Source organism: Kitasatospora sp. cg17-2 (assembly GCF_054031055.1).
Genome location: NZ_CM132923.1, coordinates 115343 through 230685 on the forward strand (window position 1 = coordinate 115343; position 115343 = coordinate 230685).

General features: G+C 73.1%; 83 protein-coding genes and 3 pseudogenes (1 of these 86 cut by a window edge). 41 read left to right on the top strand and 45 right to left on the bottom strand.

The features are described 5' to 3' along the window. A protein-coding gene (locus ACW14Y_RS00470) for a polymorphic toxin-type HINT domain-containing protein (RefSeq protein WP_456985451.1) crosses the window boundary here: on the bottom strand, nt 1-3737 show its 5' portion. It extends 232 nt beyond the left edge of the window; 3737 of the gene's 3969 nt are visible here — the first part of the coding sequence; its start codon is at nt 3735-3737; its stop codon lies off the left edge, out of view. Between the two features lie 449 nt (nt 3738-4186). Between ACW14Y_RS00470 and ACW14Y_RS00475 the strand changes: the two genes are divergently transcribed. The 6 genes from ACW14Y_RS00475 (at nt 4187) to ACW14Y_RS00500 (ending at nt 10346) form a co-directional block, all read left to right on the top strand. Next, entirely contained in the window at nt 4187-4783 is a 597-nt protein-coding gene (locus ACW14Y_RS00475) for a hypothetical protein (protein ID WP_456985452.1), read from the top strand. Between the two features lie 89 nt (nt 4784-4872). After that, nucleotides 4873-6690 (top strand): trypsin-like serine protease, encoded by a 1818-nt coding sequence (locus tag ACW14Y_RS00480; RefSeq protein WP_456985453.1) that lies wholly within the window; start codon nt 4873-4875, stop codon nt 6688-6690. A 62-nt stretch (nt 6691-6752) separates the two neighbouring features. Beyond that, on the top strand, nt 6753-7934 hold the full coding sequence (locus ACW14Y_RS00485) for an RICIN domain-containing protein (RefSeq protein ID WP_456985454.1): 1182 nt from the start codon (nt 6753-6755) through the stop codon (nt 7932-7934). A 473-nt stretch (nt 7935-8407) separates the two neighbouring features. Then, on the top strand, nt 8408-8611 hold the full coding sequence (locus tag ACW14Y_RS00490; RefSeq protein ID WP_380394927.1) for a hypothetical protein: 204 nt from the start codon (nt 8408-8410) through the stop codon (nt 8609-8611). A 2-nt stretch (nt 8612-8613) separates the two neighbouring features. Beyond that, nucleotides 8614-8970, top strand: coding sequence for a DUF1036 domain-containing protein (locus tag ACW14Y_RS00495; protein ID WP_380310383.1), 357 nt, complete (start codon nt 8614-8616; stop codon nt 8968-8970). 140 nt (nt 8971-9110) lie between these two features. Beyond that, on the top strand, nt 9111-10346 hold the full coding sequence (locus ACW14Y_RS00500; RefSeq protein ID WP_456985455.1) for a PP2C family protein-serine/threonine phosphatase: 1236 nt from the start codon (nt 9111-9113) through the stop codon (nt 10344-10346). A gap of 50 nt (nt 10347-10396) precedes the next feature. Here the strand turns inward: ACW14Y_RS00500 and ACW14Y_RS00505 are convergent, their stop codons facing one another. Further along, a complete protein-coding gene (locus ACW14Y_RS00505) occupies nt 10397-10672 on the bottom strand; it encodes a helix-turn-helix domain-containing protein (RefSeq protein ID WP_456985456.1) in 276 nt (91 codons plus the stop codon). After that, a complete protein-coding gene (locus ACW14Y_RS00510) occupies nt 10672-11163 on the bottom strand; it encodes a DUF2975 domain-containing protein (protein ID WP_456985457.1) in 492 nt (163 codons plus the stop codon). The genes ACW14Y_RS00505 and ACW14Y_RS00510 overlap by 1 nt, the downstream gene beginning before the upstream one ends. Nucleotides 11164-11325: 162 nt before the next feature. Here ACW14Y_RS00510 and ACW14Y_RS00515 point away from each other — a divergent pair, with 162 nt between their 5' ends. Next, nucleotides 11326-11805 (top strand): hypothetical protein, encoded by a 480-nt coding sequence (locus ACW14Y_RS00515; protein ID WP_456985458.1) that lies wholly within the window; start codon nt 11326-11328, stop codon nt 11803-11805. A gap of 219 nt (nt 11806-12024) precedes the next feature. On the opposite strand, the gene ACW14Y_RS00520 is transcribed toward ACW14Y_RS00515, so the two are convergent. Both ACW14Y_RS00520 and ACW14Y_RS00525 read right to left on the bottom strand, forming a co-directional pair. Continuing rightward, nucleotides 12025-12372 carry a DoxX family protein gene (locus ACW14Y_RS00520; RefSeq protein WP_456985459.1) on the bottom strand — a complete coding sequence of 116 codons (348 nt, stop codon included), beginning with the start codon at nt 12370-12372 and terminating at the stop codon, nt 12025-12027. Nucleotides 12373-12654: 282 nt separating this feature from the next. Then, a complete protein-coding gene (locus ACW14Y_RS00525; protein WP_380442902.1) occupies nt 12655-13770 on the bottom strand; it encodes a ricin-type beta-trefoil lectin domain protein in 1116 nt (371 codons plus the stop codon). Between the two features lie 537 nt (nt 13771-14307). Between ACW14Y_RS00525 and ACW14Y_RS00530 the strand changes: the two genes are divergently transcribed. Next, on the top strand, nt 14308-16029 hold the full coding sequence (locus ACW14Y_RS00530; protein WP_402725052.1) for an amidohydrolase: 1722 nt from the start codon (nt 14308-14310) through the stop codon (nt 16027-16029). 92 nt (nt 16030-16121) lie between these two features. Here the strand turns inward: ACW14Y_RS00530 and ACW14Y_RS00535 are convergent, their stop codons facing one another. The 9 genes and pseudogenes from ACW14Y_RS00535 to ACW14Y_RS00575 all read right to left on the bottom strand — a co-directional run bounded on the left by ACW14Y_RS00535 (nt 16122) and on the right by ACW14Y_RS00575 (nt 23968). Beyond that, complete coding sequence (locus ACW14Y_RS00535) at nt 16122-16499, bottom strand: nuclear transport factor 2 family protein (RefSeq protein ID WP_402725051.1); 378 nt, start codon at nt 16497-16499, stop codon at nt 16122-16124. A gap of 54 nt (nt 16500-16553) precedes the next feature. Then, complete coding sequence (locus ACW14Y_RS00540; protein ID WP_456985460.1) at nt 16554-17273, bottom strand: FadR/GntR family transcriptional regulator; 720 nt, start codon at nt 17271-17273, stop codon at nt 16554-16556. Then, nucleotides 17264-18277 carry an aldo/keto reductase gene (locus ACW14Y_RS00545; RefSeq protein WP_456985461.1) on the bottom strand — a complete coding sequence of 338 codons (1014 nt, stop codon included), beginning with the start codon at nt 18275-18277 and terminating at the stop codon, nt 17264-17266. Before ACW14Y_RS00545 ends, ACW14Y_RS00540 begins: the two co-directional genes overlap by 10 nt. 51 nt (nt 18278-18328) lie before the next feature. Further along, nucleotides 18329-19370: pseudogene (locus ACW14Y_RS00550) on the bottom strand (PfkB family carbohydrate kinase). Between the two features lie 52 nt (nt 19371-19422). Then, a complete protein-coding gene (locus ACW14Y_RS00555) occupies nt 19423-20184 on the bottom strand; it encodes an SDR family oxidoreductase (RefSeq protein WP_402725048.1) in 762 nt (253 codons plus the stop codon). After that, the gene (locus ACW14Y_RS00560) at nt 20181-21248 is read right to left on the bottom strand and encodes a zinc-dependent alcohol dehydrogenase (protein WP_456985462.1); all 1068 of its coding nucleotides are present in this window, start codon (nt 21246-21248) and stop codon (nt 20181-20183) included. The genes ACW14Y_RS00555 and ACW14Y_RS00560 overlap by 4 nt, the downstream gene beginning before the upstream one ends. Further along, complete coding sequence (locus ACW14Y_RS00565; RefSeq protein ID WP_456985463.1) at nt 21245-21682, bottom strand: RbsD/FucU domain-containing protein; 438 nt, start codon at nt 21680-21682, stop codon at nt 21245-21247. The genes ACW14Y_RS00560 and ACW14Y_RS00565 overlap by 4 nt, the downstream gene beginning before the upstream one ends. Beyond that, on the bottom strand, nt 21673-22641 hold the full coding sequence (locus ACW14Y_RS00570) for an amidohydrolase family protein (protein ID WP_456985464.1): 969 nt from the start codon (nt 22639-22641) through the stop codon (nt 21673-21675). The genes ACW14Y_RS00565 and ACW14Y_RS00570 overlap by 10 nt, the downstream gene beginning before the upstream one ends. Beyond that, complete coding sequence (locus ACW14Y_RS00575) at nt 22634-23968, bottom strand: enolase C-terminal domain-like protein (protein ID WP_456985465.1); 1335 nt, start codon at nt 23966-23968, stop codon at nt 22634-22636. The genes ACW14Y_RS00570 and ACW14Y_RS00575 overlap by 8 nt, the downstream gene beginning before the upstream one ends. 483 nt (nt 23969-24451) lie before the next feature. Here ACW14Y_RS00575 and ACW14Y_RS00580 point away from each other — a divergent pair, with 483 nt between their 5' ends. After that, a complete protein-coding gene (locus ACW14Y_RS00580) occupies nt 24452-27313 on the top strand; it encodes a helix-turn-helix transcriptional regulator (RefSeq protein ID WP_456985466.1) in 2862 nt (953 codons plus the stop codon). A 34-nt stretch (nt 27314-27347) separates the two neighbouring features. Here the strand turns inward: ACW14Y_RS00580 and ACW14Y_RS00585 are convergent, their stop codons facing one another. After that, nucleotides 27348-27722, bottom strand: coding sequence for a DUF4190 domain-containing protein (locus ACW14Y_RS00585; protein ID WP_456985467.1), 375 nt, complete (start codon nt 27720-27722; stop codon nt 27348-27350). Between the two features lie 138 nt (nt 27723-27860). Here ACW14Y_RS00585 and ACW14Y_RS00590 point away from each other — a divergent pair, with 138 nt between their 5' ends. From ACW14Y_RS00590 to ACW14Y_RS00600, 3 genes are all read left to right on the top strand, one after another. After that, entirely contained in the window at nt 27861-29111 is a 1251-nt protein-coding gene (locus ACW14Y_RS00590) for a sensor histidine kinase (RefSeq protein ID WP_456985468.1), read from the top strand. After that, nucleotides 29108-29821 (top strand): response regulator transcription factor, encoded by a 714-nt coding sequence (locus ACW14Y_RS00595; RefSeq protein WP_456985469.1) that lies wholly within the window; start codon nt 29108-29110, stop codon nt 29819-29821. The genes ACW14Y_RS00590 and ACW14Y_RS00595 overlap by 4 nt, the downstream gene beginning before the upstream one ends. 62 nt (nt 29822-29883) lie before the next feature. After that, on the top strand, nt 29884-30045 hold the full coding sequence (locus ACW14Y_RS00600) for a hypothetical protein (protein ID WP_402725464.1): 162 nt from the start codon (nt 29884-29886) through the stop codon (nt 30043-30045). A gap of 73 nt (nt 30046-30118) precedes the next feature. On the opposite strand, the gene ACW14Y_RS00605 is transcribed toward ACW14Y_RS00600, so the two are convergent. The 5 genes from ACW14Y_RS00605 to ACW14Y_RS00625 form a co-directional block, all read right to left on the bottom strand. Next, on the bottom strand, nt 30119-31597 hold the full coding sequence (locus tag ACW14Y_RS00605) for a hypothetical protein (RefSeq protein ID WP_456985470.1): 1479 nt from the start codon (nt 31595-31597) through the stop codon (nt 30119-30121). Nucleotides 31598-32448: 851 nt separating this feature from the next. Further along, nucleotides 32449-32886, bottom strand: coding sequence for a glutaredoxin domain-containing protein (locus ACW14Y_RS00610; protein WP_380310355.1), 438 nt, complete (start codon nt 32884-32886; stop codon nt 32449-32451). Nucleotides 32887-33040: 154 nt separating this feature from the next. Next, nucleotides 33041-34387 (bottom strand): ABC transporter substrate-binding protein, encoded by a 1347-nt coding sequence (locus ACW14Y_RS00615; protein ID WP_456985471.1) that lies wholly within the window; start codon nt 34385-34387, stop codon nt 33041-33043. Nucleotides 34388-34503: 116 nt separating this feature from the next. Further along, complete coding sequence (locus ACW14Y_RS00620) at nt 34504-35541, bottom strand: carbohydrate ABC transporter permease (RefSeq protein ID WP_456985472.1); 1038 nt, start codon at nt 35539-35541, stop codon at nt 34504-34506. Nucleotides 35542-35545: 4 nt separating this feature from the next. Next, a complete protein-coding gene (locus tag ACW14Y_RS00625) occupies nt 35546-36475 on the bottom strand; it encodes a carbohydrate ABC transporter permease (protein WP_380310349.1) in 930 nt (309 codons plus the stop codon). 336 nt (nt 36476-36811) lie between these two features. On the opposite strand from ACW14Y_RS00625, the gene ACW14Y_RS00630 reads away from it, so the two are divergent. Beyond that, entirely contained in the window at nt 36812-37831 is a 1020-nt protein-coding gene (locus ACW14Y_RS00630) for a LacI family DNA-binding transcriptional regulator (RefSeq protein ID WP_456988401.1), read from the top strand. Between the two features lie 75 nt (nt 37832-37906). On the opposite strand, the gene ACW14Y_RS00635 is transcribed toward ACW14Y_RS00630, so the two are convergent. Beyond that, on the bottom strand, nt 37907-39661 hold the full coding sequence (locus ACW14Y_RS00635) for a glycoside hydrolase family 35 protein (protein WP_380310345.1): 1755 nt from the start codon (nt 39659-39661) through the stop codon (nt 37907-37909). Between the two features lie 349 nt (nt 39662-40010). On the opposite strand from ACW14Y_RS00635, the gene tatC reads away from it, so the two are divergent. After that, a complete protein-coding gene (tatC, locus tag ACW14Y_RS00640) occupies nt 40011-40925 on the top strand; it encodes a twin-arginine translocase subunit TatC (RefSeq protein WP_456988403.1) in 915 nt (304 codons plus the stop codon). A gap of 114 nt (nt 40926-41039) precedes the next feature. Here tatC and ACW14Y_RS00645 read toward each other — a convergent pair whose 3' ends face one another. Further along, entirely contained in the window at nt 41040-41426 is a 387-nt protein-coding gene (locus ACW14Y_RS00645) for a winged helix-turn-helix transcriptional regulator (RefSeq protein ID WP_380395072.1), read from the bottom strand. Nucleotides 41427-42441: 1015 nt separating this feature from the next. On the opposite strand from ACW14Y_RS00645, the gene ACW14Y_RS00650 reads away from it, so the two are divergent. From ACW14Y_RS00650 to ACW14Y_RS00665, 4 genes and pseudogenes are all read left to right on the top strand, one after another. Further along, complete coding sequence (locus ACW14Y_RS00650; protein WP_456985473.1) at nt 42442-44412, top strand: family 20 glycosylhydrolase; 1971 nt, start codon at nt 42442-42444, stop codon at nt 44410-44412. Between the two features lie 561 nt (nt 44413-44973). After that, nucleotides 44974-46575: pseudogene (gene arc / locus ACW14Y_RS00655) on the top strand (proteasome ATPase); the annotation flags it as partial. Between the two features lie 272 nt (nt 46576-46847). Further along, nucleotides 46848-47279: a hypothetical protein gene (locus ACW14Y_RS00660; protein WP_380312613.1), complete on the top strand. Its 432-nt coding sequence runs from the start codon at nt 46848-46850 to the stop codon at nt 47277-47279. A 289-nt stretch (nt 47280-47568) separates the two neighbouring features. Next, nucleotides 47569-48498 (top strand): ABC transporter substrate-binding protein, encoded by a 930-nt coding sequence (locus tag ACW14Y_RS00665; RefSeq protein ID WP_456985474.1) that lies wholly within the window; start codon nt 47569-47571, stop codon nt 48496-48498. Nucleotides 48499-48533: 35 nt separating this feature from the next. On the opposite strand, the gene ACW14Y_RS00670 is transcribed toward ACW14Y_RS00665, so the two are convergent. The 3 genes from ACW14Y_RS00670 to ACW14Y_RS00680 all read right to left on the bottom strand — a co-directional run bounded on the left by ACW14Y_RS00670 (nt 48534) and on the right by ACW14Y_RS00680 (nt 54220). After that, entirely contained in the window at nt 48534-48989 is a 456-nt protein-coding gene (locus ACW14Y_RS00670) for an Lrp/AsnC family transcriptional regulator (RefSeq protein WP_380444425.1), read from the bottom strand. Between the two features lie 19 nt (nt 48990-49008). Then, complete coding sequence (locus tag ACW14Y_RS00675; protein ID WP_456985475.1) at nt 49009-51222, bottom strand: cytochrome P450; 2214 nt, start codon at nt 51220-51222, stop codon at nt 49009-49011. Nucleotides 51223-51367: 145 nt separating this feature from the next. Beyond that, nucleotides 51368-54220, bottom strand: coding sequence for an ATP-binding protein (locus ACW14Y_RS00680; protein ID WP_456985476.1), 2853 nt, complete (start codon nt 54218-54220; stop codon nt 51368-51370). A gap of 268 nt (nt 54221-54488) precedes the next feature. Between ACW14Y_RS00680 and ACW14Y_RS00685 the strand changes: the two genes are divergently transcribed. Continuing rightward, on the top strand, nt 54489-55517 hold the full coding sequence (locus ACW14Y_RS00685; RefSeq protein ID WP_380312988.1) for a polyprenyl synthetase family protein: 1029 nt from the start codon (nt 54489-54491) through the stop codon (nt 55515-55517). 75 nt (nt 55518-55592) lie between these two features. On the opposite strand, the gene tatA is transcribed toward ACW14Y_RS00685, so the two are convergent. After that, nucleotides 55593-55895 carry a Sec-independent protein translocase subunit TatA gene (gene tatA, locus ACW14Y_RS00690; protein WP_402725348.1) on the bottom strand — a complete coding sequence of 101 codons (303 nt, stop codon included), beginning with the start codon at nt 55893-55895 and terminating at the stop codon, nt 55593-55595. Nucleotides 55896-55985: 90 nt separating this feature from the next. Further along, complete coding sequence (locus ACW14Y_RS00695; RefSeq protein ID WP_456985477.1) at nt 55986-58241, bottom strand: alkaline phosphatase D family protein; 2256 nt, start codon at nt 58239-58241, stop codon at nt 55986-55988. Nucleotides 58242-59037: 796 nt separating this feature from the next. On the opposite strand from ACW14Y_RS00695, the gene ACW14Y_RS00700 reads away from it, so the two are divergent. The 5 genes from ACW14Y_RS00700 (at nt 59038) to ACW14Y_RS00720 (ending at nt 65629) form a co-directional block, all read left to right on the top strand. Next, complete coding sequence (locus ACW14Y_RS00700) at nt 59038-59889, top strand: ROK family protein (protein ID WP_456985478.1); 852 nt, start codon at nt 59038-59040, stop codon at nt 59887-59889. A gap of 219 nt (nt 59890-60108) precedes the next feature. After that, nucleotides 60109-61461 (top strand): phosphonoacetate hydrolase, encoded by a 1353-nt coding sequence (gene phnA, locus ACW14Y_RS00705; protein ID WP_456985479.1) that lies wholly within the window; start codon nt 60109-60111, stop codon nt 61459-61461. 125 nt (nt 61462-61586) lie between these two features. Further along, entirely contained in the window at nt 61587-62918 is a 1332-nt protein-coding gene (locus tag ACW14Y_RS00710; protein WP_456985480.1) for an MFS transporter, read from the top strand. Nucleotides 62919-62930: 12 nt separating this feature from the next. Further along, nucleotides 62931-64049, top strand: a complete 1119-nt coding sequence (locus ACW14Y_RS00715) for a zinc-binding dehydrogenase (RefSeq protein WP_456985481.1) — start codon at nt 62931-62933, stop codon at nt 64047-64049. A gap of 125 nt (nt 64050-64174) precedes the next feature. Beyond that, nucleotides 64175-65629 (top strand): aldehyde dehydrogenase family protein, encoded by a 1455-nt coding sequence (locus tag ACW14Y_RS00720; protein WP_456985482.1) that lies wholly within the window; start codon nt 64175-64177, stop codon nt 65627-65629. A gap of 96 nt (nt 65630-65725) precedes the next feature. Here ACW14Y_RS00720 and ACW14Y_RS00725 read toward each other — a convergent pair whose 3' ends face one another. After that, complete coding sequence (locus ACW14Y_RS00725; protein WP_380312994.1) at nt 65726-66619, bottom strand: LysR substrate-binding domain-containing protein; 894 nt, start codon at nt 66617-66619, stop codon at nt 65726-65728. Between the two features lie 441 nt (nt 66620-67060). On the opposite strand from ACW14Y_RS00725, the gene ACW14Y_RS00730 reads away from it, so the two are divergent. After that, the gene (locus tag ACW14Y_RS00730) at nt 67061-69118 is read left to right on the top strand and encodes a beta-galactosidase (protein WP_456985483.1); all 2058 of its coding nucleotides are present in this window, start codon (nt 67061-67063) and stop codon (nt 69116-69118) included. Between the two features lie 59 nt (nt 69119-69177). Here the strand turns inward: ACW14Y_RS00730 and ACW14Y_RS00735 are convergent, their stop codons facing one another. The 4 genes from ACW14Y_RS00735 to ACW14Y_RS00750 all read right to left on the bottom strand — a co-directional run bounded on the left by ACW14Y_RS00735 (nt 69178) and on the right by ACW14Y_RS00750 (nt 74993). Next, entirely contained in the window at nt 69178-71718 is a 2541-nt protein-coding gene (locus tag ACW14Y_RS00735) for an RICIN domain-containing protein (protein ID WP_456985484.1), read from the bottom strand. 101 nt (nt 71719-71819) lie between these two features. Then, nucleotides 71820-72716, bottom strand: a complete 897-nt coding sequence (locus tag ACW14Y_RS00740) for a carbohydrate ABC transporter permease (protein WP_380517408.1) — start codon at nt 72714-72716, stop codon at nt 71820-71822. A gap of 4 nt (nt 72717-72720) precedes the next feature. Then, on the bottom strand, nt 72721-73665 hold the full coding sequence (locus tag ACW14Y_RS00745; protein WP_380307330.1) for a carbohydrate ABC transporter permease: 945 nt from the start codon (nt 73663-73665) through the stop codon (nt 72721-72723). Next, on the bottom strand, nt 73662-74993 hold the full coding sequence (locus ACW14Y_RS00750) for an ABC transporter substrate-binding protein (RefSeq protein ID WP_456985485.1): 1332 nt from the start codon (nt 74991-74993) through the stop codon (nt 73662-73664). Before ACW14Y_RS00750 ends, ACW14Y_RS00745 begins: the two co-directional genes overlap by 4 nt. 461 nt (nt 74994-75454) lie before the next feature. Between ACW14Y_RS00750 and ACW14Y_RS00755 the strand changes: the two genes are divergently transcribed. Then, the gene (locus tag ACW14Y_RS00755) at nt 75455-76513 is read left to right on the top strand and encodes a LacI family DNA-binding transcriptional regulator (RefSeq protein WP_380442816.1); all 1059 of its coding nucleotides are present in this window, start codon (nt 75455-75457) and stop codon (nt 76511-76513) included. 38 nt (nt 76514-76551) lie between these two features. On the opposite strand, the gene ACW14Y_RS00760 is transcribed toward ACW14Y_RS00755, so the two are convergent. Then, nucleotides 76552-78054: a hypothetical protein gene (locus tag ACW14Y_RS00760; RefSeq protein ID WP_456985486.1), complete on the bottom strand. Its 1503-nt coding sequence runs from the start codon at nt 78052-78054 to the stop codon at nt 76552-76554. Between the two features lie 306 nt (nt 78055-78360). After that, nucleotides 78361-79851: a discoidin domain-containing protein gene (locus ACW14Y_RS00765; RefSeq protein WP_456985487.1), complete on the bottom strand. Its 1491-nt coding sequence runs from the start codon at nt 79849-79851 to the stop codon at nt 78361-78363. Nucleotides 79852-80537: 686 nt separating this feature from the next. On the opposite strand from ACW14Y_RS00765, the gene ACW14Y_RS00770 reads away from it, so the two are divergent. From ACW14Y_RS00770 to ACW14Y_RS00795, 6 genes are all read left to right on the top strand, one after another. Next, nucleotides 80538-80903, top strand: a complete 366-nt coding sequence (locus tag ACW14Y_RS00770; protein ID WP_456985488.1) for a DUF485 domain-containing protein — start codon at nt 80538-80540, stop codon at nt 80901-80903. Beyond that, on the top strand, nt 80900-82519 hold the full coding sequence (locus tag ACW14Y_RS00775) for a solute symporter family protein (RefSeq protein WP_380394828.1): 1620 nt from the start codon (nt 80900-80902) through the stop codon (nt 82517-82519). The genes ACW14Y_RS00770 and ACW14Y_RS00775 overlap by 4 nt, the downstream gene beginning before the upstream one ends. 235 nt (nt 82520-82754) lie before the next feature. Then, nucleotides 82755-83552, top strand: a complete 798-nt coding sequence (locus ACW14Y_RS00780; protein WP_380394826.1) for a LytR/AlgR family response regulator transcription factor — start codon at nt 82755-82757, stop codon at nt 83550-83552. A gap of 172 nt (nt 83553-83724) precedes the next feature. Next, a complete protein-coding gene (locus ACW14Y_RS00785) occupies nt 83725-84099 on the top strand; it encodes a hypothetical protein (protein WP_380307345.1) in 375 nt (124 codons plus the stop codon). 22 nt (nt 84100-84121) lie between these two features. Next, nucleotides 84122-85906, top strand: a complete 1785-nt coding sequence (locus ACW14Y_RS00790) for a sodium/solute symporter (protein WP_456985489.1) — start codon at nt 84122-84124, stop codon at nt 85904-85906. Beyond that, a complete protein-coding gene (locus tag ACW14Y_RS00795; protein WP_380307349.1) occupies nt 85903-87117 on the top strand; it encodes a sensor histidine kinase in 1215 nt (404 codons plus the stop codon). The genes ACW14Y_RS00790 and ACW14Y_RS00795 overlap by 4 nt, the downstream gene beginning before the upstream one ends. A 40-nt stretch (nt 87118-87157) precedes the next feature. Here the strand turns inward: ACW14Y_RS00795 and ACW14Y_RS00800 are convergent, their stop codons facing one another. Next, entirely contained in the window at nt 87158-90058 is a 2901-nt protein-coding gene (locus ACW14Y_RS00800) for a glycosyl hydrolase family 95 catalytic domain-containing protein (RefSeq protein WP_456985490.1), read from the bottom strand. A gap of 462 nt (nt 90059-90520) precedes the next feature. On the opposite strand from ACW14Y_RS00800, the gene ACW14Y_RS00805 reads away from it, so the two are divergent. Both ACW14Y_RS00805 and ACW14Y_RS00810 read left to right on the top strand, forming a co-directional pair. Continuing rightward, a complete protein-coding gene (locus ACW14Y_RS00805; RefSeq protein ID WP_456985491.1) occupies nt 90521-91585 on the top strand; it encodes a Gfo/Idh/MocA family protein in 1065 nt (354 codons plus the stop codon). A 70-nt stretch (nt 91586-91655) separates the two neighbouring features. Then, a complete protein-coding gene (locus tag ACW14Y_RS00810; protein ID WP_456985492.1) occupies nt 91656-92219 on the top strand; it encodes an alkaline phosphatase family protein in 564 nt (187 codons plus the stop codon). Here ACW14Y_RS00810 and ACW14Y_RS00815 read toward each other — a convergent pair. Beyond that, a complete protein-coding gene (locus ACW14Y_RS00815; RefSeq protein ID WP_456985493.1) occupies nt 92178-93392 on the bottom strand; it encodes an RNA-guided endonuclease InsQ/TnpB family protein in 1215 nt (404 codons plus the stop codon). The two genes, ACW14Y_RS00810 and ACW14Y_RS00815, sit on opposite strands and share 42 nt — an antisense overlap. A 46-nt stretch (nt 93393-93438) precedes the next feature. Between ACW14Y_RS00815 and tnpA the strand changes: the two genes are divergently transcribed. The 4 genes from tnpA (at nt 93439) to ACW14Y_RS00835 (ending at nt 96870) form a co-directional block, all read left to right on the top strand. After that, a complete protein-coding gene (tnpA, locus tag ACW14Y_RS00820; RefSeq protein WP_456985494.1) occupies nt 93439-93867 on the top strand; it encodes an IS200/IS605 family transposase in 429 nt (142 codons plus the stop codon). A gap of 104 nt (nt 93868-93971) precedes the next feature. Further along, nucleotides 93972-94511 carry a phospholipase domain-containing protein gene (locus ACW14Y_RS00825; protein ID WP_456985495.1) on the top strand — a complete coding sequence of 180 codons (540 nt, stop codon included), beginning with the start codon at nt 93972-93974 and terminating at the stop codon, nt 94509-94511. 96 nt (nt 94512-94607) lie between these two features. Beyond that, complete coding sequence (locus tag ACW14Y_RS00830) at nt 94608-95015, top strand: hypothetical protein (protein WP_456985496.1); 408 nt, start codon at nt 94608-94610, stop codon at nt 95013-95015. 493 nt (nt 95016-95508) lie between these two features. Continuing rightward, the gene (locus ACW14Y_RS00835; protein WP_456985497.1) at nt 95509-96870 is read left to right on the top strand and encodes a PhoH family protein; all 1362 of its coding nucleotides are present in this window, start codon (nt 95509-95511) and stop codon (nt 96868-96870) included. On the opposite strand, the gene ACW14Y_RS00840 is transcribed toward ACW14Y_RS00835, so the two are convergent. The 3 genes from ACW14Y_RS00840 to ACW14Y_RS00850 all read right to left on the bottom strand — a co-directional run bounded on the left by ACW14Y_RS00840 (nt 96839) and on the right by ACW14Y_RS00850 (nt 101289). Beyond that, nucleotides 96839-97960, bottom strand: coding sequence for a hypothetical protein (locus ACW14Y_RS00840; RefSeq protein WP_456985498.1), 1122 nt, complete (start codon nt 97958-97960; stop codon nt 96839-96841). The genes ACW14Y_RS00835 and ACW14Y_RS00840 overlap by 32 nt on opposite strands. 241 nt (nt 97961-98201) lie before the next feature. Further along, on the bottom strand, nt 98202-100637 hold the full coding sequence (locus ACW14Y_RS00845; protein ID WP_456985499.1) for a M4 family metallopeptidase: 2436 nt from the start codon (nt 100635-100637) through the stop codon (nt 98202-98204). Nucleotides 100638-100980: 343 nt separating this feature from the next. Next, the gene (locus ACW14Y_RS00850) at nt 100981-101289 is read right to left on the bottom strand and encodes a hypothetical protein (protein ID WP_402725110.1); all 309 of its coding nucleotides are present in this window, start codon (nt 101287-101289) and stop codon (nt 100981-100983) included. Nucleotides 101290-102230: 941 nt separating this feature from the next. On the opposite strand from ACW14Y_RS00850, the gene ACW14Y_RS00855 reads away from it, so the two are divergent. Further along, a complete protein-coding gene (locus tag ACW14Y_RS00855; RefSeq protein WP_456985500.1) occupies nt 102231-104087 on the top strand; it encodes a sigma-70 family RNA polymerase sigma factor in 1857 nt (618 codons plus the stop codon). Between the two features lie 57 nt (nt 104088-104144). Here the strand turns inward: ACW14Y_RS00855 and ACW14Y_RS00860 are convergent, their stop codons facing one another. The 5 genes and pseudogenes from ACW14Y_RS00860 to ACW14Y_RS00880 form a co-directional block, all read right to left on the bottom strand. Next, nucleotides 104145-105287 carry an ABC transporter substrate-binding protein gene (locus ACW14Y_RS00860; RefSeq protein WP_456985501.1) on the bottom strand — a complete coding sequence of 381 codons (1143 nt, stop codon included), beginning with the start codon at nt 105285-105287 and terminating at the stop codon, nt 104145-104147. Between the two features lie 125 nt (nt 105288-105412). Next, entirely contained in the window at nt 105413-108163 is a 2751-nt protein-coding gene (locus ACW14Y_RS00865) for a SpoIIE family protein phosphatase (protein WP_456985502.1), read from the bottom strand. An 84-nt stretch (nt 108164-108247) separates the two neighbouring features. Then, the gene (locus tag ACW14Y_RS00870; protein WP_380394405.1) at nt 108248-109213 is read right to left on the bottom strand and encodes a WxL protein peptidoglycan domain-containing protein; all 966 of its coding nucleotides are present in this window, start codon (nt 109211-109213) and stop codon (nt 108248-108250) included. Nucleotides 109214-109276: 63 nt separating this feature from the next. Then, a complete protein-coding gene (locus ACW14Y_RS00875) occupies nt 109277-110494 on the bottom strand; it encodes an RICIN domain-containing protein (protein ID WP_456988405.1) in 1218 nt (405 codons plus the stop codon). Nucleotides 110495-110503: 9 nt separating this feature from the next. Continuing rightward, nucleotides 110504-111487: pseudogene (locus ACW14Y_RS00880) on the bottom strand (family 43 glycosylhydrolase); the annotation flags it as partial. A 158-nt stretch (nt 111488-111645) separates the two neighbouring features. Between ACW14Y_RS00880 and ACW14Y_RS00885 the strand changes: the two are divergent. Beyond that, nucleotides 111646-112344, top strand: coding sequence for a hypothetical protein (locus tag ACW14Y_RS00885; RefSeq protein ID WP_456985503.1), 699 nt, complete (start codon nt 111646-111648; stop codon nt 112342-112344). A gap of 131 nt (nt 112345-112475) precedes the next feature. Here the strand turns inward: ACW14Y_RS00885 and ACW14Y_RS00890 are convergent, their stop codons facing one another. Then, entirely contained in the window at nt 112476-113807 is a 1332-nt protein-coding gene (locus ACW14Y_RS00890; protein ID WP_456985504.1) for a hypothetical protein, read from the bottom strand. 243 nt (nt 113808-114050) lie between these two features. Between ACW14Y_RS00890 and ACW14Y_RS00895 the strand changes: the two genes are divergently transcribed. Then, nucleotides 114051-114689: a hypothetical protein gene (locus tag ACW14Y_RS00895; RefSeq protein WP_456985505.1), complete on the top strand. Its 639-nt coding sequence runs from the start codon at nt 114051-114053 to the stop codon at nt 114687-114689. Nucleotides 114690-115343 lie beyond the last annotated feature (654 nt).

Below are 115343 nucleotides of genomic sequence, written 5' to 3' on the forward strand. Positions count from 1 at the left end.
CCGGTCGCCTTGTCAACCTTGAAATCGACACCCAATCGCCCTTCGAACGATAGTTCCTCGCCCGGCTTTACCCCGCGATAAAAGGTAGCTCCAGATCCACCACCGTCATTGTGGACCAGGATCGGCGTCACACCGGCGAGCACATAGTACGTGTGGATGGTGTCGACAGTGAGGTTGTAGGCAGGCTGGACGGTTGTCCAGTGCCTGGTTGCGGTGATATCCAAGAGCCGGCCGGCATCGGTGCGCAGGGTGTCGTCGGCGGTGAGGTCGACGGCGTCGCGCCAGGCGCGTTGGTTCTCGGCCCAAAAGGGGTGGTGGCCGGTGGCGGTGATGGTGCCGGTTGCGCCGCTTTCGGAGGCGATGGTGAGGTCGGTGAAGTCGCGGTCATCGGGTGTGAGAATGGTGGCGTCGACGCGGTGGCCGCCGGTTTCCCCAGTTTCGGGGTCGGTCGCCCGTACCTGGTCGCCGACGCGGATCTGCTCGATCGGAAGGGTGCTTCCGTCGGCCATGAGGACGCGTGTACCGGCAGGGAAGCTGTTCGGCCGCAGGCAGTCTGCCAGGATTCGCCTGAGTCGTGATGCCCGTGCGGCCTCTTCGACGTTCTTGGCCTCCTTTCCGAGCTTGACGAGCTTCGCCGCCTTTCCCGCGGGGAAGAAGCCGATTGCGAGTTCCGCGCAGGCGGCGGCACTCTTCTGCCTGATGCATTCCTCGGCGCTGTCCACGCCGAGGATGCTCTTCATGACCATCTTGAAGAGCTGGGCCTTGTCGTAGACCCCATCGAAGAAGAACGACAGATCGCCGAGGAAATTCAGGAGGCCGTTCTGTTGGAATCCGATATGTACGCGATTCCTGAGGAGTGCGCATTGCAGGGCCCCCTCTCCCCACTGTCCGATCTGGTTGGGGCAGGGCGGGTTCTTGGCGCGCCAGTACTCGTACTCGGCCTTGTTGATCTCTTCCTGGATCAGCGCATCCAGTTCCTTCTTCAGTGCCTCCTCGAGCTGTCCGGCCTCGGCCTGGATGTCCTCCTCTCCGGCGGCCATTTCGCCCCGGCGTTCGTGGATCAGCTTCTCGACGGCGATGGTCCAGGCGGCGTCGGCGGCCTGCTGTGCTGCGTCGGCGTCCTGGCCTGCCGCGCTCGCGGAGGCGTACGCGTCGTTCGCGGCTTTACGGGCGGACGCGGCGGACCAGCGGGCCTGATCGGCAGAGAGGCGGGCGCGGCCGGCGGAGGCGGTGGCCTTTCCGGCGTCGCGTGCCGCGGCCTGGGAGGCGTTGCGGGCCGTGGCGGCCGACTGGCCGGCGCGGGCGGCGGAGGCTTCGGCGTTCTGGGCGGACGTCCTCGCGTCCGCCGCGTACCGGCCGGCCTGGGCCGCGTAGGAGCTGGCCTGATTGCGGGCGGTCTCGGCCTCGGCGGCCGCGTTGTTCGCGACGGCTGCGGCTTCGGTCGCTTCCCAGGCGTCCTGCTGCGCCGTGGCGGCGGTCTGGGCGGCCCCGGCGATCAGGTGGGCCATCTGTGCGGCGTGGGTGGCGGCGAGCTGGTCCTTGCGGTCGGCCGTGTACCGGCCGGTCTGCAGGAAGGCCGTGACCGAGTCGGGTGTCCCGGCGAGGGCGAACGTGGCTGCGGCCTGGACCTCCGGGCCTCCGGCGGCGAGGAGTTGGGTGGCCTGGACGCGTTCGTCGATCTGGCGGGCGGTGTGCTGGCCCGTCATCAGGAAGGCGGCGACCGCCTTCGGTGAGCCGTCCCGCAGGGCCTTCTCGCCGGCTTCCTTGACGCCGGTGCCGCCGGTGGCGATCAACTGGAAGACGCGGACACGGTTGTCGGCGGCCGCGGCCTCGTACTGGCCGGTGGTGAAGAAGGCCTCGACCTGCTGGGCGTCGCCCTTCAGCGCTGCGGTGGCGGCGGTCCGTACCGCCTCGTCCGGACTGTCCTCGGCGATCTCCCGAACGCTCTGGCGCATGTCGTCCAGCTCGGCCTTGTGACGCCCGGCGCGCAGCCACTCCACGACGGCCGCGTCCGTGCCGGACAGCACGGGCTGCGCGGCCTCCTGGCTCCAGGGGCCGCCGGTCTTCACCGTCCGGAGGGCGACCTTGCGGCCCTTGGCCGCCAGGGCCTTGGGGTCCGCGCCGGGGCGGGCGGCCTCGGTCGCCAGGTCGGCGGCCTCCTGGTCCTGGGCCTTCCAGTCGGCGAGGAAGGTACCGATGTCGCCGGTGGCCTCGTCCTCCGCCGTTTTGAGGATCCGCGCTTCCACGACGGCCGCGGCGGTGGCGGCGGCGAGGTCCTCCGCCTCGGTCCTGCGCGCGAGTTCGTAGACGTTGCTCGCCGTGGTCACGGCCGTGGTCGCTGTCGCCGCGGCGGCGCGTGCCGTCTCGGCCTGGCGGGTGGCCTCGGCGGCCGACGTCGCGGATTCGCCGGCGTGTTCGGCCGCCTGGTCGGCGGCCGTGGCGGCGTTCTGGGCGTGGGTGGCGGCGGAGCGGGCGGCGTCACGGGCCTGGTAGGCGGCCTGGGCCGCCTGGCGGGCCAGGGCGGCGGACGCGGTCGCGGCCCGGTCGGCCTCCTTGGCCTGGCGGCGGGCCTGGTCGGCGGCGGCCTGGGCGCGCTTGGAGCTGGCGCCCGCGGCGTTCGCCAGGCGGCCGGCCTTCTCGGCGGACCCGGCGGCCGCGTTCGCGTTGGCGCTGGCGCTCTTGGCCGCGTCCGACGCGTCGCCCGCAGCCTCGGAGGCAGCACCCGCGTGTTCTGCGGCCTCTGCGGCGCGCTGGGCGTCCTTTGCGGCGTTGCGGGCCTCTTCGGCGCGCTGGCGGGCCTCGGCGGCCCTGCCCCGGTCGGAGGCGGCGGCGTTGGCGGCCTTGCGGGCGTTGGCCGAGGCGAGGGCGGCGCCACCGGCGGCGCTGGCGGCCTGGGCGGCCGCGCTCGCGGCCGTGCGGGCGGCCTGGTTGGCGGCACTGGCAGCCGCGACCGCCTGACTGGCGGCCGCCGCGGCGCCCTGGGCCGCGTCCGCGGCACGTGCGGCGGCGGCCGCGGCGCGGGCCGAGTCCCGACCGGCCTCCTCGGTCTCCCTGGCCGCGGTCTCGGCCGACTCCTTCGCCAGTCGGGAGGCCTCGACCGCGCGTGCGGAGGACTCCTTGGCGGCGTCCTTGGCGATCTGGGCCTGCCGACCGGCCTGTTCGGCCTGGTCGGCCAGCTGGGAGATCGTGGCGCGTTCCTGGTCCCGGGCCAGGGCCACGAACTGTCCGACCGACAGGAACTCGGCGATGTCGGCGGGCGTGCCCCGCAGCGCCACCTTGGCGGCTGCCTTCATGGCGGGGCCGCCGGCCGCGAGGAGCTGCATCACGCGGGCGCGGTCGTCGACCGCGGCGGCGTCGTAACGGCCCTGTTCGAGGAACTTCTTCAGGTCCTCGGGGGTGCCCTGCAGGGCGGCGGTGGCCTGCTCCTTGACGCTCACCCCGCCGGTGGCGACGAGTTGGAACGCCTCGACCCGGCGGTCCTGCTCCAGGGGTGCCTGCCAGCCGTCCTTGAGGAAGGTGCGCAGCTCTCCTTGGGAGCCCTTCAGGGCCTTGGTGGCCGCTTCGCGTATCCCGGAGCCGCCGAGGCTGAAGATCTGGAACGTGGAGACGCGTTCGTCGTGGTACTCCGCGAGGTCCGCCTCGACCTCGAGGAAGCGTTTGACGTCCTCGTCAGTGCCGGTCAGCGCCGTCTCGGCGGCTGCCTTCACCCCGGGGCCGCCCTCCAACCAGAGGCTCACGACACGGCTGCGGTCCGTCTCCGTCGGCGTACTCGGGCCGGGCCCGGGGTCCGTCGCGAAGGCAGGAGCCGTGCCGATCAGGCCGGCCGTGAGGACCACCGGCAGTAAGCCCGCGCATATTCGGCCGAGGACCGACGCCCGGGCCCTGTGACGCCGGGTCCTCCCGGTGGTTCGAGGTACCGCCAAGGATCGGATGGGATGGTTCACAATCAATCCCCCCAAATGGTGCATCTATGTTTCGAAGACAGATCACCGAGCATCAGAACCGGAATTCGGTGTACGAATTCGTGGGACATGGCCGAAAGTCGATCGGCAGAGAGTTCTTGAACGATTCGATCACTCTCCCCGGGTCGGAGTTTGCTGGTACTTTACGCTGGCTCCATCGTCGTTCAACACCCTTTCCGACATTGCGGAATCGTCGTGGTCCCGCCAGGATCGAAGGATCTGCCTTGATCAAATCCCGCATCCGAACGATTCTCATGGCCGGCGCCTCCGGAGCTCTGCTGGCGGGCATCGCGTTCGCCTCGCTGTCGGCCGCGCAGGCCACTCCGGCCGCACAGGCCGCGCAGGCCGCGCAGGCCGCGCAGGCCGCGCAGGCCGCGCAGGCCGCGCAGGCCGCGACCGGAGCCGCATCGACGGAGACGGACATGCCCACCGCCGTCGAGGACTTCCAGTACCCGGAGGCCGAGCGGATCCTGACGGAGCGCAAGATCACACTGAAGCGGGGCGACGGGCACATCCGACTCAAGGAAGGCCCCGACCACACGGTTCCGACCAGTTGCCAGGCGGCGAACGAGATCTTCGTCGAATCACGCCTCGACAGGCTCGGCTACTGCTTCGTCGTTTCCGGTACGACCGGCTACCTCACCATGGAACTGCCGGACGTCTACGGCATCTGGACCGAGGAGCGCTCCGTCAGCGCCAAACTGGTCGCGGCCGGCCAGGAGAAGCAGGTGAACATCGGCCCTAACTCGGTCGAACCGGTCGGCGAGAGCCTGCCCGGCGGAAAGCGTTCAGTCCTGGTCGAACTCCGCATCACCGGATGATTCGGGCCCGCAGGACCACTGCCGTCCCCCACCGGAATCGCGCAGAGCCATTCGATCCGTCGGAAACAGGAACGGAAGGGCAGCACCACATGCTTCGCTCGCGACCACGTTCGGCATGGACGACCGCGGCGGTCACCGCCGCTGTCCTGGCAGGTGCCCTGCTGACGGGCGGTCCCGCGCCCGCCGTCAGTGGTGACGCCTCGCCGACCGGGGCCCACACCTATGCCGTCAAGCTGGACATCGGCGACGGCAAACGCGCCTGCAGTGGCGCGCTCGTGGACCCGTACTGGATCGTCACCGCCGCATCCTGCTTCGCCGACGACCCCGCCCAACCGGCGACCGTCCCCGCGGGCCCGCCCGCCCTCAGGACCACCGCCACCGTCGGCCGCACCGACCTCACCACCACCACGGGCCAGGTCCGGGACATCGCCGAACTCGTCCCCCGCGCCGACCGCGACCTCGTCATGGCCCGCCTCGCCACCCCCGTCACCGGCATCGTCCCGGTACCTGTCGCCGGCACGGCGCCCGCCGCCGGGGAGGAGCTGACGGTCGCGGGCTTCGGACGCACCAGGACCGAGTGGGTACCCGACCGGCTCCACAGCGGCCTGTTCACCGTCGGCACCGTCGACCCCACCGGCCTCGCCATCACCCCCAAGACCCCGACCGGCGCCGCCGTCTGCAAGGGCGACACCGGCGGACCCGCCCTGCGCAAGGTCGGCGACCACTACGAACTCGCCGCCCTCAACAGCCGCTCCTGGCAGAACGGCTGCCTCGGCACCACCGAAACCACCCGCACCGGCGCCTACGACACCCGCACCGACGACCTCGGCCCCTGGATCCAACAGACCGTCTCCGCCTGGGCCGCGGTGGTCGCCGCCCGCTCCGGGAACCGCAGCACCGTCTACAACCCGGACACCAGGACCGCCGAGATCTTCACGCTGCGGACCGACGGCGCCATGATGCACGCCTACAACACCAACGGCGAGGGCTGGTCGGGCTGGCACCTGCTCGACCCCGGCGCGCGCTTCGCCGGCGGGCCGACCGTGGTCCACAATCCGGTCACCAACACCCTGGAGGTCTTCGCCACCGGCACCAACGCCTTCATCTACCGGGCGACATGGAGCCGGACCACCGGCTGGGGCCCCTGGACCGTCACCGGCGACTGGAAGTTCCGCGGCGACCCGACCACCGTCTACAACCCCGACACCAAAACCGCCGAGGTCTTCGCACTGCGCACCGACGGCGTCATGGCCCACCTCTACAACACCAACGGCGAAGGCTGGTCCGGCTGGTACGCGCTGGACCCCGCGGCCCGGTTCGCCGACGAACCCGCTGTGGTCCACAATCCGGTCACCAATACCCTCGACGTCTTCGCCACCGGCACCAACGCCTTCATCTACCGGGCGACATGGAGCCGGACCACCGGCTGGGGCCCCTGGACCGTCACCGGCGACTGGAAGTTCCGCGGCGACCCGACCACCGTCTACAACCCCGACACCAAAACCGCCGAAGTCTTCGCACTGCGCACCGACGGCGTCATGGCCCACCTCTACAACACCAACGGCGAAGGCTGGTCCGGCTGGTACGCCCTCAACCCCGGAAACGCGTTCGTCGGCCTGCCGGCCGTCCTCCACAACCCGGCCACCAACACCCTCGACGTCTTCGCCACCGGCACCGACGCGTCGATCTACCGGGCCACGTGGAGCCGCGCCGCCGGCTGGACGGCCTGGGCCTTGACCGGCGACTGGAAGTTCCGCAGCTCACCCGCCGCGGTCTACAACCCCGACACCCGGACGGCCGAGGTCTTCGGCCAGGGCACCGACGGCGTGATGGCGCGCCTCTACAACACCAACGGCGCCGGCTGGTCGGGCTGGTCCGTGATCGGCCAGATCCCCACGGCGGGCTGACCGTGCCCGTGATCCACCCGCCCGGGACACCGGCAGGCTCAAGAACGGAGACGAGACACCTCATGCCTCGCTTGCGCTCACGCTCGACGTGGACGACCGGGACGGTCACGACCGCCGCCCTGGCAGGTGCCCTGCTGGCGGGCACGCCCGCACCTGCGCTCAGTGGTGACCCCGTGCCGCCCGCCTCCTACGCGTTCGCCGCCAAGCTGGACATCGGCGACGGCCAACGCGCCTGCACCGGCGCCCTGATCGACCCGTTCTGGATCGTCACCGCCGCCTCCTGCTTCGCCGACGACCCCGCCCGGCCGGCGACCGTCCCCGCGGGCCCGCCCGCCCTCAGGACCACCGCCACCGTCGGCCGCACCGACCTCACCACCACCACGGGCCAGGTCCGGGATGTCGTCGAGCTGGTCCCCCGTTCCGACCGCGACCTCGTCATGGCCCGCCTCGCCAACCCGGTCACCGACATCACCCCGGTCGTGGTCGCCGGCACGGCGCCCGCCGCCGGGGAGGAGCTGACGGTCGCGGGCTTCGGACGCACCAGGACCGAGTGGGTACCCGACCGGCTCCACAGCGGCCTGTTCACCGTCGGCACCGTCGACCCCACCGGCCTCGCCATCACCCCCAAGACCCCGACCGGCGCCGCCGTCTGCAAGGGCGACACCGGCGGACCCGCCCTCCGCAAGGTCGGCGACCACTACGAACTCGCCGCCCTCAACAGCCGCTCCTGGCAGAACGGCTGCCTCGGCACCACCGAAACCACCCGCACCGGCGCCTACGACACCCGCACCGACGACCTCGGCCCCTGGATCCAACAGACCCGCGCCGTCGACTGGAAGACCCCGCTCGTCAACACCAACAGCGGAAAGTGCCTGGAGATCGACAACTCCCTCATGACCGACGGAGCCCAGGCCCAGCAGTGGACCTGCCACAGCCTGCCGACCGCGCGCTGGATCCTCCACTGGGCCGGCGACGGCTGGGAGGTGCGCAACGCCAACAGTGGCAAGGCCCTGGAGATCGAGGACTCGCTCACGGTCGAAGGCGCGCGCGCCCAGCAGTGGACCTTCTACGGCCTGCCCACCCAGAAATGGGACCTCGTCAAGAGCACCGGCGGCTACGCCCTCAAGAACCGCAACAGCGGCAAGGCCCTGGAGATCGACGACTCCCTCAAAACCGACGGCGCCCGCGCCCAGCAGTGGACCTTCTACGACATCCCCACCCAGAAATGGGCCTTCTCGTACTGAACCCCGGCAACGCAGCGAGGCCCGCGCGGTCCGGCCCGGTCACCACCGCGGTGGCCGGGCCGGACCGCTTCCCGCTCCGCCCGGCCACCCTCCGTCACCCCGAGGTGGCGGGCGTCGGCCGTCATGTCGGCCATCGACGCGATCAGGGTCGTTCCGACGGACGCGGGGGCGAGGATGACCGCCTCGTCGCTGATCGAACCGCCGCCGTACACCGCCGTGAAGGCCCGGCGGTCGTGGCCGGGCCTCCCCCGACCCACTCGCCCGGGTGCGGCGCGGATGCGTCGAAGTTAGTTTGTATACAGGTGATGAACTCGGAGTGCCGGTGCATCGACGGACCCGGCGGCTACCCCCATCCTTTCGGCCCTGGTGGAACGGAACCGGCCGGCAACATCTCCGGTCCGGAGCAACGGAAATCCCGCAGAACGGCGAATCGGGCCTCGCCCGGTCCACCGAGAAGTGGAAGGGTGTCGCACATGGCAGAGAAATTGTCGCGGGCCTGGACCGCGGACGAGGCTGCCGAGCACCGGCGGTCACGCGGTCCGGACCGGGCGGGCGAGGCGGTCCCGATGGACCGGACGGCGGGGGTCTCCAGTGGCGAGGACCATCTTCCCGGCGTGGAGAGCGACTGCGCCGCCGACGACGGCCGCGGTGACGACCCCACGCCGCAGGAGGGATGACCGTGGGACTCTACTTCCAGAACAGCACGTCCAAGACGGTCTGGTTCGCGTACGCCTATTCGAACAGCGATTGCGCGTCGAAAGGCGACCAATGGTCGAAGACCGGATGGTTCATGGTCACTCCCCACACGGATCTCAAAGTGCGTTCCGGACCGGTCAACGGGGCGAAGTACTTCTTCTTCGCGGAGAACCAGGACAGAACTCTGAGCTGGGGCGGAGAATTCCTCACGCAAATGCCGGACCGGGCCTTCGACTGGTGCTGGACCACGGGGAGCAGCGACTCCCGGCTGCTCGGCATGAGAAAGGTACTCGTGCCGGTTTCCTCGATCAACCACACGATCAACGTCGTCGGGCCCTGAGGGGTTCGTGGCCGCGCGGCCACGATGCCGTGCCCCCGTGCTCCGGCGCCGGGCGCTCCGGGAGTGGGCCGTGCGGACGGCGCGCTCCTATGGTGGAAGAACCCCATCACCGGAAGCGACGGCGTACGGGCAGGTGGATCGTGAACGGACCCGTCATCGACTACCAGGACGTCTTCCATGCCCTGCCGGGCGCGGTGGCGCTGCTGACCCGCGACCTGGTGTACGCGGATGTCAACGAGGCGTTCCTGTCCGTGTCCGGACGCAGCCGCGAGCAGCTCATCGGCCACTACCTGTTCGACGTCTTCCCGGACAACCCGAACGACGCCTCGGCGAACGGCATGCGCAACCTGCAGGCCTCGCTCGAACGCGTGATGGCCACCGGCGAGCGCGACACCATGGCCCTGCAGCGCTACGACGTCGAGGACCCGGAGCGCCCCGGCGTGTGGCACGAGCGGTACTGGAGCCCCGTGAACGCCCCCGTCCTCGCCCCGGACGGCACGGTGGCGCTGTTGTTGCACCGCGTCGAGGAGGTCACGGACCTCATCACGGCCCGCGGCTCCCGCGAGGGCGGCAGCGCCCGGGTCCTGGAGGCCGAGCTGTACACGCGTGCCCGGGAACTGCAGGAGGTCAACGATCGCCTGCGCGACGCCCACGCCCGCGAACGCGAGGTCGCCCTCCACCTGCAGGAGGCGATGCTCCCCGCGCCGCGGCCGCTCGGCCACCACCGCGCGGCCGTGCGGTACCGACCCGCCACCGGAGCCCTGAACGTCTGCGGCGACTGGTACGACCTCGCCGACCTGCCCGGCACGGACCACACCGCCGTCGCCGTGGCGGTCGGCGACGTCGTCGGCCACGGGCTGCGCGCCGCCGGCGTCATGGGGCAGCTGCGCAGCGCGCTGTCCGCCGCCTCCCGGGTCGCCGACGGCCCCGCCCAGGCCCTGGAGGTGCTGGGCCTGTACGCCCGTTTCGTCGACGGCGCGGAGAACGCCACGGTCGTGTCGGTCTTCGTCGACTGGACCACCCACACCCTCACCTACAGCAGCGCGGGCCACCCGCCGCCCGCGCTGTGCGGCCCGGACGGCACGGTGGTCCTGCTCGACCGGGCCACCGATCCCCCGCTCGGCGCCCGCCCGGAACACGTCGCGCGCCCGCAGGCCCGGACCGGCTTCACGGAGGGTTCCGTCCTCGTGCTCTACACCGACGGGCTCGTCGAGCGCCGGCGCGAGGACATCGACACCGGCCTCGACCGCCTCGCCCGCTCCCTCGCCCGCCACCGCCGCGCCGACCCCGACCGCCTCGCCGACGCGCTGCTGGCCGATCTCGTCCCGCCCGCCGGGCTCACCGACGACACCGCGCTGATCGTCCTGCGCCTCTGACGGCCGGAGCCGGCGGCCCGCAGCGGGCAGGATCGGGATCCGGGCGGGACTCAGTCGCCCTGGGTCTGTTCGGCCCGGTCCGCCCCGTCGGCCTTGTCGACCGCCTCGGCCGCTTCGGCGTCATCGGTCTCCCAGCGGAGCAGGTCCCCCGGCTGGCAGTCGAGCACCTCGCAGAGGGCGGCGAGGGTCGAGAAGCGCACGGCCTTGGCGCGGCCGTTCTTGAGGACCGCCAGGTTGGCGGGGGTGATCCCTATCCGGTCCGCGAGTTCACCCACGGACATCTTCCGCCGGGCCAGCATCACGTCGATGTCGACCGCGATCGGCATCAGATCACCTCGTTCAGCTCGGCCTGCATCCGGGTCGCTTCGACGTCGCGGGCGACGGCCTGGGCGAGCAGCATCCGCAGTACGAGCACGATGAGCGCGACACCCAGGATCGCCACGCCGATCCCGCCCATGATGAGGGTGACGCCGGGGTCGTCCCGCTGGCCCGGCGCGTTCAGTGCCGTGACCGAGAACCACACCAGAGCGGCCGCGACGATCGCGCCGATGATGCCGTCCACGTAGCGGAAGGCGGCGTGGGAGAACACCGTCCCGCGCCGCACCATCGCCACCAGTCGCCAGACGCAGACCAGGGCGACCTGCGCCGCCCCGACGCCCAGGACCGTCACCAGGCGCAGCGCGGTCAGCGGGAGCGTCCCGTCCTCCGGGTCGTTCCCGCTCACCAGGGCCCACAGCATCATCGCCTGTACGAACACGGTGCCGGTCAGCACCACCGCGAGCACCACGCGCAGCGCGCGCACTGTCAGCTTGCCCATGATCCATCCATCCATCGAGTTGCGATGGGAATCTATCGAATGTCGATAGCTTGAGCAAGGATCGGTCCGCGGCTTCGCTCGCGCGACTGGTCCGGCATGCCAGACTGATGATCATCACCGAGGGCGGACAGGCCCGGCGGGGGACACACCACGGGGGACATCATGGCGAGCACCGGTACCGACGCGGCCGCATCCGAACCCACCGCCGGCCTCGATGCCGTCGGCACGGCCGGTGAGCTGCTGCCCTCGGTCGGCGAGATGCGGCTGCCCTCCTGGTTCTTCGGGTTCGAGGGCGGCCTGGCCGGTGCCTTCGACCTGCTGCGGGCCTTCCCCTCCGCGTGGCCCGCCCTGATCCTCCTCGCCGCGATCAACATCACCGTCTCGCTCACCCTGCTGCGCAAGCGGCTGAAGCTCGCCAAGCTGCTGTGGCGCGGCAAGGGCACCCGCAAGGTGGCCTTCGCCCTGGTGGGCCTGCGGATCGGCACCCACGTCCTGCTCGGCGCCCTCGGCTTCGCCCTCGTCTCGGCACTCGGCCACGCCGTGATGGCGCTGGTGATGGCCGCCGTCACCGTCGGCCTGCTGGCGTACGTCCAGCGGACCGCACTCGCCGCCCTGGTCACGGCGGGCAAGGCCACCGCCTGACCGCCTCCCGCCCGCCCCGGCTCCACCGCGGCGGGCGTCGGAAGCGGACGGAACGTGAGCGGCGCCCAGGGCGGTGGCGACACCGAGCCGATGAGGCTCTGCCGCGTCCAGTTGTTCAACGGCGGCGACCTCGACGTAGCCGCGCCCCTGGAACGGCCGGGCGTCCCGTTTCCGAACCGGCCGCTCCGGGGTGCGGCCGGCCGGTGGGCGTTCGCCGCGTCAGGCGGCCAGGCCCAGGCCGAGGGTGACCGCGACGGGGGCGAGGTAGAGGAGCGGGAAGGGCACGGTCTTGTAGGAGCGCGCCCGCAGGCAGGTGACGACGGCACCCAGGAAGTAGAGGATCAGGCCGATCGCCGCCGCGATGCCGAGGGCCTGGACCGCGAGACCCACCAACAGGCCGGCCGCACCGGCGAGCTTCGCGAGTGCCAGCGGACCCCACCACGAGCGCGGCACCCCGTACTCCACGAGCGGCTGGGTGACGAACTCCGCCCGGCGGGCCAGCGAGACCCCGGAGAACCCGACCCACAGGGCACTGACAACGGCGAGGACGACGTAGGCGACGGACATGACGGGGACCCCGGTTTCGTGTGGGAGGAGCAGCGGCGGAACCGCTGCACTTGCTCGAACACTCCACTGACCCGCCGACCGCACCGGATGTGACAGCAGCACCGGAAAACTTTTCGCCGCAGTCGCAGCTGCGCGTCGGGCCGCCGACCCCCCCGGGACGCCCGGCGCCCGGCCACCGGTGCGCTGTCGTCACGGTGACCGGGCTCTGAACACGGCGGGCGGATCCGGACGGCGAAGGGGGGTTCTCCGCCGTCCGACCTCGTTCCCGCCCACCGCGCTCTGCTACGACCTGCAGACCGGGGGCTTCGGGTCCGTGTTCAGGGCGTAGACCGTGGACTGGCCGCTGGGGTCGTGGACGATGGGCACCGAGACGGTGTCGTTCGCCGTCCACGGGAGCTCGGCGGCGGAGAAGGTCCAGACCCCGGTCACCTTCCGGGCGATCTTGTTGAGCGTGACCCAGCCGTACTGCCCCGGCGGAACGCTGTAGGTGACCTGGTTGTTCACGCTCTCGGAGCCGGACCAGACGGTCTTGAAGGAGACCGTGAGCTTGACGGTGACCTTGGAGATCAGCGACGCGGCCGATCCGCTCTCGAACGCGCTCTCGAAACTGGAGCCCAGTTCGTTGGACCACCCACTGGTCTTGAGCACGGAGTAGGTGTGGGTCGACGGCGTGGAGGTGTTGTTGTACCAGGGCACCGACACGCATTCGGCGGGGACCGGCGCGGCGGGCGCCTCCGACTTCATGTCCCAGGAGCACGAAGTCGGCGCCGCCTCGCACTTCTTGGCCGCGTACGCGAGGGCGAAGTCCCTCGGCGAGGGCGCCGTGTTCCAGCCGAAGGCCCACCGCTGGGACGCGACCGCCCTGCACGCCGTCGCACCGATCGGGTAGCCGGCCCGGAGGTCGCCCTCCCAGGGCGCCAGGCACCTGCCGGAGCTCACGGCCCGGATCATGAAGCCCCCGCCGTTCGGGTGGAAGTACCACTTCTGCTCCGGCTTCACCTGGCAGTCCGCGGCATACACGAAGTTCCAGGCCTCGTCCGAACTCCCACGCACTTCCAGGCACTTGCCGAAGGCCCTGTTGACGATCCCGAACGTGCCGTCGGTCCGGTCGGGCCGCAGTTGCCAGGTGGTGCCTTCCCCCTTGTTCTGCATGGTCAACTGCTGGGTGAAGTAGGCGTAGGGGTTCAGGGCGACGGTCTGTCCCCCCGCGAAGCCGATCGAGAAGCAGGTGGACCCCGTCCCGCCGGCCGGGCACGGCGGCCCCTTGAGGTCCAGGGCGCGGGCGTCGGTGGTCGCCAGCGGACCGACGGCGAGGCCGAGGGCGAGGAGGCTGGTCGCCAGGCAGGCGACCACCGTCCTCAGGAGATCGAATCGAGCACGCGGGAGTCTCGGGTTCATGAAGCTTCCTTCCACTGGCGATGTCGCTGACTCTCAGCCGGATGCCCGGGGTGAACGGGCCGGAGATGCGGCGGGTCCACGGGCGGCGCTGCCCGGTGCCCGTTCGGAGGACCGCCTGCACGCTCCGGGTGGCGGCCGGACCGGTCACCGTCGACCGGCGCGGGCGGCACGGATCCCGACGGGAACGCCGCGCCGCGATCCACCCCGCCGCCGCGATCACGACGGGAACAGGAGCAGTCGCAGGCAGTTGACGCACCGTCAGTTCCCCGAAGCTGTGGGCAGATCGTAGGCGATGTCGGATGGTTACCTTCAAGGCCGCCTACTTCCTTCGGGAAAGCAGGCGGGTGCGGGCCGACCGCCGCAGCATCCGTCATCGACCGGATCCGGACGCTCCCGCCTCCTCCGGCGAGGGGCCGGGATCCTTCCCGCCGCGTTGCCCCGTTCCGGTGAAGTCCGGCCGTTCGCAGCCGACTTCGCGCACAGTGCTCCTAGGCTCTGGGCCGGTTTCACCATCCTTCTACCGAACGGGAGACCAGCATGGCCGAACAGGCCGACCTCATCCTCCACGGCGGCGACATCGTCACGCTCGCGGAGCACGTCGACGACCGACGGGTCGAAGCGGTGGCCGTGAAGGACGGGACCGTCGTCTTCGTGGGCCCCGAGCAGGAGGCGCTGGAACGCTGGCGCGGCCCGCACACCGTCGTGCGGGACCTCGGGGGCCGCGCCCTGCTGCCCGGGTTCATCGACGCGCACGGCCACCTCGGAGGCATCGGCCTGCAGACCGTCATCGCCAACCTGCTCGCCGACCCGGACGGCGACGTCACCGATCTCGCCTCCCTGAAGGACAAGCTGCGCTCCTGGGCCGCGGGCCCGGTGGGCGCGGACTCCGAGTGGATCATCGGCTTCGGGTACGACGACGCGATGCTCGCCGAGGGCCGCCACCCCACCCGCGACGACCTCGACGAGGTGTCCACGGACCGCCCGGTGCTCGCCATCCACCAGTCCTTCCACCTCGGCGCGGTGAACCGCCTCGGCCTCAAGCGGCTCGGGTACTCGGCCGCCACGCCCGACCCCGAGGGCGGGGTGATCCGGCGGCGCGAACTCGCCGTCCCGCCCTCGTTCGGCGAGCCCGACGGCGTCCTGGAGGAGAAGGCCTTCACCCCGGCCTCGGACCTGGCGCTCGCGGGGCTGCCGGAGCGGGAGCTGCTGATGCTGTTCGCGACGGGTGCGGTCACGGCGGCGAGCTTCGGCTTCACCACCGTCCAGGAGGGCGGCACCACCCTCGCCAACCTCAAGGCCCTGCGGGACACCGCCGCCGCCGTGCCGTTCCCGGTCGACGTGGTCGCGTACGTGAAGGCCGACGAGGCGATGTCGTCCGCGCTGGACGACCCGATCGGGGTGAGCGACGAGTACGTGAACGGCGTCCGCGCGGCCGGCGTGAAGCTGGTCCTGGACGGCTCGCCGCAGGGACGCACCGCGTGGCTGAGCAAGCCGTACCTGACGCCGCCGCCCGGACAGCCCGAGGGCTACCGCGGGTACCCGGCGGTGCCGGACGACGCGGTGGTCGCCGAGCAGGTCAGTACGGCGGTCGAGCGGGGCTGGCAGGTCCTGGCGCACGTCAACGGCGACGCGGCGATCGACCAGTTCCTGGACGCGGTCGCGGCGGCCGGGCCGGGCCGCCGGCCGACCGTGGCGATCCACGCGCAGACCGCCCGCGAGGACCAGGTCGACGCGTTCGCCCGGCTGGGGATCCTGCCGTCCTTCTTCTCGATGCACACCTACTACTGGGGCGACTGGTACCGCGGGACCGTCCTCGGCGAGGAGCGGGCGCAGGACATCTCACCGGCCCGCTGGGCACTCGACCGGGGCCTGCGCTACACCTCGCACCACGATGCCCCGGTGGCGCTGCCGAACTCCATCGCCGTGCTGTCCAGCCAGGTCACCCGCCGCACCCGCGGCGGCCACCTGCTCGGCCCCGACCAGCGGGTCTCCGCGCTGGAGGCGGTGCGCGCGATCACCGTCAACGCCGCCCACCAGTACGGCGAGCAGGACCGCAAGGGCAGTATCGAGGTCGGCAAGCTCGCGGACCTGGTCGTCCTCAGCGAGAACCCGCTGACGGTCGACCCCGAGCGGATCCGCGACATCGAGGTGATCGAGACCATCAAGGCCGGCACCACCGTCCACCCACCCGCACCCACCGGCCGGGACGGCGGAACCCCGTCGACCGCACCCGCCCCGCACTGGGGCTGCTCCTGCTGAACCGGCGAGCGCCTGCGCCACCACGCCCGGCGGCCACGGCTGCCGGGCGTGGCCGATCAGTCAGGAGGCCAACGGCTCAGAAGGTCAGCGGCTCAGGAGGCCAACGGCCCGATCTCCCCCGCGAAGACGATGACCTGGTCGATGAGGTTCCGCCGCAGGTGGACGACGTCCGTGCCCGCCAGGCGGGGGCCTCCGTCCGGGGTCGTGAAGATCCACCGGTACCGGGCCCACTCGTCCGGCATGTCCACCGCCGAACAGCGCGTCATCGTGCCGGCCCCCGCGGGGTGGCGCCGGAGGTCCAGCACGAACCGCTCGACCGCCTCGATCCCCTCACTGCGGCCCAACGGACCCCAGAAGACCACGTCCGAGGTCAGCGCCTGCGAGAGCAGCGCCGGCACATAGCTGTCGTCCGAGGCGTTGAACGCCGAGATGAACGTATCGATGGCGGACTGCGCGGTCTCTTCCTGCATGCACCAGTCATACCAGCACGGTGAACCGTCCGTCCCGGTCACAGCACTGGCCGGCTAGCCGGCGGCGCCCGCGCCGGGAAGGGACTCCTCCGCGCTCAGGTGCTCCCGGAGCCACTGTTCGGTGCTGCTGACGTGGAGCAGCGCGGCCGCCTGGCCGAGGGTGGCGTCGCGGGCGGACAGGGCGTTGAAGATCGCCTCGTGCTCGGCGAGGGTCCGGCCCGCGGCGTGGGCGTCGGTGAGGCCGCGCCAGACGCGGGCGCGCAGGGTGCGGCCGGAGATGCCTTCCAGGAGGGTGAGGAGGGTTTCGTTGCCGGTCGCCGAGACGACGGCGCGGTGGAAGGCGGCGTCGTGGGCGTTGAGCTGCTCGACGTCGTCGCGGGCCTCGCGCATGGCGTCCAGGTGTCCCTTCACCTCGGCCAGTTGCTCGTCCGAGATCCGGGTGGCGGCCAGTGCCGTGGCGGCCGGTTCGAGCAGGCGGCGTACCTCGATCAGGTCCCGCAGGGCCGCCGCGTCGCTCTGGAGGAGTTCGACCGCGCCACCGAGGCCCTCCAGGAGGACGCTCGGCTGGAGGCTGGTCACGTAGGTGCCGTCGCCGCGCCGGACCTCCAGCACCCGGGCGACGGCCAGGGCCTTGACGGCCTCCCGGGCGAGGTTGCGGGAGAGGCCCAGTTGGGCGGCGAGCACGGGCTCCGGGGGGAGCTTCGAACCGGGAGGCAGGGCGCCGGTCCTGATCAGCTCACGGATCTGTTCTATGGCCTTGTCCGTCAGCAACACTGCGCACCTCTCCCCCGAGCGTGCTCCAGGGGCACGTCCGACCTGATGAGTCCCCGGGCCCGGAGGTCGCTCCAGAGTCCTTCGGGCGTGTTCCTGCCGTGGAGTTCCACGTTCCGTACGACCTGTTCCGGGTTCCGCATACCGAGGGTGACGTTGATGATACTGGAGTGGGTCAGTGGGAAGGCGATCGCCGCCGCGGGCAGTGTGGTGCCGTGTGCCTCGCAGACCTCCGCGATCGCGCGGGCCCGGGCGACGAGGTCCGGCGGGGCGTCCCGGTAGTCGTACTTCATGCCCTCGGCGGGCCGGTCCCGGGAGAGCAGCCCGGAGTTGAACACCCCCACCGCGACGACGCTGCGGCCGAGGTCCCGGGCGGCGGGCAGCACGTCGTCCAGCGCGGACTGGTCGAGCAGGCTGTAGCGTCCGGCGAGCATCACGACGTCGGCGGCGGTCTCGCGCAGGAAGCGGGCGAGCATGGCCGACTGGTTCATGCCCGCGCCGATCGCGCCGATCACGCCCTGGTCGCGCAGTTCCGCGAGCGCGGGCATGGCCTCCTCGGCCGCCTGCCGCCAGTGCTCGTCCGGGTCGTGCAGGTAGACGACGTCCAGCCGGTCCAGTCCGGTGCGCTCCAGGGTGTCCTCGACGGAGCGGAGCACTCCGTCGCGGCTGAAGTCCCACACCCGGCGCAGGTCGTCCGGTACGACGAAGCCCTCGGGGTCGCTGCCGCGGGGCGCCTCGTTGGGGACGAGGAGGCGGCCCACCTTGGAGGAGACGACGTACTCGTGCCGGGGCCGGTCCCGCAGGGCGGCGCCGAGGCGGCGCTCGGAGAGGCCGAGGCCGTAGTGCGGCGCGGTGTCGAAGTACCGGACGCCGGCGTCCCAGGCGGTGTCGACGGCGGCTCTCGCGACCTCGGCCGGGGTGGCGCGGTAGAGGTTGCCGATGACGGAGGCTCCGAAGCCCAGCCCGGTGAGGGTGACGGAGGTGTTCTCGATAGTCCGTTGCTGCACGTCGTGCTCCTGGAGTACTGGAGTGCTGGAGGAGGGGTGAGGGGGTGGCGGTCAGCGGCTGACGTGGGCCGATCCGCCCGCGACGAGTGCCTCGACCTCGGCGAGGGTGGCCATGGAGACGTCTCCGGGCGTGGTCATGGTGAGGGCGCCGTGGGCGGTGCCGTAGGCCAGCGCGCGTTCCAGGCCGGTGCCGCGGAGCAGTCCGTGGATCAGGCCGGCGGCGAAGCCGTCGCCGGAGCCAATCCGGTCGAGGACGTGCAGTCCGGGCATGCGGCGCCCGGCGACGAAGCCGGTCTCCGCCGACCAGGCGGCCGAGGACCAGTCGTTCACCCCGGCCGAGGGCACCTCGCGCAGGGTCGTCGCCAGCACCCGCGCCCCGGGCAGCAGGCGGGCGACCTCCGCGAGGGCGTCGGCGGCCTCGTCGGCCCCGACGCGGGTCTGCCCGGGGTGCGCACCGGCCAGGCCCAGGGCGCCGACCACGACGTCGGCGTGCCGGGCGAGCCGCAGGTCCACCTCGCGAGCCCGGGCGGCGCCGCCCCGGCCGGCCCAGAGACTGGCGCGGTAGTTGGGGTCGTAGGAGACCGTGACGCCGTGCCGGCGGGCCGCGGCCATCGCCTCCTCGGCGACATCCGCGGTGGTCCGACAGGCCGGCGAAGATGCCGCCGGTGTGGAACCAGCGCACCCCGGCCGGGAGGACGGCGTCCCAGTCCACGTCGCCCTTCCGCAGCTGCGAGACGGCCGTGTGCGCGCGGTCGCCGACGCCGAGCGCGCCGCGGAGGCCGTATCCGCGCTCGACGAAGTTCAGGCCGTTGCGTGCGGTGCGGCCCACGCCGTCGTCGGGTGTCCAGCGGATCATCGAGGTGTCGACGCCGCCCTGGAGGATCAGGTCCTCGACGAGGCGGCCCACCGGGTTGTCCACGAGCGCGGTGACGACGGCCGTGCGGAGGCCGAAGCAGCGGCGCAGGCCGCGGACGACGTTGTACTCGCCGCCGCCCTCCCAGACCTGGAACGAGCGGGCGGTGCGGATCCGGCCCTCGCCCGGGTCGAGGCGCAGCATCACCTCGCCGAGGGCGAGGACCTCGGGGCCGTTCATTCCGTACTCCTCTCGCGGGGCCCGGCCGGTGCGGGTCCCGGTCCGGTGCGGCTCATCGGCCGAGCCAGCCGCCGTCGACGGGCAGGACGGTGCCGTGCACGTAGGCGGCGGCGTCCGAGGCCAGGAACACGGCGGCCCCGGCGAGGTCGTCGGCGCTGCCCCAGCGGCCGGCGGGGATGCGGTCCAGGATGGCCCTGCTGCGTGCCGGGTCGTCCTGGAGCGCCCGGGTGTTGTCGGTGGCGATGTAGCCGGGCGCGATGGCGTTGACGTTGACGCCGTGCGGGGCCCACTCGTTGGCCAGTGCCTTGGTCAGGCCGGCGATGCCGTGCTTGGCGGCGGTGTAGCCGGGGACGGTGATGCCGCCCTGGAAGCTGAGCAGCGACGCCGTGAAGACGATGCTCCCCCGGCCGCGTGCCACCATGCTCGCACCCACGGCCCGGGTCAGCGCGAACTGCGCGCTCAGGTTGACCTGGAGCACGAGGTCCCAGTCGGCGTCGGTGTGCTCGGCGGCGGGGGCGCGGCGGATCGTGCCCGCGTTGTTGACCAGGATGTCCACCGGCCGTTCGCGGCCGGCGAGGTCCGCGCCCAGGGCGCGGACGGCTTCGGGGTCGGCGAAGTCGGCGCGGATCGCCTCGAAGGTGCGGCCGGCGGCGGTCACGTCCTGTTCCACCGCGCTGCCGGACTTCTCCAGCGAGGCGCTGACGCCGATGACGTCCGCCCCGGCTTCGGCGAGCGCTCGGGCCACGGCCCGGCCGATGCCGCGGCGGGCTCCGGTGACGACGGCGAGCCTGCCGGTGAGGTCGAAGGGTGTCATGCGGCGGCTCCCTCGGTGTTGTCGGTACCGTCCGCGGTGCTGTTCACGGTGCAGTCCACCAGGATCTTCATCATGTCGCCGCCGCCCTCCAGGGCCTCGAACGCGGCGGGTGCCTCGGTCAGCGGCACGACCTTGCTGATCAGCCGCTCGGCCGGGACCGTGCCGTCGGCGACGAGCAGTACCGCCTGCTCGAAGTCGGAGCGGTCGTACAACCTCGCTCCCACCAGCGTGAGTTCGCGCCAGAAGAAGCGGTGCAGGTTCACCTCGCGGGGCCGGGGGTGGATGGCCACCAGGCACAGGCGGCCGCGCGCGCCCAGCACGTCGACCGCCGTGTCGACGCCGCCCGCCGCGCCGGACACCTCGAAGGCGACGTCCGCGCCCGCGTCCGCGGTCCACCGCCGGACGAGTTCCGGCACGTCGTCGTCGGCGGGGTTCCAGGCGGTCAGGCCCAACTCCTCGGCGAGCAGGCGGCGGTGGGTGCTCGGCTCGATGACCCGGACCTCGGCGCCCGTGGCCCGCGCGACCAGGGCGATGAGGACGCCGACGGGGCCGCCGCCGACCACGACGGCCTTCTCGCCCGGCCGGACGCCGGCCCGTGCGACGTCGTGCACGGCCACCGCGGTCGGTTCGACGAGCGCGGCGCGGTCCAGGGGCAGGGAGTCCGGGAGCCGGACCAGGGCGGCGGCGGGCACGGTCCAGCGCTGCTGCAACGCGCCCGGGGAGTCGATGCCGAGGAAGTCGAGGTGCTGGCAGATGTGCCGGTTCCCGGCGCGGCAGGCCGGGCAGGTGCCGTCCCAGCGCAGCGGCATCACGGTGACCGCGTCACCGGGCCGCCAGCCCTCCACGTCCGGGCCGACGCGGACGACCAGGCCGGACATCTCGTGCCCGAGGACGGCGGGCGCGGCCACCCGGGCGTCCATGTCGCCGTGGAAGATGTGCAGGTCGGTGCCGCAGATGCCGACGTAGGCGGGGGCCAGCTGCACCTCGCCGGGGCCGGGTTCGGGGGTCTCGGCGGGGGCCGTGTCGAGGGTGCGTGCGGCCAGGTAGCGGACGGCGAGTGTCATCGTGTTTCCAGGATCCCTTCGGTGCGGACGCCGATGGTGAGCAGCAGGTTGGCGTAGGTGCGGGTGTCGGCGGTGACGACGACGAGGGCCAGGTCCGGTGAGCGGGCGGCCTCGTAGAAGGCGGCGCGGTGGAGTGCCGTGACCGGTCGGGGCGCCAGCGCGGAGCGGTACCCGGCGACGGCCGGCGGCTCCGGTTCGCCCGCGGGCGGCACCATCACGTGGGCCGATTCGACGGGCACCGCGCGCAGCAGGACGTCCAGCACGGTGGTGACGTCGAGCAGGCCCGGGGCCAGGTTGAGGTGGACGGTCCTGGCGCGCTCGCCGGTGGCGGTGCCGGCGGGGTAGTGGCCGTCGGCGAGCAGGACCCGGGCGCCGTGGCCGGCGCCGGCGAGGGACGCGAGGATCCCGGGGTGCAGCAGTTCGGTCAGGAGCACGGGCGCGGGCCTTCCGTCGGGTCGGACAGCCGGTAGGTCGGGACGGGCAGCCGGTAGGCCGGGACGGACAGCCGGTAGAAGGAGGCCGCGGTACCGGCGAGCACGGCCTGCCGCTCGTCCTCGGAGCAGTCGGCGAGCAGGTCCTCGACGGTGGCGGCCCAGTGGTTCCAGCCGCCGGCGAGGACACAGACCGGCCAGTCGGAGCCGAACATCAGCCGCTCGGGGCCGAAGGCGTCCAGCAGGACGTCCCGGACCGGCCGGATGTCGTCGATCGTCCAGGTCCGGTGGTCCGCCTCCGTGATCAGCCCGGAGAGCTTGCACCGCACGTGGGGGGAGGCGGCGAGCACGCGCACCTTCCGTTCCCAGTCGGCCAGCGCCCGGCCGACGGGCGGCTTTCCCGCGTGGTCCAGGACCAGGGGCAGGTCGGGGATGCGCTGGGCGAGCCGGACCGCCTGGGGGAACTGCTCGCCGCGGATGAGCAGGTCGTAGCCGAGACCCCGGTCCCGGACGGCCCGCAACCCCCGCTCCACGGTGGGCCGTTGCAGCCAGCCGGGGTCGGTCTCGGCCTGCACGACGTGCCGCAGGGCGCGCAGGTGGCCGCCTCCCGGTCCGGCGCGCAGGGCGTCGAGCACGTCGCCGATCGCGGGCGAGGCGAGGTCGGCCCAGCCGACGACGGCGCCGACCAGCGGGTCCTGTTCGGCGAGGGCCAGGAGTTCCCGGGTCTCGGGGAGGGAGGTCACGCACTGGACGAGCACGGTGCTGGTCAGCCGCCGTCCGGCGATCGTCCGGGTCGCGGCGCGTCGCAGGTCGTCGAGCGTGTGCGTGCGGCGGATCGGCGCGTGGCCGGGCTCGTCCAGCCAGGGCTGGGGCCGACGGTCCAGGTCCCACACGTGGTGGTGGGCGTCGACCAGGGACGGCGGCTCGGAAAGGGGCAGCGCGGACGCGGGCGGCTCAGACACGGGCGGACCAGACCGGGCCGTCGGGGTAGGTGTACTCCTTGAGGGACTCGGTGTGCATCTGCGCGCCGAGCCCGGGACGGGTCGGGGCGAGGTAGTGGCCGCCGGTGACGCGGACCGGGTCGAGGAAGTGCTCGTGCAGGTGGTCGACGTACTCGACGACCCGGTCCTCGACCGTGCCGGAGACGGCGACGTAGTCGAACATCGACAGGTGCTGCACCATCTCGCACAGGCCGACGCCGCCGGCGTGCGGGCAGACCGGGACGCCGAACTTGGCGGCGAGCAGCAGGATCGCGATGTTCTCGTTGACGCCGCCGACCCGTGCCGCGTCGATCTGCACGATGTCCACCGCTCCGGCCTGGAGCAGCTGCTTGAAGACGACCCGGTTGGCGATGTGCTCGCCGGTGGCGACCTTGACGGGAGCGACGGCGGCGCGGACGGCGGCGTGGCCGAGGATGTCGTCGGGCGAGGTGGGCTCCTCGATCCAGTACGGCCGGTAGGGGGCGAGGGCGCCCATCCAGTCGATCGCATCCTGGACGTCCCAGCGCTGGTTGGCGTCCACCGCGATGCGGATGTCGTCGCCGACCGTCTCCCGGGCGGTGCGCAGGCGCCGTACGTCGTCCTCCAGGTCGGCGCCGACCTTGAGCTTGATCTGGGTGAAGCCGTCGGCGACGGCCTCGCGGGCGAGACGGGCCAGCTTCTCGTCGGAGTAGCCGAGCCAGCCCGGTGTGGTGGTGTAGGCGGGGTAGCCGTGCTTCAGCAGTCGGGCGGTGCGCTGTGCGCGGCCGGGCTCGGCGCGGCGCAGGATCTCCAGGGCCTCGTCGGGGGTGAGCGCGTCGCTGAGCCAGCGGAAGTCGATCTGCGCGACCAGTTCCTCCGGCGACATCTCGCCCAGGAACCGCCAGACGGGCTTGTCGACGCGTTTGGCCGCGAGGTCCCAGGCGGCGTTGACGACCGCGCCGACGGCCATGTGGATGGCGCCCTTCTCCGGGCCCAGCCAGCGCAACTGGGGGTCGTGGACGAGGGAGCGGGAGAAGCCCCCGAGGTCGGCGCAGACCTCGTCGACGGACCGGCCGACCACGTGGGGGGTGAGGGCCGCGACGGCGGCGGCCTGCACGTCGTTGCCGCGCCCGGTGGTGAAGGCCAGGGCGTGGCCCTCCAGTCCGTCGGGGGCGTCGGTGCGCAGGACGACGTAGGCGGCCGAGTAGTCCGGCTCGGGGTTCATCGCATCCGAGCCGTCGAGGTGCTCGGAGGTCGGGAAGCGCACGTCCAGGACGTCGAGGGCGGTGATGCGGGCGGGTTCCGGGGAGACGGGCAGGGCCGATGACATGGCGACAACTCCTGTGCGGGCAGGGGGAAACGGCTCGCCGGGACGAGCGGGGGGAAGGGCGCGGGGCGGCCCGGGTCGCTCCTGGGCCGTGCCGCGCGTGATGCGCGGGCCGATCAGGCCGTTCAGCGTCCCGAGCGAATGCGGTGACACGCTCCGCCGACTCAAGACATGGGATGTTTATAGGTCTCATTCGAAAGGGCTGTCAATGGACAGGAGGAACCCTGCTGCAAAACAAGGACTTTGCCGCGATGCCGATCCGGAACAGGCCAGGTGGGCCATAGGATTGATCCCATCAATGATCGGTGCCGATGCCGTGCCCGGCACGCCGCAGGAAGCCACCGGCGCCCGCGTGCGCCCGTCGGCACGCGCACGGCCGGGTGCGCGCGCCCGGCGCTCCCGTCCGGGGCGGACTACCGTGGAACCCGGCCGGCGGCGGCGATCCGTCCCGTCCCTGCCGGGCCACGACGGTGAGGAGAGCTGGGGATGGACGGCTTCCGCAGTGGAACGGACTCGCCCGGGATCCGGGGATGCGCCTTCGCGGGCCGCGAACGCGAGCTGAGGGCGCTGCTGGAAGCGGCGTCCGCGGCCCGGCCGGCCGTGGTGCTGGTGGAGGGCGAGGCGGGGATCGGCAAGTCGCGGCTGGTCGCGGAGGCGTCGGAGGTGCTGCGCGCGCGGGGCCTGCGGGTGCTGGCGGGCGGGTGCCATCCGTTGCGGGAGCCGCTGGCGTACGGGCCGGTCATCGACGCGCTGCGCCGGATCGGGCCGTGGCTGCCCCCGGTGGAGGAGCTGGAGGCCTCCGCCGGGGCACTCGCGCCGCTGCTGCCGGACCTGGCCGCCGCCCTGCCCGCGCCACCGCCGGTGCCGCCGGGCTCCTCCGGGTCCGGCATGCAGCGGTTCCGGACAGCCGCCGGGGTGCGGACGCTGCTGACGGCGGTCGCACCGGCGGTGCTGGTGGTGGAGGACGTGCACTGGGCCGACGAGGCGACCCGGGAACTGCTGCTCCTGCTGGCGCGCGACCTGCCGGCCGATGCGGCGCTGGTGCTCACCTACCGGGCCGAGGACCTGCCGGGCGGCGGGCCCGTCCTCGGTGCCGCGTTCCGGCGCTCGCCGGGCACGGGCGGGGCCGAGATCCGGCTCGGTCCGCTGGGCGGGGCGGAGCTGCGGGCCATGGCGCGCGACGTGCTGGGCGACGAGCCGCCACCGGCCCTGGTGCGCACCCTGCTGGAGCGCAGCGCGGGTCTGCCGCTGGTCATCGAGGAGGACCTGATCACCCTCGCGGGCACACCGCACGGCACGGACCTCACGGCGCTGCGGGTGCCCCGGAGCCTGCGCGAGGTCCTGGCCGACCGCAGGTCACGGCTCGGACCGGAGGCGACGGCCCTGGTGGACGCTGCGGCCGTCCTGGCGGTCCCGGCCGGGCAGGCGCGGCTGGCCGAATCGGCCGGCCTGGACGAGGAACGGGGCGAGGCGGCCCTGCTGGAGGCGCTCGGCGCCGCGGTACTGCGGCAGACCGGCCCGGACAGCTACGGATTCGCGCACGTCCTGGCCCAGGAGGCGGTCTACGAAGCCCTCCCGGGGCCGGTCCGCCAACGCGCGCACCGCAGGGTCCTGGACGTGCTGCTGGCCCAGGACCCGCCGCCGCTCGTACAGATCGCCCACCACACCCGTGCCACGGGCGACCGGAAGGCCTGGCTGCCCCGCGCCCAGGCGGCCGCCGACCGGGCCACCGCGCTCGGCGACCACGGCACCGCCGCCACCCTGCTCGACGAGATCCTCGAACAGCCCGACCTCACCCCCGACCAGCTCACCAGCGCGGCCCGGGCGATGTCCCTGGCCGCACATTTCCGTACCGACCACACCGCCACCCTCGCGGTGCTGCGGCGGCTCATGCTGCTGCCGGGTCTGCCCACCCCGGTCCGGGGCGAGATCAGATCGGCCCTCGGCACGGTGCTGATCTATCAGAGCGGCGACCAGTCGGCCGAGGAGGAGATGGTGACGGCCCTGCGCGAGGTGGAGGGGGAGAACCCCGTGCACACGGCCAGGCTGCTGGGTCTGCTGGGCATGTCGAGGACCGGCCGCTTCTCCCTCGCCGAGCAACGGACCATGGTCGAGCGCGGATTCGGCCTGGCGACCACCGCCGAGGATCCCTACGCCCAAGTGCTGCTCCACCTCGCCGGGTTCGTCCAGCGGTGCGTGGTCGCCGATACGGCCGTGGCCGAGGTGGTCGCCGCGCTGCCCCGCGAGGCCGAGGACGTGCAGGTCCTCCAGGGCACGGCGATCTTCCTCAGCGCGGCCGTCCTGGGCAGTCTCGCCGTCGGGAACGACCGGCGGGCCGCGTCGGCCTGCGCCGAGGCGAAGGCCCTGGTCCCGCGCACCCACATGCAGACGCTGGACGTGCATCTGGACGCCGACCGGGTGGTGCTCGACTGGCTGGCCGGACGCTGGGGCAAGGCCGAGCAGGGCCTCCAGGAGTTTCGCGACCGCCATCCGGACCGCCCGCTGGGCTCCGGCGGGCTGCTGGCCACCGTCGGCGGCCTCACCGCCGCGGCGCGCGGCCTCACCGCCCAGGCTGCCGCCGCGCTGGAGCAGGTCCTCGCCCGTGAGGGCCTGCACCTGGAGTCGCTGGGTGCCGCGGCCGGGCGGGCCCGGCTGCACCTGGCCCGCGACGACCCGCGGGCCGCCTGGGACACGCTGACCGACCCGCTCGACTTCCTCGGATTCCTGGACCGCAAGGAGGCCTGGAATCACGCCTGGGACCTCGTTCCCACCGCCGTCGAGACCCTGCTCGCCCTCGACCGCGCCGACGAGGCCCGCGACCTGACCGCACGCCACGCCACCGCGATCGAGGGCCGCGACGCACCCGGCGCCGTCGCCGAACAGCACCACTGCCGCGGGCTCCTGCTGACCGCCACCGACCCCGACGCCGCGACGGCGGCCTTCGACCTCGCCGCCACCCGGTGGACCGACATCGGCCGCCCCTACCAAGCGGCCCTCGCCGCCGAACGCGCCGCCCGCACCCGCACCGACCCCGACGAAGCCGTCGCACTCCTGGCCGGACCGATCGCCGCCTTCGAACAGCTCGGCGCCACCTCCGACGCCGCCCGCTGCCACCGCGCGCTGCGCGAACACGGCCGACAGACCCCCAACCCGCGCGGCCGCACCGGCTACGGCAACAACCTCTCCCCCCGCGAGGAACAAATCCGCGACCTCCTCACCACCGGCGCCACCAACAAGGACATCGCCACCGCCCTCTTCCTCTCCACCCGCACCGTCGAGAACCACGTCGCCCGCGTCCTCACCAAACTCCGCACCACCCGCACCGACCTCACCGACGGAGCGACCTGAACGGACCGTACGCGGCTGCCGTGACCTGTCAGTGTCAGGTGAGGTGTTGCTGGACGCACTGCCGGTACTGCCGCAAGGAGTCGGGCTGGTAGCAGTCCTGCGTCCTGTCGGCGTACCAGACGAGGAGCACGGCGGCCAGGACGGACACCACGATCGCGAGGGCCGACGTCACCACACCGGCGACGGCCCTCCCCCGGCCGACACCGGTCCGCCCGGCCGTCACCAGGCCCGCGATGCCCAGGGCCAGGCCGACGACGCCGATCAGACCGCCGACGAAGACGATCGACGTGCTCAGGCCGATCACGCCCAGCACCACGGCGGCGCCGGCCGGACCGTTCCTCCGGGGCCGGTCGGCCACCGCAGTGAAGGCGGTGTGCTGCATGGGCGTCTCTGCGCCTCGGGTGTTCATCAGGTGTCCTCCGGTCAAGTACTCGGGGCACGATCCTGGCGTCCGGGGGCGCCGCCGCACATCGCGGGAAGGCGGGAGGAGACGCTCCCCCGATCGGGGGAGGTCGCCGGATCGGGCCCCGGCCATACTGGGACGATCATGCTCAAGGGACTTCGGCCGCTGCTGCGCGGCTCCACGTATTCGGGAATGCTGTTCGCCTATTGCGGCGCGTTGGCGAGCCTTCCGCTGCTGCCTTTCGCGCTGCCGGTCATGCTGGTCCAGCCGTCCGCCCCCTACGGGGTGCGGGCCGCCCTGGTCCTCCTGGCCTGGGCGGCACTGACCGGTGCGGTGGGGCTGGTTCCCGTCACCCGGCGGGCGCTGATCGCGTCCGCCGGCCACCTGCTGCGGGTGCCTCTCCCCGACCCCACCACCGCGCGACGGACCGCGGGTGCCCGCGGCACCGACCGCCGGCGGACCGCGCTCTGGCTGCTCCTGCACGTGGCCCTGGGGTGGGTGGGATCCCTGGTGACCGGGGTGCTCGTCCTGCTGGGGCTGACCCTGCCGGGCAACTGGCTCGGCGCCGAGGCGGACCTCAGCCTGTCCGGCCGGACGGTGCGGCTGGACGGCGGCTGGCAGAGCTGGGTGGTGGCACTCGGCTGCCTCCTGCTGGCGGCGGCCGTGTGCGCGGTGGTGACGGGCGCCCTGCGGTGGCTGGCGCCCCGGCTGCTGGGCCCCTCGCCGGCCGAGCAGCTCGCGCTGGCGGCGGAGCGGGAACAGTCGCTGGCCGAACGCAACCGGCTGGCCCACGAGTTGCACGACTCCATCGGGCACACGCTGACCGCGACCACGATCCAGGCCGCGGTGGCGGGCGAGATGTTCGGTGCCGATCCGGCGGCGGCGAGGGCCGCGCTGCGCAGCATCGAGGAGTCCTCCCGGGCCGCGCTGGAGGACCTGGACCACGTCCTGGGCGTGCTGCGCGACCAGCGGGCGGAGACCGCTCCGACCCGGACCCTGGCCGACCTTCCCGAGCTGCTCGACCGGTTGCGGCACACGGGCGCGGTGCTGGAGCCGGAGCTCTCGGGCGACCTGGCGCAGGTGCGGGGGACGCTCTCCCGGGCGGCGTACCGGATCCTGCAGGAGGGGCTGACGAACGCGCTGCGGCACGGGGCGGGCGGCCCGATCGAGGTCCGGGTGGCGGCCACGCCGGACGCCCTGGAGCTCGGCGTGGTCAACAGGACCGGAACCACCACCGGCCCGCGTACCGGCACCGGGACCTTCCCCACCTCGGGGCACGGTCTGCCGGGCCTCGCCGAGCGGGTGCGGCTGCTGCACGGCGAGTTCGAGTCCGGCCCGCACGGTCCGCGGCACTGGAGGCTGGCCGTCCGGCTGCCGGTCGGGGTGTCGGCGTGACCGGCTCCGACGCACGCGCGGCCGACCCGGCGGGCGCTCCTGTCACCGTCCTGATCGCGGACGACGACGCGGTGACCCGCAGCGGTCTGCGCACCCTGCTCTCGGTGCAGCCGGGCATCGCGGTGATCGGGGAGGCCGCCGACGGGGTCGAGGCGGTCGAGGAGGCGCGGCGACTGCGGCCCGACGTGGTCCTGATGGACGTGCGGATGCCCCGCCGCAACGGGATCGAGGCCACCCGGCAGCTCCTCTCCGGGCCGGCGGACGAGGCCGGGTCGGCCGGTCCGCCGAAGGTCGTGGTGATCACCACCTTCGAGAACGACGACTACGTCACCGCCGCGCTCGGTGCCGGGGCCAGCGGGTTCGTCCTCAAGCGGCTGCCGGTCCGGCAGATCGCCGAGGCGGTGCGCGTGGTCGCGGCAGGAGAGGCGGTCCTCTTCCCGGCCGCACTGGGCCGGATGGTCACCGCCCGACCGCTGCGCGGCGCCGAGGCCTTGCCGAAGGCGGCGCTGACGGTCCGGGAGGAAGAGGTACTGCGGCTGATGGCCACCGGGCTGTCCAACCCGGAGATCGCGCAGTCCCTCGCGGTGAGCCTGGAGACGGTGAAGACCCACGTCGGGAACGTGCTGACCAAGCTCGCCGCGCAGAACCGGACCCACGCCGTGGTGATCGCCTACGAATCGGGTCTCGTCGTACCGGGGTTCACCGGCTGACACGCGGCCCCGGCTCCCCACGTCACCGGTGGAAGGACGAGGATTGCCGCCATGGATCGTCTATGGGATTCTGCGACCGTCACCACCGCGCCGTTCGCGGCCCGTCGAGGCCGCCTGCTCCGCGCACGTCCGCAGCGGCGTCCGGCCCCAACGTGCTCGGCCACCTGCACATGGCCAACCACACGCTGCGCACCCTGGGGTTGGGCGAACTGATCCACCCGTGACGCCTGTTCGTGCTCCGGGGCGAGGCGTCCGGACGCCTCGCCCCGGGGGCGGTCGGTCAGGGGGTGCGCTCCGTCAGGGGGTGCGGACCCAGAACTCGATCGACCGCGGGGGGACGGTGATGGTGAGGGTGGGTCCGGTGAGCGCGGGGATGTCCTGGTTGTTGGTGGCCGGGCCGTAGCGGTGGCCCTGGAAGGTGGCGGCCGTCTGGGTGTTGACGGTGTAGGTGAAGGACTGGGTGGCGGAGCGGTTGGTGACGGCGAAGACCGGCTTGCCCTCCGGGGTCCTCCACGCCATGATCCGCTGGTCGCCGAGCACCGCGGACTCGTCGACGTGGTAGCGCACCGAGTTCCACGGCAGGTACTTCACGAAGCCGGCGACGGCGTTCCAGTTCTGGGGGTTCCAGGTCCAGTGGCCGACCGGCAGGTCGGGGAAGTGGTCGGGGCCGAAGTCGGTGTCGCTCGGGGGCCGCCAGAACCCGAGGGAGTAGCCCGGGGATTCGGCGTTGGTGGTGGGCTTGAGGGCGTGCAGCCAGAACCAGGTGGGAGAGTTCTGGAAGGTCATCCAGTTCATGATGGACTGGGCGGTGTTGATGGTCCTGTCGTCACTGGTCCTGTTGTCGAGGTACTCGAACTCGTTGTTGAAGACGGGCCGTCCGGCCGCTCCCGAGGTGTAGTTCCTGGTCATCTGCTCGTTGCTCGACGAGCCGATGCGGTGGAAGCTCCAGGCGTCGACGTGGGACAGGGCCGCGGGGTCGGCGGCGACGGCCTTGCCCCAGGCGCTCTCCCAGCCGTCCCGGCTGTCGGCGTGGATCATCGCACCCGGGTAGCGGGCCTTGATCTTGGGTGCCACGGCCTTGAACGTCTTGAGGTAGTCCTCGGGCGTGTACTGGCAGGTGGAGTAGGTGTTCGACGCGTCCGGCTCGTTCTGCAGGCCCCACATGGAGATGGGGACGCCGCGCGCGGACAGGTAGTCGAGGTCGCCGACCATGGCGTCGCCGAGCTGGTCGAGGAACGCCGGCTGGACGGAGGCGATCCTGCCGCTGATGTACGAGTTGTTGCTCTTCCAACCGGGGGCCGGCGACCAGTACTCGGCCGCCACGCCCTCCATGCCGCCCTGACTGATCATCTGGGCGAGCAGCTCGGTCTGGCCGGGGTAGCGGTCGACGATGTGCTTGCCCGTGGGGTCGAGGCCGCGGTGGTAGAGGCCGAGTGCGAGGCGGCAGTAGCGGAACCCCCGGTCGGCGCGGTCGCCCTTGACCAACTGCCGGTAGAAGCGGGTCCGCTCGGCGGGCGTCAGGTCGTAGGGCACTCCGGAGACCGTGGTGGGCAGGCCGTTGTTGCCGGAGCCGATCGAGTCGGACTGGATCTCGAAACCGAGGCCGAGGATGGTCTGCTTGCGCGCCTGGTCGAAGCGGATGGTGTAGTTCCCGGCCGTGGCGGCCGAGGCGGTGGACAGGTTGAGCAGCGGGGAGATGGCCGCTCCGGCGCCGGCGACGGCCGCGCCGCGCAGGACGGAGCGGCGGCTGATGCCGTGCGGCTCGGGTGTGGTCATGTCTGTCTCCGTGGGGGACGAGGGTGAGGGCGGAGGCGATCTGCCGCCGTGCGCGAGGGCGAGGCCGGCTCCGGTGGGGGTGATACCGGTGCGGACGACGCGTCGAAGGGGCTGCGGGACGTGACGACGCTCGGGCCGACCGGTTCCGTGGGCCGACGGACGGGGATCGGGCCGCCGGGGATCGGGCCGCGGTGGCGGGACGCGGTGGCGGGACGCGGTGGCGGGACGCGAAAGTGGACCGCCGGGAGATGGCCACGGGTCCACTGCACCGTGGTGCGATGGGTGCGCCCATGAAACATATGCGATATACGAAAAGAGTGCCAGAGGTTCTGCCGTTCCATGTCGCGATGCCGTGCGCCCCGACGAACCCTCGGAGACTCGTCGGTACGGCCAGGCCGTGGGCACCACGCCGAGGAGTTCGCCCAACCGGCGCACCGTGGCAGGAGATTCGCGGTGCAGGCCGGCGACGTCGAGCCGCTCGTCACCCAGGATCACCAGCAGGGACGGCGGCCGACTCGGGGTGGACGGCGGCTGTATCGAGCGCATGGCGGCCCCCGGTTGCGCGTCCCCCGGGAACGCGGCGCGGCAGCGGCGCGTCAACTGTCGGCAACGGCCCGGCCGGTGGCGTGCGCGGGGCGACGCTCGGCACCACGGCGGTCCGGTCGGGCCCGTTCCGGTGGAGCAGGCGCCCGGAGTCCGATCCGTCGCACCGCCCGGCACCGGCCGGGGAGGGACACACCGGAGCGGCGGTGGGGCGGGCACCGCTCCGGGTGCCCGCCCCACCGCCGCGGGTCAGTGCTCGTCGGTCGGGGTCAGGGCGGGCCGCGATGCGTCCCGCGCGGCACCGTGGGTCACCTGGTCCGGGCGAGCTGTTCGCGCACCCACTCGACATCGGGGTTGGTGCGGGCCCGGCCTGCCACGACGACGGTCGGCACGGTCTCGTTGCCGTCGTTGGCCGCCCGCACGGCGGCGGCGCCTGCCGGGTCCTGCCAGATGTCGACCCAGTGGAGGCGGCGGGCGTCGCGGCCGAGCCGGATGCGCAGCCGGATGCAGTACTTGCAGCCCGGCCGCCAGTAGATCACCGGCCGGCCGTCGGCCGCGCTGCGGCGCGACGCCTCCGCCGCGCCGACCGACCGCGGGAAGATCAAGGGCGAGTTCACACCGGCGAGCGCCAGGAACGCCAGCAGGAGCCCCGCGGCCGCGCCGGGGCTCCCCGAGAACGCCAGCCCGACGGCGACGAACGAGCCGCAGAGCACGAACAACAACGACAGGATCCATGGGCGCATCACGGAGACGCACGCTACCAACGGGGCGCCACGCTCCTCGGACCGGGCCGCTCCCCCGGAGGTCCACCGGACACACGGGGACACCCGGGGCGAGCGGCCCCGCCCTGCCGGAGTCGACCGGCAGGGCGGGGCCGGGGCGGCAACTGCTGCCCGAAGGCTACTTGTTGACGCTGAACCCCTGGTCCTTGCCGTACTTGACGCTGGTCTCCTGCCAGGCGTTCAGGCCGGCCGTGAGCGTGGTGGAGGAGACGTATGCCTTGCCGACGGTGTCGTTGAAGACCGAGTTGGCGTAGACCTGGAAGGGCAGGTAGGACCAGTCGGTGCCGACGTTGCGGGCGGAGTCGGCGAAGATCCGGTTCGCCTGCTGCCCGCCGAAGTACGGGAACGCCGTGTCCAGGAAGGCCGGCGACTCCAGGTCGGCCCTGGTGGCGGGGAAGGCTCCCGCGGCCACCCGGGCGCTCGCGCCCGCGCCGGTGGTGGCGAACTCGGTGAAGGCGTAGGCGAGTTCCTTGTTCTTGGCGGCCTTCGGCACGGCCAGCGAGCTGCCGCCGTTCTCCGCACTGGCCGTCGCGCCCTTCGTCCACTGCGGCAGCGGGGCGACCCGCCAGTCGCCGGAGGCGGCCGCCACACCGGAGACGAAGCTGGCCGGCATCCAGGCGCCGATCGCCAGGGTGGCCACCGTGCCGTCGGCCAGGCCCTTGTACCAGGAGTCGCTCCAGGAGCTGATCGGCGCGACCAGCTTCTCGTCGAGGAGCTTCTGCCAGGTGCCGGCGTACGTCCTGGTGCCCTGGTCGCCGAAGTCGACGGTGACGTCGGTGCCCTTGGTCTTGTAGGGGCGGCCCCCGGCCTGCCAGATCAGGCTGGTGGCGAAGCCGGCGTCACCGGTGTCGTTGGTGATGAAGACCTTGGGGTCGGCCTTGTGCAGGGCACGGGCCGCGTCCACGTACTCGTCCCAGGTGGTCGGTACGGCGATGCCGTGCTGGTCGAAGAGCTTCTTGTTGTAGAAGAGCGCCATGGGGCCGGAGTCCATGGGCAGGGCGTCGACGGCCCCGTCCCGGTGGACGGCGTTCCACGGGCCGGGGGTGAAGCCGGAGGCGAGCTTGTCCGCGCCGTACGGGGCGAGGTTCTCGACGGACTTGCCGATCGCGAACTGGCCGAGGGCGTAGTACTCGATCTGCGCCACGTCGGGGGCCCCGGAGCCGGCCGCGATCGCGTTCTGCAGGGCGGTGTACTGCTTGTCGCCGGTGCCGGCGTTGACCAGTTCCACGTCGACCTTCGGGTACTTCTTCTCGAAGTCCTCCGCGACCTTCTTCAGCGTGGGCTCCCAGGCCCACACCGTCACCTTGCCGCCCTTCTCCAGTGCGGTGGCGAGGTCCTTCGGCCCTGCGGAGGCGGAGCCGTCGTCCGTGCCGCCGGAGCCGCAGGCCGTCGCGCCGAGGGTGAGTGCGGACACCACGGCGACGGCGCCGAGCAGTCTGCGGGTGACGGGGGTGCGCGTACGCATGGGGGAGCTCCTGACGACGAGGGTGGGAGAGGGTTGCGGTGCGGGTGGTGCAGGTGGTGCAGGTGGTGCGAGTGCGGGAGAGAGCGGTGGGAGAGGAAGCGACGCGGGTGGCGCGGTCACTCCTTGACGCTGCCCGCGGCCAGGCCGGACTGCCAGTACCGCTGGAGCAGCAGGAACACCGCCACGATCGGGACGATCGTCAGCAGGGAACCGGTGATGACGATGTCGAAGACGGGCTCGCCGCCGGCGGTCTGCGCCTGGGCGTTCCAGGCGTTGAGCCCGAGGGTGAGCGGGTACCAGTCGGGGTCCTTGATCATGATCAGCGGCAGGAAGTAGTTGTTCCAGGTCGCGACCATCGAGAACAGCAGCACGGTCACCGTCCCCGGCATCAGCAGCGGCAGGGCAATGCGGAAGAAGGTGCGCAGCTCGCCGGAGCCGTCGATCCGGGCGGCCTCCAGGAGTTCGGTGGGGACGGCCTCGGCGGCGAACACCCACATCAGGTAGAGGCCGAACGGGGAGATCAGGGACGGGATGATGACGGCCCACGGGGTGTTGGTCAGCCCCATCTTGCTGAACATCAGGAAGGTGGGCACGGCCAGCGCGGTTCCGGGCACGGCCACGGCTCCGATGACGACCGCGAAGACCGCCCGGCGGCCCGGGAAGGCGAACTTGGCCAGCGCGTAGCCGCCAAGGACGGCGAGGACCGTGGCGCCGCCCGCGCCGGCGGCCACGTAGAGCAGGGTGTTGAGCAGCCAGCGGACGAAGGCGCCGTCGTCGTAGGAGAAGGTGCGGGTGATGTTGTCCCACAGGTTGAAGTCGCCGGCGAACCAGAGCCCGAAGGAGTCCATCAGCCCCTTCTGGTCCTTGGTCGCGTTGATGAACAGCCAGGCGAGCGGGAGCAGGGTGTAGACCAGGACCAGTCCGGTGACCAGGGTGAGCGGGACGCTCGGGCGGGGGCTCAGCGGGGTCCGCGGGCTCCGGGGACGGCGCTTCTGCGCGGAACGGGCGGCGGACGGGGCGGCGGCGCGGGAGGCCGGGCCCCGGTCGGCCGGCACGGGGGCGGACGTGAGGGCGGCCGGGGTGGACGCGGAGGCGGCGGGGGTGGCCGCCGACGCGGGAACGGGGGCGGGAGCGGGAACGGGAGGAGTGGTCATCGGCTCAGCCCTTCCGCATGCCGCGCAGTTGGACGGTGTAGGCGATGACCGCGGTGATCACGCCCATCACGATGGCCACCGTGGCCGCGTAGTTGTGCTGCTGCCCCGAGAAGGACAGCGAGTAGGTGTAGAGGTTGGGGGTGAAGTCGCTGGTGATCGCGTTGGGGGCGAGCTTCTGCAGGATGCTGGGCTCGTTGAAGAGCTGGAAGCTGCCGATGATCGAGAAGATCGTCGCGATGACCAGGGCGCCGCGGATGGCCGGCAGTTTGACGGAGAAGACCGTCCGCCACTCCCCCGCGCCGTCGATCGCCGCCGCCTCGTAGAGCGAGCGGGGGACGACCCTGAGGGCCGAGTAGAAGATCAGCATGTTGTAGCCGACGAACTCCCAGGTCACGATGTTGCCGATGGAGGCGAGGACCAGGGACGGCGAGAGCGGGTCGGGCAGGGTGACACCGAGGGCGTCGTTGATGTTGCCGACCAGGCCGAAGCGGGTGCCGTACATGAAGCCCCAGATCAGGCTGGCGACGACGGCGGGGACGGCGTACGGGAGGAAGACCGCGACCCGGAAGAACGTCCTGCCGTAGAGTCGGCCGCTGTCGATCGCGAGGGCGACCAGCAGCGCGACACCCAGCATGACGGGCACCTGGACCAGCAGGAAGAGCCCTACCCTGGCCAGGCCCTCCCAGAAGCGGGTGTCGGCGAGCGCCTCGCCGTAGTTGTCGAGGCCGACGAAGGAGGTGCCGCCGATGAGCCGGTCCTTGAAGAGGCTCAGGTACAGCGCGTACCCGATCGGGGCGAGGAAGACGAGGCCGAACACCGCGACGAACGGGCCGGCGAACCCCCAGCCCACGAGGGCCTCCTTGCGCAGCCGGAGGCGGGGACGTGGTCGGCGCGGGGGTGGTGCTTCCGTCGCGCGCGTCGAGAGGAGCGTCATGGCGGGGGTCCTTGCATCGGTGACCGGAAAGTGCGGTGTCGGAGGACGGGTGGCGAGTGGCCGGGGACCGGTGAACGGCTCCGCGGCGACTGGCCAACGAAGGATGTTTACGTAATCATCGGTGTGGCGATCGTGGCACTCCCGATGAGGAGCGTCAAGCACGAAGAAGAGACGAACGAGAGGAATCCGGTGAGGGGCATGCAGACGAGCGACCGGTCGGCCGACACGGACGCGGGGGGCGCGGAATCCGGGTCGGAGGCGGGCCGGACGGCCGACGAGGAGGCCGGCCGGGCAGCCGGCGGCGGGCGCGGCCGGGGCCGGGCCCGCCGGGTCTCGATGGCGGACGTCGCCGCCCTCGCCGGGGTCTCCTCGCAGACGGTCTCACGCGTCTCCAACGGCGACCCCGCCGTCATCGACAGCACCCGCCAGAAGGTCCTGGACGCCATGAAGGAGCTCGGCTACCGGCCCAACAGCGCCGCCCGCGCCCTCAAGCGCGGGGAGTTCCGGGCGATCGGCGTGATCACCATGGGCCTGTCCAGCACCGGCAACGTCCGGACCCTGGAGGCCATCGCGGGCTCGGCCGCCCGGGCCGGCTACGCCGTCACCCTGATCCCCCTCGACGCCCCGACCCAGGACAACGTCCGCGGCGCCTTCACCCGGCTCGACGAGCTGGCCGTCGACGCCGTCGTCCTCATCATGGAGGTGCACCTGCTCGACACCACCGCGCCGACCCTCCCGCCGCACGTCAAGGTCGTCGTGGTCGACTCCGACGCCACCGGGCGCTTCCCCGTCGTCGACACCGACCAGCGGCAGGGGGCCCGCACCGCGGTGCAGCACCTGCTCGACCTCGGACACGAGACGGTCTGGCACGTGTCGGGCCCCGAGGAGTCCTTCGCCGCGGACCGCCGGTCGGACGCCTGGCAGGCGGTGCTGCGCGAGGAGGGACGACGGGTGCCGCCGGCGCAGCGCGGCGACTGGACGCCCGAGTCCGGGTACGAGGCGGGGCTGCGGCTCGCCGAGGAGGCCGACTGCACCGCCGTGTTCGTCGCCAACGACCAGATGGCCCTGGGGGTGCTGCGGGCCTTCCACGAGCGGGGTCTGCGGGTCCCGCAGGACGTCAGCGTGGTCGGCTTCGACGACATCGCCGAGGCGGCCTCCTTCATCCCGCCGCTGACGACGATGCGTCAGGACTTCGCCCGGGTGGGCGAGTTGTGTGTGGACGCGGCTCTCCGGGAGCTGCGCGGCGAGACGGTGACGGGCGTCCGGCTGGTGCCGACCACCCTGGTCGAGCGGGCCAGCACGGGGGCCCCGAGGCCGAACGCGGCGACGCACCGGAGTGCGGCCGGGCGGCACTGAGGCGCGCCCCACCGGTCGGCCCCCGAGGGCGGCCGGACGCCGGGTCGCCCGACCCGTCGTCCGGCCGCTCCCCCGTCACTCCCCGATCGGGCCGAGGTCCGGCGTGCCGCGGAACTCGACGGTGCGGGCGCGGTGCGCGGAGTGGAGTTCGAGCACCACGACCTCGTTGCTCCCGGCCCGCAGGACCGGCGCGGGCACGTACAGCGAGCGCTGCGGCCCCCGGGACCAGTAGCGGCCGAGCGGGAAGCCGTTGACCCAGGCGTTGCCCTTGGTCCAGCCCTCCAGGTGGAGGTAGGTGTCGGCGGGCTCGGCGACCTCGAAGCCGCCGCGGTGGAAGGCGGGCCCGACGGGCGTCGGCGCGCCGACGGCGAAGGGGACGTCCGCCAGGCTGCTCAGCGGGAGCGGACGGCAGCTCCACTCGGCGGGTTCGGCCCCGTCGAGCAGGACCTCGCCGAGCAGTCCCTTGCGGTCGTGGATGCCGGGGCCGTAGTTGACCCGCCCCTGGTTCTCCACCAGGACGGTGAGGGTGCTCCCGGCCGCGGGTGAGGTGAAGGCCAGGGCGTGTTCGTGGTTCTCCCGCTCCAGGACGCCCACGGGCCGCCCGTCGACGAAGACCTGGGCGCGGTCGCGGACCTGCTCGACCTCCAGCAGGACCGGGCCGGCGGCCGGCAGCACGGTCTCGTAGAGCACGAAGCCGAAGTCCTGCGCCAGCTCCTCCATGGTGAGCGGCCGGGGCGACCGGACGGCCGCCGGGGCGAGGACGGCGGCGTTCGGCAGCAGTTCGGCGCTCCCGGTCAGCACGACCGGGGGGAGGGCGAGCTTGGGGCCGCGCGCGGGCACCGGCTCCTCGGGCACGGGGGCGTGCTTGGCGATGACCTCGCGGAACGCGACGTACTTCGCCGTCGGGTCCCCGGCCTCGTCGAGCGGCGCGTCGTAGTCGTAGGAGGTGACGGTCGGGCGGTAGGTGTGCTTGTCGTTGGCGCCGTTGGTGAAGCCGAAGTTGGTGCCGCCGTGGAACATGTAGAAGTTGACCGAGGCGCCGGCGGAGAGCAGCTCGTCCAGCTCGCGGGCCGCGTCGTCCGGGTCGCGGACCACGTGCCCGGCGCCCCAGCGGTCGAACCAGCCGATCCAGAACTCCGTGGTCAGCAGGGGCGAGTCCGGTCGCTTGCGGCGCAGCTCGGCCAGGTGCTCGGTGGAGCGGCTGCCGAAGTTGGCCGTGGCGAGCACGCCGGGCAACGCGCCGCGTTCGAGGTCGGTCGGCTGGTCGCAGGTGAACAGCGGCACGTCGACGCCGCAGCGCCGGAGCGAGTCGGCGAGGTGTTCCAGGTACGCGGTGTCCTCGCCGAAGGCCCCGTACTCGTTCTCCACCTGCACGGCCAGGATCGGACCGCCGCGCGAGCCCAGGTGGGGCAGCAGCGGGGTGAGCAGGCGGCGGAAGTAGTCGTCCACGGCGGCCAGGAACCGGGGGTCGCGGGAGCGCAGCCGGATGTCGGGTTCGGCGAGCAGCCAGGACGGGAGGCCCCCGCCCTCCCACTCGGCGCAGATGTAGGGGCCGGGGCGCAGCAGCACGTGCAGGCCCTCGGCGGCGGCCAGTTCGACGAACCGGGGCAGGTCGAGCCCGCCGTCGAGCCGGAACTGCTCCGGTCGCGGCTGGTGGAGGTTCCAGGGCACGTAGGTCTCGACGGTGTTGAGGCCCATCAGCCGGGCCTTGCGCAGCCGGTCGGCCCACTGCGCGGGGTGGACCCGGAAGTAGTGGAGCCCGCCGGACAGCAGCCGGAAGGGTCGGCCGTCGAGCAGGAGTCCGGCCTGGTCTGTCTGGAGAACGGGCATGCGCGTCTTGCTCCTGTGGGAAGGGATGCGGTGCGGCAGTGGGCCTGCCCCTTCGACTATGTTTACGTAACCATCGACCCCGTGGCAAGCTTCCGGGCCGCCGGACGGTCCCGGTGGGGGCATTGCCGGTGGCGGCATTGACGGACGGACCGGACAACCCGCAGACTTCGCGTACCGGCGGCGCCGCGGGCCCGTGTCCCGTCCCGCCTCGGCACGGATCCGCCCGAGGCCCGCACACCGGTGGGCCCCCGAACACCAGCCGAGGCCCGGGTTGAGCAAGCTGATCAAGGTATCGAAGACCTCGAGGGCGCTCGACGCGTCCAGGACGCCCAAGGACCCCGAGGGCCGGATGGCCCTCGCCGACCACCTGCGGGAGCTGCGCAACCGCGTGGTCAAGTCGGTCCTGGCGATCGTCGTGTTCACCCTCCTGGCGCTGGTCTTCCACAAGAGGATCGAGGACTTCCTGCTGCAGCCGCTCCGCTGCACCCCGGAGATCCTCGCCGCGGGGAAGGAGAAGTGCGCGCAGGTCTCGACCATCGGCCTCACGGCCGGCTTCACCTGGATGCTCAAGGTCGCCCTGACCGCCGGCGTGGTGGCCACCGTCCCCGTCTGGCTCTACCAGATCTGGGCGTTCGTCGCGCCCGGCCTGCACCGGAACGAGCGCAAGTACACCCGGATCTTCGTCGCCTGCGGCGCCCCGCTGTTCCTGGCCGGCGTCACCCTGGCGATGGTGCTGCTGCCGACGACGGTCCAGATGCTCATGTCGTTCACGCCCGACAACACCACACCGATCCTGCCGCCCGACGACTACTTCGACATCGCCACCCGGCTGATCCTGGTGTTCGGTCTGGCCTTCGAGTTCCCGCTGCTGCTGGTGATGCTCAATGTCACCGGCATCGTCACCGGCAAGCGGCTGCTCGGCTGGTGGCGCGGCATGGTGATGGGCATCACCGTCTTCGCGGCGTTCGCCACCCCGAGCGTCGACCCGCTGAGCATGCTGGCGCTGGCCGCGCCGATCTGGGCGCTGTACTTCCTCGCCTGCGGGATCGCGATGGTCAACGACCGCCGCAAGGCCCGGCGCAACCCCGACCTCGGGCTCGACGACGACGAGGCCTCGGACGTCGACCTCACGGTGCGCCCGGTGGCGGCGGTGGCGGCCGTCGAGGCCTCCGCCCAGCCGTCCGCGAGCGTCGAGGTGCTCCTGCCGCACCAGGAGCGCCAGGAGCAGGTGGAGCACCGGGCACCCCTGGACGACATCACCTGATCCGGCGGCGGGAGGCCGAACCGCACGTCCCGGCGGCGACCGAACGGGAAGGGGAGCCGAACGGGCCGGCGGTAGGCGGGCCGGACCCGTGCGGACCGGCGGTGTGCGGATCCGTCACGACCCCGGCCGGGACGGCGGCCCCGGGCAGGCGTCGTCACTGTGGCTCGCCTCCTCGACCCACACGCGCAGGTGCGCGAGGGGGACCGCCGCGCCGTGGCCGAGCTCGGTCAGGGCGTACTCGACGTGCAGGGGGACCGCCGGATAGACGGTGCGGGTCAGCAGGTCCGCGTCCTCCAGGCGGCGGAGCGTCTGGGTCAGCACCTTGGCGCTGACGCCCTGCAGCCGCCGCTGGAGTTCGCCGAACCGCCGGGGCCCCTGTTCGAGCGCGCCGATGGCCAGGGCCGACCATTTGTTGGACAGCAGGTCGAGCATGGCCCGGCAGGGGCAGTGGGCCGCGTAGACATCATGGTGATCGGGTCGGCCGGGGACGTGCCGGGTCACCCGGACGCCCCTTCGGCGGCCAGGTCGGCGGAGGGAGGCGGTGGAGGAGTCCGGGTCGGTCCGTGCGCACCGGCGTCTGCGGGTTCACTCATTGTCTCGTCTCCTCGGGTTCCGGGCCGGGCGTTCGCCGGGCCTGGGCCGGCCGGCGCGGCTCCTTGGACAAGGAGGCCTGCGGTCCCCGGCCGTCCCGCGGGTTTGTCGAAGCGTGACGACCGTTGTCCGCGGCCCGTGGCGACGATGCCGACCGGCCCCACGTGAACGGTCCGGGTGGCGGCTCCGGCCGGGCCGGCCGGCGACGGTGCGTCTCCGCGGGCGACAGTGCCCGGCGGCACCGGTTCGGGGCCGCTCCGCGGACGGCCGTGCCGGTCGTCATCGACCGGCCGACGTGACGTCAACTCGCCTGCGGCCGTGGCAACATCGTATTCGAAGCCCGCTGGTTACCATCAAGGGCACCTACTTCCCTCCGGGTAAGCACGTGCAGTCGGGGCCGCCTCGGGCGCTCCGCCGGGACGGCACCTCCCCCGGGTGCTCCTCGTGCCACCCTGCCGCCGGGCCGCCCGCCCCTCCCCCGCGACGGCGGCCGGCGCGCGGCCGTCCGGTGGCCGGAAAGGCCCGGGCCTTGGTCCGGTCCACCGCGTGGGCGGCGGCCGCGGGGGATCTCCCGGCCCGGTCGCAGCGGCGCGCGGTCGACGGACGTGCCCAGGGCGAACCACGTCGCGCCGGGTGTCGACGGCGGCCGCACGGCGGGCAACGGGCCGGAACTCGGAGCCGGTACGCCCTCCCGCGTCAACACGGCTGCTCGATCATGCGTGATCCGGCCGCGTTTCGAGCAACTCTTGACTCGATCTCCGGCCCTGCGTTGCACTGGTGCGAGTTCGCCCCGGTTCCACCCCCGATGCGGTCGCCCGGGACCGAGCCTCCGGCCCAGCCGCTCCGCCCCGCTGCGCCCCGGCCCGCCCGCCGCGCCTCCGCTCCTCCGTTCCCGGGTCTCCCCCCGCCTGCCTCCGGAGCTCCCATGAGACTGCTCAGGTTGTTGACCGTGGCCGTCTGTACCGCGGCGGCCCTCGTCCTGCCCGGCTCGGCCTCCGCCGACCCTGCCCCCACGGCCACCGGCACCGGCACGGCCGCCGTCACCACGACCGCCACGCCGCCGCAGACCGTGCCCGCGCTGCGCCAGTGGACGGCCGACAGTGGTTCGTACACCTTCACCACCGCGAGCCGGATCGTCCTCGACCCCGCCCACGGTCCCCGCCTCGCCGAGGACGCCGCCACCTTCGCCGAGGACCTCGGCCTGCTGGCGGGCCGCCACGTCCCGGTGGTCGTCGGTACCGCCGGTGCGGGCGACATCGCCCTCACCCTCGGCGAGGACACCCTGCCCGCCGAGGGCTACCGGCTGACCGTCGCCGCCTCGGTCACCGTCCGGGCCGGGACCACCGCGGGCGCGTTCTACGGCACCCGTACCCTCCTCCAACTGCTCCACCGCTCGGCCACCGTGCCGGCCGGGACGGCGGTCGACTGGCCGGCCAAGGCCGAACGCGGGCTGATGATCGACCAGGGCCGGAAGTACTTCACCGTCGACTGGGTGAAGCAGCACATCAAGGAGCTGGCCTACCTCAAGCTCAACTACTTCCACTTCCACCTGTCGGACACCTACGGGTTCCGGCTGGAGAGCTCCATCCACCCGGAGATCGTCTCCGCCGAGCACTACTCCAAGCAGGACATCGCCGACCTGGTGGCCCTCGGTCTCAAGTACCACGTCACCATCGTCCCCGAGATCGACACCCCCGGGCACATGAACCCGATCCTGGCCGCCCACCCCGAACTCGCCCTGCGCAACAGCTCCGGCACGGCCGACCCCGCCTTCATCGACCTCTCGAAGCCCGGCGCCTACACGCTGATCGGGGACCTGATCAACGAGTACCTGCCGCTGTTCCCCGCCCCCTACTGGCACATCGGCGCCGACGAGTACGTCGACGACTACAGCCGCTACCCGCAGCTGCTCGCCTACGCCCGCGCCCACTACGGCGCGAACGCGACCGCGAAGGACACCTACTACGGCTTCGTCAACTGGTCCGACGCGCTGGTGCGGGCCGCCGGCAAGACCACCCGGATGTGGAACGACGGCATCAAGGCCGGTGACGGCACCATTGCCCCCGACTCCGACATCCTGGTCGAGTACTGGTACGACTACGGCCTCACCCCGCAGCAGCTGGCCGCCGCCGGGCACCGGGTCGCCAACGAGTCCTGGACCCCGACCTACTACGTGCTGGGCGGTGCCAAGCCCGACACCAGGTGGATGTACGAGACCTGGACGCCGGACCTGTTCCAGGGCGGGCGGACCCTCACCGACCCGACCCGGAACCCCGGCTCACTGATCCACGTCTGGTGCGACAACCCCGCCGCCGAGACCGAGGCGCAGATCGCCACCGGCATCATGTACCCGCTCCGGGGCCTTGCCCAACAGACCTGGGGATCGCCCAGGTTGACGAGCACCTACGCGTCGTTCGTCCCGATCGCCGCGGCCGTCGGCCACAATCCCGCCTGGCCCGGCACCGGCGACCCCGGCAACCTGGCCCGCAACCGGCCGACCACCGCCTCCAGCACCGAGACCGCCGACTTCCCCGCCGCGTTCGCCACCGACGGCGACGGCGGCACCCGCTGGTCGAGCGGCTACGCCGACCCGCAGTGGCTGCAGGTCGACCTGGGCTCCGCACAGACGGTGAACCGGGTCGTGCTGCGCTGGGAGACCGCGTACGGCAGGGCCTTCCGGATCGAGGTCTCCGACGACGGAACCACCTGGCGCACCCTCCGCTCCGTCACGGCCGGCACCGGCGGCGTCCAGGACCTCACCGGCCTGTCCGGCTCCGGCCGCTACCTCCGGATGTACGGGACGGCGCGCGGGACCTCCTGGGGCTACTCGCTCTACGAGATCGAGGTCTACGGCCCGACGGGCGGCACCGGCGCACTCGCCCCCGCGTCCGGCTGACCCACCCGGTCGCGCCTGCCTGCCGGTGCTCCGCCGCCCGACCGGGTGGCGGAGCACCGGCCGTCACCGGCGCTGGGCGCCCGGAAGCACGAGCAGTGGACGCCCGGAAGCACGAGCGGTGAGCGCCCGAAAGCACGCCGCATTCAGTTCCCACTGTGTCCCACCTCACATTCCACCGGTACGGATCGCTGGTTATCGTGCTCGCAAAGGAACACCCGCGGGTTTTTCCGACCGTCGACGCCGGGGATTCACCGCGGAGCACCGATCCCGCGCGGATCCCTTCCGCGACGGATTCCGCAGAATGACTGTCCGGCCACGTCCGGTAATTCCCCGAAGTCGCACCTTCCAAGGCCCAGGGCCCTCGCGGCCCACCATGACGCACGGAAAAGCGGGCGTTCACCCCACGGCCTCCGGACAGGCGGCTCCACCGCATCCCGGCGCGGCCGGTCCGCAACCCCATGAAGGAGGTGAGGACCGGTGACAGCAGACCGCAACGCGTACGTCCGCGGAACCGGCTCCCCGTACAGCCCGTCGAGAGCCGCCGACCAGCGGACCACCGGGCTCCTGACCGAGCTCGCCCGGGTCACCGCCCAGAACGAACGGCTCGCCTCCACCCTGCGTGAGGCCCGCGACCAGATCGTGGCCCTCAAGGAGGAAGTGGACCGGCTGGCACAGCCCCCGGCCGGATTCGGCGTGTTCCTCGCTCCCAACGAGGACGGCACCGCCGACATCTTCACCGGCGGCCGCAAGCTCCGCGTGAACGTCAGCCCCAACGTCGTCCTCGACGAACTGCGGCGCGGCCAGGAGGTGATGCTCAACGAGGCCCTCAACATCGTGGACGCGATGGCCTTCGAGAGCATCGGCGACCTCGTCACCCTCAAGGAGGTCCTCGAGGACGGCGAGCGGGCCCTGGTCGTCGGCCACACCGACGAGGAGCGGGTGGTGCGCCTGGCCGAGCCCCTGCGCGACATCACCCTGCGGACGGGCGACGCCCTCCTGCTGGAGCCGCGCTCCGGCTACGTCTACGAGGTCGTGCCGAAGTCCGAGGTCGAGGAGCTCGTCCTCGAAGAGGTCCCGGACATCGACTACCGCCAGATCGGCGGCCTCGCCAACCAGATCGAGCAGATCCGCGACGCGGTCGAGCTGCCCTACCTGCACGCCGACCTCTTCAAGGAGTACGAGCTGCGCCCGCCCAAGGGCGTCCTGCTCTACGGCCCGCCCGGCTGCGGCAAGACGCTCATCGCCAAGGCCGTCGCGAACTCGCTGGCCAAGAAGGTCGCCGAGGTCACCGGCCGGCCCCAGGGGAAGAGCTACTTCCTCAACATCAAGGGCCCCGAGCTCCTCAACAAGTACGTCGGCGAGACCGAGCGGCAGATCCGCCTGGTCTTCCAGCGCGCCCGCGAGAAGGCGAGCGAGGGCACCCCCGTCATCGTCTTCTTCGACGAGATGGAGTCGCTGTTCCGCACCCGCGGCTCCGGCGTCAGCTCGGACGTGGAGAACACCATCGTCCCCCAGCTGCTCGCCGAGATCGACGGCGTGGAGGGCCTGGAGAACGTCATCGTCATCGGCGCCTCGAACCGCGAGGACATGATCGACCCGGCGATCCTGCGGCCCGGCCGCCTGGACGTCAAGATCAAGATCGAGCGCCCCGACGCCGAGGCCGCCAAGGACATCTTCTCCAAGTACCTCAAGGGCTCGCTGCCCTTCCACCCCGACGACGTCAAGGAGCACGACGGCTCGCTGGAGGCCACCGTCGCCGCCATGATCCAGTCCGTGGTGGAGCGGATGTACTCCGAGACCGAGGAGAACCGCTTCCTGGAGGTCACCTACGCCAACGGTGACAAGGAGGTCCTGTACTTCAAGGACTTCAACTCCGGCGCGATGATCCAGAACATCGTCGACCGGGCCAAGAAGATGGCCATCAAGGACTACCTCGACCACGGCCAGCGCGGCCTGCGCGTCTCCCACCTCCTCAACGCCTGCGTCGACGAGTTCAAGGAGAACGAGGACCTGCCCAACACCACCAACCCGGACGACTGGGCCCGGATCTCCGGCAAGAAGGGCGAGCGGATCGTCTTCATCCGCACCCTCGTCACCGGCAAGCAGGGCGCCGAGTCCGGCCGCTCCATCGACACTGTCGCCAACACCGGACAGTACCTGTGAGCAATCCCCCGCTCACCGCTCCGTATTCACCGGCGGACCACTACCCACCATTTCCCCGCCTTTTCCCCGACGAAGACCCGAATACTCAATGACCACCACCGGCGTCCAATTTCTCTTGAATGTCCGAATCGGCCGGGTATTCTGCACCACAAGGCCGACGACCGCGGGAACGCCGGGGCGAGAAACGCCACCGGGACCGCGATCAGCCATCCGCCCGCACGGCCGGGCCCGCTCCGGGCCGGGCGCCTCCTCGAATCCCGTGGAGCCAGTCCATGCGCGTATCCGACAACTCCCCCACCCTGCGACCGGCCGCCTACCTGTGCCGCCCCCCGAGGAACCCGAGGACGGCGTACGGGGACTGTGAAGCGCTCCGGCACTTCGCCGCCCGGCTCGGCCTGCCCGCCCCGGTGTTCTACCTCGACGACGTCCACCCGTCCTCGTGGGGCCACCGGTCCCGGCCGCAGTTCGAGACGCTCGTACGCGCGGTGATCGACGGCACCCACCGGCTGCTGCTGATACCGGGCCCCTGGGTCTTCTCCGGCGACGAGGGCCGCATCCGCCTGTCGCTGCGGGTCCTCACCGCGGCCGGCTGCACCCGGGTCCTGGCACTGCCGAAGCATCCCGCCCCCGCCCCGCGGGAGCACCCGGCGACGGTCGGCGAGCGTCCCGGGCGGGTGCCGGGCCAGCGGCGGCCCTCGGCCTGACCGGGACACTCCGCGCGCTCGGCAGCAGCCCGATGACAACGAACCGGCATCGGAGCAGGACGCGCGGACGGCGCGGGACTCGGTCACTCCCGACCGGGTCCCGCACCGGCACGGAAGGAGGGTGGACCCTCGGGGCGCGGGCCTCGGGGCGCGGGTGAAGCCGATAGCGGATCGTGACACACCTCCCGCCCCTCGCACCGGAAGCGGATGGGAGTATTCCGCACCGGCCGCGTCCGATGCCCCCACGGATTCCGGCCGTGCCACGCCTGCCTCGCGGAGGAGCGCCCCCATGGTCCATCTCTCCTGCCCTTTTCCCTACCGCCGGGCCCTGCCCACGGCCCTCACCACCGCCTCGGCCCTGCTGCTCACCGCCGCCTGCGGCGGGCCGGAAGCCCCGAAGAGCAATCTCGACAAGGCACGGGAGGCGGTCCCGGCCGCGCAACGGGCCGCCGGGGTGCTGCGGATCGGCTCCGACCTGAACTACCCGCCGGTCGCGTTCCGCGGCGCGGACGGCAGGCCGGACGGCCTCGATCCGGACCTGGCCGAGGCCCTCGGGCGGGTCCTGGGCCTGCGGATCGAGTTCGTCGACACGCCGTTCGACGAGCTGATACCCGGTGTCAACAGCAGGGCCTTCGACGTGGCGATGTCGGGGATCAGCGACACGCCCGCACGGCGCAACGCGCTCGGCGAGAACGGCATGCCGACGGGCAAGCCCGGCGTGGACTTCGTGGACTACTTCATCGCCTGGACCTCGATCATCGTGCAGAAGGGCAACCCGAAGGGCATCCGGACGCTCAACGATCTCTGCGGCCGTACGGTCGCGCTGCAGCGCGGCACCACCCAGGACGAGATCGTCACCCGCCAGGTCGCCGCCTGCGACCGGGTGGGCCTGCCGTTGCAGGTGCACCGCTTCGACGACGACGCCCAGGCCCTCGCCGAGGTGGCGGCCGGCAAGGCGGTGGCGGACTTCAACGACCTGCCGGTGGCGGCGTACGCGGCCAGGACCACCGACAACGGCAACCGCTTCGAGGTGCCGGGCGCGCTGTCTCAGTCCAGTCCGTACGGGATCGTGGTGAACCGGAACGACACCGCCCTGCGCGACGCCCTGGTGAAGGGGCTGGACGAACTCATGCGCGAGGGCGGGTACGACGTGATCCTCGCGAAGTGGAACGTCAGCGCCGGCGCGGCCCGGGCGGCGGCGGTGAACGGAGGACTGTGACACCCCGGAGGACCCGGACGTTCCCTGGCGGGGCGTCACTCGCCGGGGACGATGCTGGGCCGGTCCACCACCTCCTCGACCACGGTCAGCGTCCGGGTGGACCGCACCCCCGGGATGCCCTGCAGCTTCTCGAGGACGAACGCCCGCAGCGTCTCCGTGTCGCGGACGCGCACCAGGAGCACGATGTCGAAGCCCCCGGTGAGGTACCCCGCGTACTGGACCTCCGGCAGCGCGGCCAGTTCCCCGCTCATCTCGCGCCAGCGGAACTGGCCGGCCGAGACCAGGACGAGCGCCGTCACGTGCAGCCCGAGCTGCTGGTGGTCGACGTCGATCGAGAAGTTCCGGATCACCCCGGCCCGCCGCAGCCGCTCCAGGCGCGCGTAGACCGTGCCGCGGGAGACGTTCGCCCGCGCGGCGAGTTCGGCGGCGGGCAGCCGGCCGTCCTTGTTCAGCGCGCGCAGCAGCGCGAGGTCGATGTCGTCCAGGTGCACGGGGGCTCCTCGGTTCGGTTCAGAGGTCCAGGGTCAGCCGCGGGCCTCCGGCCCGGGAGACGCAGACGAGCATCACGTCGCCCCGCTCCCTCTCCTCGGCGGACAGCAGGTGGTCGCGGTGGTCCACCGCGCCGTCGAGGACCGCAGTCTCGCACGATCCGCAGATGCCCTCGCGGCAGGTGGACGGGACGACGACCCCGGCGTCCTCCAGCGCGCGGAGCAGGGTCCGGTCCGCGCCGACCGTGATCTCCCGGCCGGTGCGGGCCAGCCGGACCCGGAACTCCCGGCCGTCGGCGGGTGCTTCCGGCCCGGTCGGCGCCCCCGGCCCGGTCGGCGCGCCGAACCGTTCGACCCGGAGGGTGAGCGCCGGATGTCCGGCCGTCAGGGCGGCGAGTTCGTCCAACATCCCGGCGGGCCCGCAGGCGTGGACCTGCCCCCCGTCCGGCACGGAGCGCAGCCGTGCGGCCAGGTCCGGGCGACCGCGGTCCGCGGTGGTCCAGGTCTCGCAGGCGGGGCCCAGCGCCTCGACCTCGTCGAGGAAGGGCATCGAGGCGCGGTCGCGGCCGACGTACAGGAGCCGCCACGGCGTGCCGGAGGCGGCCAGGGCCCGCGCCATGGGCAGCAGCGGGGTGATGCCGATGCCGCCCGCGACCAGCAGGTGGCCGGGGGCGGGGGTCAGCGGGAAGGCGTTGCGCGGCGCTGTCGCCTCCAGGCGGTCGCCCGGGCCGAGTGTCCCCACGAGGAACGCCGAGCCTCCGCGCGAGCGGGCGGCCCGGCGGACGCCGAACCGCCAGGTGTGCCGGTCGGCCGGGTCCCCGCACAGCGAGTAGGAGCGGCGGAACACCTCCCCCGCGTGCTCGAAGGTGAGGTCGACGTGCGCGCCGGGTGTCCAGGGCGGCAGTGCACCGCCCTCCGTGTGGCCGACGGTGAGGACCGCCACGTCACTGCCGGCCCTGCGGAGGTCGAGGACGCGCAGCGGGACGACGGGCGTGGGGCGGGCGGCCGTGCGCGCCACCGGGGCCGGTCGGCGGGACGTGCGGCCGGGTCCCGGGCCGAGCGCCACCTTCAGGCCGACCGGTCCGCGGAACTCCCAGCCCCGGACCACGGGTTCCTCCAGCAGCCGCAGGCCCGGGTGGGCCGTCAGCAGTTCCTCCAGCGCGATGCGGACCTGGGTGCGGGCCAGCGCGGCGCCGACGCAGGCGTGCACGCCCGCGCTGAAGGAGAGGTGCTGGTTGTGCTCGCGCCAGAGCCGGAACTCGTCCGGCTCGTCCCACCGCCGGGGGTCGCGGTTCGCGGAGGCGAGGACGGCGAGGACGAGCGCCCCTTCCGGCAGGGGCCGTCCCGCGACGCGGGTGGGCCCGGTGACGCGCCGGGTGACGGTGCCCACGGGGGCGCCCAGGCGCAGGGCCTCCTCGATCAGGCGCACGATCGCCGTGCGGTCGCGGTCGACCTCGCGGCGGACGTCGGGGTCCGTCAGGTAGGCGACGAGGGCGTGGCCGAAGAGGTCGCGCGGTTCCTGCATGCCGCCGATGATCAGCAGTTTGGTCGTCGCCGCGATCTCGTCGAAGCGGGCGCCGCGGGCCGTCAGACCGGCCAGCAGGGTGTCCGGTGCCGGGCCTCGCCGCAGGGTGGCGCGCAGCGTGTCGTCGACGGCGGCGCTCGCCGCGTCCGCCCGGCGCTGCTTGCCAGGGTCGCGCTCGTAGTTGGCGGCTCCGGCGGCGATGGCGTCCACCCAGTCCGTGAACACCGGGACGGGCATCCCGGGCAGCCCGGTGACGCGTTGCAGGACCCGGACGGCGAGGGTGCGGGCGAAGCCGTCGACGAGGTCGACCTCGTCCCCCCGCCGGAGGGCGCCGAGCAGAGTGCGGACGGTGTCGCGGACGGCGGCCTCGGCGGTCCGTCGGACCACCGCGGGGCGCAGGCCGTCCGTCAGTGGTGCGCGCAGCCGGTCGTGGTGGGCGCCGTCGCTGTGGAGCAGGTTGGGGCCGATCGTCCGGGAGAGGGGCGAGTCGTGGACGGCGGCGCTGAAGGTGTCGGCGTCGCGGCAGATCCGCCGGACGTCCTCCCACCGGGTGACCAGGTGGGCGTGGACGGCCGGGACCCAGGCGACCGGCTCCTCCTCCCGCAGGCGCCGGTAGAGGGGGTAGGGGTCGACTTCGAGGGCTTGGACGGTGATGGCCGCGCCGGGCGGAGCGGGCTCCGCCGACCCGGCTCGGGGGGTCGGTGTCGTCATGGCGCCAGGATGGGCGTCGTCCGGCCGATCGCGGTGCGGTGCCGGCCGTTGATCATCAGTTGTTCCGAACGGGCCGGTCGGCCTGCACGATCGCTCGGTGGACACGGCCGTGATCGTGCTTTTCGGCAGCGCTCCCGTGGTCCGTTCAGGTCGCTCCGTCGGTGAGGTCGGTGCGGGTGGTGCGGAGTTTGGTGAGGACGCGGGCGACGTGGTTCTCGACGGTGCGGGTGGAGAGGAAGAGGGCGGTGGCGATGTCCTTGTTGGTGGCGCCGGTGGCCAGGAGGTCGCGGATCTGTTCCTCGCGGGGGGAGAGGTTGTTGCCGTAGCCGGTGCGGCCGCGCGGGTTGGGGGTCTGTCGGCCGAGGTCGCGCAGCGCGCGCTGGCAGCGGGCGGCGTCGGAGGTGGCGCCGAGGCGTTCGAAGACGGCGATCGGGTCCGCGAGGCGGGTCTCGGTCCGGTCGGGGTCGGTGCGGGCGGCGCGTTCGGCGGCGAGGGCGGCGCGGTGGGGGCGGCCGATGTCGGTCCACCGTGCGGCGGCGAGGTCGAAGGCCGCCGTCGCGGCGTCGGGGTCGGTGACGGTCAGCAGGAGCCCGCGGCAGTGGTGCTGCTCGGCGACGGCGCCGGGTGCGTCGCGGCCCTCGATCGCGGTGGCGTGGCGTGCGGTCAGGTCGCGGGCCTCGTCGGCGCGATCGAGGGCGAGCAGCGTCTCGACGGCGGTGGGCACCAGGTCCCAGGCGTAACCCCAGGCCTCCTTGCGCTCCAGGAATCCGAGGAGGTCGAGCGGGTCGGTCAGGGTCCGCCAGGCGGCCCCCGGGTCGTTGCGGGCCAGGTGCAACCGGGCCCGCCCGGCCGCGACGCCCAACAGGTCCAGGTGCAGCCCCCGGCCGAGCGCGGCGTCGAACAGCGCGGCCGCCTGCGCGGTCAGGCCCCGGGCGGCGGCGGTGAGCCCCCGCACCGCCGCCAGCAGCCCGCCGGACCGCAGCGGGTTGTCCGGGTGGCGGTCGTGGAGGGTCGTCAGTCCGCGCTCGGCCTCCTCCCAGTGCCCGGCCTGCCAGTCGAGCACGACCCGGAAGGTGTCCAGGTAGGGGTCCAGCATGGGCAGGTGGGTGCGCGGTGCCATCGCTCGCAGCTCCTCGACGGCGCCGGCGGACCGGGCGTCGTGCCCGACGCAGAGCCAGGTCTCGGCGATGCTGCAGACGCTGAAGGCCGTGGCCTGGAGCACGGGCACCGCGCCGTCGCGGGGCAGCGCCGCCAGGACCTCGGGGAGGGCCGGGTCCGCCACCACGCCCTGCTGGAAGATCCGGGCGACGTCCATGATCGGCCGGGCGTTGCGGCTCTCGACGTCCACCAGCAGCTCGTAACCGCGCCGGACGAGGGCCCGCTGCTCGGCGAGCGTGTAGCGGTCGGTCTGCGACAGTCCCAGGTAGCTGAGGATCCGGGCGGAGGTGACCGGGGTGCTGTCGCCCACCTCCGTCAGGGCGGTCACGATCTCCTGCTCGCCCGCGAGGTCTCCGACCTGGTAGACCAGCAGCCCGCCGAGGCTCGTCCTGATCCGGCCGCGCACCTCCTCGGGCAGGCCGACCACGGTCAGGATCCGGCGCAGGATCCTGACCGTGGTGGCGGCCTCGGTGCCGACCGAGGCCGTGTAGGACAGGGCCCAGGCGGCATGGGCGAGCTCTTTCGGGGTGAGGTCGGGCTGGTCGATGATCTCGTTCAGCAGCGCGGCGGCGGTGCCGGTGTCGCCGACCGCGGTGGCCTGGTCGGCGGCGGCCCGGGCCCGGGACAGCCAGGCCGTCCGGTCCCCCAACGCACGGGTGTGGTGGGCGATCTGCACCAGCGGCGGCGGGTCCTGGGCCAGCAGGACCTCCAGCACCCGCCGACGGGTCCGGTTGCGCACCGGCCCCGGGAGGGCGTCGTACACCGCCTCCCGGGCGAGCACGTGTCCGAATCCGTAGATGTCCGGGCCGGTCTGCCGCAGCACCGCGGCGTCGAGCGCCTCCAGCAGCGCGGCGTCGCCGCGCTGCTCGTCCAGTCCGGCGGCCTCGGCCAGCAGCGCCGCTCCGGCCGGAACGGTCAGTACGGCCGCGGTGTCCACCAGGGCCGCCGCGTCGGGGCCCAGCCGTCCGGTCCGTTCCGCCAGTACCTCGCCCAGGCTGCGCGGCACCCGCAGGGCCGCCGGGTCCGCCCCGTCCGGTGAGCGCGCGAGGGTGATCAGGTCCTCCTCGATCACCAGCGGCAGACCGCCGCTGCGCTCCAGCAGGGTGCGCACCAGGGCCGGTGCCGGATCGCCGCCCAGCACCTCCCGCGCCATCGCCCGCAGCTCCGCCCCGCCGAGCGGACCGAGCCGGATCTCGGCCCCGCCCGTGCCCGGCGGACGCCGGAACGGCACTCCCAGCACCGGCCGGCCGCCCGGCAGTTCCTCCCCCCGGTAGGTGAGCACCAGCGCGACGTCGCCCGGCATGTCCCGGGCCAGCAGCAGGAGCAGCTCCCGGGTGGCCTCGTCGGCCCAGTGCACGTCCTCCACCACCAGGACGGCCGGTGCCACCGCCTCCAGCAGCGTCCGCACCGCGGAGACCACCCAGAACCGTCCGGCCCCGGACACCGAGACCTCCGGCGGCAGGTCGGGCGGGGGCTCCGGCAGCGCGCCGGCCAGGTCGGGCAGCAGCGGTGCCAGCACGCCGGCCGAGGCGCCCAGCCGTTCCACCGGGGGCAGCCACGGCCCGATCCGGCGCAGCGCGTCGATCACCGGCCCGTAGGCGAGCGGCTCGCGCAGCGGGTGGCAGGCGCCCGCCAGCACCCGCAGGTGCCGGTCGCGCAGCGCGGACGAGGCCTCGGCGACCAGCCGGGACTTGCCGATCCCCGCCTCGCCCTCCACCAGCACCACCGCCGGACGCATCCCGGACACCGCTCCCAGCAGCGTGCGCAGCTCGGCCTCCCGACCGGCGAACGCGAGGCCGTGCACGCCGAGGAAGGCCCTGCCGTCACCGGGATCGTCCACAACCCGCTCCTGTCCTGCCCGCGGCCTTCCCGGGCGGGAAGGATCTCGGCCTCTTCGTCCACGGTAGCCATCCGGGCGCAGGTCGGCGGGGTGGAGGGCGCGGCCGACCGACGAGCATCGGCCCCGGACGTCTCCCCACCCGTGAACAGTCCGACAAGAGAACCCGACAACCGCCACGGCAGGCACTGCTGCCGCACTAGTGTCTCCGTACCTTGATTCTCGAATCTTCGAACGAATTACGAGCCCGGTCATTCACACGGAGGACACCATGACGACAGGCGCACCCACTTGGAGTTCGGACGCGGTGCTGCGGCGGCTGCGCGGCACGGGCGAGGGGCTGATCGGCTCGGCCGGTCCCGCCGCGGCCGCCGACCGCGCGATGGGACGGGCGCTGACCGGCTTCCTGGACCGGATCGCCGGGCGCGGCTCGGGGCCGGCCGTGGACGGGATCGTCGCGCTGCCGTTCCTGGTGCACGGGACGCACTCCGGCGACCCGGCGCCGGCCGAGCCCGCGGCGGTGGCGCACGTGCTGTGGTGGGTCTCGGCACGCTACGTGGACGACCTGTCCGACGCCGGGCCCCGGCCGGCCGCCGCGGCCGACACCGACAGCGCGGACCAGGATCTGCTCGCCGTGTTCGGGATCGCCTGCCACCTGGCGACCGAGGTGCTCGACGAGGGGTGCCGCGACGACCCGGAGCGGGCGCTGCGGCTGCGCCAGGAGCTGTCGCGCACCTGGCACCGGGCGATAGCCGGGCAGCTCGTGGACCTCACGGCGGCCGCGGCGACGGCGACCGCCGACGAGGTCATGGACGGCTACCTGGGGAAGACCGGTGCCCCGTACGCCATGGCCGCGGCGATGGGCGCGGTGCTGGCCGGGTGCGACGAGGCGCGGGTGGACGCGTGGCGCGACTTCGGCGCGCGTTTCGGTGTGCTGCGGCAACTGGTCAACGACCAGCGGGACCTCGCCTCGGGACGGTACGAGGACCTTCGCAACGGGACCGCCACCTTCATGGTGGTGCAGTATCTGACGTCGCTGTCCGGGCCGGAGCGCGTGGTGGCGGAGAAGCTGCTCGTCGGGTGCGCGGACTCCGCGGCGGCCCGGGAGGAGTTCGCGGCGCGGCTGACCGAGCCGAGCCGGCTGCGGGCGTTCGCGGCGGCTGTCGGGCCGCTGATCGACGGGTTGCACGCGAGTATCGACGAGGCCGGCGGGGTGGCCGAGTACGTCGCGGGCCTGCACGGGCTGGTCGATCAGACGGTGAACCTGTACCCGGAGTTCCTGCTGGGCGCCCGGGACTGAGCGCCGGGACCGGGGCGGCCCCACCACCGGCACGGTGCTCACCGTGCCGGTGGTGGGGCCGTCCGAACGGCGGGTTCAGGGGCTGTTCCGGTGGCTGGTGGTCGGTGCGGCCCTGTCGGCGGGAGGTGCCTCGGTCCCGCGCGGGGGGATCGCCTGGGTGACGGCTTCCGGGGCGGCCGCGCGGGTGGATTCGGCGGGGGTGTCGGGCGGGGCGTCGGGCGGGGTGTCCTCGTGCAGGGCCCTGGTCTCGGCCTTGAGGATGCGCAGGGACTTTCCGAGCCCGCGCGCGGCCTCGGGGAGCTTCTTCGAGCCGAAGAGCAGCACGATCACGGCGAGCACGACGATGAGGTGCCAGGGTTCCAGGCCGTTGCGGAGCACGGGCTTCGCCTCCTTGCTTCCTTGCTGTCGAACCGGGGGTCGGGTCGGCGCGGGACCGCGGTCGCCCCGCGGTCCCGCGCCGACCGGGTGTCAGGGGCGGGTGAGCTCGGTGATGGTGCGCGTCTGCGTGTGCAGCACCGTGCCGCCCCGGTTGATCCACTGGGCGGTGAGGGTGGCCGGGGTCACGGTGGTGTCGGCCACCAGCTTGAGGAAGGTGTACGGCTCGTCCTTGCTCCACTTCACCGGGTCGGCCGGGTTCGGCGTCCACCGCGTCCCCTGCGGGAGTCCGGTGCTCGCGGAGGTGGTCACGTCGAACGTGGTGCCGATGGTCCAGTCGTGGACGGGGCTGACGACGTACTCCCACATGTCGTAGCCGGCCGGGAGCGGGTCCGCCGCGGTCGAGTCGAAGTTCTTCACCGCACGGGAGACGTGGATGTCCCCGCTGAGCAGGACGCAGCCGGAGATCCGCTGCGTCCTGATGAAGTCGAGAAGCTGGAGCTTCTCGTTCTTGTAGGTGTTCCAGTCGTCCTTCTCGCTGTGGATCTTGTCGTACCAGACCATCCCCGACGCGAGGACCTTGAAGGTCGCCGAACTGGCCTTCAAGGATTCCTTGAGCCACTGCGACTGGACGGGTTCCATGCAGACCCCCGTGCTCGCGTTGGAGAACCACCGCGGGTCGATCAGGAACACCTCGATCGGACCTCGCCGGAAGGAGGTGTAGACGCCCTCGCCGGTGCCCCGGCCGGTCAGCAGCTGCGTCGGGTTACCGGTGACGTGGCCGAAGTTCGCGTTGGCACGGTAGTCGACGAACGCCTTGCGATAGTTGAATTTCTGCGACGCCCGGCCGTCGGTGTCGTTGCCGGCGAAGTCGTGGTCGTCCCACGTCGCCCAGACCGGCATCGACCGGACCATGTTCGCGACCTCGGGCACGGCCAGGAAGTCCCGCTGGTGCCTGCGGATCCGGTCCAGCTCATCGGCGGCACCGGAAAGGCCCATGTCCGCGTAGGGGGTGTCGCCGAGCATGACGAAGCCGTCACAGCCCTCGTCCTTGGCCCGCGTCCACAGGGAGTTCGGCACGTTGTGCGCACAGGACCCCACGCCCAGGGTGACCCTGGCGGCCGCGCCCGCCACCGGTGCGGTCCTGAACGAACCCTCCATCGGGACGGAGGGGGCGTTGGCCACCGTGGACGTGATGGCGAAGGTGTACGCCGTGTTCGCCTGCAGGCCGGACACGTCCACCAGGAGGGTGTTGTCGTTGGCGGTCGAGACGTCCGCGGTGCCGGTCTTCACCACGGTCGCGCCGACCTTCACCTCCCACTTCCAGGTCCCGTAGGTCCCCGGATCCAGGCCCGGCCGTGCCCAGAGCCGGGCGGTGGTCTCGCTCACGTGGCCGACGAGCGGACCCGCCTGGAGCGACGGGGTGACGGTCAGGGCAGGCGCGCTGCCGGCCTTCGCCGCCTTCACGTATCCGGTCAGGGCGTTGAAGAACCTGCGGCTGTCGTCGATGGCGGCATCGCTCTGGCTCGGCGTGCCGTCGGTCCGGTAGCACTTGTCGACGGTGAGGCTGGAGACCAGGTACCTGCCCTTGCCCTCCACGGAGGACCTGCCGTCCGCGGCGGGGGTCTTGTCCTTGCCCTCCAGCAGGGCCGCCGGGAAGCCCGACGTTCCCGGCGCGCAGGCCAGGAGCACCCGCATCTCCTTCCAGGCGCCGATCGACTCCCAGCTGGCGGTGACGGAGCGGCCGGTGAACACCTGACCGGAGGCGTCCGCGGGAAGGACGGAGACCAGCGGGTGGGTGGCGGCGACCCGGTAGACCTTGGTGAAGTCCGCGTCGGTGCGCACCGCGAACATCGCGGTCGAGTTGTAGTCCCACTTCCAGATCGGCAGGTAGGGGACACCTACGCCGGGCTTGTCGGACTTGGCGAGGTCGAGCACCACCCCACCGCCTCTGACGAACGCCCGCAGCGACTCGGTGTGGGCCTTCACATAGGTGCCGTAGGGATCGGTGTAGTCGGTGCTGTCGTTGGTGAAGCTGCCGAAGGCGATCAGGTCCACGGCCTGGGCCTGGGCCGTCGGTGCCTTGGTCAGGTCCAGGTCGATCACGGTGAACCCGGCGTGCTCCAGCAGCCGGCGCAGCCCAACGGCGTTCGTCCACCGGTCGGCGTACTCCAGCACCGCCGCGACCAGCCCCGACGGGCTGTTCGGGGGCACCTCCGCCGCGGCGGTGCCGGTCATCGCGCCGCCGGCGGCGACCGCCGCCGCGCCGACGCCCAGCAGCTGCACCGCCCTGCGGCGGCTGATCTCGGCGCGGACGCCGTCGGACAGGGTGGGGGAAGAGTCGTCCATGACTTCTCCTGGGTGAGGGTGTCGACCGATGCCGTCGAGACCACGGCCCGTGACCGGGCGTGGCCGAACAGGGAGGGGACGGGTGCGCGCGGCCCGAACGGTGGGGGTGGGCGGCGTACAGGACGTGCGGCCGCTGCCCGTGTGCGGACGGGGCTCCGCGGCCGGTGAGGAAGTACGCCGTCGCCGACGGAGCCGGGCGGGGCGAACAACTCGAACTACAGCGGCCGCGCATCGGCACTGTCAATAGTCGTACGCCCGATATCCGTCCGGGCGATCGGGTGGGGGAGATTCACTCCGCCGCCCAGCGGCAGAAAGAATGGGCTCGGTATTCGTCCGGGTCCGGATTCCGGACCCGTGGGTATCCCGGCACCGGGTCCGTCGCGCCGTCGACGGGCGGCCGACGGGACGTCAACCGCGGTACCGGAAAAGGGCGTCGGAGCTGCGGCGGAGCCCGCCGCCCCGAGCGCCGACGCGGTCGCGTCCGGTGGCTCGCCGGGCCTGTCGGCCGGGCTCCGGATCCGCTCCGGTCGCGCCGGCCGGGTGTTCCGCCGTCCGGTCCGGTTCCACGGAATTCCGCCCATACGATTCTGTTATCCGGCCCATCAGCAATTCGGGTCTTCCCCCGGCCTCCGGGTGTACCGACCATCGGAACCCACGCTCCCGGGACGGGCGCGTCGCAGCGCCGCCGTCGCGCCGAGGCGCCGGGCCGCCGGGTCCCCTCGGGACGTGTCGCGGACGGTCCCCGCCCGGACGGCGACAGCGCCGCACCTCAGCACCAGCACGAGGCAGGGCCGCCATGACCGTCTCCCCTCTTCCCACCGACCGGGTCCGACCGGCACCGAGCCCGGGAGCCCGCACCGCCGCACCGCCGCCCCGGGGGGCCGGGTACCGCCCGGCCGCCGGGACGAGCGTCATCGCCCTGGACGTCGGCCCGCGCTACATCAACGGGACCGTGATGACCGGCGACGGCCGGGTGCGCGAGTCCGAACGCTGGTACACCAGGCCGAACCGGGGCCCGGACGCCGTGCTCGACACCCTGCTCGGCTGCGCGAGCGACCTCGCCGCGCTGGCCGAACGCCGGGGTACGCCGGTGGTGGCGGCCGGCCTCGTGGTCGGCGGATCCGTCGACCGGACCACGGGTGTCGCCACGGTGCCCCGACTGGGCTGGGCCCGCACGCCGTTGCGCTGCTGGCTGGAGGAGCACCTCGACGTGCCCGTCGCCCTCGGGCACGCGGGCCATGCCGGTGCCGTCGCCGAGGGGAGGCTCGGCGCCGGCCGCGGGTGCGAGGTGTTCGCGTTCCTGGCACCGGGGAATCCGGTCCTGGCCGCGGTGCTGCGCGGAGGACGGCCCGCCGGGTCGGCGGCGTTCGCCTCGGGCGAGGACTCGCCGGACCACCGGACGGTGACGCTGCGGGACGCGGACAGCAGGGCACTCACCGAGATGATCCTCGCCGCCGAGGTGGAGCGGGTCGTCGTCGGCGGGCCGCTGCCGTCGGCGGACACGGCCCTGCGGCACGAGATCGGCTCCGCCCTCCGGAGGAACCACCGGCGCGGACCGCGCCCCGAGGTGGTCGTCGGCCGGGTCGGCGGCAGGGCGGCCTGCCTGGGGGCGGCCATGATGGCCCAGGAGCTGGCCGGGAGCCGCTGAGCACCGCCGCTCACCCCCGACGTCGCGCTCCGCGCCGATTCGCGCCTTCACCGGATCGTTGCAAAAGAGTTCCCCAAGCGCTTCCCAAGGTTCTGCAAAGCAGCGGCCCGCGCTTATGGCCCGGATAACCGGATCGGGGGTTCCTCACGATCCGCCGCACCACCACCCTTGCGTTACCACCAGATACCCACCGCGTTAACGACACGCTGAGGAGCCCCCGTGACCACCGGGAATTTCACCGTCAACGGCAGGACGTACGCCAGGCCCGCAAATCCGGTCGTCGTGATCTGCATCGACGGCAGTGAGCCCGACTACCACATCGAGGCGATGGCGGCCGGTCGGATGCCCTGGCTGAGCAAGGTCCTGGCGGACGAGGGCAGCTCGTGGCCGGCGCACTGCGCGATGCCCGCCCTCACCAACCCCAACAACGTCTCCATCGCCACCGGCCGGCCGCCTGCGGTGCACGGGATCAGCGGGAACTACATCTTCGACACCGGCCTCGGCGAAGAGGTCCTGATGAACGACAAGCGGTTCCTGCGGGCGCCCACCGTCCTGGCCGCGGCCAACGAGGCCGGTCTGGACGTCGTCGTGGTCACCGCCAAGGACAAGCTGCGCCGCCTGCTCGGCGCCGGTCTGGTCGAGGAGGGCCCCTCGCTCGACGGGTCCGGGGAATTCGTCCCCCCCTCGCACCGGGGCATCTGCTTCTCCGCCGAGAAGGCCGATCTGGCCACCGTCGAGGAGAACGGGATCGGCGACGTCCTCGCCCTGGTCGGAAAGCCGCTGCCGACCGTATACTCGGCCGACCTCAGCGAATTCGCCCTCGCCGCCGGCCTGAGAATTCTGGAAACCCGCGGCGCCGACCTGATGTACCTCTCGCTGACGGACTACATCCAGCACAAGAACGCGCCCGGCACCGAGGCCGCCAACGACCTCTACGAGAAGATCGACCACTACGCGGGTCGGCTGGCCGGACTCGGCGCGACCGTCGTGCTCACCGCCGACCACGGCATGAGCGCCAAGACCGACGCCCAGGGCCGCGCCCGGGTCGTCTTCGTCGAGGAGGAGGTCCGACGCATCCTCGGCGTCCCCGCGGACGCCGCAGCCGAGGGTCTGCGGGTCATCCTGCCCATCACGGACCCGTACACGGTGCACCACGGCGCGCTCGGCTCCTTCGCGAGCGTGTACCTCCCCGAGGGCGCCGACCGCGCGGCCACGATCGACGCCCTGCGCGCCATCGGCGGCATCCAGGAGGTGCACGGCCGCGAGCAGGCCGTCGAGCGCTTCGCGCAGCCCGCCGACCGCATCGGCGACATCGTGGTCCTCGCGGAGGCCGGTACCGCGCTCGGGCGCTACCCCGCCTGGCACGACCTCAGCGGGCTGGACGCCCCGCTCCGCTCCCACGGTGCGCTGGGCGAGCTCCAGATCCCGTTCCTGATCAACCGTCGGCTGCCGGAGCCCGAGCCGCTCGACGAGCCGTACGGCGACTTCGCCGTGATCCACAACTACGACGCCTTCTGGGTCGCCACCACGCTGGTCGCCCAGCAGGAGAGCGGTACCGCTCACGCCCACTGACACGCCGTGGCCGCCCCTCCCTCCCCCGGACGGGGCGGCCGCGGTACCGGCGGCAGCCGCCGCCTCGACCTCGCGCCGCACGCCATGCGGCGCTCCCCGGCCCCCACCCAGATCGGTCGAGAACCATGTCACACGCCGAGAACACCGGAACGGACACCAAAGGTCCAAGAGCCGCGACCCCCACGCTCGAACCACTGGGCGAGGGCACGTACAACAAGCTCAAGTGGCGCATGCTGCTGGCCGCGATGTTCTGCTACTTCTTCTTCTACACCGGCCGGCAGACGTTCGGCTTCGCCATCCCCGGCATCCAGGCCGACCTCGGTCTGAGCAAGGCGACCCTCGGCGGCATCAGCGGCATCCTGCTCTGGTCCTACGCCGCCGGTCAGATGATCAACGGCAACCTCGCCGACAAGTTCGGCGGCCGGCGGATGATGACCGCCGGGGCCATTCTGTCCACGATCCTCAACTGGTGCACGAGCTTCTCGGTCGGCTCCAGGTCGCTCAGCTTCCTCTGGGGCGCGAACGGCTTCGCCCAGTCCCTCGGCTGGCCCTCCGGCGGCCGGGTCATCTCCAACTGGTGGGGTCCGCGCGAGCGGGGCAAGAGCTTCGGCTTCTACACCTTCGCCGCCGGCATGGCCTCCGTCCTGGCCTTCGTCACCTCCACCGTCGTCGTCGACACCCTGAAGCTGGACTGGCAGTGGATCTTCCGGGTCCCGGTCCTGCTGATGCTCGTCGGCGGCATCACCTTCTACTTCGTCGCCCGGGAGAACCCCGAGCAGGCCGGTGTCACGCCGCCCGCCTCCGTCACCGGGGCCGAGGAGGAGGACGACCCGGCCGACGCCGCCGCGTTCGCAGCCGAGTCGTCGTTCCAGCGCTACAAGGCCGTGCTGCGCAACCCGAAGATCTGGTCCACCGGCATCGCCATCGGGTTCCAGAACACCGCCCGCTACGGCCTGCTGATCTGGGTCCCGGTCTACTTCCTCGGCGAGAACTGGAAGAAGGGCGGCGGCGGCATCAGCCCGCTGTGGATCTCGGTCGCGCTGCCCGTCGGCATGGCGGTCGGCGCGCTGACCAACGGCCAGATCTCCGACCGGCTCTTCGGGGCCCGCCGGGACCGCCCGATCATCCTGTTCATGGTCATGGGCGCCGCCGCCTCCCTGACCATGTACGCCGCGCCGCTGAGCGTCACCACCGGCATCGTGGTCCTCTTCCTCACCGGCTTCTTCGTCTACGGCCCGCAGTCCTCGTTCTGGGCGCTCTGCCCCGACATCGCCGGCAAGCGGATGGCCGGCACCGCGACCGGCGCGGTCAACTGCTTCGCCTACCTCTTCGCCGGGACGGCCGAGCCGTTCATCGGCGGCCTGATGGACAGCACCGGCAACACCAGCCTGATCTTCCTCTTCGTCGCCGGGTGCTGCGGCTGCAGCGCCCTCGTCGCCCTCACCATCCGACGCTAGGCGGAACCGGACATGACGCACCCCAGCAGCGTGAACTCCGCGCACTCCTCCGACTCCGTACCCCGCACACCCCTCCCGCCGACCGCGGCCGTCTGGTCCGGCCCCGAGCAGGGGTTCAGCGTGGAGGAGTTGCCCCTCCCCCGGCTCCTGCCCGGCGAGGTCCTGGTCCGCATCGAACTCGCCACCGTGTGCGGCAGCGACCTGCACACCGTCGCCGGCCACCGGCCCACCCCGGTGCCGACCGTCCTGGGACACGAGGCCGTCGGCGTGGTCGAGGCGGTCGGCGGCTCCCCCCTCCTCGCCGACGGCCGGCCCGTCGTCCCCGGCCGGCGGGTCACCTGGACCATCGGCACCTCCTGCGGCAGCTGCCGGCGCTGCGCCCGCGGCGTCCCGCAGAAGTGCGAGAGCGTGCGCAAGTACGGCCACGAGGCCGTCACCGACCACTGGCGGTACAACGGCGGTCTCGCCACCCACTGCCACCTGGTCGCGGGCACCGGACTGGTCGCCGTCCCCGACGAACTGCCGGCCGCGGTCGCCGCACCCGCCAACTGCGCCACCGCCACCGTCGTGTGCGCGGCCCGGCGCACCGGACTCACGGCCGGCGACACCGTGGTCGTGATCGGCTGCGGCATGCTCGGCCTCACCGCCGTCGCCTACGCCCGCGACCTCGGCGCCCGGCACGTCATCGCCTGCGACGTCGACGAGGGCCGGCGGCACCTGGCCCTGGAGTTCGGGGCGGACGTCGCCTGCTCCCCCGGCGCGCTGGAGACGGCGGTCAAGGAGTTCGGCGCGGACGTCGTCCTCGAACTGTCCGGCCACCACCGGGCCGTCCAGTCCGCCCTGGACGTGGTCGGACTGGACGGCCGGGTGGCCCTGGTCGGCTCGGTCTCCCCCGGGCCGGAGGTGTCCTTCGAACCCAACACCTTCGTCCGCAACCTCACCCGGGTCGTCGGCAGCCACAACTACGCGGTCGAGGACCTCACCGAGGCCGTCGACTTCCTCGTCCGCACCCCGCTGCGGGACCGGTTCGCCCGGCTCGTCCCCGAGTCCTTCCCGTTGACGGCCGTCGACGCGGCCTTCGCCGCGGCCCGCACCGGGGCAGCGCCCCGGGTCGCCGTCCGCATGGACTGACCGCCCCCTCGCTGCCGGGTCGACGCCCCCACCCCCTCGGGGGGCGTCGACCCGGCGTCCGACCGCACGGCCGCCCGTCCGCACGGGCCACCCACCCACTCCCTCCTCCCGCCAAGGAGTCCGCCATGTCGAACCCGCACCCGGAGCACCTGCTCAACCACATCGCCGGCCGTTGGTCGCCCTCGATCACGGGGCAGGTACGACCGAACCTGAATCCGGCCGACACCGCCGACGTGATCGGGAAGTTCACGGAGTCCGGGGCCGCTGACGCCACCGCTGCCATCACCGCGGCGGCCGCCGCCCAGCGGGACTGGGACGCGCTCGGGCCGATCGAACGCGCCAAGGTGCTCCGCTCCGCCGCCGCCCTGATCGGCGAGCGCTCCGAGCTGTTCGCCGAGGCGATCACCAGGGAGCAGGGCAAGCGGCTGTCCGAAGGCCGGGGCGAGGTGGCGCGCTCGCTGACCATCCTGGAGTTCACCATCGGCGAGGCCCGCCGCATCAATGGCGTCACCACCCCGGCCGAGGAGCCGCGCACGCTCGCCATGACCTTCCGGCGCCCGCTCGGCGTGGTCGGGCTGATCACCCCGTGGAACTTCCCGGTCGCCATCCCGATGTGGAAGGTGGCGCCCGCCCTGATCGCCGGCTGCACGGCCGTCCTGAAGCCCTCGCCGCTGACCCCCTGGACCTCGGCGCTGCTGGTGCAGGCCTTCGTCGACGCCGGGCTGCCCGACGGCGTCCTCAACCTGGTCCAGGGCGACCGCGACCCCGGCGAGGCCCTGGTCGCCGACCCGCGCGTGGCCGGCATCTCGTTCACCGGCTCGCTGCCGGTCGGGCAGGCGATCAACCGGGCCGGTGCGGACCGGCTGATGCGCACCCAGCTCGAACTGGGCGGCAAGAACGCGCTCATCGTGCTCGCGGACGCCGACCTCGACGCGGCCGCCGACGCCGTCGTCCACGGCGCGTTCGGCCAGAGCGGCCAGCGGTGCAGCGCCACCAGCCGCGTCATCGTCGACCGTTCGGTCCGTGACGCGCTGCTGGAGCGCCTCGTCCCGCGGGTGTCCGCGATGCGGATCGGGCGTGGCGACCAGGACTGGGCGGACATCGGTCCGGTGGTCAACGAGGAGCGCCTGCGGGCCTGTCTGACGGCGGTGCGCACCGCCGTCGAGGCCGGCGCCACGCTGGCCTGCGGGGGCAAGGAAGCGGCGCTGGACACCCCCGGCTGGTTCATGGAGCCCACCGTTCTCACCGGGGTGGCCTGGGACAGCGAGATCGCCCAGGAGGAGGTCTTCGGCCCGGTGCTCTCCGTCATCGAGTGCGACGGCTACGAGGACGCCATGCGGATCTCCAACTCGGTGAAGTACGGGATGTCCGGCACCGTCTTCACCCGGGACCCGTCCCTGATGTTCCAGGCCCTCCAGGACTTCCAGGCGGGCATGCTGCACGTCAACCGCCCGGGGGTCGGCGCGTACTCCCACCTGCCGCACATGGGGGCGAAGGCCTCGCAGCTCGGCGCCCCCGAGTGCTCCCCGGACGTCTGGGACTTCTACACCGACCTGCGCTCGGCCTGCATCCGGTACTGACGCGTCGGTCGGGGCGGGCGGGACGACCTGTCCCGCCCGCCCCGACCCGTCCGACCGCTCCGGCCCCGCCCGACCCGACCCGACCAGTCCCGCCTGTCACCCGGGCCACTCGGAGACGGCGCCGACCAGCGCCACGAACGCCTCCTCCGGCGGCGTGAGCGCCCGGTCGGCCCGCCGGACCAGGGACACCGTGCGGACCGGCGGGGCCGGTACGACGGTGAGCGCGGCGAGCATCCCGGTCTCCGTCTCCTGGCGGATGACGTGCTCGGAGACGACCGCCAGGCCGAGCCCCCGGGAGACGGCCTGCTTCAGCGTGTCCGTCCCCCACATGTCCCACTGCTCGGCGCGCTCCAGCCCCCACGTCCGCAGCGCGGACTCCTGGAGCCGCCGGGTGGCGGAGCCGCCCTCGCGCATCAGGAACCGCTGGTCGGCCAGGTCGGCGGGGGTCAGGGCGCGGCCGATGAGGGGCGAACCCGGCTCCGCGACCAGCACCATGGCCTCCTCGAACATGCCCTGGGCGACGAGCTGTTCGTCGCGCGGCGTGCCGGCGCACAGCCCCAGCGCGACCTCGCCCCGCAGCAGCCAGGACTCGACCGCCTCCTCGTTCCCCACCCTGATCTGGCAGGAGACCTTCGGGGCCCGCAGGGCGAACTCGGAGAGCAGCAGCGGCAGCAGGTAGGTGCCCAGGGTCGTCGTCCCCGCCAGCACCAGCCGGCCGGCGCCCAGGCCCCGGTACTCGGCGACGGCGATCTCCAGGTCGTCCAGGATCCCGAAGATCCGCCGGGCGTGCTCGACCACGATCTCCCCGGCCTGGGTGGGACGGGCGCCCTGGCTGGTGCGGTGGACGAGCTGGGCGCCGAGGGAGCGCTCCAGGTTGCGGATGTGGTTGGACACCGCCGGCTGGCTGGTGAACAAGGACTTCGCCGCGCCCGAGAAGCCCCCGGACTCGATCACCTTCGCGAGCACTTCCAGCTGGACCAGGGTCACCATGCTCCTACCTCCGTTGCACGCGGCCGTCGGACCCGGGCAGCGGCCCGGGCGGGGAGAAGTCCGGAAGGGGGGAATCCGCGTGCGCCCATGGAACGCGGACTCGGGTCCGGGCGCAAGGCCCGGTCGACCGCGGGTGGCGGAACGCGACCAGTGGGATGTTACCGGTATCACTTGGGCTGTCAATGCTTCTGACGGGATCAGCTGCAACAGCAATGATCTCCGCCCAGATCGTTGATACCGGTCACATCCGTGTGTTGACTGTAGGGGCCCGGCGGCGACGGCACCCCCGCCCGCCGGGCCTCCCCCGTCCCGCACGACCTCTCCCGGGAGTGACGAGTGCCGCAGCTTCCCCCCTCAGCAACCCCCGCAACACCCCCCGCACCGACACCGCGCACCGCGACCGGGCCCGCGACGGTACCGCGCGACGCGCCCTGGGGCCCGGTGCCCCGGCTCGCGTTCGGCGGTGACTACAACCCGGACCAGTGGGACCGGGACGTGTGGCGCGAGGACGTCCGGCTGATGCAGCGGGCCGGCGTGAACCTCGTGTCGCTCGGCATCTTCTCCTGGTCGTGGATCGAGCCCGAGCAGGACCGCTTCGACTTCTCGGGGCTGGACGAGGTGATCGCCCTGCTGCACGAGGGCGGTGTCGCGGTCGACCTCGCCACCCCCTCGGCCTCGCCCCCGCCCTGGTTCTCCGCGGAGTACCCCGACGCCGAGTTCGTCGACCACCTCGGCCGGCGCCTGGGCCACGGCTCCCGGCAGGGGTTCTGCCCGTCCTCGCCGGACTACCGACGGCGCACCGCGGTCGTCGCCAACCGGCTCGCCCGCCGCTACGGCGAGCACCCCGCCGTGGTGATGTGGCACGTCGGCAACGAGATCGGCGGCTACAACGCGCACTGCCACTGCCCCACCAGCGCCGAGGCCTTCCGCCACTGGCTGCGCGACCGCCACGGCGACCTCGACGGCCTCAACCGGGCCTGGGGCACGGCCTTCTGGAGCCAGCGCTACAGCGACTGGTCGCAGGTCCGGATACCCGGCGCCACACCGGGCCGGGTCAACCCCGCCCAGCAGCTGGACCACTACCGCTTCGCCTCGGACGAGCTGCTGGACTGCTACCGGACGGAACGCGACGTCCTGCGCCGCCACTCACCGGGACGGCCCGTCACCACCAACTTCATGGCCGGGACGTTCAAGTGGGTCGACTACTGCGCCTGGGGCCAGGAGGTCGACCTCGTCACCAACGACCACTACCTGGTCGCCGCCGACCCCGAGGCCCACACCGGGCTCGCGTTCAGCGCCGACCTCTCCCGGGGCATCGCCGGGGGCCGGCCCTGGCTGCTGATGGAGCACTCCACCTCGGCCGTCCAGTGGCAGCCGCGGAACACCGCCAAGCGCCCCGGCGAGATGCTGCGCAACAGCCTCGCGCACATCGCCCGCGGCTCGGACGGGGCCTGCTTCTTCCAGTGGCGCCAGTCCGACTCCGGGGTGGAGAAGTGGCACTCCGCGATGGTCCCGCACGGCGGCGAGTCCACCCGGATCTGGCAGGAGGTCGTCCGGCTGGGCGCGGCGCTCCGTCGGATCGGCGAGGTCGCGGGCTCCACCGTCACGGGCGAGGTGGCGCTGCTGTGGGACTACGAGAACTGGTGGGCCCTGGAGCTGGGCGGCCGGCCGAGCGTCGACCTGGAGTACGCCGCGGAGGCCGAGGCCTGGCACCGCGCGGTCTGGCGGCAGGGCGTGGTGTGCGACGTGCTCCCCGCCGACGTGTCCGCCGAGGTGCTGTCCCGGTACCGGCTGGTCCTGCTCCCCAGCCACTACCTGACCACCCCCGGCACGGTCCGGGCGCTCACCGCGTACGTGCACGGGGGCGGCCACCTGCTGGTCGGCCCGTTCTCCGGACTGGTCGACCGCGACGACCGGCTGCATCCCGGCCCCTTCCCGGGCGCCCTGCGGGACCTGCTCGGGCTGACCGTCGACGAGTTCCTGCCGCTGCGGGAGGGCGCCGCCCTGACCCTCGACGACGGACTGACGGGGCGGGTCTGGGCAGAGGCCGTCCACCCGGACGGCCCGGACGGCGCGCACGGCCCGGAGGACCCGGACGGCGTGGACGACAAGCACGGCACCGTCGTCGACGCCCGGTTCGCCGACGGCCCCGCAGCGGGCGGTCCCGCCCTGCTGCGCCGCCGCGCGGGCGCCGGCCTGGTGCGCTACGCCGCCACCCGCTTCGAGGACTCCTCGCTGCGCACCCTGCTCGCCGGCGCGCTGGACGAGGCCGGCGTGCGCAGCACCGCACCGGGCGCCGGCGACGGCGTCGAGGTCGTCCGCCGCACGGCGGAGGACGGGCGCAGCTGGCTGTTCGTCCTCAACCACACGGACGACGCGGCCGAGGTCGCCTGCCGAGGGGTCGAGCTCCTCTCGAACGCGACGGTCACGGGCCTCCTGACCGTCGCCGCGGGCGAGGTCGCCGTCGTCCGGGAGTCGGGGACGTCGGACGTCGGATGACAAAAGGTGGTGCCCGGCCCCTTCCTCGGGGCCGGGCACCACGGTGGGGGCGACGCGGGTCACCCGGTGGAGACGTTGACCACCGTCCACTGCTGGTTGAGCTGCGGCCCGCACGGCCACAGGATCAGCCGGGCGCCGTCGGCGGTCGAACCGCCCTCGACGTCCAGGCACTTGCCGCCGGCGCCGGAGACCAGGCGCCGGAAGCCGAGAACGGTGTCGGCCACCGTCCACTTCTGGGCCGCGTCGGTCCCGCAGGGCACGGACCGGACGGGGGTCCCGTCGGCGCTGGAGCCCCCGGTCGGGGCCAGGCACTGCCCGGCCTCGCGGTCGACCAGCCTGACCTCGCCGCCCCCGACCGGCGTCACGGTGAACTGCTGGCCGGCGGCCGTCCCCAGCGTCTGCTGGACGGCGGACCGGGCTGCCCCGGCGCCCTGGAGCCCCACGGCCTTGCCACTCTTGGTACCGACCAGCACCGCGGGCTTGCCGGCGGCCGCGCCGCACCCGTCGAAGGTGCACCCGGGCACCCAGGGGGCCTGCCCCGTCTCGTACGCGCCCTGGTCCGGGGCCGCCCCGGTGTGACCGTCGGTGACCCCGGCCATCACCAGGCCCGCGTCCACGGCAGGCGAGCCGGACGCGAGGGTGAAGTCACCGGTTCCGGCGCTGCGGTACTTCGGGTCCGGCAGGCCGCCGTCCTTGCTCCGGGTGGTGATCAGGTTGTTGCTCTGGTCGGGCGTGCCGCCGGGGATGTGCTGGTAGGGGTTCCCGTCGGGGTGCCAGCCGTCGAGGATGTTGTTCCGCAGGACGGTGTTGGCCACGTGCCTCGGGTCGGCGTAGTACTGGAAGATCGTGGCCTTGTCGCCGGACACGATGGTGTTGTTGGTGAAGGTGCCCTTCAGGTACGGCAGGTCCTGGCCCGACTGGACGAAGCCGCCGAAGGAGACCCCGGGTTCGCCGCGCAGGTTCCAGATCACGTTGTGGTCGACGTTCAGGTCGTAGCTGCCGTTGTCGAAGTGGAGGCCGTTGCCCTTCTGGGCCGGGTCGTGGATCCAGTTGTGGTCGATCCTGGTGCCGGTGTAGGCCGTGTTGCAGCAGGTGTACACGGCCCCCAGGTCGTAGTTGATCTTCGCGTAGTCGGTCATCTCGTTGTACGCGATGCGGATGTTGCGGTAGCCGTCGTTGGGGTAGGCGTTGGTGTTCATGTTGATCACGTCACGCCCGGTGCCGCGCATGGTGTTGTGCGAGATCGTGACGTCCCGGCTGCCCACCTCCAGCGCCACCGCCGCGGTGTAGGTGCCGCCGTAGGCGACGTCCCGGATCAGGTTGTTGCTCACGACGTGGCCGCTGCCCCTGACCGAGATGCCGTTGCCCATGGAGAAGCGCAGCACGCTGTTGCGGATGACGTTCCCGGTGCCGTGCAGCAGGATGCCGCTGTCGGAGTGGTGGTTGGCGTCGTAGATGCCGGCGTACGGGAGGTTGGGGTCGAACTGGGTGGTCTGCCAGGTGGAGGTGTACTCGGCGGTGATGCCGTCGAGCACGTTCTGGCTGCTCGCGTCGTCGGTGGTCACCGAGGTGGCGTGCAGCCCGATGCCGCGGACGGTGATGTGGCTGCGCCCGTTGAGGTCGAACCCGTAGTTGCGGCGCTTGGCCGTCACGTTCTCGGGTGCGGCGCCGTTGGGGGCCCAGAGGTAGAGCTGCTGCTCGGCCGGGTCGTAGTACCAGGCGTTCGGGCCCCGCAGCAGTGACTTCTTGCCGACGAGGCGGAACTTCGACGAGTTCCCGTCGCCCGGCTCGACGTGCTTGTCGCTCGCCGGGAACCGCAGCTGGAGCACCTTGTTGCCGCCGTCCAGCGTGCCGCCGGTGACGGACGCCGAGTTCGCCACCCACCCTCCCGCCAGGTAGACCGTCGCCCCGGTCATGTCGCCCAGGGCGGGGAACTGGTCGTACGTCAGCGTGCCCGTCAGCATGGTGGTGCAGGGGGGCGTGGGACAGTGGTCGGGGGATCCGGAGCGGGTGGACCGCCAGCCCTGGGTGACGAAGGACTGCTGCCACGGGTCGCTGGTGGCCGCCGGGTACGCCGCCTCCGGCACCAGGGACCCGCCCGTGAAGACCTGGTTGGCCCAGAGGTCCGCGTTGGACGGGTACTTGGTGGAGCCGTAGGGCGCGGCGGGCGTACCGGCGAGCTTCACCGGCGCCTTGTAGATCTGTCCGGTGTCGCGGACCCAGCCGCCGACCGGGTCCGTCCCGTCGACGGTCACCCGGGCGCCGGGGGCCGCCGCGAAGGTGATGGGCGCGCCCGACTGGCCGGACGCCCTCGGGGTGACCGTCTCCCGGTAGGTCCCGGCCGCGATCAGGCAGGTGTCGCCGGCGACCGCGACCTCGGCGCAGCGCTGGACGGTGCGGAACGGCGCCGCCGCCGTACCGGACGCGCTGTCGTCGCCCGTCGTCGCGACGTGGCGGACGGTGGGCGCCGCCGCGGCGGCCGGGACCGGCGCGAGGCCGGCCGCCGCGATCAGCAGCGTGACGAGGGCGGAGGCCGCCCGGGCGGATCGGCGCGCGGGGCGCCCTCGGGTTCGGAGCAGGGTGGTGGGCAGGGTGTGCATCGTCGCACTCCTCACGGCTCGGTGAGTGGGGGTGGGTGGGGAGGTGGAGCGGGGATGGAACCTGGGGGGTGGAACGTGGGGGGGGTGGAACGTGGGGGCGCTCAGCCCTTCTCGGACCCGGCCAGCTGCGCCGAGGTGAGGTGGCGCTGGGCGAGCAGGAACATCAGCAGGATCGGCAGCACGGAGAGGACACCGGCCAGGGCCGCCTCGGGCAGCCCGATGTCCACGTTGGAGAAGTTGGGGTTGCCGGAGACGATGTTCTCCATCGGCAGGACGCTCAGCCCCAGCGGCAGGGGGTAGTCGTCGGTGTCGCCGAGCATCAGGTACGGCAGCATGAAGTTCGTCCAGGCCGAGACGAAGCCGAAGAAGCCGATCAGCGCGACCAGCGGCCGGGCGAGCGGCAGCGCGACGGAGAAGAAGATCCTCGCCTCGGAGGCGCCGTCCACCCGGGCCGCCTCCAGCAGCGAGTCCGGCAGGCTGCTGGAGAAGAAGGTGTAGGCCAGGTACACGCCCCACGGGTAGAAGGCCAGCGGCAGGATCACGGAGAGGGCCGTCCCGGTGAGGTCGACCGCGGCGAGCTCCACGTACAGCGGCAGGACGGTGGCGGAGGTCGGCACGATCATGCCGATCAGCGTCGAGATCAGCAGCGCCTTCCGGCCCACGAACCGGAACTTCGCCATCCCGTAGCCGGCCGTGACGCAGAGCACCAGGCTCAGGGCCACTCCGGTGGAGGAGTAGAGCAGCGAGTTGCCGATCCAGCGCAGGACGATGCCGTCGTTGAAGGCGTACAGGTGCTCCCAGGCCCGCCCGACATTGGCCAACGAGCCGATGGAGAAGGGGAAGTCGTCGCGGATCGACTCGTCGGTCCTGGTGGGGGCCAGGACGAGCCAGACGACCGGGGCGAGGAAGACGGCGGCGGCCGCGAGCAGGAGCGCGTCGCGCGTCCAGGCACCGGCCCGTGCGCGCGCCCGGTGCCGCCGCGGGGGTATCGGGGTCATGGGACTACCTCCGGGCGTCGGTCTCGTAGAACTTGGTGCGGTAGATGACGACCAGTGCCGCGCCCAGGCCGACGGCCAGGAGCAGGACGGACAGCACGGAGGCCCGGCCGAAGGAGAGTTCTCCGCTGGCGTAGACGTAGGCGAGCTGGTTGGGCGACCAGGTGGCGCTGATGACCCCCTTGGAGACCAGTGACAGCAGCTGCGGCTCGACGAAGAGCTGAGTGCCCCCGGCGAAGCTGGTGATGAGGATGAACGCGAGGTACTTGCGGACGATCGGCAGCTTGATGTGGACGGCCTGCTGCCAGCCGTTGGCGCCGTCCATCCTGGCCGCCTCGATCACCTCGTCCGGGATGGACTGGAGCGCCCCGTAGAGGATCACGATCCAGCCGCCGGCCCCGGCCTCGACGGCGACCGCCGAGAGCACCACCGGAAGCCAGGGCCCGCCGAGGAGTTCCGCGCTGGAGTCGAACCCCATCGCCCGGAGCAGCGGCGCCGCGGGGCTGTACTGGGGGCTGATCATGAAGATCCACATCATCGCCGCCGCCGACCCCGTCACGGCGCCGGGCAGGTAGTAGGCCAGGCGCATCACGCCCGCGAACCGCCCCTTGCGCGCGTGCAGCAGGAGGCTGAGCGAGACGACCGTCAGCAGCAGCAGCGGGAGCCAGACGGCGAGGTAGAGCGCGATGTGCTCGACGGCCGGTCCGAGGCGGTAGTCGGAGGCGACCCTGGTCCAGTTGTCGGTGCCGGTGCGCTCGCCGCCGTAGGGGTCGGAGACCACGAAGGTGGTCCACAGGCCGTACCCGACCGGGAGGAGGCCGAAGGCGACCAGGAACACCAGGTAGGGGGCGACGAACAGCGGGCCCGCGCGGCGGCCCCGGCGTGCGGGCCGCGGGGGCCGTGCGGCCCGGTCGGTCCCCGGCACCCGTGCGGCAGGGGTGCCCCGGCTCACCGGGAGACCTTGTAGCCGGCGTTCTCGGCGGCCTGCTCCAGCTGCTTCTGCCACACCGGCAGCGCGCCCGCCAGGTCGCCCTTGCGGCTCGCGGTGGCGACGAAGGTCTGCGCGTAGGAGTCGGCGAACTGCCCCTCGAAGCGGATGTAGTCGTAGTTCTCGGCGATCCTTCCGGCCGCGTCCAGCATCGCCGGGCAGGGGTCGGCGGCGTAGAAGCGGTCGGCGGCCCGGGCCGCGCACCACTTCTGCGCCGTCGGCGTGTGGGCGGGCAGGGCGGACGCCGCCAGAATGCTGTCCGCGGCGTCGCTGGTGGTCAGCCAGGTGGCGATGTCGGCGGCGCCCTTGACGTTCTGGCTGTGCCGGGAGACCACCCAGAGCCCGCCGCCCATGGCGCCCGTGGTCGCCACGCTGTCGCCCGTCCAGGCCGGAACGGGGTGCGCGGCCAGCTGACCCTCGGGGATCCTGTACGAGCCCTTGAAGCCGTACTCGCCGAACCAGCCGGCCGCCGGGTACATGAGGATCGTGTTCTTCTTGCCGACCTCCTCGGTGAAGGTCGGGTCCCAGGGGCTGGTGGCGGTGACCGTCCCGTTCTCGACCAGGGGCTGGAGGAGTTCCGCGACCCGGGTGCACCGCGGGTCCGCGAGGTCGATCCTGATGTCGGTGGGGCCGGTGGTCTCCCGGTCGGGACACCCCGATCCGCCGAAGAACGCGCCGTAGCCGGAGACGTCGTTGATCCCGCCGATCAGGTAGCCGGGGTGCTCCTTCCCGAGCCTGACCCCGAGTTCCCGGTACTCGGCCCAGGTCGTCGGCACGCTGTAGCCGAACTGCTTCATCAGCGTCTCGTTGGTCCAGAGCACCACCGGCGCGGTGTCGTTGGCGAGGCAGAACAGCTTCCCCTCGTAGGTGCAGCCCTCCAGCGTCCCCTTGGCGAACTCCCGGCGGGTCTGCTCCGGCACCAGCTCGTCGAGCGGCTGGGCGAAGCGCAGCGGGGCGGCCGCCAGCGCCGAGACGTCCGACGGGGAGCCCAGGAACACGACGTCCGGCCACCCCTTTCCGGCCCGGTCGGCGAGGGCGATCTTCTGGGCGACCTCACCGGGCTTGTAGCTGGTGAGCACGACCTTGACCTTGGCCTGCGGGTGGGCTCTGACGTAGGCCTCCACGGCAGGCTGGCGGGTGTCGTCCGTCCAGACGGTCAGGGTGGCCTCGGCGTTCCCGCCGCCGCTGCCGCTCGCGCACCCGGCGAGGGCGGAGACCGCCGTCACGGCGCTCAGCGCCGCGGCGAGCGCACGGGAACGGGGGCCCTTCGAATGCGGACGGTTGGTGAACATGGGGTTGTTCCTCTCTGGACTGCCCGGCCGACGTCGCACGACGGCGGGCCCCGGTGAACGGGGTCGCGGCACTGTCGGGCCGGGAGGATGCGCAAGGGAGACCGGGCCGCGGCGGTCCGCCCGTGGGTGGCACCGGCGGCCGAATGCGGTGGTGGGGCTGAGTGTTACCGGGAACATTTTCACTGTCAACGCTTTGGACGGAACCGGTGGAAGTCCGCGGCGCGGCAACAACTCCGAATCCGGACGGGGACGTTCGGAGTGCGGTGCAGGCCCGCACGACGTCCCTCCCGGGCCGGTCCGAGCAGCACCGGCCGGGGCGCCCGACAGGGCCGCCGGAGGACGGCCGGCCTCGGGTCGTGCCACGGTCGGCCGCAGCGGGCTTGACGCAATCGGTGATACCGGTAACATCCTGGTTCATGTCGGCAGGGTCGCTCCGGCAGGCGCGGACGAGGAGCAGGAACATGGGGCAGACCGGACCGGACGGCACCGATCAGCCGGGCGGCGGCGCCGTCATGCGCGACGTCGCCCGGGTCGCGGGCGTGTCGAAGCAGACGGTCTCGCGCGTGCTCAACGGCAGCCCGGCCGTGCGTCCGGAGACCAGGAACCGGGTGCTCGCCGCCGTGGCGGAGCTCGGCTACCTGCCGAACCAGGCCGCCCGCGCGCTCACCACCGGCCAGACCCGCAACATCGGCGTGCTCGCCTACGACGTGGCCGACTTCGGCCCCGCGAACGTGGTCCAGGGCATCGCCCTCGCCGCCCAGGAGGTCGGGTACACGGTGAGCGTCGCCCCGATGCGCTCCCTGGGGCCCGTCCCGGTGCGGGACGCCGCGACCCGGCTGCTGGAGCACTCGGTCGACGGGCTGATCACCATCGCCCCGCACCGCGACATCGCGAAGGCCCTGCTCGACCTCCCCCGCAAGGTACCGGTCGTCGCCGTCGACGACTCGCTCGATCCGCTCGTCCCCGTCATCGCGGCGGACCAGGTCGAGGGGTCACGGCGCGCCACCGAACAGCTGCTGCACCTCGGGCACCGGACCGTCCACCACCTCGCCGGTCCGAGCGGCTGGGTCGCCGCCGAACAGCGGCGCGAAGGCTGGCTGGCCGCCCTGGTCGCGGCGGGCGCCCCGGTCCCCGACCCCCTGGTCGGCGACTGGAGCGCGGCGTCCGGCTACGAGCTGGGCCGCGTGCTGGCGGCCGACCCGGAGGTCACCGCCGTGCACGCGGCGAACGACCAGATGGCGGTCGGCCTGCTGCGCGCCCTGCACGAGGCCGGCCGCCGGGTACCCGAGCAGGTGAGCGTGATCGGCTTCGACGACATCCCCGAGTCCGCGTACACCATCCCCCCGCTGTCCACCGTCCGGGTGAACTTCGGCGACATCGGGCGACGGTGCATCAGCGTCCTGGTCGAGCAGCTCCGCAGCGGTACGGCGACGGCCCGGCAGCGGCCCTGGCTCCCCACCGAACTGGTGGTCCGCGCCAGCACCGGGCGCCCGCCCGCCGCCGCCCCGGACGGCCCGTAGCCTCCGGGGCGGCCCGTAGCCTCCGGGGTGGCCCCGGCCTACGCCCCTGAACAGACCGCACGGTCCCCCGCTCCTTCGAGGGCCTGACGGCTCTGCGGGCCGTACTCCCTCCGGTCGAACTCCTTCCCCGCGATACCCGCCGCCCGCTGGAAGCCGCGGAGGAAGCGCGCGGTCGCGTCGTCGAAGCCCCCGTCGGCGAAGGGCACGCTCTCGGGCACGCAGTTCGCCCGGATCAGCAGGTCCTGCATCCGCACCACGTCCGGCCCCGTGTCCCCGCGCCGCAGGGTCCGGAGGGTGGGGACGGCGGTGGGCGTCGGGGTGGCGGCGGTCGTGGTCGTGGGGCTCGCAGTGGGCGCGGTACTCGTGGCGGCGGAGGCCACGGGCGGCGCGGCGGAAGGGAGCGCCGGGGTCGGGAGCGCCGCGGTCGGGAGCGCGGCGGTCGGTGTACGCGACGGCGCCGCGGTCGCTCCCGGTCGGCGGTGGGTGGCGGAGGGCGTCGGCGACAGGGGCTGCGACGGCCGTCCTGCCACCGGTGCGGGAGTCGGTGCGGCCGACACCGGGGACGACGGACCCGAGGCCGTCGGCGTGCCCGCGGCGGGCGGGTCCGGGACCGGGTCCTCCCCCGGCGGCAGGGCGAGCACCACCACCGCCAGCCCCATTCCGGCGACCGCCCCCACACCCCAGCGCCGTACTGGCGCGGGCAGGCCGCCCACCGCGCCGGGCCGCCGCGCCACCCGGTGCGGTGGGCGGGCGGAGTCGGCCGGGACGGCCGTCCCCGGCGCAGGTGGTACCGGCACGGCCACGGCGGCCGGCGCGTCGAACCGGATCAGCAGCCCCCGCCGAAGGTGGTCGGCGTCCCAGTGGTGCACGGCCGCCAGATCCGCCAGGACCGTGCCGCACCGGGGACAGCGGGCGAGGTGGCGGACCGCCTCGGCGGTCGCCGGCCCGGCCCCGGCGGCCTGCTCCGCCAGCGCCGCCGCCAGGTGACGGCACCTCCGCTCCGCCACGGTCGCGACGTGCAGCCGCACGTAGGCGTCGGCGAGCGTCCGCCGGGCGGCAACGGGCGGGGCGTCCGACCCGGGCGGAGCGTCCGACCCGGGCGGAGCGACCAGGCCCCACCACAGCTGCGCCGCCCACGGTTCGGTGAGTCCCGCGAACGACCGCAGCAGCAGGCTCTCCTCCTCGGCGGCCGACAGGGCGACCCGAAGGCCGTCGTGCCCGGCGGCCCGGCGGTCCAGCCAGTGCAGGAAGCCGGGCGCCACGGTGTCCCGCCGGCCGGTCCCCGCCCTTCCCGCGGCGAGGTAGCGGGCCTCGCCGAGCAGCGGCACGAGCCAGCACGGGCCGGGCTCCGCACCGCGGTCGCAGGCGTCGACGGTCCGGGCCAGGGCCTCGGCCGACAGCTCCCGCGCGTCCTCCGCCGTGGCGCCCAGTCCACGGACACACGCCAGGATCACGTCACCGTAGCGCCGCGTCAGTTCGTCGACGGCGCCCTGCCCCGGGTTCGTCGCGGGAAGCAACACCTGGAGCTGGGCATCGGTCAATGCCCGGACCGTGGGTGGCATACGGCTCCTGTCCGGCGGCCCCCGTGCGGTGGCCTCGCACCGCGGAGGGGCGTCGCCCGGTTCGGTCGACGTCGGATGGCGGCACACGGACCCGCCCGAGCCGCGGGCCGCCCCTCGAACGAGCGACTCCTCCTCGGACGGCCGTGTCCCGGCTTTCCGAGGAGGAGTCGTGAGCGGTGCCTTCCGTCCCGCGCCGTTGCCGAACCGTTATGGAGGACCTTCGCGCCGGAAGGGTGCGGACGGGTGCCGGAGCGGATCGGGCGGCACGCTCCGCAGCGTGTCCCGTCAGCCGGTGGGGACGTTGACCCGGACCTCGGGCAGGGTCAGGTAATTCGTTCCGGCGAGCTGGACCCTGACGTACCGTCCGTCGGCACCCACGGGAACGGTCAGCTTCGCCGGCGCGGTGCCCTTGATCCGGATCTTCTTCACCGCCGGGTCGGCCTGGATGTCCGCCCAGCTACGGCCGGTGAGGTCGGTGGCCGACACGACGACGTCGAAGTCGGTGAGGCGCTCCATGACCCAGTCCGTGCGGTTGAACAGCTCCACCGACCGGATCTGCCGCTTCGTGCCGAGGTCGACCTGCCACCACGGCTGCGCCTCGTTCCTGGTGTAGCTCGGGGTCGCCTGCGCATAGACGCCCTTGGTGTCGCCGTCCACCGCGTTGCCGGCCTCCTCCCTCCCCGCCCAGTTGGTGGAGGACTGGGTGGCGGGCCTGCCCAGCGCCGCGTTGACGGTGGACGTCACCGGCGCGCCGTACTGCTCGTCGGTGAATACGGTCCTCCACTGCTGGTCGGCGAACCACTTGTGCACGTCGGCGGTGTAGTGCTTGCCGTCGGTGAAGATCCCGTAGTTCTGCGGGCTGTTGGGCCGGTAGAGCGGCGAGCCCGTCGCCGAGGCGGCGTTCGCGGCGTCGAGCAGCCGGTAGGGGCCGGACGCGGCGATGGCCGTCAGGGCCTGGGTGGCGTGCCCCGTCGACGCCTGGTTGTAGGCCGTCGAGCGCGGACGGTAGAGGAAGAACGGGGCCGTGGGCGCCCCGCTGATCGTCCGCAGCGGCTCGAAGACCTTGAGGAACGCCTGCTGGATGTGGGCCGCGCTGATCGTCGACGCGTTCCCCGCCTCGGACTCCCACTGGTTCCAGTGGACACCGATGATGCGCGGCTGCTTGCCGGCCTCCTGCAGTGCCCGCAGGCCGTTGGCGATCGTATTCGTCGCCAGCGGGAACAGGCTCGCGACGTCGGTCGGGTCGCGGTCCGGCCACCACCGGTCGTTCGACCCGTCGGTCGACTGGATGCCCTGGCTGCCCCAGGCGATGTGGATGATGTTGAGGTCGGGCAGCTTCGCACCCGCCTCCGTGGCGCGCTGCCAGCGCAGTGCGGTCGCCGACGCGACGGTGTAGTTGCGTCCTGCATTGAACTCGTCGCCGAGGTTGTTGCCGGCGCAGGTGTACTGGGACCAGACGGCCTTCGTCGCGCCGGCCGCCCGGTTGTCCGCCCGGTTCAACCCCCTGACGCGGTCGAGGGACTGGCACTTCGCACGGTCGGCGGCGTCCAGGGGTGCTCCCCAGCCCTCCGCGTTGCTCTGGCCGAGCACGATCAGCACCGGCGCGTCGTTCGCACCGTACGGGTTCGGGACGGGCTCCGCCGCCGACAGCGCGGGGAACACGGCTGCGGAACCCGCCAGCAGGGCGAGCGCCGCCACCAGCGAGGTGAGCGGTCGGGTGACGGGCGTGGGGACGGTACGCCGGGAGGGCGCCCGGAGCGCGGTTCTTCCGAACATGGGTGGATGCTCCTTGCAGCGTGTCCTGCGTGAGGGTGGTCGGGCTGTCGCCCGGGGCACGAGAAGGGACGAGCGGGATCCGGTGGAGCGGTGGCCACCGACGGGTGAGGGGCCGTCAGAGGCACCGCGGACCCGGACGACGCGGACGTGACGCGGCTGCTGTCCACGTGCCGACGGCCGGGTGTGCGGTGAGGGTGGTGCGTCGCCCGCCGGCAGGGCCGACCGGGCCGCTGGGAACCGGGCGTCGGTGGGAAGAGCCGTCCGTGAACCGGACCGACCGGTCGACACCCGGGGAACGCATCGCCGGAGCACCCGATGACCGAGGTGCCCGATCGCGATGAGGCACATGACACCCTTCGGCCCGAACCACCGTCAAGAGGTGGAGCCGACGAGACCTCCTTGTGACCCCGACCGCTCCGTCCGTCCAACGGCCCGGGGCCGTTCGACCGTTCGTCGCACCGCTCACCGCAGAACGCGACCGCTCACCGCACGCTCCGGTGCGAGGCCTACCGCTGCCCGCCCGCAGGCGCTGGGATACGCCGCAGGAACGAACCCGCTGGTAGGAGGGGCCCGACGACGGCTCGACGGCACCCGCCGAGCAGGATCCGGGCACGGCCGACACGCACCCGCGCGACAGCCCCTCCGGCCCCGCTCCTCCCCCGCACCCGCTCACCCAGGAGGCACGCGTGGAAACGTCATCGACCACCCGGCCGGCGGATCCCGACCGCCCGGAACATCTGGAACAGAGCGAGGAGTTCCGCCGGCTCCGCAGGTCCTTCCGCGGTTTCGCCTTCCCGGTGACCGCGGGCTTCATCCTCTGGTACCTGCTCTACGTCCTGCTCTCCAGCTACGCCCCCGGCCTGATGGGCACCAAGCTCTTCGGCCGCGTCAACGTCGCCCTCGTCCTCGGCCTGCTCCAGTTCGCCAGCACCTTCACCATCGCGGCGTGGTACGCCCGTTACGCCGACCGCCACCTCGACCCGCCCGCCGCCGCCGTCCGCGAAGGCCGCACGGCCGAGGCACTCGCCGAGCCCGGGAGGGCCGACTCATGACCACCACCCTGCTCGCCGCCGGCTCCTCCACCGAGCACCGCACCCTGACCATGGCCCTGTTCGGCCTCTTCGTCCTGGCCACCCTCGGCATCACCCTCTGGGCCGGGCGGCAGACCAAGGACGCCGCCGACTACTACGCCGGCGGCCGCGGCTTCACCGGCTTCCAGAACGGCCTCGCCATCTCCGGCGACTACATGTCCGCGGCGTCCTTCCTCGGCATCGCCGGAGCCATCGCCCTCTACGGCTACGACGGCTTCCTCTACTCCGTCGGCTTCCTGGTCGCCTGGCTCGTCGCCCTGCTGCTGATCGCCGAACCGCTGCGCAACTCGGGGCGCTTCACCATGGCCGACGTGCTGGCCTTCCGGATGCGCCAGCGCCCGGTACGCACCGCCGCCGGCATCTCCACCATCGTGGTGTCGATCTTCTACCTGCTCGCCCAGATGGTCGGCGCCGGCTCCCTGGTCGCCCTGCTCCTCGGGGTCAGCGGCGACGGCGCCAAGCGCTGGACCATCGTCGCCGTCGGCGCGCTGATGGTGGTCTACGTGGTGATCGGCGGTATGAAGGGCACCACCTGGGTGCAGATCGTCAAAGCGGTGCTGCTGATCGCCGGCGCCGGTCTGATGACCGTCCTGGTGCTCGCCAAGTACGGCTTCAACATCTCCACCATGCTCGGCGCCGCCGCCGACGCCAGCGGCAAGGGCTCGGCGTTCCTCGAACCCGGGCTGAAGTACGGCGCCACCGGCACCAGCAAACTCGACTTCCTCAGCCTGGGGATCGCGCTGGTGCTGGGCACCGCCGGCCTGCCGCACATCCTGGTCCGCTTCTACACCGTCCCCACCGCCAAGGTCGCCCGGAAGTCCGTGCTCTGGGCGATCGGCATCATCGGCGGCTTCTACCTGATGACCCTCGCGCTCGGCTTCGGCGCCGCCGCCCTGCTCGGCCCCAAGACCATCAAGGCCTCCAACGCGGCCGGCAACACCGCCGCCCCGCTGCTCGCCGAGCACCTCGGCGGCGGCGCGGGCACCACCGGCGGCGCCGTGCTGCTCGCGGTGATCTCCGCGGTCGCCTTCGCCACCATCCTCGCCGTCGTCGCCGGACTCACCCTCGCCTCCTCGGCCTCCTTCGCCCACGACCTCTACGCCAACGTCATCCGGCGCGGCAGAGCGAGTGAGAAGGAGGAGGTCCGCTCCGCCAAACTCGCCGCCGTCGCCATCGGCGCCGTCGCCATCGTGCTGTCCCTCTTCGCCGACAAGCTCAACACCGCCGCCCTGGTCGCCCTGGCCTTCGCGGTCGCCGCCTCCGCCAACCTGCCCACCCTGCTCTACTCCCTCTTCTGGAAGCGCTTCAACACCGCCGGCGCCGTCAGCTCCGTCTACGCCGGACTGATCAGCTCCGTGCTGCTGGTCACCTTCTCCACCGTCGTCTCCGGCAAGCCGAGCTCGCTGCTCCCCGACAGCGACTTCCACTGGTTCCCGCTGGAGAACCCCGGCCTGGTCTCCATCCCGATCGGCTTCCTCGCCGGCGTGATCGGCACCCTGCTCTCCAAGGAGAAGGCCGACCCGGCCAAGTACGCGGAACTGGAGGTCCGTTCACTCACCGGGCTGGGCGCCCACTGACCCGGCCGGACCGCCCGCCCCGAACCAGCCGTCTCCCTGGAAACAGAAGCCTCCGCCGACCGGTCCCGCGCAGTCCGACCTGGACCGCGCGGGACCGGACCGTCACCGGTGCTGCACGCACCTGGAACCTCGTCCGGGCCCGGCTCCCGCCCACCGGCCACAAAGGCCGAACTCCCGGCCGACGGGGGCGGCGCAGCACGGCGGACGCCGCCCGACGCGGTCTACACTCCGCACCATGCTGCGCGTACTGGCCGTCGACGACGAGGCGCCGGCGCTGGAGGAGCTGCTGTACCTCCTGCGCGCCGACCCTCGGGTCCGGAGTGCCGAGGGTGCCACCGGCTCGACCGAGGCGCTGCTGCGCCTCAGCCGGGCGCTCGACGCGGGGCCCGACGGTCCGGAGGCCGTGGACGTCGTCTTCCTCGACATCCACATGCCGGGTATGACGGGGCTCGACACGGCCAGGCTCATCGCCGGGTTCGCCCGGCCGCCGCTGATCGTCTTCGTCACCGCCCACGAGAACTTCGCCGTCACGGCGTTCGACCTGAAGGCCGTCGACTACGTGCTCAAGCCGGTACGGCGGGAGCGGCTGGCCGAGGCGGTCCGGCGGGTGAGCGAGCTGGCCGCGGCCGGGCGCGAGGGTGCCGCCGTCCCGGCCGAGGTCCGGCCGGAGGTACCCGCGACCCCGGCGGAGGACCCTCCGGTCGAGTACATCCAGGTGGACCGCGCGGGTGTCACCCGGCTCGTGCCGCGCACCGACATCACCTATGTCGAGGCCCACGGCGACTACGCGCGGCTGCACACGGCCGACGGCGAGCATCTGGTTCGGATCCCGCTGGCCGTCCTGGAGGAGCGCTGGGCCCCGCACGGCTTCGTCCGCATCCACCGCAGCCACCTCGTCGCCCTCGGCCGCATCGACGAGCTCCGGCTGGACTCCGGGGCGACCACCGTGCGCGTCGGGACCACCGTCCTCGCGGTCAGCCGCCGCCACGCCCGCCACCTCCGCGACCTGCTGATCCGGCGCGCCCACGGCTGACACCCGCCTGCCGAGCCGACGTACCGCCGCCGCCGTCACGCCCCGAAGCAGCTCCGCACGGCGCCGGATTCCTCCACACATGACCTACCTTCCTCCGCCGCCGCTCTGTACTCTTCGAGCACCCCCGGACGCCCGTCCGGACGGTCCGCCGAACGATGCCGGAGCCGATGCGATGCCAGCGGAGCACCGACCCCGCCGCGAGGTGGTCACCGGCATACCCAGACGCGCCGGCCGGCCTCCCGGTGACCGCCCGGCGCGCAGCGAGATCGCCGAACGGACAGCTCTCGGAGACGTGTACGTGCGCTCCCTGATGCGGAGCCAGCTGCGCGCGGCGCTGTCCGCGCTCGGCCTGCTCCTCCTGCTGGTCGGCACCCTCCCCCTGCTGTTCGCCGCCCCCACCGCCGGGTCCTTCCCGGCCCGCGGCCCGATCCTCTGGGCGGTGCTCGGGGTGGCCGTCCATCCGGTGATCTGGCTCCTCGCCCGCCGCTACGTGCGCCGCGCCGAACGCAACGAGCGCGACTTCACCGGGCTCGTCGAGGGCCGCTGAGCACGGCGACGGGAACGGACCGGTGAACCAGACCTACGCGGTGACGGCCGTCGTGCTCGTCGTCGTCGCCACCGTCCTGATCGGCGCGCTGGGCCTGCGGGTCTCCCGCACCACCTCCGACTTCTACGTCGCCTCGCGGACCGTCGGCCCCGGCCTGAACGCCGCCGCGATCAGCGGCGAGTACCTCTCCGCCGCCTCCTTCCTCGGCATCGCCGGGCTGCTCTTCCTCCAGGGCCCGGACATGCTCTGGTACCCGGTCGGCTACACGGCCGGCTTCCTGGTCCTGCTGGCCCTGGTCGCCGCCCCGCTGCGCCGCTCCGGCGCGTACACGCTGCCCGACTTCGCCGAGGCGCGGCTCGAATCGCCCGCGGTGCGCCGGCTGGCCGCCCTGTTCGTGGTCGGCATCGGCTGGCTCTACCTGCTGCCGCAGCTGCAGGGCGCCGGCCTCACCCTGGAGATCCTGACCGGCGCGCCCGGATGGCTCGGGGGTGCCGTCGTCGCCCTGGTCGTCACCGGGGTCGTCGCCGCCGGAGGGATGCGCAGCATCACCTTCGTCCAGGCCTTCCAGTACTGGCTGAAGCTCACCGCGCTGCTGGTCCCCGCCCTGTTCCTGCTCGCCACCTGGTTCTCCGACGACACGCCGCGGGCCGGGCTGGACGCCCCCGCCGTGCTCCGGGAGCACACCGTGGTGCGGATCGAGGACACCGTCCGGGTCGAGCTGGACGAGCCGCTGACCGTCGGGGTCACCGGTTCCGTCGACGGTGCCCGGCACGGCGGGGAGCGGCTCACCCTGGGCAGGGGCACCCACCGCGTCCTGGCCGGGACGGAGCTGTCCCTCGCCGGTGGCACGGAGGTCCCGCGACGGGTCTCGGCCGGGCCCGAGCCGGTCCGTTCCTCGCCGTTCGCGGAGGACGGCGGCCAGGGCCACCGGCTGTACGCGACGTACGGGCTGATCCTGGCGACGTTCCTCGGCACGATGGGGCTGCCGCACGTCGCCGTCCGCTTCTACACCAGTCCCGACGGGCGGGCGGCGCGGCGGACCACGCTGGTGGTGCTCGCGCTGGTCGCCGCCTTCTACCTGCTGCCGCCGGTGTACGGCGCGCTGAGCCGCGTCTACGCGCCCGAGCTCGCGCTCACGGGCGCGGCCGACGCGGCGGTGCTCGTCCTGCCGGAGCGCGTGATCGGCGGCGTGACGGGGAACCTGCTGGGTGCGCTGCTGGCGGGTGGTGCCTTCGCCGCGTTCCTGTCCACCGCGTCCGGGCTGACCACGTCCGTCGCGGGCGTGCTGTCCCAGGACGTGCTGCCCTCGGCCGGGGTCCGGTCCTTCCGGCTGGCCGCCGTCCTGGCCATGGCCGTGCCCGGTGCGGTGAGCGTCACGGCCTCCCATGTGCCGGTCGCGGACGCGGTCGCCCTTCCCTTCGCCGTGGCGGCGTCCTCGCTCTGCCCGTTGCTCGTCCTCGGTATCTGGTGGCGCCGGCTGACGCCTCCGGGTGCCGCGGCCGGCCTCGTCGCCGGGGGCGGCTCGGCCCTGGTCGCCGTCCTGGTGTCCCGGTCGGGGTTCGCCCCCGGGGGTTGGGGCGGTGTCCTGCTGGCCTGGCCGGCCGTCTGGTCGGTGCCGCTCGGCTTCCTCGCCATGGTGCTGGTGTCGCTCGCGACGCCTCGGCACGCGCCGGCCGGGGCCGCCGCCGTCCTGGCGCGGCTCCACCTGCCCGAGGACCTGGTCGGCCTCCCCCGGCCCGGGCCGGTCCCCGGCCCGGGTGCCGAAGGCGGTCCCGCCCGTCGGCCGGATCCTGCGGGGCGACCGTGACCGCGGCGACCGTCACCACCCTGTGCACCGCCGTGGTCGTGCTGCTCGCCGTCGGTTTCCTGCTCGGCCGGGCGAGCGCGCGGCGGGGCCCGGCCCAGGACCTCGATCTCGGCACCCCGGTCGAGCGGGCGACGTTCCAGACCCTGCACACGGCGTCGCTGGCCGCCCCTCCGCTGCGGGCCGGGCTGACCGGGGACACCGCCCGCAGGGCCGCCGGCCAGCTGCGTTCGCTGCTCGGCACCGAGGCCCTGTGCCTCACCGACCGGGAGGCCGTGCTGGCCTGGGACGGCCGGGGCGCCGACCACCACCCGCAGCGGGTGATGGCGCGGATCACGGACGTCCTCGCCTCGGGGCGCAGCCGGAGCGTGCACACCGGCTGCGAGGATCCCGCCTGCCCGCTCCGCTGGGCCGTGATCGCCCCGCTGACCGGGGAGGAGGGCGTTCTCGGCGCGCTGGTGGCCTACGGGTCGCGGGAGTCCGCGGTACTGGTGCGGGCCGCGACCGAGGTGGCCCGCTGGGTGTCCGTGCAGTTGGAGCTGGCGGAGCTGGACCGCTCGCGGACGCGGATCATCGAGGCGGAGATCCGGGCGCTGCGGGCGCAGATCTCCCCGCACTTCATCTTCAACTCGCTGGCCGCGATCGCGTCCTTCGTCCGGACCGACCCGGAGCGGGCCCGTGAACTCCTGGTGGAGTTCGCGGACTTCACCCGGTACTCGTTCCGCCGGCAGGGCGAGTTCACGCACCTCGCCGACGAGTTGCGCTGCATCGAGCAGTATCTGGCGCTGGCGGGTGCCCGGTTCGGCGACCGGTTGAAGGTGACCCTCCAGGTGGCTCCCGAGGTGCTCCCCGTCACCATCCCCTTCCTCTGCCTCCAGCCGCTGGTGGAGAACGCGGTCAAGCACGGTCTGGAGAGCTCCGGGGGCGAGTGCCGGATCTCCATCTGCGCCCAGGACGCCGGCGCCGAGGCGGTGGTGACGGTCGAGGACGACGGGGTCGGCATGGACCCGGCGGAGCTGCGGCGCATCCTGTCCGGCGAGGCGGGTGCGGCGTCGGGCATCGGCCTGTGCAACGTCGACGAGCGGCTGCGCCGGGTCTACGGCGACGACCACGGGCTGGTCGTCGAGACGGCCGTGGGGGCGGGGACGAAGGTGACGGTCCGGCTGCCCAAGTTCCGCGCGGGGGTGCACCGGGTGCCGCGCGGCGGCGGCTGAGCCGGCCCGGCCCGGCCGTGTGCCGGGCCGGGCCGGACCGTCAGGCGGTCTCCAGCTTCCAGTCCTGGCCGGCCGTGCCGGCGGCGGGCTGCTGGACGAGCCGGGCGCCGTCGGCGGTGGAGCCGGCCTCCACGTCGACGCGCAGGCCGCTGGAGACGTTGACCAGGTTGACGTGGCCGGTGGTCGCGGCGGGGACGATCCGCCACCACTGGTTGGGGCTCTTCGTGTTCGTCCACTGGTCCAGGGCCTGGCCGGGGACGGTGGAGGCGCCGGGGTTGTCGAGGACCTTGCCGCTCTTGACGTTGGTCAGGCGGAACGAGCCGTCGGCCTCGGGTTCGATCTCCCAGCGCTGGTTGGCCCCGCCGTTGCCGGGCCACTGGACGACGGCTCCGCCGTCGGCGGTGGACTGGTTCAGGACGTCGAGGACCTTGCCGCTGGCCCGGTTGACCAGCCGGTAGGTGCCGGCGAGCAGGCCGAGGGTGATCCGGGTGCGGGTCCCGGCGGTCAGGGTGACCCTCCTGGCGTGGGCGCCGAGCGGGGAGGCGGCGACGGGAGCCCGGGTGGTGACGGAGGTGATGCCCCGGCGGCAGATCAGGGTGATCTCCTGGGTGAGGTCCGAGGTCACGACGACCGTCGCGGTGCGGGCCGGGGTGTCCCAGGTGAGGCTCTCGACCAGGACCCGGTTGCGGCCGCGGACGCCCTTGACGGTGCCCCGGGCGAGTTGGACGGGCAGCGCGGGCAGGAGTTCCAGCACGCCCGGGCGGGTGTGGAGCAGGGCCTCGGCGAGGACGGCCGGCAGGGCGTTGGCGGCGTCGGCGTTGTAGGTGTGGAGTCCGGGGTTGTGGGAGGTCATCAGGGAGCGGAAGACCATGTCGTTGCCGAGGATCTTCCGGAGGTTCTCGTGGACACCGGCGCCGTCCTTGAGGCGGGCCCGGGCCAGTGCCCGGTGGAGGCTGCCGTGCGCGGAGAGGTTCTCGTCGCCGCGCAGGTCCAGGGCCCGGCCGGCGGCGCGGACCAGGTCGGGGCGCTCCTCGGGGTTGATCTCGTGCAGGGGCCAGGCGCCGTAGAGGTGGTGGACGTGCCGGTGGTTGTACCGGTCGGTCAGGCCGGGCCAGGACCATTCCGCGAGCGCGCCGTCGCCGTTGACCGTGTAGTCGGGCAGGGCGGCCAGCAGGGCGGTCCAGCGGGCGACGCCCCGGCCGGGTCCCTGTTCGGCGCCGAGGGCGTTGGCGGCGTCGACCGCCGCCCGCAGGGCGTGCCGGCCGGCCGCGATGTCGCCGGTGGCGTTGACCGCCAGCATCTGCCCGGTGCTGGCGGGCGCGTTCTCCATCGAGTAGGACGGGACGAAGACCTTCTTCCCGGCGGCGTCGGTGCGGGTCAGGAAGTCCTCGTAGAACAGGGCGAGTTCCATCAGGGCCGGGCCGAGCCGGTCGCGCAGGAAGGCGGTGTCGCCGGTGACCTGGTAGTACTCCAGCAAGGGGTGGAGCAGCCAGTCGGCGCCGCCGGTCCAGCACTGGCCGGGGAAGTCGCTGTCGTTGAAGTGCAGCATGTGGCCGTGCTCGCCGTCGGTGCGGCTGGGGGCGAGGAAGCCGCGGGCGCCGTAGATCCTGGCCGCGTTGTCGCGCCAGTCGGCGAGCTGGCCGAGGACGAAGTCGAAGTAGCCCCGCATCGCGTCGCCGTGGCTGAGGATGTTGCCGCCGGCGACCTGGAGGTTCACGTTGGCGTCCGTGGTGATGTCGTCGGCCCAGGCGCCGGTCCAGCTGCCGGTCCAGATGCCGGTGAGCCGCGGCGGGAGGACGCCGCTGGAGCTGACGAACAGGTAGCGCCCGGAGTCGTACATCCGCTCCAGGAGGGCCAGGTCGAGGCTCCACCGGTCGCCGTTCTGGCGGGCGATCAGGTCACCGGTGGACAGTCGGCGGTCGGCGGCCGGGACGCCGAGGTCGAGGCTCGACCCGTCGAACATCGCCCGGTGCAGCGGGCGGTGCCGGCCGAGCAGGGTGCCGTAGTCGGCCGTCAGGGCGGCGAGCGCCTTCTGCAGCGGCTCGGCGTCCCAGGCGTCCGCCGTCTCGTAGCGGTCGAGCTTGGTGAGCAGCAGGACCTTGGCGGCCCCGGCGACGACCAGGGTGGCGCCGTCGGCGGTGACCGAGGCGCGGGCGCCGGAGACGACGACGCGGGTGACGCCCTCGTAGCCGTACGCCCCCTGTCCGGCGGGGTAGGTGCCGCGCAGGTCGAGGTAGCCGTCCCGGCCGACGACCTTCGCGGTGGTGCGGAAGGTGACGTTGCCCGGGGTCCCTTCGAGGGCGGTGTGGGCGCCGAGCACGGTGGAGACGGTGCGGCCGCTCGCGGGCAGCAGCTCGTGCACGATCACCCGGTCCGCGCGGGAGACGAAGGCGCGGCGCCGCCAGGTGCCGGCAGCGTCCGCCCAGGTGTGGGTGACCTCGCCGGTGCGGAAGTCGGTCAGCCGCGCGTAGTCGGCGGCGGCGCTCGCCTCCGGTGTGCTCAGGTGGAGTTCGTAACCGGGGTGGTAGGTCTGGGTCCAGCGCAGGCTCCAGTCCCCGGCGAACTCCCTCGCCGCGCCGGCGTAGTCGCCGGCCAGGGCCTTGTCCCGCACCGCGGGGAGCCGTCCGGCGAGGTCCGGGGGCTGGACGGTGCGGGTGCCGTTGGGCAGGACGAAGCGGTGGTGGTTGAGGACGACCTTCTCCAGGGCGGGGGTCCCGTGCAGCACCGCGCCGTACTCGCCGTTGCCGGTGAGGAAGCCGTCGGTCCAGTCCGCGGCGGGCGCGGTGTCGTGGATCCCGCGCTCCGGGAGGGTGACCTGCGGCGGCACGGCGGCCTCGGCGCTGGACGGCCGGAGCACGCCGGGCAGGGCGACGGCGCCGGCGGTGACGGCGGCCCCGGCGAGGAAGTGGCGGCGGCGCAGAGGGGGTTCGGGCAGGCTCATGGTGGGGCTCCAGTGGCCGGGTGGGGGGAGCAGTGAGGGGAGCGGTGGGGGAGGCGCAGAGCAGCTGCGGTGCGCACGGGCGGCTCGGCGCCGTGCTCCGGTCCGATGCTGCGCATGGTCACGCCCGGTGAGATGTTGGCGTGAACATCGGGTTGCAGCCGAGTTTCGGGGACGGTTCGGCCCACGTCAAGGCTTCGGCCCCACAGGCTATTTGTTCCCGACGGCCGGTCGGACGTGCCCTCGGCCGCCGTCCGGAGCCCGGACCGACGCTTGACACCCTCCCCCGCCTTCGGATGTCATGGAGCCTTCGCCTGTTTGAACGCGTTTAATTATGTCGCTCCCTGTTTGATCCATTCCCGCGCCTTTCGCACGGGCCGGAACCGGGGAGACGCGCGGCGAACCCGGCGACACCCTCGCGGTCCCGCCCGGACCGCGACCCCCACCTCAGCCAGGAGGAATCCCATGACGCAGACCCGACCCGCCGCCGCGGACGCGCCGGCAGCCACCGTGCTGCCCGCTCCCCGGACCCCCGACCCCCGCACCGCGCCGTCGCTCAACTGGGGTGTGGTGGCACCCGGTGGGATCGCGGCCGGCTTCGTCGACGCGGTGCAGAAGCACACCGCGCAGAAGGTCGTGGCGGTCGGATCCCGCGACGCCGAACGCGCCCGCGCGTTCGCCGACCGCTTCGACATCCCCGTCGCCTACGGCAGTTACGCCGAACTCGTCCAGGACGACCAGGTCGACATCGTCTACGTCGCCTCGCCGCACTCCGGCCACTTCGAGCACGCGATGCAGGCGATCGAGGCGGGCCGGCACGTTCTCGTGGAGAAGGCGTTCACCCGCAACGCCCACGAGGCCGAGCAGTTGACAGCGGCGGCCCGCGAGCGCGGGGTCTTCCTCATGGAAGCGATGTGGACCCGCTTCCTGCCGCACATCGACGTGGTCCGCCAGGTGCTGGAATCCGGACTGCTCGGCGAGGTCCACACCGTCACCGCCGACCACGGATTCCACTTCGAACCCGACCCCGCGCACCGCATGTTCGCCCCCGAACTGGCCGGCGGGGCACTGCTGGACCTCGGCATCTACCCGGTCTCCTTCGCCTCGCTGGTCCTCGGACCGTTCGCCTCCGTCACGGCGGTGGGCACCAAGACCTTCACCGGCGTCGACGGACAGGCCTCGATCGTCGTCACGTCCGGGTCCGGCGCGCACGGCGTGCTGAACACCACGCTCTTCGCCCGCACCCCGATCACGGCCTCGGTCTCGGGCACGCACGGCCGACTGGAGATCGACGCGCCCTTCTACGGGCCCGCCCGGGTCCGCCTCCTCGGGCGGGACAACCGGCCGCTCGACAGCTTCGACCCGCCGCTGCGCGACGGCGGCCTCTGCTACCAGGCCGCCGAGGCGGCCCGCTGCATCGCCGCCGGCCGGCTGGAGTCCGACCTGATGCCGCTCGACGAGACGCTGAGGATCATGCGCGTCCTGGACAGCATCCGCCATGACCTGGGCGTCGTCTTCCCCGGCGAGTGACCCGCCCCGACACCGCTTTGTGCCGCCTCCCCCCACACATCCCCTCGGCCGCAGAGGAGTTCCCTCCCCCATGAACGACGAGTCCAGAGCCGGCGTCAGTCGGCGCGCCCTGCTCGGCGGCGCGGCCGCCGTGGCCGGGGAGATCAGCGTCGGGAAGCCGATCGGGCTCGGCTTCCGCGTGCCCATGATCGTCGTCTCCCCCTGGACCTGCGGCGGGTACGTCTGCTCCGAGGTCTTCGACCACACCTCGGCCCTCCGGTTCTGCCCCCGGGTGTTCGGCGTGCCCGAGCCCACCATCAGCCCCTGGCGCCGGGCGGTCACCGGCGACCTGATGTCCGTGTTCGACTTCACCTCGGCGCGGACCGGCTGGCCGTACCTGCCGGACACCGTCAACTACCACGCGCGAGCCGCCGCACAGTGCGACAACCTCCCCGCGCCCAGGCTGCCCGATGTGCAGACCCTCCCGGCACAGGAGGCCGGGCACCGCAGGGCCCGCGCCCTGCCATACGCCTTCGAGGCCACGGGGCGCGTCACCCCCAAGGCCTTCTGGATCGACGTGACTCCTCCCCCGGCTGAGGCCGGGGGCTTCTCGCTAACCCTGGTGGGCGTTGCGACGGGCCAGCCCGGCCCGTAGAACGTTGGTGGCTCCCACTGTGTCAGCGTGGTCCTGGTGAGCGCAGTTGACGCAGTGGAACTTCTCCCGGGTCGGCCGGTTCTCCTTCGCGACGTGCCCGCATTCGGGGCAGGTCCGGGAGGTGTTGCGGGGGTCTACGGCGATCACTTCTCGGCCGGCGCTTTCAGCCTTGCTGGTGAGGATCGTGAGGAACACCCCCCAACCGGCATCCATGATCGAACGGTTGAGCCCGGCTTTGGCCGCTGCTCCGTTGGGCAGAAATGCGCCCGACTGCTCGGGATCGGGCCTGGGTGAGACCGAGCGGGACATGTTGCGGATCCTGAGGTTCTCGTGCGCGATGAAGTCGTGCTCACGGACCAGAGAAAGGGCGGTCTTGTGCGCGTGGTCGAGCCGCTGGCGGCGCACCTTTCCGTGCAGCTTCGCGACCTTCTCCACCGCCCGCCGGTGGTTGCCGGTGCGCTTGTCACGGCGCACGCGCGGGAACCGGCTCAGGGCCTGCTGTGCGGCTTCGAGCTTCACGGCGGCGGTGCGGCCGTGACGCGGGTTGGGGACGAAGCCGCCGTTGCTGTCGGCGAGGAAGTTCGCGATGCCCAGGTCGATTCCGACCGCGCTGCCCGTAGGCGCCAGTGGTTCGGGCCGCTCCTGCTCGGCGGTCAGGACGACGAACCACTTGCGGCCCTCGCGCTTGACGCCGACAGTCTTGACCCTGCCGGCCACCGGCCGGTGCTGATTGACCCTGACATGCCCGACACCCTGGAGGCGGACGCGGGTGACGGGGTCGTACGGGGTCGAGTCCCAGCGGCAGCCGTCACCGTCCCTGGGAAAATCCACCGTATCGAACCGGTTGACCCCGCGAAAGCGCGGGTAGCCGGGCGTCCCACCGGACTTGACCCGGCGGAAGAACGCTTGGAACGCCTTGTCCAGGCGACGCAAGGTGGCCTGTTGCGAGGAGAACGACCACCGGCCCTGACACTCCGGGTCGAACGCCCGGATCTCCTTGAGCTGCGCGGACTGCATGCCGTACTTGACGCTCGTCTTCGAGGGATGCCGGTAGGCGTCGCGACGCTCCTGCAACGCCCCGTTGTAGAGCGAGCAGTGGTCCCGCAGCATCTCGCCAAGAGCCTGCGCCTGGCCCACGGTAGGCCGCATGAGGAACTTGTACGCACGGATCATCCGGCCCACCCCCCTTCAACGTCGACGACCATTCTACACTTGGCCAATGTCACCACGTTGGGAACCAGACCCCGATGTACGACGGGGAAACCACGTCGTCCACAACCTGCACGCTCACTTGGTCTTTGTCACCAAGCACCGGCGCGAGATCTTCAGCAACGAGATGCTGACGCGCTGCGAGGCGATCATGCGCGACGTGTGCGCGAGCTTCGGGGCGGAGCTGCGCGAGTTCAACGGCGAGGGCGACCACGTCCACCTGCTGGTGCACTACCCACCGAAAATCTCGGTCTCCAAGCTCGTCAACTCCCTCAAGGGCGTCAGCTCTCGCTACCTGCGCGCCGAGTACACCGGACGTATCGACCGCATCGGCACAGGGCCCGTCTTCTGGGCACCCTCGTACTTCGCGGGGTCCTGCGGCGGAGCGCCCCTGAGCATCGTCAAGGACTACATCGAGAACCAGAAGCGGCCCACCTGATCGTCACCACGGAGGCGCAGAGACCTACGACGCTCAGCGCCCTCCTGCCAGGGATCGCATTCCCGCCCGACCCAAAGGCCGGGATTCCCTGCGAAGATCAAGGGATGGTGAACAGCGGGACCGCCGGGCAGTGCGTCCACCTCTACGCCAACGCCTTCCCCACGGACGGGCCCTGGCGACACACGGTGGAGGCGGGAAAGAGCCTGAGCGACTACTTCGTCGCCGGCACGCCGGAGGGCTCCTACGACCTCTCCCTCTACGGCCCGAACGGCCTGCACCGGCGCTTCCGCGGCAACCGGCTCACCGCCACCACCGCCGGGAACGCCGACCCGGAGGTCCACGCGGCGGCCGACGTCCCGAACGGCTGCCTCACCCTCACCATGACCAACAGCGGCACCGCCCCGTGCACCGTCACGGTCACGGCCGGCGCCTACCGCACGGACGACCCCTGGACGTTCCACCTGCCCGCCTCGGCGTCCGTACGGAACTCCTGGGCCATCACCGACAGCGGCTGGTGGTACGACCTCACCGCCACCGCCGACACGGCCGACGGCTTCCTGCGCCGGTTCGCCGGCCACGTGGAGAACGGGGCCGAGAGCATCACCGACCCCGCCGCCGGCACCTCCAGCCCCGGCCTCCGGTAGGCACGGGCGTCCGGCGCGCGGGGCGGGCCCCACCCCGTCCCGCGCGCCGTTCTCTCCCCCGTCACCGAGTCACCGCCCCCACCGAAGACAGGTCACATGCCCCTCCCCCTGCGCTGCGCCGCGGCCCTCTGGTCCCTCCTCCTGCTCCTCGCCGGCCTGATGCTGCTGTACCTGTTCTCCACCCGGCTTGTCGGCGGGCTGGAGCCCGGTGATGTCGTCCTCCTGTTCCCCGCGATCGGCGTGCTGGCCGCCTCGGGCGTGGCCGTCCGCCGCGCCGTGCACGGCAGCCGCCGGGCGCGGGGCGTGCTGGACGTCCTCGCTGCCCTCTCGCTCCTGCCGGCCGTCGCGGCGGTGGTGGTGCTGTCGGTCGACGCCGGTGCGCCGCCGTCCGCCGACGACCTCGCGCTCCCCCTCCTCCCGTTGACCGCCCAGGTGCTGATGCACCTGCCGTCGGTCCGCCCCGTCTACCGCCGCGGCAGTGCGGCGCCGCACGGCACGGCGTGACGTCCCGCCGCGACACCGCATCGTGATCCACGTCACGTTCCCGTGGCGTGGATCGCTGGTTATCGTGCTCCCAACGAAGCGGGGAAGGCTTTCCGCCCCACCTCGGCGCGGACCGGTTTCCGGGGCACCGGAAACCGCCCGAGCAGTGCCCGGAATCTGCCGGTCCCGGTCGTCCGCCGGGATTTCCACCGCGCATGACGACCCGTGGAACCGCAGGTCAGAGGCCGTAGCACCGCGATTCCCGGTCTCACCGGAAGGAGGTCGACCCGGTCAGGAACACGGCACCGGTCGGCATTCCGGCGGTCTCGCCCCGCGATGATTCGCCGAGGCCTCCGGGCTTTCGGACCGGACCCCGCTCGGCGGTCGCGCGAAGCCCCGCCGGCCCGGCGTCCGCCGCGATCCGCGAAGGGACCGCCCGCCCCGGCGGACCGTGCGCCGTCCGGCCCGTCCTCCGGGCCGCGGCTCGCGCCCCACTTCCCCCTGGAGGTACCCGATGAGCAGCGAAGACCACGGCCCCCGGCCCGAGCAGTGGCTCCACACCCGCAAGCGCGACCGGCGGACGTACGTTCTCGACACCAGTGTGCTGCTGGCGGACCCGCTGGCGATGACCCGTTTCGAGGAGCACGAGGTCGTCCTCCCCGTGGTCGTGGTCACGGAGCTGGAGGCCAAGCGGCACCACCCGGAGCTGGGCTACTTCGCCCGCCAGGCGCTGCGGCTGCTCGACGACTTCCGGATCCGGTTCGGGCGCCTGGACGAGCCGATCCCGGTCGGCGAGCTCGGCGGCTCCATCCGGGTCGAGCTCAACCACTCGGACACCTCGATACTGCCGGTCGGCTACCGGGCCGGCGGCGGCGAGGCCGACACCCGGATCCTGGCGGTCGCCCGCAACCTCCAGGCCGAGGGCTACGACGTCACCGTCGTCTCCAAGGACCTCCCGCTGCGGATCAAGGCGTCCTCGGTGGGCCTGCTCGCCGAGGAGTACCGCGCCGAGCTCGCGATCACCTCCGGCTGGACCGGCATGGCCGAGCTCCACGTCGCCGCCGACGACGTCGACGCGCTGTTCGCCGCCGGCCACGACGCCGGCGTCGACGTCCCCGGCGTCGCCGACCTGCCCGTGCACACCGGCCTCGTCCTCACCTCCGAGCGCGGGAAGGCCCTGGGCCGGGTCGCCGGCGACGGCCGGGTGCGCCTGGTGCGCGGCGAGCGCGAGGCATTCGGCCTGCGCGGGCGCAGCGCCGAGCAGCGGGTGGCGCTGGACCTGCTGCTGGACCCGGAGGTGGGGATCGTCTCCCTCGGGGGCCGGGCGGGGACGGGGAAGTCGGCGCTGGCGCTGTGCGCGGGGCTGGAGGCGGTGCTGGAGCGTCAGCAGCACCGCAAGGTGATGGTGTTCCGGCCGCTGTACGCGGTGGGCGGGCAGGAGCTGGGGTACCTGCCCGGGTCCGAGTCGGAGAAGATGAGCCCGTGGGCGCAGGCGGTCTTCGACACGCTGTCGGCGGTGACGACGCCGGACGTGGTCGAGGAGGTCATCTCCCGGGGGATGCTGGAGGTCCTGCCGCTGACCCACATCCGGGGGCGTTCCCTGCACGACGCCTTCGTGATCGTGGACGAGGCGCAGTCGCTGGAGCGCAACGTCCTGCTGACGGTGCTCTCCCGGATCGGCCAGGGCTCGCGGGTGGTCCTCACCCACGACGTCGCCCAGCGCGACAACCTCCGCGTCGGCCGCTACGACGGCGTCGTCGCCGTCGTCGAGAAGCTCAAGGGCCACCCCCTGTTCGCCCACATCACCCTCACCCGCTCCGAGCGCTCCCCCATCGCCGCCCTGGTCACCGAGATGCTGGAGGGCCTGGAGCTCTGACCGCGGGCCGACCGGCCGCCGGGGTCGGAATCGGGGCCGGGGACGCCGGGGTCGAAGGGGTGGGCGTCGCCGTCCGCGGTGTCGGAGCGGGTCCGCTCCCCGGCCCCTCCGGCCGGGTCGGCGCCGCGGGCGCGGTCCGCTCGCGGTCGGGCGCGCTCAGCACCGGTGTCAGGGCGCAGGCCAGGGTCAGCGTTCCGAGTCCGGCCGCCCAGACGGCCGCCGTCCGGGGCTTGCGGGCGTGCCGCGCCGACCGGCGGCGCCGACGGTGCCCGGGCGGGCGCGGACCCGCTCCGGCCGGAGCGGGCGCGGAACGGGTGACGGCGGTCCCGGCACTGGTGGTCCCGGCACCGGGATCCCAGTGGTCCAGCAGTGCCCGCGCCCGTAGGCGGGCGGTGTGCCAGTGGTGGACGGCCCGCAGGTCGGCCAGTGCCAGGGCGCAGGGCTCGCACCCGTCCAGGTGGCCGGCCAGCTCCGGGTCGGCCGCGCGTCCGCCGCTCGCGGCGTCGGCCAGCCGGACCGCCAGGTGCCGGCACAGCCGCTCGGCCACCAGGGAGTTGCGTTCCCGCAGGTAGGCCATGGCCAGTTCCTGTCGTGCCGGGGCGGCCGGGGCACCGGCCCCGGGTGCGGGCAGCAGGCTGTGCCACACCTCGGTGGCCGCGGCGTCGGGCAGCCGGTGGAGCGCGCGCAGGAGCGGGCAGGTGCTCTCGGCCCGGCGGAGCGCGGCGACGGACCCGGCCCGGGCCGTTCCGCGCCGCTGGTGGTCCAGCCAGCCCGCGAAGGCGGGCGACAGGCGATCGGCTCGTCCGTCGTCGGCCCACCGCGCGGCCAGTCGCCCGGCCCCGCCCACCAGGCACGACAGCCATGTGAGGTCCGGGACGGGCCCGTGGTCGAAGACGTCCAGGGCCCGGTTGAACGCCTCCACCGTGAGCGTTTCGGCGCTCTGCCGGTCCCCGCAGAGGACCCCGGCGTAGGCCAGCACCGCCTCGCCGTGTCTGCGCATCAGCTCCTCGGCCGCGGCCCGCCGGACGGGCGGCGCCGTCAGCAGGTCGCAGAGTTCGGAGTCGGTGAGGGGGGCGACGGGAGCGGGCATGGAGGTCCTTGCTGGGTCGGTCCTCGGCGGACCCGCGCCCGGCCGGGCCCCGGGTCTCCTTCGGCTGTCCCTGGTGGGAGCGGCGAACCGGCGGCCGCGCCCGCCGTGTTGCCCGATCGTGACCGCGCGAACCTCCGACCGCGCGGCGGACCGCCGCCCCGGCGGGCGGCGGTCCTGGAGGGCGGCGGTCCTGGAGGGCGGCGGTCCTGGAGGGAGGTACCCCGGTGGTCCCGCGCTCGGGTCAGTTCCCGAGGGTGACCGCGGTGTCGTCGATCAGGTAGGTGGTCCGGGCCGAGAGGTCCTCCCGGCCGACGAAGCGCACGTCGACGTACTGACCCGCGTACGCGGACAGGTCGACGCTCCGCTCGACGTAACCGGCGGTGGCGTCCAGGTTGGACCAGGTGGCCAGCACGGTGTCACCGGCCTGGACGGTCAGCTTGTCGTAGGGCTTTGTCGTGGTGCTCTCGTCGGTGCTGATGTGCACCCAGAAGGTCAGCACCGCCCGGCAGCCGTAGGGGATGCGGACGGTCTGGGACAGGGTGTCGGTGCTGGTACCGCCGTGCCCGCCCAGCCACGCCTTCCACGCTCCGCTGCGCGGGAGGGTGTAGGGGTTGGTGGAGTCGATGCTCCGGCCGTTCGAGGCCCTCCAGGCGGCGGGGCCGTCCTCGAAGCCGGGGTTGGCGAACTGCTGCGAGGTGGCGCACTGGCCGACGGTCCAGGTGGTCCAGGAGAAGGACACCACGTCGTGGGCCCCGGTGGCATCGGTGGCCGTGAGGGTGACGGTGGCGGTGGCCTGGGTGGTGGGGGTGCCGGTGATCACGCCGGTGGAGGCGTCGATCGTCAGGCCGGCGGGCAGCCCGGTGGCGGTGTAGCCGATCGGCCCGGCGTTGCTGCTGGTGGCCTCGGTCCGGAGGTTCACCTCGGTGCCGGTCCGGGTGACCTGGTCACCGGGGCTGGTCAGGGTGACACCGGTGGTGACGCGGGCTCCGACGTTGACGGCCGCCCAGGCGTTGGCGACGTTCCGGTAGGCGCGGCTGTCGGCGCCGTACAGGTCGGCGGCCGCCTTGAGGGTGGCGGTGCGGGCGCCGGCGTAGTCGGTGGAGGAGGTCATGTAGGTGCTGAGGGCGCGGTACCAGACCGCCGCGGCGGCCTCGCGCCCGATCGGGTTGACCGGTCGGCCGTCGGAGGTCGGCGAGTCGTACGCCACGCCGTTGACGAGCTTGGCGCCGCTGCCCTCGGAGGCCAGGTAGAACCAGTGGTTGGCCGGGCCGGAGGAGAAGTGGACGTTGCTGGAGCCGATCCCGGCGTACCAGTAGTCCTTGGAGGCCCCGTCCTTGGAGGGCTTGTCCATGAAGCGCAGCGGCGTGCCGTCGCCGTTGATGTCGATCTTCTCGCCGATCAGGTAGTCCCCCGGGTCGGCGGCGTTCCCGGCCCAGAACTCGACGGCGGAGGCCAGGATGTCGGAGGTCGCCTCGTTGAGGCCGCCGGACTCGCCGCTGTAGACCAGGCCGGCGGTGTGGGAGGTGACGCCGTGCGTCATCTCGTGGGCGGCGACGTCGATCGAGGTGAGCGGCTTGGCGTCGTAGTCGCCGTCGCCGTACGTCATGCAGAAGCAGACGTCCCACCAGTAGGCGTTGGCGTAGCCCGTGCCGTAGTGGACGTGGCTGGTGGCGGCGACGCCGTCGTTCCGGATGCCGTCGCGGCCCTGGACGTTCCTGTACCAGTCCCAGGTCAGTTGCGCGCCGTAGGCGGCGTCGACGCCGGCGGTCTGCGGGTGGTCGGGCTTGCCGGTGCCCCAGACGTCGTCGGCGTCGGTGAACAGGGTGCCGGTGGCGCGGTCGTCCTCGGTGTGCTCCAGGTCGTAGGTCCGGTGCCCGCCGCGGCCGCCGTCGGTCAGGCTGAACGTGCCGCCGGCCGCGGTGGTGCCGAGGGTGACGTCGCCGGAGTACTGGCTGTGACCGGCGCCGTTCCTGACGTTCTGGTACTCGAAGAGCTCGGTGCCGGTGGCGGCGTCGGTGACGACGTGCAGTTCGGACGGGGTCCCGTCGCCCTGCGTCCCGCCGACGACGCTCTCCCAGGCGCGCACCGGCCGACCGGTCGCGGCCCATACGACCTCGCGGACGGAGGTGACGGCCGCGGCGCTCACTCCCTCGGCCCCGGCCCGCTCCAGTGCGCGGGCGTTGGTGGTCCCGGCGGTGACGCCCGCCAGGGCGGGGCCGATCGCGAGGGTGGCACCGGTGGCCCGGTCGACGCCCTTGACGGTCCCGTCGGCGGCCGTGTGCACCACCAGGTCGCCGCCGAGGACCGGGAGTCCGGCGAGGGTGCGGTCGTAGCGGGTGTGCAGTGTGCCGTCGGTGTCCTTGCTGACGGACTTCGGCTCCAGCTCCTCCTGGGGGCCGAGGCCGAGGGCCTCGGCGGTGGCCGGGCGGCGGGTCCGGGCGTCGGCGGTGAGCGCGGCCTGCTCCTCCCGGTCCAGTGCCGCGGGCGCGGCGCCCGCCCGGGGGGCGGGGACGCCGGGGACGCCCGGGCCGGCGCCGACGCGCCCGGCGGCGGTCACGGTGGGGCCGGAGCCGGCCGGTCCGGCCGTGGCGGCACCGGACGGCAGTACGGCGGTGACGAGGGAGATGCCGAGTGCGAGCGCGCACGCTCCGGCGGTCCTGCGGGTGTGAGGTGTCAAGGAAACTCCTCGGGGGGTGGCCGGCGTCGGGCCCGGCCTCGGGGCCCGGATGCGCCGGACGACGTTGTCCGGTCACCGTCCGAGCGACGGCTACAGGCAACTGCCGCTCACCACTGACGACTTGGCGAGTTCGGCAGGCGCGGTGAAGCCTGACATGTTTGCGCGAACATGTCACCTCGTCCGCCGCCGACGGGCCGGATTCGGCCAACCGCCGTCCTTCTCGCACCCACCGGCGGCACCGGCCCGCGCGCACGCCGATGTCCCGGCCTCTCCGGAGAGGCCGGGACATCGGCGTGCGCGCGGCGGACGGGAACCGGCCCTGGTCACGGGCCGGGGTGCGGGGTCAGCAGACCGCGACCGCGTCCACCGGCGGCACCGCGGTGGAGTACGGCGGCCTCGGCATCTCCACCACCCGGCCGCCCGCCTCCTCCAGTCGCCGGACGGTCGCCGCCGCCTTGGCGTCGTCCAGCGAGAACACGAACGGACCGGGGACGAGAACGGTCTCGCACACGCCCGCCTCGACCGCGCGGGTCAGGTCGGCCAGCGCCGTCAGCGGCTCGGTCGACCGCCGGCCGTTGTCCATGAACAGGGTCGCCTCACCCAGTCCGGATTCGACGGAATAGCGCTCCAGGATCTGCCAGAAATCGAGCATCCGGACCGTGTCGCACGGGTAGCACCGCAAATAAATGGCGGTGGGACGGCTCGCAACGGGCCGAATTCTCGTGGCCATGGTATTTCTCCTCGGTGCCGCACCCGGTCGTCCCGGGCGGTATTGCTGATTCCAGGTAAGCAAAGGCACGCGGGCCGGTCCAGAGTCACGGCCACCCAAGTTCGCACGGGCCGGCGGAACCGTAGGTACCCCCGGCCGCAACCCTGGGTAGTAGGGGCCTTCAGGGGCCGCATACGTGGCAGCAAAGGCTCGGACGCGGTCCGGCCGCACCGGCAGGAAGTCGTACCGCTACCGTCCGTGACCTTCGGTCGTCACCTCCGCCGGGTGCCGCCGGGGGCCGGCGGCGCCCGGCGGGCCAGGCCGGCGAAGGCCCGGGACCGGCCCGGCAATTCCGGGTCCGAAATTCGGTCGCACCCAACGGAAACCCGTGGGCGGCCGACGGACGCGCGCAACCGGGAAAGCGCCCGGATGCATTTCCCCGTTCCGCCGATCTGTGATTACTCTTGCAGACCCCGCACCGTTCCGGGAAAGGCGGCCACCTGTGATCCCTTTCACCCGACCTCCCCGTCCCTCGATCGACCCGCCCGCCCGTCGCCCGCCGCGCGGGTAACGATCCCGCAACGCAGCGGGACGCGAGCGGCGATCACCACTCCCCCCTGTCCGAGTCCCCCGAACCGAGGAGTGCGCCGTGCCGACCTGTCATGTCGCCGACGCCGAAGAGCCGCTGACGCACCGTCTCCGGACCGGCCGCCGGAGCGCATGGCCGCGCCAACATCACCGCCCGGAGGCGGGCCGGGCCCGGCCCCACACCCCTAGCGCCCCGGTCCCCGGACGGCGCACCGCGCCCCCGGCCGTCCGCGCGGGCCCCTGAGCCACCCGCGCCCCGCGATCCACCGAACGTCCGCACACCCTCAAGGACCCCCATGCCCCTGCCGCCGCACCCGGCCGACGACGCCCCCGAGCCCACCTCCCCGCGAGGGACGGCCGGTGTGCCCCACCCGTCCTCCTCGGGCGCCGACACCGAGTCGGACGCCGCGCTGATCGCCCGTCTGCGGGCCGGGGACGACGATGTGGTGGGAACCCTGTTCGAGCGTCACCACCGCGCCGCGCTCGGCTACGCGCGCTCGCTCGGCGGCATGGACCACCGCGCCGAGGACCTCGCGAGCGAGGCCTTCGTCCGGACCCTGGCGGCCGTGCGGGCGGGCAGCGGGCCGACCGACAGCTGGCGCCCCTACCTCCTGACGGTCGTCCGCAACACCGCGGCGGCGTGGGCGACCAGCGACCGGCGCTCCTTCCCCACCGACGACGTCCAGGACTGGGCCGACGAGGCCGCGCACGCCCTCTCCCCCGACCAGATCCTCGCCGCCTCCGCCGAGCACGAGCTGATCGTCGCGGCGTTCCGCTCGCTCCCGGAGCGGTGGCAGTCGGTGCTGTGGCACTCGGTGGTCGAGGGCCTGCCCGCGGAGAAGGTGGCGCAGCTGCTCGGCCTGTCGGCGAGCGGGGTCTCCTCGCTCGCCGCGCGGGCCCGGGAGGGTCTGCGCACGGCCTATCTGACGGCGCACCTGTCCACGGCGCAGTCGGCCGAGTGCCGGGCCTTCTCCGGCCGGCTCGCCGCCCAGGTCCGCGGGAGCGGCCAGCGGAGGTCCAAGGCCCTGGCCCGGCACCTGGACGAGTGCCCGGACTGCCGCCGCTGCGACGAGGAACTGCAGGACGTCAACCGTCGGCTGCGGCTCGCCGCGGTGGCCTTCGTCGGCCCGTGGCCGGGCGGCGGGGCGGACGCGTCCGCACTCGCGGGCGGCACCGGGCCGGTGTCCTCCCCGGCACCGCACGACGCACCTCCGCACGGCACACCGCCGCACGCCGCACCGCCGGTCGACACACCACCGGCCGACCTGCCGTCGGTGCCCGCTCCGCGCACGGGTACCTCGAAGACGATGGCGGGCTCGCTCACGGTCGGCGTCGCCGCCCTCGCCGCGCTCGCGCTGGCACCGTTCTTCGTCCCGCCGTCCCCGGAGCGGCCCGCGGACGCGCGACCCCCCGCCCCCGTCCCGGTGGACGACACTCCGGCCGCCACCGTTGCCGCCCGGGTCCTCCCGGCGACAACCGGTCCGACACCGACGGCAACGGTGGCGGCGACTCCGGTTCCGACTCCGGCACCGACCGTCCCGACCGGGGACCGGGGCCACGCCACCGGCACACCGGGCGCTCCGGCCTCCCCCACCGGAACCACGCCGCCGAGCGCCTCCGCCCGTCCCGGAGCCCCGTCCGCCAGCGCCCCCTCGCCCCCGGCGACCGCCGGGCGGAACGGCGGGCTGTCCGCGAGCGTGCTCTCGGTCTCCACCCCGGCCGCCGCGCTCCCGGGGGACCGGCGGGTCCGGCTGCGCCTCGCCGGACCGGGCACCTGCGGTGAGGTCGAGGACCGGGAGGCGACCGGCGGCCAGCCGTTCCTGGCACCCTGCACCGGCTCGGAGGACCAGGTGTGGATCGTGCGTTCCGACCGCTCCGGCGGTGTCCGGCTCGTCGGCGCGGCGAACAACGGCTGTCTGGAAGCGGCCGGGACCGCCGGGACCGCCGTCATCGAGCAGGTCTGCGACGGGAGCGCCCGCCAGTCCTGGCAGCTCGTCGACCTCACCGGCGGGGAGAGCGCGCTCCGCCACCGGTCCTCCGGGTTGCTGCTCGCCGCCCAGGCCGCCGGAAAGGTGGACGGGATCCTGGAACTGCGCGCCGCCGACTGCACCTCGGACCCGGCCTGCCGACCGGCCGCCGCCTTCCGCCTGTGACCGCCCCCGGCCGGACCGGACCCGCTGTCACCGGGCCCGCTGTCACCCGGCCCGCTGTCACCGGGCGGGGACGGCCGCGGGCCAGTGCTGCCGGACGTACTGCAGCGCCGTGTTCAGCTGGGCCTCGGAGGGGAACACCGGCGTGCCCTCGACCGTCGGCAGCTTCGCGGCGAGGGACTTGTCCAGGGTGCCGTTCTTCGCCATCACGTCCATCAGCACCGGGCGCGCGTAGTCGACCAGCCGCAGGTTCTGCCCCTCCGGGCTCGCCAGGTACTCCTCCCACAGCCGGGCGGCGGCCGGGTGCGGGGCGTCCTTGTTGACGGCCTGGGCGTAGTACTGGGAGAAGCTGCCGTCGAACGGGATCGCCACCCGCCAGTCCACCCCGGTTCCGGCGAAGTCGGCGGTGTGGGTGAGGTTGAGGAAGTCCCATTCGATGCTGATGGGGGTCGCGCCGCTCACGATCGCGGCCGGGTCGGGATTGGCCCGGTTGTAGTTGCCGACGGCGTCGAGCCGGGCGAAGAAGGCGACGCCCGGCGCGATGTCGTCGAACGAGCCGCCGTTCGCCAGGGCCGCCGCGAACACCCCGGCGAAGGCCGATCCGGCGGTGGTGGGGTTGCCGTTCAGCGCCACCATGCCCCGGTACTCGGGCTTGAGCAGGTCGGCGAACGACGCCGGGCAGTGCCGGACCCGGTGCGCGTCGCAGCCGATCGCCACATAGCCCCCGTAGCTGTTGCTCCAGCGTCCGGCGGCGTCCTTCTGATCGGCCGGGATCCGGCCGAACGTCGCCGTCCGGTAGGTGGCCAGCAGGCCCTCGCCGGCCGCGGACCGGGCGTAGGTGTCGCCGAGGTCGAGCACATCGGGTGCGCGGTCCTGGCCCCGGTAGCGCTTGATGTCGTCGAGCTCGTCCTGGCTGGAGCCGTAGGGGTTGTCGACGACCACCGGGATCCCGTACTTCGCGGTGAAGCCGTCGATCAGGCCCCCGTAGTTCGCCCAGTGCGGCAGCAGCGTGGTGGCGTTGAGCTTCCCCTCCGCCCTGGCCGCCGCGACCAGCGCGTCCGTCCCGCCGGCGTCCTGGGCGGAGACGGCGAGGGCCGGCCTCGTCGGCGCCCGGTGGCCGTCACTGGCGCAGCCGGCCAGGACCGTCACCGCCAGGCAGCAGCAGGCGGCGAGGACGCCGACACGGCGTGCGGTCGGGGCCACGACGCCTCCTGAGGGGGTTCGGCGGTGACGCGATGTGTCCGCTTCCGAGCCTACTCGGGCGCGGCGGTGCGCTCCTGGCGTGCCCGTCCGGGCGGGGGGTCTGCGGGCGGTCACGCTCAGCACACCTAGAGATCGTCCCACTGGCCGAGCAGGTCGTCCTCCGAGAGCTCGTCGACCGGCCCGTCCTCCCCGGTGAGCGACTGGGAGGTCCAGATGGTCTTGCCCCGGGCCGAGTAGCGGGTGCCCCAGCGTTCGGCGTAGCGGGCGACGAGGAAGAGCCCCCGGCCGCCCTCGTCGGTGTCCGCGGCCCGGCGGATGTGCGGTGCGGTGCTGCTCCCGTCGGAGACCTCGCAGACCAGGGTGTCGGTGAGGAGCAGCCGGACGTGCACGGGTTCCCTGCCGTAGCGCACCGCGTTGGTGATCAGTTCGCTGAGGATGAGTTCGGTGCCGAAGGAGAGCCGCTCCAGCCCCCAGTCGGCCAGTTGCCGGGCGCAGTCCCGGCGCACCGGGCCCACGGCCGCGGGGTCGCTGGTGACGTCCCACGCGGCGACCCGGTCCCGGGCGAGGAGCCTGGTGCGGGCGACCAGGAGCGCGATGTCGTCGGTGGGCCTGGTGCGCAGCATCGACCCGATCACCCGCTCGCAGTCCTCCTCCGGGGAGCGGGCCGGGCCGGCGAGCGCCTGGGCCAGCGCGTCCAGGGCGAGGTCCACGTCCCGGTCGCGGGCCTTGAGCAGGCCGTCGGTGCAGAGCACCAGCCGGGATCCCTCGGGGACGGCGAGTTCGACGGCCTCCACGGGCAGGCCGTCGCCGAGGCCCAGCGGAGGGGAGACCGGCGGCCGGACGAAGGTGACGGTGCCGTCGGGGCCGACCAGCGCCATCGGGAGGTGGCCCGCGCTCGCGGCGGCGACCCGTCCGGCGACCGAGTCGTAGATGGCGTAGAAGCAGGTGGCGCCCGTCATCACCTGGGCGCTGTCCGGGCCGTCGCCCTCCTGGTCGTCGATGCGGGCGACCAGGTCGTCGAGGTGGCCGAGCAGTTCGTCCGGGGGGAGGTCGAGGGCGGAGAAGTTGTGGACGGCGATGCGCAGGCGGCCCATGGTGACGGCGGCGTGCAGGCCGTGGCCGACCACGTCGCCGACGACGAGGGCGATCCTGGCGCCGGGCAGCGGGAGGACGTCGAACCAGTCGCCGCCCACCCCGGCCTGGGCGGGCAGGTAGCGGTGGGCCACGTCCAGGGCCTCCTGGGCGGGCAGTTCCCGGGGCAGCAGGCTGCGCTGGAGGGTCTCCGCCATGGCGTGCTCCCGGCTGTAGCGCCGGGCGTTGTCGATGCAGACCGCGGCCCGGCCGCCGACCTCCTTGGCGAAGGCGAGGTCCTCCTCGTCGAACGGCGGGGAGGTGTGGGCGCGCCAGAAGTTCACCAGCCCCAGGGTCACGCCGCGGGCCTGGAGCGGGGCGACCAGCAGCGAGTGGATGCCGTGGTCGAGGATCTGCTGGGCGCGTTCGAGGTCCTGGCTCCGCCAGCCGGTGGAGGCCGCGAGGTCGGCCTCCACGACGGCCCGGCCCTCGCGCACGCTCGCCGCCATGGGCGTGCCCGGCACGAAGTCGATCAGCTTCCCGACCGGGTAGAGCGGGTAGTCCTGGGCGAGTCCCGCGACGGCGCTGCGGCGCAGCACCGTGGAGGCCCCGGCCGGGGCGTCGCCGTGCAGCACCGGGTCCTGGAGTTCGACGGTGGCGATGTCGGCGAAGCCCGGGACGGCCGCCTGCGCCAGTTCCTCGGCGGTCCGCACCACGTTCAGGGTCGAGCCGATCCTCATCCCGGCGTCGTAGAGCAGCCGCAGTCGCGACCTGGCCAGCTCCGCCCGGCCGGCCAGGGCCCGCAGCTCGGTGGTGTCGCGCAGGGTCACCACGCTGGTGCCGTGCTCCCCGGTGGGTGAGGTGGGCCGTTTGTTGAGGGAGAGCAGCCGGTCCCCGGCGCGGTGGACCTCGTCGTCGGCGGTGCGGTCGGAGGCGAGCAGTTCGGCCGTGCCGGGGGCGAGCCCGAGGGTGTCGACGTGCCGACCCTCGGCGTCGGCGGGGAGGTCGAGGAGGCGGCGGGCCTCGTCGTTGGCCAGGAGCAGGCGGCCGGTGTCGTCGGTGATCAGGACGCCCTCGCGCACGGCGTGCAGGACGGCGTCGTGGTGTTCGTACATCCGGGTCATCGTGGCCGGGCCGAGGCCCCTCGTCTGACGTCGCAGCCGGCGGCTGACCAGGGCGGCGCAGCCGGCCGCGAGGGCGCTGGCGGCGACCGCTCCGACCAGGAAGACGGGCAGTTCGTGGTGGACGGACTTGTGGATGGATTCGAGGGTGACGGGGGCGGCGACGATGGCGACCACCGCGCCGGTCGCGTCCTCGACGGGGACGGCCGAGACCACGGAGCGGCCCAGCGCCCCGTTGAAGGTCCTGGTGAAGGCCTTGCCCTCGGCGGCCTCGGCGTAGGGGCCGATGACGTGCTTGCCGATCTGCGAGGTGTCGCTGTGGGTGAGCACGGTGCCGTCGAGCCGGTACACGATGAGCGCGTCGATCCCGGCGGCGGTGCGGACCTCCTCGGCCAGTGGCTGGAGGGTCGTGCTGGGGTCGGGGCCGTCCAGGGCGGCGACGAGTCCGGGCGCGTGGGCGAAGGACTCGGCGGCGGCGAGGGTGCGGTGCCGGGCGTCGGTCGTGGTGGAGCGCTGTTGCTGCACCACGAGGGCCGTCACGGCGCCGACCACCAGGAGGACGACCATCACCAGTTGGAGGACGAAGATCTCGCGGGCGAAGCTGCGGCCGGTCCCTCGCGCGCCGGGGCCGGCCCGTGGGTCGGCCGGACGGTGCGCGTCGCTTCCATCCGGGCGAGGGTCCATAGTCATTATTTATCCCGGTTTGCCGGGTTTCAGGCAACAAGCGGCCTTCGGGTGGCGGCTGCGGGGCCTGTGCCGGCGGCCGGCTCAGGCGGCTGCGGGGCGGGCCCCCGCCCGGCCCCGGCCCCCGCGGCGGCGGCGCCTGACCACCAGGACGGTGGAGCCTCCGGCGAGGAGGGCCAGCACCGCGCCGAGGAGGATCCACGGCAGGTCGAGGAAGCCGACGGAGCCGGTGGCGTCGGCCCCGTTCGCGGTCGCCGTGACCGTCGCCTCGCCCCAGCCCGAGGGCGCCCCCTCCCAGCCCTCGGTCACCTGGACCTTCTCGCCGGGGAGCAGTTCGGCCGGCACGTTCGTCAGTTGCTTCGTCGCCGGGCCTCCGACCCGGATCCCGCCGATCCGCAGCGTGGCCCGGGGGTCGAGCTTCACGTTCCCGGTGTTGTGGAGGGTGAAGGACACGGTGGTGCTGCTGTCGCCGGTCCCCGGTACGGACGGGTTCCTGGTCGTGAGGCGCAGTCCCTCGACCGCGAGGGCCGGGCGCTGCGGTCCCTCGACCCGCAGGTAGATCCGCGCCCCGACGGCGCGCCGGACGCCGATGAACGAACCGGCTCCCGGCCGCACCCGGTCGTCGACCGCGACCAGGGCGCCGACGTGGTCCCCGGGCGGGGCGTCGGCGGGGACCGTCAGGGTGAAGGGGACGGTCACGGACGACCTGGCGGGAACCGTGACCACGTCCCGCTCGGGCTTTCCCCAGGTGCCGACGTCGCGCTGGGTCTCGTCCTCGCCGCGTACCGCCAGGCCGCCGTCCCGGGGTGTGTTGTACGCGTCGGCGACGTGGAGGCGCAGGGTCAGCGGCCCGTCGGTGCTGTTGGTGACGACGGCGCGGTCGGCGAAGGTCGCACCGGGGCTCGCGGAGAGCTGGAAGGCCGTGCGCGGGGTGATGACGGAGTCGGCCGGCTCGACGGACCATTCCCCGTTGTCCGCGGCCCGGGCCTGGGCGGGGAGGAACGCCGTCAGGACGACGAGGAGGAGGGTGGCGACGGAGGCTCTGCGCATGGCTCGCCCGCTTTCCTGGAACCCGGGTGCCGGACGCGGGACGTCCGGCACCCGGTGGTGCGATCAGAGGAGGGTGAGGGTCAGCGTCCCGGTGTAGTCGCCGACGGGGGTGAACTCGGGGACGTCGAGGGAGACGGTGGCACCGGCGGTGAACTCCCCGCCGGTCAGGGCACCGTCGGGTGCGGAGGCCAGGGTCGCGCCGTCCGTGCCGACGGTTCCGGCGCTGCCGGCCGCGCAGGTGCTCGGGCTCTTCGCCTTGGTGGCGCAGGTCGGGGTCCAGCTCAGCCGGGCCGCCTCGATCCTGCCGCGCGGGCCGGTGAAGTCGGTGACCTTGCCGGTGAGCGACCATCCGGCCGCCCCGCCGCGGAAGTCCTTGACGGTCGCCGGGTTCAGGGTGCCCGTCGACGCCCCGCCGGCCCCGAAGGCGACCGGGGGGAGCCGGACGGCGTCGGTCGCGGCGGTCATGGTGAGGGCGCCGGCCTTGACCGAGGTGCTGATCTGCCGGTCCACCTTGCCCGGGGTGTCACCGCCGGACGGGTCGGTCGGACCCGTCGGGTCGGTGGGGTTCGTCGGGTCGGTGGGGCCGGTCGGGTCGGTCGGGGCGCCGACCTTGGTGACCTTCCACGCCTGGCCGGCACCGGTACCGCAGTCGGCCTGGACCAGCCGGGCGCCGACCCGGGCCGATCCGTCCTCGGTCGCGAGGCACTTGTTGCTGTGCTTGGCGACGATGCGGACATAACCCTCGTCGAGGTCCTCGAACCGCCAGCGCTGGTTGTCCCCCCAGCCGCAGTCGTACTGCTTGACCTCGGCCCCATTGGCCTGGGAGTTGTCCGAGACGTCGAGGCACTTGCCGCTGTGCTGGGCGAGCACCCGGACGTTGCCGTTGTTGTTGTCGGTGAAGCGCCACTGGCTGTTGAGCCCGCTGTCGCAGGCCCCCTGGACCACCACCACACCGTTGTCGGAGACGCTGCCCGGCACGGTCGCGCACTGCCCGCCGGCCTTGTTGACCAGGGCGTTGAGCTGGTCCCCGCCGGTGCCCCGGACCCGGCCGGTGGCCGTGTCGATCGAGACCTCGGTGTACCAGGGCAGGATCATCGTCGTGGCGTCCGGGAACTCCAGCGGGAGCCACACGTAGGTGGAGTCGTTCACCCGCTTCGGGTCCGACCACTTACCCGCCCAGCGGTCGCCCAGGTACAGGTAGGAGGTGGTCTCACTGCCCTCGACCGGCAGCACGAACGCGGTCTGCGACTGGTGGCCGTCCTGGTTCCCGACGTCGCGCATCGGCGTCCACGGCCCGGCGAGGCTCGCGGCGGTGGCGTACTTCTGCTGGTTCGGGTCCCAGTAGCTGGTACCGGAGGTGAGCATGAAGTAGACGCCCCCGCGCTCGAACAGTGCCGGCGACTCGCGGTGCTGGCCGGGCCAGGGGTTCGCCACGACGTCCTTCACCCAGGTGTAGTCCTCGGTGAGTTCGTAGATCATCAGGTCGGCGTTGTTGTTGGCGGCGGAGATCATGTACGCCTTGCCGGCGGCCCTGTCCTCGAACACGGTGATGTCGCGCGACATGTACTCGTTGCCCGCCGCGTCCTTCGGCCGGAACGAGCCCTTCCACTCGTACGGGCCGTCCACGGTCGGCGAGACCGCCACCGCCGCACGGGCCTCGGCGTAGGAGGCGTCGGCCTCCTTGTGCATCCACATCACGAACTGCTTGGTCTTCTCGTTGTAGAGGACCTTCGGCCGCTCGATCAGCGCGTTCGCCAGCTCCGGGGAGGAGTCCTGGGCGAGGACGTGCCCCCGGGGCTCCCAGGTCTTCAGGTCCTTGGAGCGGTAGGCGGAGACGTAGCGGAACAGGTTGTCCTCGCCCCGGTCCTCGCCGAACCAGTAGTAGTACTCGCCCACCTTGATCACACCGCCGCCGTGGGCCTGGACGCCCGCGCCGGCGGTGTCCGGGAACTGGGTCCCGGTCGAGGTGGTGACGGGTGCGGCGTCCGCCGCCGGCACCCAGACCGTGAGTGACAGGAGCAGGCCCAGAAGGCCCACGAAAACGGATCCCACTCTTCTCATGCAGGGTTCCTTGATGTCATCCGTCCGGTTCCGCGCCCAGGTCCGGCCGGAGAGATCCCTCATCCAAAACCGAACAGCAAGCGACACCGTCAAACGGAAATCAACATGTTGAGGGGTAGCCTGACCCGCCCCGGAGACCACTGTCAACACATGCGAAACATCTGGTTCATCCTGTCGCAGCATTGCGGCCGAACCGCAATCACAATCGCTCATCGGGGCTCCCTTTCAGCACGCGTGACGTGCGGATCCGATCGCAACCGTTCGATAACGGCGCGGGCTCGGCCCCGGGGATCGCGCCTCCCCCTCATGTCCGGACCTCCGACGGCCCGAGGCCCGGAGCAGCCGCCCACGACCGAGGGAGTACCGCCCGCATGGTGTCCGACCTTCCACCGCACCGACCGACCGGCCCGCGCACGGCCTTCCCCGGCCTCCGGCTGGTCACCACGGACACGCCTGGCGCCGACCGGGACCGGGGCCTCCAACTGCGCCTCGGGCCCGACGGGCGGTGCGTGCTGGGCTTCCCCCGACCGGTGCCGCCGTCCACCGGCGCGGCGTCTCCGGCCACGGCGGACGGGAGCGCCGTCGGGGCCGACGTACGGACACGGCTGCCCGTCGACCAACACCGCGCCCTGGAGCAGGTGTTCGCCGCGGCCCGGTGCCACGACCTCGCCCTCGCCGTCCGGCGGGCGGACGGCCTGCTCACCACCCTGGCCTCCTCGTTCGGCCCCCAGCACCGGTTCACCCTCAGCGCCGCCGAAGTCCGGGCCGACCTCGCCTGGTTGTCGGGCGAGGCCTGGTGCGCGGCGGAGTTCTGGATGCTGATCGCCGAAGGGTGGGCACGGCTCGACGGACGGAGCAGCCCGCTCGCCCGCTTCGGCGCACGACAGGCCGCCGCGTCCTGGTGGGAGGTCCCCGACGCGGAGGCGGCGATCGGCGGTACCGCCCTGCTGGCGGTTCTGCTGCTCGTCACCCCGGGGCCGGACCGCGACCCGGTCGTCCGCGCGGTCCGCCGCCGGATGGACCGGATCGCGCTCTGCGCCCCCGACCTCCGACGCCCGAGCCAATCCTGACCGGTACTCAAGCGAGTTCGCCGGCAGGACATTTGACGGAGAGCAGGGAAAGGCCGCCGCCGGGCGGCGTCCCGGCGGCGGAGCTGGTCCGACGGGGCGGGCCCGGATCCGGGCCCGCCCCGCGGTACGTGTCACCCGTGCCGCGCCGTCCTGCGACGGCGGAGCAGGACGAGGGCACCGGCGCCGACGCCGAGCATGGCCGCCCCGGCACCGGCGATCACGGCCTTGCCCTCGCCGCCACCGGTCGTGGCGAGGTTCCGCTCCAGGGTGTCGGCCGCGCTGGTCGCCTTGGTGACGGCCGCCGGAACGATCTTCAGGGGCGCGGCGGTCGGGACCTCCATCGGGAACGGGAGCGGCAGTTGGTCGGCTCCCTCGGCCGTGCTGTCGGAGGAGGGCTCGGCCGGCGCTGCGACCGTGGCCCCAGTGGCCGTGGGGGTCGGAGCGGCCGGCGTGGCGGTCGCGGTCGCGGTCGCGGTCGGGGTGACCGAGCGGCTGGGGAGGGTGGTGGGCGTGGCGCTCGGCGTCGTGGGCGGCGCGACGGAGGTCGGGGCGCCCTTGGGCGTCGGGGTCGTCGCGGTCGGCGTCGCCGCCGGAGTGGCGGTGCGGGACGGGGTGGCGGTGGGCGTCGGCGACGTCGAGGGTGCGGCGGTGGGCGTCGCGGTGACCGTCGGTGTCGGCGTGACCGTCGGCGTCGGCGTCGGCGGACGCGACGGAGTGGCCGTGACGGTGGGTGTCGGCGTGGGCGTAGTCGTAGGCGTCGGCGTGGACTTGGGCGTGGCCGTCCGCGACGGAGTCGCGGTGGGGACCGGGGCCGGCGGGGCCGGTTCCTTGATCTTGAACCCGGCGCAGCCGACCGCGCACGCGCAGCCGTAGCTGCCCTGGTCCACCGGCAGTCCGGTCTTGGGGTCGAGCCGCGCGGCGAAGGTCACCGGGGCGACGCCGGCCTTGCCGCGCGGGGCCTCGGCCGAGAACGAGGCACGGACCTTGAGGACCAGGCTGCGCCCCTTCCGCACCGCCAGCAGCGCGTCGTCGGAGACACCCTCGCCGTCCCTGGCCCCGAGCACCGTCAGGACGCTGCCGTCCGTGCCCTCGCCGCCCGGGGCGAGCGAGCCGGGGAGCCAGGCGGTGCCACCGGGAAGCCGGTACTCGACCTTGAGGTCGGCGGCGCGGAGGTCACCGGCCTGGTTCTTGAACTTCAGCAGCGCGAAGGCCACGAAGTCGTGCTCCGTCGGGTTGGTGACGGTGACGGTGAACTCCTTGGCCCCGCCGCCCGCCTCGAACTCCCGCGGGACCCCGGTCACCGACGGCTCGAGGCCCCGCTGCAGCGGGACGTCGAGGTGCGGGGCCGGGGCCGAGGGGCCGGCCGACGCGGCATCGGCGGTGGCTCCTGCCACAACGACCGGTACGGCCGACAGGACGAGTGCGGTGGCACCCGCGAGGATCAGACTGCGGGGGGTGGACAACGTGGTCACCTTCCGGCGAGGAGGAGTTCGGACACCCGTCTCGGTGTCTGCCGGTTAGAGCCCCCGCTTCCCCACCCGTCCCGCGGGTATGCGAATTCGTTACGGGACCAGGGCGGAACCGCGGCGGGGCCGCCCCGGCCGGTGCGGCGCTACGGCTGTTGCGGCGGGGCCGGTGCGCCGGACGGTGACTCCGGGCCGGGCAGCCCCGGGCCGGAGGTGCTCGGGACCGGCGGGGTGGGCCCGTTGGCGGTGCCCGGGCTCGGGGCGGACGGCGTCGCGGCCTCCGTCGGACGCGCGGTCGGGCTGTCCGACGCGGTGACGGGAGGACGCCCCGCGGAGGGCGCGGAGGACGGCCGCGCCGACCCGACGCCACCCGCGGCCGCCGGTGGCACGGCGGCCTCGGAGTACTCGGGCGTCCGGTCGGGCGCGGGTCGGCGACCGTCGGAGTGCTCGGACGAGGAGCGTTCGCCCGGCAGTTGCCCACCGGACGCGGCAGGGGCGGGCGCCCCGGGGACGGGCGGGGAGGACCGGGCTCCGCCCGGCCGCACCGGCTCCGGGGTACCCGACGCGGTGGCGGCGCCGCCGCCCTTCGCCGTGGCTCCCGCCCGCGGTGCCGCCGTCGTGGCCGGGGCCGGCGGGACGGGCCCGGCCGGACCGGACGCGGCGGAGGGGCTCCCGGCTGTCGGCGCGGGCGCACCGGCCGGCCCGCCCGCCGAGGGCGAGGCCCCCGGCCTGGGGGCCCCGCCGGTGGCGCCCTCGTACTGGACGGCAGCGGCCGTGCCGCCCGCCAGGGCGGCCACAGAGACCACCAGGGTCCACCACACCGCGGTCCGGGGGGAGGTGCCCCGTCCGACCATCTCCCAGCCCTCAGGGGCCTCCTGAGGGTTCGTCGGGAACGGCTCCGCGGCGCGGACCCGGGCCGCGGGGCGGCGGACGACGATGGTGGGCCCGGTGTCGTCCCCCGGCGCCGGACCGGACCGCCCCGCCCCGTCCGGCCGCCCGTCCTCCGCGTCGGCGACGCGGTCGGCGGCCGGGGCGGATTCGTCCCGCCGGGGCTTCTCGCCGCGGGGGACGAAGGCACTCCAGGACGATGCGGGGTCTCTCACTGCTCTCCTCGGCTCGGGTCGGCTTCTCCGGGCGGCCTGCCGCCGGTCCGCGCGCAGGTCCCTGGAGTTACGAGGCTCGCGGCCCCGGTCCGTCCCGCGGGTTTACCGAAGCGTTACGCGCGGGCCCGGCCGGCGGTCCCGCGCCCGCCACCTCCCGCGCAGCCCGGGCCCGGTGCCGGGCGGGGCCGAGTGCCACACGTCACAAGGTGGTCTCGACCTCGGCGTGCTCTTGACGTGACTTCCGAAACAGAGGTGTCATATCCCCACTACGTTCGAGTCTGTTGGTTTCTGAAGCATTGTGTTCGCTTTGCTGTTCACCGACAAACGTAGTTCCCGACCAGCCACGTTCCTCCAGATCGTGGTCCGGCACCTCGGGCCCCACGTACCAGCGCCCCACCGCACCCGGCACCCTGCCGTCAACGGGTGCGGT

What these genes read in the sequence shown, in the direction of transcription:
- ACW14Y_RS00480 (WP_456985453.1), top strand. Translation starts at nt 4,873, where the DNA reads ATGCTTCGCTCGCGACCACGTTCGGCATGGACGACCGCGGCGGTCACC.
- ACW14Y_RS00485 (WP_456985454.1), top strand. Translation starts at nt 6,753, where the DNA reads ATGCCTCGCTTGCGCTCACGCTCGACGTGGACGACCGGGACGGTCACG.
- ACW14Y_RS00490 (WP_380394927.1), top strand. Translation starts at nt 8,408, where the DNA reads ATGGCAGAGAAATTGTCGCGGGCCTGGACCGCGGACGAGGCTGCCGAG.
- ACW14Y_RS00505 (WP_456985456.1), bottom strand. Translation starts at nt 10,672, where the DNA reads ATGCCGATCGCGGTCGACATCGACGTGATGCTGGCCCGGCGGAAGATG.
- ACW14Y_RS00510 (WP_456985457.1), bottom strand. Translation starts at nt 11,163, where the DNA reads ATGGGCAAGCTGACAGTGCGCGCGCTGCGCGTGGTGCTCGCGGTGGTG.
- ACW14Y_RS00515 (WP_456985458.1), top strand. Translation starts at nt 11,326, where the DNA reads ATGGCGAGCACCGGTACCGACGCGGCCGCATCCGAACCCACCGCCGGC.
- ACW14Y_RS00520 (WP_456985459.1), bottom strand. Translation starts at nt 12,372, where the DNA reads ATGTCCGTCGCCTACGTCGTCCTCGCCGTTGTCAGTGCCCTGTGGGTC.
- ACW14Y_RS00525 (WP_380442902.1), bottom strand. Translation starts at nt 13,770, where the DNA reads ATGAACCCGAGACTCCCGCGTGCTCGATTCGATCTCCTGAGGACGGTG.
- ACW14Y_RS00530 (WP_402725052.1), top strand. Translation starts at nt 14,308, where the DNA reads ATGGCCGAACAGGCCGACCTCATCCTCCACGGCGGCGACATCGTCACG.
- ACW14Y_RS00535 (WP_402725051.1), bottom strand. Translation starts at nt 16,499, where the DNA reads ATGCAGGAAGAGACCGCGCAGTCCGCCATCGATACGTTCATCTCGGCG.
- ACW14Y_RS00555 (WP_402725048.1), bottom strand. Translation starts at nt 20,184, where the DNA reads ATGACACCCTTCGACCTCACCGGCAGGCTCGCCGTCGTCACCGGAGCC.
- ACW14Y_RS00560 (WP_456985462.1), bottom strand. Translation starts at nt 21,248, where the DNA reads ATGACACTCGCCGTCCGCTACCTGGCCGCACGCACCCTCGACACGGCC.
- ACW14Y_RS00575 (WP_456985465.1), bottom strand. Translation starts at nt 23,968, where the DNA reads ATGTCATCGGCCCTGCCCGTCTCCCCGGAACCCGCCCGCATCACCGCC.
- ACW14Y_RS00580 (WP_456985466.1), top strand. Translation starts at nt 24,452, where the DNA reads ATGGACGGCTTCCGCAGTGGAACGGACTCGCCCGGGATCCGGGGATGC.
- ACW14Y_RS00585 (WP_456985467.1), bottom strand. Translation starts at nt 27,722, where the DNA reads ATGAACACCCGAGGCGCAGAGACGCCCATGCAGCACACCGCCTTCACT.
- ACW14Y_RS00590 (WP_456985468.1), top strand. Translation starts at nt 27,861, where the DNA reads ATGCTCAAGGGACTTCGGCCGCTGCTGCGCGGCTCCACGTATTCGGGA.
- ACW14Y_RS00600 (WP_402725464.1), top strand. Translation starts at nt 29,884, where the DNA reads ATGGGATTCTGCGACCGTCACCACCGCGCCGTTCGCGGCCCGTCGAGG.
- ACW14Y_RS00605 (WP_456985470.1), bottom strand. Translation starts at nt 31,597, where the DNA reads ATGACCACACCCGAGCCGCACGGCATCAGCCGCCGCTCCGTCCTGCGC.
- ACW14Y_RS00615 (WP_456985471.1), bottom strand. Translation starts at nt 34,387, where the DNA reads ATGCGTACGCGCACCCCCGTCACCCGCAGACTGCTCGGCGCCGTCGCC.
- ACW14Y_RS00620 (WP_456985472.1), bottom strand. Translation starts at nt 35,541, where the DNA reads ATGACCACTCCTCCCGTTCCCGCTCCCGCCCCCGTTCCCGCGTCGGCG.
- ACW14Y_RS00625 (WP_380310349.1), bottom strand. Translation starts at nt 36,475, where the DNA reads ATGACGCTCCTCTCGACGCGCGCGACGGAAGCACCACCCCCGCGCCGA.
- ACW14Y_RS00630 (WP_456988401.1), top strand. Translation starts at nt 36,812, where the DNA reads ATGGCGGACGTCGCCGCCCTCGCCGGGGTCTCCTCGCAGACGGTCTCA.
- ACW14Y_RS00635 (WP_380310345.1), bottom strand. Translation starts at nt 39,661, where the DNA reads ATGCCCGTTCTCCAGACAGACCAGGCCGGACTCCTGCTCGACGGCCGA.
- tatC (WP_456988403.1), top strand. Translation starts at nt 40,011, where the DNA reads ATGGCCCTCGCCGACCACCTGCGGGAGCTGCGCAACCGCGTGGTCAAG.
- ACW14Y_RS00650 (WP_456985473.1), top strand. Translation starts at nt 42,442, where the DNA reads ATGAGACTGCTCAGGTTGTTGACCGTGGCCGTCTGTACCGCGGCGGCC.
- ACW14Y_RS00660 (WP_380312613.1), top strand. Translation starts at nt 46,848, where the DNA reads ATGCGCGTATCCGACAACTCCCCCACCCTGCGACCGGCCGCCTACCTG.
- ACW14Y_RS00665 (WP_456985474.1), top strand. Translation starts at nt 47,569, where the DNA reads ATGGTCCATCTCTCCTGCCCTTTTCCCTACCGCCGGGCCCTGCCCACG.
- ACW14Y_RS00675 (WP_456985475.1), bottom strand. Translation starts at nt 51,222, where the DNA reads ATGACGACACCGACCCCCCGAGCCGGGTCGGCGGAGCCCGCTCCGCCC.
- ACW14Y_RS00685 (WP_380312988.1), top strand. Translation starts at nt 54,489, where the DNA reads ATGACGACAGGCGCACCCACTTGGAGTTCGGACGCGGTGCTGCGGCGG.
- ACW14Y_RS00695 (WP_456985477.1), bottom strand. Translation starts at nt 58,241, where the DNA reads ATGGACGACTCTTCCCCCACCCTGTCCGACGGCGTCCGCGCCGAGATC.
- ACW14Y_RS00700 (WP_456985478.1), top strand. Translation starts at nt 59,038, where the DNA reads ATGACCGTCTCCCCTCTTCCCACCGACCGGGTCCGACCGGCACCGAGC.
- ACW14Y_RS00710 (WP_456985480.1), top strand. Translation starts at nt 61,587, where the DNA reads ATGTCACACGCCGAGAACACCGGAACGGACACCAAAGGTCCAAGAGCC.
- ACW14Y_RS00715 (WP_456985481.1), top strand. Translation starts at nt 62,931, where the DNA reads ATGACGCACCCCAGCAGCGTGAACTCCGCGCACTCCTCCGACTCCGTA.
- ACW14Y_RS00720 (WP_456985482.1), top strand. Translation starts at nt 64,175, where the DNA reads ATGTCGAACCCGCACCCGGAGCACCTGCTCAACCACATCGCCGGCCGT.
- ACW14Y_RS00725 (WP_380312994.1), bottom strand. Translation starts at nt 66,619, where the DNA reads ATGGTGACCCTGGTCCAGCTGGAAGTGCTCGCGAAGGTGATCGAGTCC.
- ACW14Y_RS00735 (WP_456985484.1), bottom strand. Translation starts at nt 71,718, where the DNA reads ATGCACACCCTGCCCACCACCCTGCTCCGAACCCGAGGGCGCCCCGCG.
- ACW14Y_RS00740 (WP_380517408.1), bottom strand. Translation starts at nt 72,716, where the DNA reads ATGACCCCGATACCCCCGCGGCGGCACCGGGCGCGCGCACGGGCCGGT.
- ACW14Y_RS00750 (WP_456985485.1), bottom strand. Translation starts at nt 74,993, where the DNA reads ATGTTCACCAACCGTCCGCATTCGAAGGGCCCCCGTTCCCGTGCGCTC.
- ACW14Y_RS00755 (WP_380442816.1), top strand. Translation starts at nt 75,455, where the DNA reads ATGGGGCAGACCGGACCGGACGGCACCGATCAGCCGGGCGGCGGCGCC.
- ACW14Y_RS00765 (WP_456985487.1), bottom strand. Translation starts at nt 79,851, where the DNA reads ATGTTCGGAAGAACCGCGCTCCGGGCGCCCTCCCGGCGTACCGTCCCC.
- ACW14Y_RS00775 (WP_380394828.1), top strand. Translation starts at nt 80,900, where the DNA reads ATGACCACCACCCTGCTCGCCGCCGGCTCCTCCACCGAGCACCGCACC.
- ACW14Y_RS00780 (WP_380394826.1), top strand. Translation starts at nt 82,755, where the DNA reads ATGCTGCGCGTACTGGCCGTCGACGACGAGGCGCCGGCGCTGGAGGAG.
- ACW14Y_RS00785 (WP_380307345.1), top strand. Translation starts at nt 83,725, where the DNA reads ATGCCAGCGGAGCACCGACCCCGCCGCGAGGTGGTCACCGGCATACCC.
- ACW14Y_RS00800 (WP_456985490.1), bottom strand. Translation starts at nt 90,058, where the DNA reads ATGAGCCTGCCCGAACCCCCTCTGCGCCGCCGCCACTTCCTCGCCGGG.
- ACW14Y_RS00805 (WP_456985491.1), top strand. Translation starts at nt 90,521, where the DNA reads ATGACGCAGACCCGACCCGCCGCCGCGGACGCGCCGGCAGCCACCGTG.
- ACW14Y_RS00810 (WP_456985492.1), top strand. Translation starts at nt 91,656, where the DNA reads ATGAACGACGAGTCCAGAGCCGGCGTCAGTCGGCGCGCCCTGCTCGGC.
- ACW14Y_RS00815 (WP_456985493.1), bottom strand. Translation starts at nt 93,392, where the DNA reads ATGATCCGTGCGTACAAGTTCCTCATGCGGCCTACCGTGGGCCAGGCG.
- tnpA (WP_456985494.1), top strand. Translation starts at nt 93,439, where the DNA reads ATGTCACCACGTTGGGAACCAGACCCCGATGTACGACGGGGAAACCAC.
- ACW14Y_RS00825 (WP_456985495.1), top strand. Translation starts at nt 93,972, where the DNA reads ATGGTGAACAGCGGGACCGCCGGGCAGTGCGTCCACCTCTACGCCAAC.
- ACW14Y_RS00830 (WP_456985496.1), top strand. Translation starts at nt 94,608, where the DNA reads ATGCCCCTCCCCCTGCGCTGCGCCGCGGCCCTCTGGTCCCTCCTCCTG.
- ACW14Y_RS00835 (WP_456985497.1), top strand. Translation starts at nt 95,509, where the DNA reads ATGAGCAGCGAAGACCACGGCCCCCGGCCCGAGCAGTGGCTCCACACC.
- ACW14Y_RS00840 (WP_456985498.1), bottom strand. Translation starts at nt 97,960, where the DNA reads ATGCCCGCTCCCGTCGCCCCCCTCACCGACTCCGAACTCTGCGACCTG.
- ACW14Y_RS00850 (WP_402725110.1), bottom strand. Translation starts at nt 101,289, where the DNA reads ATGCTCGATTTCTGGCAGATCCTGGAGCGCTATTCCGTCGAATCCGGA.
- ACW14Y_RS00855 (WP_456985500.1), top strand. Translation starts at nt 102,231, where the DNA reads ATGCCCCTGCCGCCGCACCCGGCCGACGACGCCCCCGAGCCCACCTCC.
- ACW14Y_RS00865 (WP_456985502.1), bottom strand. Translation starts at nt 108,163, where the DNA reads ATGGACCCTCGCCCGGATGGAAGCGACGCGCACCGTCCGGCCGACCCA.
- ACW14Y_RS00870 (WP_380394405.1), bottom strand. Translation starts at nt 109,213, where the DNA reads ATGCGCAGAGCCTCCGTCGCCACCCTCCTCCTCGTCGTCCTGACGGCG.
- ACW14Y_RS00875 (WP_456988405.1), bottom strand. Translation starts at nt 110,494, where the DNA reads ATGCGCGACGTCGGGAACCAGGACGGCCACCAGTCGCAGACCGCGTTC.
- ACW14Y_RS00885 (WP_456985503.1), top strand. Translation starts at nt 111,646, where the DNA reads ATGGTGTCCGACCTTCCACCGCACCGACCGACCGGCCCGCGCACGGCC.